The organism is Prosthecobacter sp. Pr1 (assembly GCF_057652315.1).
Map to the genome: position 1 here is coordinate 1 of NZ_JBYFBS010000017.1, position 111,811 is coordinate 111,811.

Sequence of the window (111,811 nt, forward strand, 5' to 3'; positions counted from 1 at the left end):
GTTTTCGCTTTCTTTCTAAACCACCTATTTCTTGCCAGCACGGTAAAACGAGTGAGCCAAGTCGCCTCTGCCACAGCGCTACGATAGTCCAAAATTGGAAGTCGGAAATCATCCCCGTAAAACATCTGCCGTAGAAGTTCATGGTCCCCCTCATTAAGCAGAAGATACCGTTTCAAGTCGCCAACAAAGCTTGCCCATGAAGGCTTGGGAGTTGATTGCATCCAATCCTTCTCCGAAATAAGCCATTCAGCAGTCGAAACGCGAAGTCTCTTCTCACTGCCTTCCTCATGCAATTGAAGTCCCAGCTTGTTTAACTCTCGCTCAATAGTCACTATCGCCTGATCAACAAAATCACCATCACCAACAATGATCATATCATCCACATACCTAAAATAATGTACATCGCTTATGCCAGAGAACGCAACATCTAACTCACGTAGAAAAATATTGGCGATTAGGTGACTGAACATCGGACCGGTCAGAATGCCATGTTCACCGCTCCTTGGGACTGAAGTGTGGTCGTCAATAATTTTATGCCCCAGCACAACCCAACGGTCATCGAGACCAGCTTTTCGGCTATATTTAGCCCAGACATTCGAAGCACTCTCACGGCTTATCGAGGGGTAAAATTTTTTGATGTCTATATATTGAACTACCCCCGAAGGATAGTCACGCGCCGCTTTAGCAATTCCAATATGCCGCTCTTTCAGGCCAGCAAAATAAGGTTGAAAAATACCAACTCGATCAGACCCAGAAGTCAAAGCGTAACTAAAAACACAATGGGGGTTCTCGAAAACTGAAGCATGTTTAGAACATTCGTCGAGAAGCGCCGCCTCAGCTAGTGCCTCATTGGCTCCAGGAAGATGAAAGTAACGATGAAGAATGTCATTATTAGAAATAACTTCCTTGAAATGGAGGGCATTGAAATACGGAAAATTCTTTCGTGTAGCTGCTAGATCAGTCGCGACATGCTTCACCCAAATATCCGTGCGCGCGGCAGAATTCTCTAAATAATATCAAAGACTTAAATAGGTCAACACGTCTCGTCGACGATACTGATTTACAGCTCGCACTGCGAGAATTCCGGCGCGATTAGTCTTCATTGCCGTTTAAGATCTAACGAAATAAAACTTAGACCCACGCGGGCGGTGCCGGGAGATTGAAGCGGCAACTCGAACCGACTGGAATATGTCGACACGGGCTCACTTGTTTCAGCGTCTTTGACATGAACAACATACTTCTTCCAAGCCGTTGCAATTCGGGTTCCTAGCCAATGAAAAAGCCCTCCATTGCCAGTTGCTCGCTTCATATCGGGCTCAATCCAAAGCGCGTAGCTATCACTTCCAGAACAATAGCGGAACAATTCTTCTAGCTGAGGTTCAGCGTCCTTTTGCTTGCTTTCCCTCACCAGGAACCCATTGAAGTTAGCAATTACAAGAAGACGCTTGGATTGGGAACCCCATGCTACGCTGACCTTATGTATAAGGTCTGTCGTACTAAGCGCGTTAGTAACATCCCACGATAAAAATTCCGTTGTCAGATTGATGGCTTGATCTCGCAACGCCGGAGAAATTTGATCAGCTAACATTTGCGCATAAATTCGAGCGGGTTGTGAGAGTTCACCCCCGATCAAATGCACGTCTAAAGGCTCCCTGGGCAAGACGTTTGAACCACGCAATTGACAGATAGTACTCAAAAAGGATAGTGCAGCAGCACCAGCACCGCATGGTGCATCTGTGAGTGTTACGCGATTTCCGGCAAGAGTTCTGACCAAGTTATTAGATGCCTTGACCGCCTTATTTAATGGATCCATCAGCGCAAGCTGGGCTCTCGCTGCTGAGCCATCAAACGCTTGAGCAAAATGCTTGTCCGTGTCAGCCTGTGACAGGCCTCCAACGGGAGGATCGGCAGAGTCTCTTAACCTTGCTAAACCGCTCAAATTGAGACGATTGATCATTTGCTCATATTCGACGGCTAATTTTTCTGGCAACCGTAGAAGCCCGGCCTGGGTCGCCCCTGTTTCGATATGATCAGGATCCCAGAGTGATTTTGGCAACTTCAAAGGATCAAGGATCCGTCCGCTTAAGAGAGTCATTCTCATAGCTTTTAGTCATTCTCGCCACCTCCGCAATCAGCATTTCCATGTCTTGTACGCCGTGAATCTGCTAATGTTAAGTTTTGTGATGTGCAATTTTCATTTCCACCTCGATTTCCATGCCATGCACAGTCGGCAGGGCGTGGTAATCGTCGCAATCCGAGACTCATAGTCTGCCCATGGGCTGCCGCACCGTTGTTCTAGCAACCCCTTTGGCACTCTCGGGCCAAGTTTCCTTTTACTAAACCCGCGGCATAGCCCCCCCGGCAGGAGGCCCTCGATCGCACCTTCTGTCATTCACCTCGCACACTCCCATGCACGATCTGCACACTCATTGCTTGCAACCATTGAATAAATTCTCACGTTCTATCATCTGACCATTCATGCTCTCCCGCCTCACAGCCCTGATCCTCACCCTCTGCATCGGCCTTCCGATGTGCTGGTGCTGCATCACAGCTCCCCAGCAGGAAGAGGTCGCCAGCTGCTGCGCCAAAAAACAGCACCCGGCCTCCGAGCATTCCCAGGAGCCAAACTGCCCCTGCGCCAAGCATGAAACCGCGCGCGATGTCGCCGCCACCTTCGTCAACGCCCCGGCCCCCGCTTTAAAACTGCTGGCCACCCCCCTTTGGCACGCCCTTTCGCCTTTCAGCCCCACCTCAGGAGCTTTGGCCGTTTATGCGCCCCGTCACGACCACGGGCCGCCCTTGCGCACCGCCCCGCTCTATTCGCGGCATTGCGCCCTCTTGATTTGAAGCCACGCGCCATGCGTCTGGAAGCCAGACGCTCCGGGCAATGACTCGATTCCGCGCGGCCACTAAATGCGCCGCCACCTAGACCGGCTGCCCGGTCGTCTGGCCTCACCGCCAGTTCAACCGCCACTCCATGGCACACCGGCATGCGCACGCCTGCGCTGCATGCCGCCAATTCAAAGCAGGCACTTCAAAACACAACACATCCAACACTATGAAAACCATCCTCATGCTCATCGCCGCAGCCTCCGTCGCCACCCTCTCCAGCACCGCTCTTGCCGCCGGCAAGGCCTGTGAAAAGTGCTGCAAGGACAACTGCGCCGCCTGCTGCAAAGAAAAGGGCAAGGCCTGCGGCAAGGACTGCTGCAAAGGCGAATAACCCCGGTCAAAACCACGCCGTCACCCGGAAACGGGTGGCGGCTTTTTTTTAGACCAGTCTATCTCTCGGCCGCCTGCTTGAGCGCCTTCAACGACGGCGCGCCGCTCAGCTTCGCCATCTCCGCAGCCACAATCTCTGCGCGCCTTGCCGCCTCCATGCGGTCCTTGGCCTTGGCCTGCACCGCGGCATTGTGCGCCTTGCGCAGCTTTTCGGCCACGGGCGAGGTGGGGCTTTTATCCGCTCCCGTAGCCGCCCAGTCGTGGGCAAACGAGTTCACCAGCCTCGCCAGCTCGGCATCCTGCTGCTCCAGGTTTTGCATCACCTCCTGAATTTCATCCGGCGTGGCCTGAGCTCCGGCTGACGAGCTGCGTGACGCACTCTTGGAAGAGGGCCAGAAGATCAATGCCAAAAACCCGACCACCACCACAGCCACCACCCCGATGACCAGCATGAGCTGTTGCTGCTGCGGCGTCATTCCAACCGCCGGCTTGGGTGGCGGAGCAGCTTTCTTTTTCTCCACCACCGCCGGCACGCCTGGCGCGCGCACACCCGGCGCGCGCGGCACACTCGGACCCGGTGCACGCACGGCAGGTGCTGGTGCCGCTGCAGCAGGGGCCGCCGGAGCAGCCGCCCCCAAACGTAACCCTGCCCCCAAGCCCGCACCCATGCCGGCTCTCGAGGCTGTCCCCATGCCGATGCCTAGATCGATGGCCATGACATCGCCGGGCACCGCTTCAGGCTCGGTCGCCTGCTTCATCGCCACATTGATGTGCGCACGAAGCTCTCCCGCATCCTGATACCGCTTATCCGGATCGGGGTCGATGGCTTTGGCGATGATGCTGTCCCACCGCGTCGAGATTTTGGCAAACTCCGTGACCGACCGCCGCGGCTCCCCCGGAATCGTACCCGTCAGCATCTCATAGAGCACCACACCTGCGGCGTAAATGTCCACCCGGTGGTCCACCACGCTGCCACCACGAATCTCCGGCGCGGCATAATCCGGCGTACCAAAGGGGTTCTCCTGCTCCGCTTCGTCGGAAACCGGCCGCGCCAGTCCAAAGTCCGCCACCTTCACATGGTCGCTGTCATTGACCATGATGTTGCCCGGCTTGATGTCACGATGAATGATCTGATGATCATGCGCAAAGGTCAGCGCCTCACACAGCTGCATCGCCAGGTTGGTCGCCTTCCGCAGCGAAAGAGTCCCATTGTGAATGAGATCGTGCAGTGAGCGTCCCTCAATCCATTCCATCACCAGATACAGGTGCCCTCCCGCCGTGATGCCAAAGTCATACACACCCACAATGTTCGTGTGATTTAGCTTCGCCATCGCACGCGCCTCGATCTTGAAACGATCGGTGAATTCCTTTTCGGCCCCAAACTCCGGCGGCAAAATCTTCACCGCCACCCGCCGGTCCAGGCTCTCCTGATACGCCTTGTACACTGCCCCCATGCCTCCGCATGCCGCCAGTTTTTCAAACTGAAACTGCGGCAGGTAGGCGTTCATCGCCTCCAGGCTCGGGACATCAAACGAAGGCAGCTCGCTGGGGGTAGTTTCTTCGGACATTCCTGATCCATAACCTTCTACAGCTTCTGCCGCGAGGAAAATTTCCTAGCTGTTCCGTCCTGTAATGACCGCTCAACGCACCGGCTCTGCGGCCGTCGTCGGTACAGTGCCTGCCCCAGTTGCGCCACCCACGCTTTCTATCAAGGCTTTCATGGACGGTGCCGTCTTCAGCTTCGCCAGTTCTGCCGCCACGATTTCCGCACGCTTCGCGGCCTCCGCCTTGCCTGCGGCCGCACGCTCACGGGCCTTCTGCAAAACAAGCTCGCACTGGGCCGCACGCATTTTCTGCGCTGCCATGCTCGCACGCCCTTGGATCGCCTCGCGCTGCGCGTCGTAGGCCTTGCGCAGCGTCTTGAGCGTATCCGGCCAGAGCTGATCCGGCTCGTCCAGCGGCTCATGATTCGCAATGTGGGAGATTTCACTCAGCACAAAATCACGCTGCTGCGGCATCAGGCCGGTCAGACCGCGTTGCAGCGCCGGGATGTATTTGTCAGCCAGGCTCTGCATTTCAGAATCAGTGCCTGTTTCCATGTTGATCAGCCATTCTGCAGCGAAGTCACTGACCATCAGCGCCAGCTCTGCATCACGCTTCTCCAGCTGCTGGATCAACTCCTGCGGAGTTTCCGGCACCGGCACCACGGTTGGCATCACCACTGGTGCGGGCGCAGGTGCGGGCATCGGAGCAGGTGCGGGCACAGGCGCCACGGCGACCATCTTCTCAACATTCGGCGCAGGTTCCGGCGCTTTCATCTCCGGTTCCACAGCGGGCACCACCACCACCGGCTCCCCCTTTTTGGCCGGCTCCTTCTCCTCTTTAATCTTCGGCTGCAGCTCAGGCTCATCAGCCTTCGGAGTGGCGGCCACTGTCTCCTTCTCCGTGGTCACAGGCGCCTCCGGCGCAGCCCCGCCTTTGAACATCATCCCGCCCACAATGCCGATGACAATCACCGCAGCCCCGATCAGCACCAGATGCAGCGGCTTCAATGCCGCTTTGCCCTGAGGCTCGTCCTCCTCCACGGCCACCACCTTCACCGGCTGTGCACCTTGGTTGATCAGCATCGCAATATGCGCACGAAATTCGCCCACATCCTGAAAGCGCTTCGAGGGATCCGCATGCGTAGCCCGGTCGATCAACTCATCCCATTTCGGAGACAAGGGGGCAAACTCCGTCACCGAACGCCGTGGCTGCTGCGGCACCCGCCCCGTCAGCATTTCGTACAAAACCACACCCGCGGCGAAAATGTCCGCCCGCTGGTCCACCGCGCCCTTGCCTAAAATTTCCGGGGCCGCGTAGTCCGGCGTGCCGAAGGGATTCTCCTCCGCCTCACCCGTGATCGGCCGTGCCAGTCCAAAGTCCGCCACCTTCACCTGATCATCCTCGCTGATCATGATGTTCCCCGGCTTGATGTCGCGATGAAGGATTTTGTTGTGATGCGCAAAGGCCAGCGCGTCACACAGCTGCATCGCCAGGCTCGCGGCTTTCCGCACCGGAATGCTGCCTTTATGAATAAGCGTGTGCAGCGTCTGCCCTTCCACCCACTCCATCACCAGATACAGGTGCCCCTCTTTGGTGATGCCAAAGTCATACACACCCACGATGTGCGTGTGGTTCAGCTTCGCCATCGCACGCGCCTCGGATTTGAATCGATCCGCAAAGTCCTCCTGCCTGCCAAATTCAGGCGGCAAAATTTTGATCGCCACCGGCCGGTCCAGGCTCACCTGCCGCCCACGATACACCGCCCCCATGCCACCAAAGGCCGCGAGCTTTTCAAACGCATACTGCGGCAGCAATGCGGCCATCTCCTCGACGCTTGGGACGTCAAACGGGGGTTGATGCTGGGCTGAGGATTCCTGGGACATGAAAAAGGCGGCGGACTGTTACCGATACGCGCCCTAACAGCGAGTAAAATCACCATTGCTCACTTTGCCAGTCGGCCATCTCCCCTAGAGCTTCGTAGCCGCCCCTTGCCAGACCGCCGGTCCCCTGACCATGCACAAAAAGAGACTCGGCATGAAAATCGACGGTCCATTGTGCCTGTGTCTGGTACTTTTGTTCCTTTTGCCCTCGGAGCGGACACCCGGCACGTTTTTGGCGCAGATTATGCATAGGGATTTCATCGTGCCAAATCCCCCCCGGCATGTCAGTCGCACACCGTCCTCACCCCCTCCTTCTATGCCACACTCCCCAGTCTCTGAAGAAAAGCTTGTCGGTTTCCCTGCCCGCTGCCTTTCACTGCGCCAAAAGCTGCGTGTCTCAAAGCCCGAGCTCGCCCACTGGCTCGGCGTGGGTCGCAGTTACGTCACCGTCTTGGAAAAAGGCCGCCAGGCTCCCTCCAGACCTGTGTTCCAATTGATCGAAAAACTCGAAGCTGCCGCCAACCTCAAACAGCTCGCCATGCACATGCCACAGCCTGACACCACCTCTTCCCCCCCCGAAATGGCTGGTCTCCCACCCGCAGCCATTGAAGCTCTCGACCGCTTGGTGCAGCCGGAGCCAGCACCTGCACCCGCGCCCGCAGTCAAACCCGCCGAGAAGCCCGTCATCCGCGAAAAAAACACCTTCGCTCTGCGTGTCGCCGCCCTGCGTGAAAAAATGGGCGTCACTCGTCCAAAACTTGCCCAGCGCCTCGGCGTCTCCCGCCAGTACGTCACCAAAATCGAAAATGGCGCCCACGCCTCCCTGCCCGTCATCAAGCTGATCGAAAAACTCGAAGCCGAGATTCAAACCGCATCAGCCGCCGCCACCGCCATTGCCTCAGAGCACACAACCGTCAGCACCACCAGCACGCCACCGCAGCCAGCCCTTGCACCCGCAGCACCCGCTGTGGCGCACACTCCCGCCTTCTCGATGCCTGCGGCTCCAGCGCCTGTCACCCCGCGCATCGCCCTCCTCCCCGTGCTCACCATCCCTGCCGCGCGTGAACTGGCATCGCCTGCTCAGGCAGCCTTCGCCGCCGCCGAGCACTTCGCCTTCAGCGTGACAGATCCCGATGCCTTCGCCATGCGCCTCGCTGGCGATGCCATGCTCCCCCAGCACCACGATGGCGAACTCGCCATCCTCTATCCCAACAGCCTCCCGCACACCGGCAACCGCGTCGTCGCACGCCTCAGCGACAGCCTCGGAGGTGATGTCCTCTTCCGCGTCTACAGCACCGCAGACCACGGCCACTCCATCGTCCTTTCCAGCCTGAACCCTCTCTACCCGCCAGTCACCCTGAGCCCCGAGGAGATCGCTTGGATTTACCCTGTCTCCTCCACGGTGCGCCAGATGATGCAGTAAACTGGCAATTCCGCGCAGCACGCCGGCGCTTGTATGCGCTTCGCACATGAGGCATGAAGTGGAGCACCCTCCGCTTCACTGCCCCATGCTGTCCCGACTCCTCGCTTTTTCACTCTGCGCCGCCTCGCTCTCCGCCGCCGCAGACGTCCACCTTTCCCCCACCGGCCCCATCTCCACCCCGCAGGCCGCTCGCGATGCCGCACGCTCCGCCACCAAGCCCGCCCGCATCATCGTAGCCCCCGGCGTCTATCCCCTCACCGAAACCCTCACCCTCGGCAAAGACGACTCCCTGGTCACCTGGACCGGCACCAACGCCACCTTCACCGCCGGCAAACCCATCACCGGCTGGCAAAAAACCGACTCCGGCCTCTGGAAAGCCACCCTCCCCGACAAAGCCTGGAAGTTCGAACAGCTCTGGATCAACGGCCGCCGCGCCACCCTCGCCCGCTCGCCGAACAAAGGCTACTACCACATCACCGAAGCCGTCGGTGCCGGCGTGTTCCCAGAACTCAAGGAGAACATGAACTTCCACGCCTTCTCCATCGCTCAGGAGCAGTACGACGTCCTCAAATCCATCCCACCAACCGAGCGCGACAGCGTCCTCCTCACCGTCACCCACGCCTGGGCCGTCGGTCAGTGCCGCATCAAAGACCTCAACGACGACACCCTCGCCGTCCGCATCAAAGGCCGCTCCCGCTATCCCTTCGTCGAGTTCGAACCCGACCAGCGCTGGTGGGTCGAAAACTTCCGCGCCGCCCTCGATGCCCCCGGCGAGTGGTTCCTCGATCAAGCCAAAGGCGAAGTCCTCTACATGCCCCTCCCCGGCGAAGACATGACCAAGTCCGAAGTCATCGCCCCCGTTATCGACAAATTCCTCTCCATCAAAGGTGCGCACGATGTCAGCTTCGAAGGCATCTCCTTTCAATACAGCAATCACCTCTACCCCGCCGACGGCCTGCACGATGGCCAGGCCGCCACCACCAGCGATGGCAGCATCGAGATCGAAGACTCCAGCGCCATCCACTTCACCCATTGCGAGATCTCCCACACCGGCCTCCACGCCCTCTGGTTCAAAAACGGCTGCTCAAACTCCACTGTCACCCACTGTCACATGCACGACCTCGGCGGCGGCGGTGTCTACGTCGGCGAAATCGCACGCCCTGCCGATGAGCGCGTCAATCATCACATCACCGTCGACGACTCCATCATCCACCACGGCGGCCGCCTTCACCCCAGCGCCTGCGGCGTCGTCTTCACCCACACCCAGTTCTGCACCGTCCGCCATTGCGACATCGCAGACCTCTACTACACCGGCATCAGCGCCGGATGGAATTGGGGCTACGGCGACACCGCCTCCCGCGAGACCCTCGTCGAAAACAATCACATCCACCACCTCGGCTGGGCCTACCTCAGCGACATGGGCGGCTACTACGGCCTCGGCACCTCCCCCGGCACCATCGTCAGTGGCAATCACGTCCACCACATCGCCAGCCATCGCTACGGCGGTTGGGGCCTCTACAATGACGAAGGCAGCGCCGACACCCTCATGGAAAACAACCTCGTGCACGACACCTGGAACGCCGGATTCCATCAGCACTACGGCTACTTCAACACCGTCCGAAACAACATCTTCGCCTTCGGCCACACCGCCCAGATCCAGGCCTCCCGCAACGAAGCCCGCCTCCGCTTCCGTTACATGAACAACATCGTCGTCTGGGATCCCGCATCCCCCCTCCTCGACGGTGGCGAATGGAACTGGAAGTTCTTCGACAAACCCGAGCGCGGCGATCCCAAAGACAGCCTCGTCTTCCGCAAAAATCTCTACTGGCCCACCGACGGCAAAATCCCCGCCACCCTCACCAAAACCAAATTCACCTGGGAAGAATGGCGCAAGATGGGCCGCGACAAAGACAGCCTCTTTGCCGATCCCCTCTTCGAAGACCTCGCCAAGCGCGACTTCCGCCTCAAGCCCAACTCCCCCGCCGAAAAAATCGGCTTCAAGCCCTGGGACCTCACCCTCGCCGGCGTGAAAAAAGATGACACCACATGGCGCACCCTCGCCGCAAAGGGCCAAGACTACCCCACCTGGGACACCGACGCCAAACCCTGGCCCGCACCCGCATACAAAATCAATCAAGACTTCGAGCACGCCGGCCTCGGCACCCTCGGCATTCGCGGTGCCAAATACACCCACGAAAACAAGGGCGAATCCATCGCCACCACCGACGAAACCTCCTCCCCCTTCACCCCCGGCTCCAAGCGCGCCCTCAAAATCCAGGACGCCCCCGATCTCAAACACAGCTACGATCCCATCCTCGACATCTACCCCACCACCTGGGACACCGGCACCTTCCACATCGAGTTCGATGTCATGGCCCAGCCCGGCGCCGACTGGTTCTTCGAGATCCGCGGCAAAAACCTCGACTTCGGCAACGGCCCCTACCTCCGCTGGCAAAAAGGCCAGCTCTCCGCCAGCACCGACGGCAAAGTCCAATTAGTAAGCATCCCCGCCGGCGAATGGTTCCGCGTCTCCCTCACCGCCACCACCGCCTCCGGCCAATGGTCCCTCGACATCACCCGTCAGGACGGCACCAAGCACTCCTACCCCGACCTCAAGTGCAAACCCGCCTGGACCAACGCCGGCCACCTCCTCTTCAGCGCCCTCGGCACCACCAAAACCGCCTTCTTCATCGACAACCTGAAACTCGAGCCGCTAAGTCCAAGTGAAGCGGAGAAAGAGAAGCGTTAAACCACTTCAAAAGTAAATCGAAGCCACAAAGCATTACTCCTCTCCCCGTCGAGAGTAGCACTGCAACATGATACCTTCGGGGAACCGTCGCGTAGCGAAGATGGACGAAGTCAAAGGCCGGGTGAGAGCCAATGCACCGTTTTATTTGCCACCTCACGCCGCATTCACCGTCCTTTCAGTCCCTTTCGTCCTTTTGTCCTTCAGAAGGGTCGCTGCGCTTTTAGTTAGCCGTTTCATACTCTAGCCCTGACCAAACCACCTTTGGGGAAGTTCCCTCACTTCTGAACCGCGTAGCGGTGACATAACAGTAGCCGTGGGTGCCAACCCACGGTTCCCACATCCACGGTCATTCCCATCCGTGGAACCGCGTAGCGGTGACACAAAACCGCCTTGTCGCCCATGTCTCGGCGATGACAAAAGCGCGCACGATGCCGTGCCCTGACCAAGCACCACTCATCACCGGCATTTCATCGCCAAGCTCCTGAAATTCGAAAGGATGCCGCTTCAGCGCCGCTCTTTGTCTGAACATCACTCTGATGCCTTCATTGGAAAAGCGCCCGCCATGCCCCACCCCTCCCCAACCATCCGCCTCGGCCTCACCAAACTTCTTTCCCCGGCGGCACTCACCACGGCCTCATCGTTGGCAGCGGCAAATTCTACCACCAAATAACATGAGCGAAAACACCTACTGGGAAAAGACCGACAGCTTTGAAACAAAGCTTCGCCTGCTGGAAGAAGCCTGGAAAAACAAGGACTTCCGCCTCGTCCGCTCGCTCACCGATTCACTGCGCAGCACCACCCTGCAGGCTCAGGCGGAAGGCGAAGACCACGGCACCCCATTCGTCCCCACCGCTCAGTTTGTGACCGCATCATCGCTGCCTCCCGCCTGGCGCACCTGGGCTTCCGGCTGGCAGTTCTGCAAAGTGCTGACCCTCGATGAAACCATCGGACTGGATCGCGCGCCCGAGCCCGTGGAGGTCCTCCTCAGTTGTTCGGCGGAGCAATCCGTCTCACTCACCCGCGAAATCCGTGTCGCCCGCATCCAGCCCGATCAAAGCCTCATCGAGGTGCCCAGCCAGACCCACAGCGAAGTTCGCCGCGGCAAGGAGCGCCAAGCCCACGTGCTCTTCATGGCCGAAGGCGCCGCGCATTTGCGCCAGACCTACCTCCTCTTCTATGGCAACCCCGATGCCGAGCTGCCCGCCTATCTGACCGACCTCGAAACGCGCGGCGAAGGCTACGCGCTCGATATCGAAAACGACGCCTACAAGGCCTCCCTCTCCCGTCAGATGGGACAGCTTGAGCGAATGACTCTCAAGCGTGAGCACGGCCTCGAACTCTTCGCCGGCGGCGAAGGCCACGGCGAGCCCCCGGGCATTGACTGGGCCCACGACTACGCCGCCGCCGGTCATTTTCAAAAGCTGCGCATCACCCTGTGGGAGCGCTGCCCCGATTACGAAGTCATTCGCGGCCCCCTCTGCACCATCGTGCGGCGCTGGGGCTTTCCGTATTCTCCCGTTCATCCCGTCTTCTCCCCCAGCCGCCTGCACATCGAGGTCGAGTACCGTTTTTACGCCGGCATCCCCTGGTTCCATAAGATCGGCCGCATGCATGTCATCAAGGAATTCGAAGCCGCCGCCCTGCGCGATGACGAGTGGGTCTTCTCCGGTCAGTCCTTCACCGAGATGCTCTGGATGGGTGCCGATGGCAAACTGCAAAGCGGACCCGTCGATCCCAAGCAGCGCGACAACATCTGGGCCGTCGGCTTTGCCAACAAAGACAGCAAAGACTCCTTCGTCGCCCTCTACCTCGAGCACACCGCCCAGGGCATGCCCGAGCCCAAACATTCAGGCTCGCCGCAGATGTTCTACCGCTGGCACGGCCATGTCTGGAGCCGCTATCCCTTGCCCCAGAAAGTCGTCCCCGCCGGAGCCGTGCTCCACCAAAAGAACGCCTACGTCGCCATCCCCTTCACCGCCGCCGAAGGCCCCGCGAAGCTGGAGTCCCTGCGCCACTGCCTCGCCAATCCCCTCCACCTTTCCCCCGGCGAAATCCCGCGCAACATCACACCGCCCAAGCCCACCACACGCCTCGCCCGCCCCGGTGAAGCCGGCGACAGCCCCATCTCCAAGCAAGCCCTGTGGGAAGCCCTGCGCGAATGCAAAGACGAGCAGTTGTACACCGCCGACATCAGCGTCGTGGACCTCGGCCTCGTGCACGACATCCGCGTCCGTGGCGACACCGTCCACGTCATCATGTCCATGCCCCATCGCGGCCGCCCCCGGCTCGGCTTCTTCACCTTCGGCTCCGGCGGCAACTCCAAGCCCGTCGAGCCCCAACTGCTCAAAGTCCCCGGCGTCAAACACGTCGTCGTCGAACAAGTCTGGGACCCCGCCTGGTCCTCCAACCGCCTCACCGACGCAGGCCGCCGCAAGCTGGGCCTGGAGGGGTGAAGTGGTTCACTGGGGATCGTAACTTGCCAAAGCGTCCCGGAGCGCGGACTTCCAGTCCGCAGCACTCCGCGTTCACCCATGCTGCCGCGCGTCTCTTTAGCTTCGCAGCCTCCAGCGTGCCATCCTGCTTGCCACCTGCAGTGTGGATGACTTCTTACTCTGCGCACGACCTGCTGCGGACTGGAAGTCCGCGCTCCTCAGTTATTTCTATCACTCTCTTCCGCTCAGTGTTCACCTTCCTTAGCCGAATGCCATTGTAGCCAGGCATTTTGCCCGTCTCAATCCCGTGCACTCACGCAGCCTCTGGTTTAAACCATTCCAGCATCACCCGCACTCCATGATCAACCGTCGTCACTTCCTCAGCCAAACCGCCGCTGCCTTCGCCGGTGTGCAAATCCTCCCGCGTTCCGTTTTCGGAGCCAATGAGAAACTCAGCATCGCCTTCGTCGGAGCTGGGGGCAAAGGCTGGCACGCCGTGCAAAGCCTGCAAAACAACGACAGCGTGAACTTCGCCGCCTTTGCAGATGTGCATGAAGTCCGGGCCACAGAGTCACGCAAAGCCAACCCAGCCGTGCCCTTTGTCTCCGACTTCCGCAAGATGCTCGATCAGCACGGCAAGAGCATTGACGGCATCATCATCTCCACACCAGACCACACGCATCACTTCACGGCCAAGACCTGCATGCAGGCCGGAAAGCCGGTGTACCTCGAAAAGCCGCTGACTCACAGCATCGCCGAGGCACGTGATTTGATGGCCCTGGAGCAGCAGACGAAGCTCGCCTGCCAGATGGGCAATCAAGGCCACTCCGGCGGCGGCATCCTCGTGCTCGAAGAGTGGGTGAAAGCCGGTGTGCTGGGGAATGTGAACGAAGCCCACTGCTGGGCGGGCCCGATCTGGAGCTACCCTGATGCACGCCCCGCGGAGGAGCCGGTGCCCGCCGGTCTTGATTGGAATCAATGGCTCGGCCCCGCCGCAAGTGTGCCTTACAGCTCCAAGTATCTGCCCGCGCAGTGGCGCGGCTGGTTTGAGTTTGGCAACGGCACGCTCGGCGACTGGGCCTGCCACAACATGGACGCGCCGTATCACGTGTGGGGTCTCGACTGCCCTAGCCGCGTGGAGATCGAATCGTCAGGCCCCAGCAAGCTCTCCTTCCCAGCCAAGGTCAAGATCACCTACACCTTTCCCGCCAGTGCGACACGCGGCGAGTTCAAGCTGCATTGGTACCATGGCGCCGACCACGCCTTGAAACGCCCGCCAGAACTCGATGCCGCACGCACCTTCCCGGATGGCGGCACGCTCATTCACGGCAGCAAAGCCACCGTCCTCATGGGCACCCACGCCGGCACACCCCGCGTGATTCCCGAAGCCAAAATGCAGGAGCTCAGCACCTCACTGCCCAAGGTAAATTTGAAGCGCTCCAACCACTGGGACAACTGGCTGCTCGCCATCAAAGGCCAGGAAACCTGCCGCTCCAACTTCGCCTACGGCGGCCGCCTCACCGAGACCATGCACTTTGGCAACATCGCCCTTCACGTGAATCGCAGCCTCACCATCGATCCCGTCACCCGCAGCATCCTCGGCGACGAAGAAGCCACCGCCCTCATGCACGGCCCCGCACCACGTGACGACTGGAAGGTGTGACAAAACAGTGCTGCGCAGATGGATTGAAGTACGACAGACACTCCTGTCTGTCGATCAGCGCTTTCCAATTCACCCCAGACAGACGGACCATGTCCATATCACTTAACAGACTCTTCTGCCAGGCCACGTCAGAATTTAAAATGCTCTAAGCGCCCCGGATTTGACTCTGATTCGCGCTTGTTCGCAGTCATTTCTCTGCATTCGTATCGGCGGTCAATCCACCTGCGCCGGATCAGTAACAGGACGACACACACCTCTGCCCCATGAAGCACAGCGTCACCGAGCTCCCCTTCAACCGCTTCCTCGGCCTCGAATCATCCCCCGATCCCGCGCAACTCCTCCGCCTTTCCGCAGGCCCCAACTACCTCAACCACCTCGGCACCGTCCACGCCAGCGCCCAGCTCGCTCTCGCCGAAGCCTCCAGCGGCGAATTCCTCCTCCGCTCCCTCGGCCCCGACTCAGCCGTCATCCCCGTCGTCCGCCGACTCGAATCCAAATTCCGCAAACCCGCCCACGGCTCCCTCACCTCCACCGTTTCCACGCCACCCGAAACGCTGGATCAACTCCGCACCGACCTCGCCGCCAAAGGCCGCGCCATCGTCAGCATCTCCGTCGAACTCCACGACGAATCCGGCGCCCACACCCTCTCCGCCACCGTCGAGTGGTTCATCACCAAACTTCCATGAACGTCGGCATCTTCATTTTCGATGACATCGGCGAAACCACCGCCTCCCAAAACACTCGACTCACAATCCTGAACGGCCATGCCATCCAAAACTGAAAACGCCGACCTGAGTGGTGCCGAATTCCTCAACACCCGGCTCAGCTCCGCCAAATTCCACGATGTGAATCTCTCAGGAGCCCGCTTTGTCGATGTGAATCTGTCCTCCGCACATTGGGAGGACGTGAACCTCACTGGCGCAGTCATCTCCAACGCCAACTGCTCCCACATGAGCATTGACAACGCCTGCTACGAAGGCATGCGCATCGACGGCATTCTCGTCACCGATCTGCTGCAGGTTTATCGCAGCCAGGCATCATGAATGATCCCTGCCCATCAAACATCGGTTGGAGCTTGACCAACGCCTCCGACACCTCAGCCCCCGGCTGCGACCTCGTACGCCAATGGCTCCGCGAACACAACGGGGCGGTGAATCCGACATTCATGGAGAAGCTGCAACAGCCTGAGCACGCATCCCAGCCCCTCATCCTTCTCACTCATGCCGACGGCGAAACAGTAGGCGGCCTCTTCGCTGAAACCCAGCTATCCTGGCTGCGCATCTCCATCATGTCCGTCCATCCCGAATGGCGCTTCAAAGGCATCGGCGCCGCCCTGCTCGCAGAAGCCGAACGCCTCGCCCTCGAACGCGGCTGCAAACACGTCTATGTCGATACCATGGAATATCAGGCCCCGCAGTTTTACCAGGCTCACGGCTTCGAACGAGTCGGCCACATCCCGGACTGGGACTCGCACGGACACAGCAAAATGTATTTCTCCAAGAAACTGCATCTGCCAGCCCGCAGCTAGTTTGCATCACCACCCACGTTTTCCTCCCATCATGAAACATCTCCTTCTGCTCTTCCTCGTCTCCACCAGCCTGGCCCAGGACCTCAGCGCACAAAAACAGAACGCGCAAAACGCCGCCGAGAAAAGCCAGGTCGAACTCCGCCTCGATCAGCCCTACGCCGGCAACGAAAACCCCAAACAGAAGGTCGATCTCTACCTCCCCAAGAAGCGCAACACCGACAAACCCCTTCCCGTCGTCGCCCTCATTCACGGCGGTGGCTGGGTCAATGGCGACCGCCTCGGCTACGCCGCCGCCGCCATCCAGTTCGCTCGCACCGGCGACTACGCTTCCGTTACCGTCGGCTATCGTCTCACCAAAGAAGCCCGCTGGCCCGCACAAATTCATGACTGCAAAGCCGCCATCCGCTGGATCCGCGCTCACGCCAAAGAATACAATCTCGACCCCGACAAAATCGCCGTCATGGGCAGCTCCGCTGGCGGCCATCTCTCCTCCCTCATCGGCACCAGCGGCGACATCAAAGAACTCGAAGGCGACCTCGGCCCCAGCACCTCCTTCAGCAGCCGCGTCCAATGCGTCGTCAATCTCTGTGGCCCCGAAGACTTCACTCAGGCCCTCATGTTCGACAAAGACATGAAGCCCATCCTCAAAGACGATGCCGTCATCGGCCTGCTCGGCGGCAACTACGAAGAAAAACACGCCGAAGCCCTCGCCGCCTCCCCCGTGACTTATATCACCGACGACGACCCGCCCTTCATCACCTTCCACGGCACCGCCGACAAACGCGTCGCCTTCCTCCACGCCGAAGCCATCCACGCCGCCCTGAAACAAGCCGGTGTCCCCTCCCTTCTCGTCCCCATCACCGATGGCGGCCACGGTTCCGTCGGCCATCCCGAAGTCATCGCCCGCGCCAAAACCTTTATTGGCAACACTCTCCGTGGCGAAGACACCCCCGTCGACATCACCCCCATCCCCGCCCTGCCAGAAGTCAGGAAGTAGCCCGTCAAATGTACACACCCCCTGACTTCAAGATCGATGACCGCGACACGCTGAATGCTTTTATGCGCCAGCACAGCTTTGCCACCATCGTGTCACACGACGGCAAAGTTCCGCAAGCCACGCACATGCCCGTTTTGCTGAATCCGACACAAGGATCGCACGGTTGTCTGCTCTCCCACATGGCCCGCGCCAACCCTCAATGGCGCCATTTTTCCAACTCCGAAGTCCTCGTCATCTTCACCGGCCCCCACGCCTACATTTCCCCGGCCTGGTATGTCACCGAGCCAGCCGTCCCCACCTGGAACTACACCGCCGTCCATGCCTACGGCATTCCACGCATCGTCACTGACCATGACCGATTTGTGCAAATGCTGCACGATCTCGTCGAATTTTACGAAACCGGACGTCCCAGCCGCTGGCACGGCATCATGTCCGCCGAATTCCGCGATGGCCTTATGAAAGGAATCGTCGGCATCGAAATCGAAATCACCCGCATCGAAGGCAAGTTCAAGCTCAGCCAAAACCGTCCAAAAGATGCACCATCTGTCATCGCCATGCTACAAAACAGCCCGGATCAGACCGATCGCGACACGGCCAAAATGATGAAGGAGAGACTTTGATGTCCGCCCACACCGCCACCGTCCGCTGGAAAAACCAAGGCCCTGATTTCCTCAATCGCCATTACTCGCGCGAACATGCACTTCATTTCGACGGTGGTGCCATCGTGCCCGGTTCTCCCTCCCCGCAGATTGTGCCTGTACCTTGGTCAAACCCCGCAGGCATCGACCCCGAAGAGATGTTCATCGCATCCGTCTCCAGCTGCCACATGCTCTGGTTCCTCCACGTGGCCTGTGACGCCGGCTTCCTCCCCGAGAGCTATGACGATGCAGCAGAAGGCATCATGACGCAAAACGAACGCGGAGTGCTCTGGATCAGCCAGATCACCTTGCGTCCCCTCATCATTTGGAGCGGCGACCAGCAGCCCACTTCCACCGAATGCGATCATTTGCATCACCTTGCCCACGAACAATGCTTCATTGCCAATTCGATCAAAACGGACGTGATCGTGAAACCCAGAAACTGACATGAAACCGCAGCCCACACCCCAGCGCTTCGATGGCCGCTTCATCACGCTCACACCACTCGATGTCGCGGCGGATGTGGCAGAACTGTTTGCCATTTCGCATGTCGATGAAACCACACGCAAACTGTGGCGCCACATGCCTCGCGGACCGTTTGCTGATGCCCAGGACCAGGCCGCCTTCCTGCGTGAATGGCAGGCCACACCGAACGTGATCGCCTTCACCGTGCGTGACGCTGCTGCTCAGCATTGTCTCGGCAGCATCTCCCTCATGAGCATCCGCGCCGAGCATGGCGTGGCAGAACTGGGCAACATCTGGTATGCGCCCGCAGCACAGCGCACCAAGACCAACACCGAAGCCTGCTACCTGCTGCTGCGTCACTGCTTTGAGGACCTCGGCTACCGGCGCATGGAATGGAAATGCGATGCACGCAATGAACCCAGCCGCAATGCCGCCCTGCGCCTCGGCTTCACCTTTGAAGGCATCTTCCGCCAGCACATGATCATCAAGGGCGAAAACCGCGACACCGCATGGTTTGCCATGCTTGACCATGAATGGCCGCAGATTGCCACCGCGTTCCGCCGCTGGCTCTATGAAGACGACTCAATTCCGCTCGGACGATTGATTGCCGGGAGTCGCAGCGTACAAGCCCGTGCATGAAGCACGCCTTTCTCCTCCTGCTGACCAGCTCCTTGGTTGTCGCGGCTGACCCGAAGCCCAAGCCCGAGTTTCAATATCAGACCCAGGGTATTCAGGTCAGTCGGGCGACGGCTGATGAGCCTAAAGTGAAGGCCTTTGGCCCGGACACCATCAAAGCTGCCGCCAAATACCTCGATGATGGCGCCATCTGCTGGGTGCGCGAGAAAACCTGCGTGAACTGCCACACCACCGGCCCGTACCTGAGCGAGCGCCCGGCTTTGTCCAAACAGCTCGGCATGCCACTGGAGGAGGTGCTGGCAGACTTCGTCAAAACCGTGCCCGCAGAGGTCAAGCCGCAGAAAGAAACGGAAAAGGATGGCATCAAATACTACGGCGGCTCTTGGTCGAGCATCTGGCGCTCCATGGGTCTCGCCGAGTGGGACAAGCATGTGACAGGAAAACTCTCTCCCCACACGGAGCGCTCCTTGCAGGAAATGCTCATGCGTCAGTCCGCCGACGGCTCCTTCGTCAGCTATGGCGAGGTCGAAATCCCACACATCACCACCGACTTTGAACTCACGCTGCAGGCCGCCCGCGCAGCCACCGCTGCGCCCGGCTGGCTCGCCAATCTCAAAGATCCCGAACTGCTCGCACGCGTCGAGAAAATGAAGGCATGGCTGCGCAATGCGCCGCCAAAGAATGACTTCGACCGCATCCTGCGCCTCCAGCTTGCGCATTACATGCCCGAACTCGTGCCCCAGACCCAGCGCGATGCCGCGCTGACTCTGCTGTCCTCCAAACAGCATGCCGATGGCGGCTGGTCTCTGCGCGACACGTCCTCCGTGGGTGACTGGCACTTTAAAATGAGCGACACCGTGTTGAAACTCATCAATGGCCTGCCTGACGCCGCGAAGCCGGAAAGCGATGCTTACATGACCGCTTTTGCCATCGTCCTAATGCGTCAAAACAACATCCCCACCAGCGATGAGCGCATCCAGCGCGGGCTCGCCTGGCTAAAAAAGGAGCAGCGCGTCTCCGGCCGCTGGTGGATGCAGTCTCTCTATCGTGGCAACTACAGCTACATCACCTACATCGCCACGGCTCATGCCCTGAAGGCGCTGGCCTTGTGCGACGAGTTGCACTGAGTTTCATCGTCGCGCACGCCGATACACCGCCGGCGACTCGCCCATGCGTTTGCGGAAATGCTGGGTGAAGCTGCTCGCATCCACAAAGCCGCACTGCTCCGCCACCTCGCTGGCGGTCAGCGTCGTGCGTTCCAAGAGACGCACTGCCGCCAGCACCCGAGTCTTGATCAGGAACTCCTGCGGGGTGATGCCAAAGGCGCTTTGAAACCGCCGCTGCAGCTGACGCAGCGACTGGCCGCAGGATTTCGCCACATCTTCAATCAAGAGCGGTTTCGCGTAATCATGCCGGATGATCTCCACCGCCTGCGCCACGGTCTGAAACACCGGCAATCTGCGCTCCGCTTCATCAGGACGCCTTAAGGTGCCCATGACACCCTGCACCCGGCGTTTGGAGTCAAAGAGCGGCAGCTTCGTCACCAGAAACCAGTCCGGGATGCCCTGGGAGTCCCACCACAGCTCGACGCGTTCGATCACGTCCGCCTTGCCGGCCAGGATGCGCTTGTCGTCATCCACATAAGCCTGCGCCATGGTGTCCGGGTTCAGGTCGAAGTCCGTGCGCCCGATGATCTCCGAATCATCCGGCATCTGGTAGCGCTGCATCAGCCCCTCGCTGGCAAACATGAGATGCCCGGCCTTGTTCTTGGCGAAAAAGTAAACGCCCGGGATGTGGTCAAACAGTCGTTGGAACAGCAGGGTAGGCTCCAGTGATGCCATCCATGCAGCCCGTTGCTTCCTCCAGCGGGCAACTTCTTCCGCCGAGCGCTTGGGGCGCACGCGGGGTCTCAGAGGCACATCAGATCGCCGGGGGGTCGTCACAGAAAACAGGATGGCGTAGCGCAAGCCTTGCGCAACTCCCCTGCTTGCCTCAGCGCACGATCTTTTCCAGCATCACCCGGCAGTCTTCCCAAGCCACCTCATGAGGCTGCTGCTTGTGCAGCGCGGCCAGGGCTGCGGCGACTCCGGCAGCCTCCCCCATGGCCACGGCATTGCCCGTCACCCGATAGCTCGCATGTGCCACAAAATCCCCGCTGATGCAGCGTCCTGCCATCATGAGACCGTCCACATCCTTCGCGATGAGCGCACGGAGAGGGATGTCGTAGGGAGTGAACTTCTTCACGCCACCGCGCTCGATGGTCAGCTTGTCGTTGTCCGCCTTGCTCTTGGCATGAATGTCCACGCCAAAGGTCACCCGTGCCACAGCATCAGGATGGCGTGCCCCCTGGGTGAGATCCTCCGTTTTCACCACATAACGGCCGTGAATGCGCCTGCCATCACGCACGCCGATCTGCTCCGCCGTGGCCACCACCTGCAGGCCGTCCCACACGCCACCCAGTTTCCGCAGAGCGCGGGTGATGGTGAAGATCTCCTTGCGTGCGCGCACCGTGGCGGTGGTCATGGCGTCGGTATCATCGGGGCGTACGCCGTATTCGTGGTTCAGCATCAGCAGCACGATGTTGTCGCGCACATGAAAAATGGTCGGCATGCCATAGGAGGGATCCACGCCTGCGCGCTGAATTTCCGCTTTGAAGTTGGCTGTTGCCTCCACGTGCCACTTGAGGTCGCCCTGATAAAAGGAGATGTATTTTCCCATCTGCGTCACATCCCGCACGACGGCCAGGGCATTCATGGTGAGCGGCTGGCAGACGCACTCCGCAGACTTGTCTCCCTGCCCCATCCTGCCCAGATCCCAGCCGCAGCCAGCCAGTGCTCCCAGCACGCCATCGCCCGTGGTGTCGATGAACACCGGAGCCTGCCAGGCCTCACGGCCCGAGCGTGATTCCGTGATGACCGTGGTGAGCTGCCGTCCTTCGCGATAGGCCGCTACCACCCGCGTTTGCAGGCGAAACTTCACCCCTGCCTCAGTGCACAGATCCTCCAGCAGCAGCTTCATTTCGTCCGGTTCATAGACAAAGCGCCCTGGATCGCCGCCACGGCGTGCACCGCGCTCATCAAGCAGCCGCGTGATCTCCCGGGTGAAGCCGGGTTTGTCGAAATCAAAGATCCACGTGAGCAAGCCGGCCGTCCAGACACCGCCGAGGCAGCCATTCGTTTCAAACAAACGCACCCGTGCGCCCGCCCGAGCCGCAGCGACCGCAGCCGCCACACCCGCCGGGCCCGCACCGCAGACAATGACGTCCGCATCATGCACCAGCGTCACACTGCGGTTGGGTTCATCAAAGTTCACTGCATCGCTCTTGCTTTCCGAAGCAGACACCCATGTGGCCGCAGGCAGCAGCCCGGGGCCAGCAAGAGCAGCACGTAAAAAGTGACGTCGGGAAAAATCGGCAGATTGGGGTTTCATGGATGGTTGGTACGCGTTGCAGTTTGCTGCCTCCCAGCCCAGCTTCCCAGTGGAAGATGCTAACAAAGATAGCACAAACGCAATATGTCCGAAGCTCACGCCCCTGCCAGCCGCTGGCCCCAGTGGATACACCGCCTTCTCAGGCGAGGCTGGCCCAAACGTGTTTATCTGGCGCTGGAATCAGGTTCTCCAGCCCTGCGGGGTGGGCTGCCCGTGCATGACAGCCCGCGGTTCTCCATCTGCCTAGCCGGCACAGGCCGCTACACCGTATTGCGGCAGCAGCGCCTGGAAGTCATCACGCTTCAGCGCGGCGACGCCATCGTCGCAGCGCCCCAGGCACTGATGGAGCCGCACACTACAGCGCACTATCTTGCCATCGGTTTCGTCTTCACGCCTGAGATGACGCGATACCTGCTGGCAAAGAAAGGCCGTGGAGGCCATCGGTTTCTTCAGACTCACCATGACTCACGGGTGCTGGATGAGGACGGCAGGCATTTCTTCCAAGCTTTGCAAAACCGGCGTGGTTTACCACCCGATGACCTCGCCGCACGTCGACTCGTGGAACTCCTCCTCATCAAGACCGCCGAGATCTCTGAGCAGCCCGAGCCAGCGGTAACAAAAGCTGGCAAGGCGCGCTTCACCTGGCTGGCCGCCTGCCAGTTTGTGCAGGAAAACCTCCATCACCCCATCGGGCGGCAGGAGGTGGCGGACTTTCTGCATCTTCATCCCAACCATGTCTCCCGGCTGTTCCGCGACTTCAGCGAGCAGTCCTTCCTCGATTACATGCTGCACGCACGGCTGGAACGTTCAAGGCCTCTGCTAAAAGATCCGCAGCTCAATATCACGGAGATCGCGCATGCCTGCGGTTTCCGTGATGCCAACTACTTCATCCGTTGTTATCGGCGTCATTTTGGCAAATCACCCGGCCGTGCCCGCCTGTCGCATTTCGCATGATCTTTGTCGTGACGACGACGCCGTGTTCTGCGTTAATCTGGTCCCCACAACCGCCCATGAAACCCATCGTTCAAATTTCCCTCGACCTCACCAACATCGACGAAGCGCTCGAAACCGCCGCCCTGGCCATGCGCGCCGGTGTGGACTGGCTGGAAGCCGGAACGCCTCTCATCCTTGCCGAAGGCCTCCACGGTGTGCGCGCCCTGAGAAAAGCTTTCCCAAATACGCCCATCGTCGCTGACTTGAAAACGATGGATGGCGGCTACTTGGAGGCCGAAATGATGGCCAAGGCTGGTGCCACCCATGTTGTCGTCATGGCCCGTGCTCATGCCGAGACGATCAAGTGCGTTGTCAAAGCCGGTGCCGACTTCGGCTGCAAGGTCATGGGCGACAACATGGTCTGCGAAAGCATGATCGAAGGCGCGAAGTTTCTCGAAGACCTCGGCTGCGACTACATCATCCATCACATCGGTTACGATGAGCGCCGGGGCATCGCCGCTGCGGGCAAACGCATGCCGAGCCCGCTGGATCAGCTCCGTGAAGTGTGCAACGCCGTCAAAATCCCCGTCCAGGCAGTGGGCGGTCTCAGCCTGGAGCAGGCCATCAAGTGCCCTCAATACGGTGCCCCGCTGGTCGTCCTCGGCGCCCCTCTCACCATCGACGCCGATGCCTTCAAAACGGCGGACGGCAATCTCGAAGCTTCGCTGCGCATGATTTGCGAAGCCGTGCATGCTCAGGACGTTCCTGCGTTTTAATATTCAACCTCCTTTTCCCAACCATGAAATCCGCCGCCGTCGTCAATTACGCGCCTGAAAAAGGCTCCGTCGAAGTCCGTGAAATCGAAACGCCTACCATCGGCAGCGAGGACGTGCTCCTCGAAGTCGCGAATGTCGGCGTTTGTGGCTCCGATCTGCATCAGTGGACCGCCGACCACTCCTGGCCAGTGAACTATCCGGTCGTGCTCGGCCATGAGTTCGGCGGACGCATCGTCGAAGTGGGCAAGGATGTGGAAGGCTGGAAGGAAGGCGACCGCGTCGTCTCCGAAACCGCCGCCATCATCAGCCCGAACAATCCGATGACGAAGCGGGGACTTTACAACCTGGACCCGACCCGCAAGGGCTTCGGCTACGGGGTCAATGGAGCCATGACGAAGTATGTGCGCGTGCCCAGCCGCATTCTGCATCACGTGCCAGATCAGCTTCCCTTTGAGCAGGCCTGCCTCACCGAACCCTGCTGCGTGGCCTACAGCGCCGTGGTGAAGAATGCGCGCATTGAACCTGGTGACCGCGTCGTCGTGCTCGGCCCTGGTACCATCGGCATTCTCTGCGCTGCCATGGCTCGCCTTTGCGGTGCACAGGTCGCCATTGTCGGCCTGCCGCAGGATGCGCATCGTTTGGAAATCGCGAAGCAATACGGCTGCGAAGTCATCATCGGTGATGCGAAGCCCTGGGCCACCGCCCGTGACGGATTGGGCTGCGATGGAGTGATTGACGCTGCAGGTGCGAGCATCACGCTCAAAATCGCGCTCGACATCGTGCGCCCGGCCGGATGGATCAGCAAGGTGGGCTGGGGCCCTCAGCCGCTCGGCTTCAATCTCGACCCGCTGGTGCAGAAGAACATCACGCTGCAAGGCAGCTTCAGCCACAACTGGCCGATCTGGGAGCGCGTCATCGCCCTGCTCAGCAGTGGTCAGTTTGATGTGAAGCCGATCATCGGTGGTGTCTGGCCCGTGACCGAATGGCACGAAGCCTTTGAGAAGATGCACAAGGGCGAAGTCGTGAAGAGCGTGCTGCGTCCGGTGTGATCGCCGGATCATCCCCCATCCTTTAAAATCGCATGAGCATGCGATTTTTGTCGGCTGTGGCACTGTCTTGGGCGAGCACCCCATCGCAGTGCCTGCCAGAAACGGGGCAATGGACCTTCACCCGCTCGGTGCTGGACTTTGTGAAGAAGTTCGTCAAATAGCCTGTGTGATGGACGGTGCTCTGCCGTTCTTCTTTCTTCACCCACCACCACCATGAAATCCATTCTCTGCCTCGCCCTCCTGGCGACCTCCGCATTTGCCCTCGATTATCCACGCGTCATTTTCTCGGATGACTTCGCAGCCGACGGTTTCGGCAAAGCCTGGGGCCATTACAAGAGCTCCAGCGTGGTGAAAGACGGCGTGCTGGTGGGCATCACAGCGCCGGAGTCGGATCACGCGGCGGTGGATGTGATCCGAATCGCTCCTGAGACGGATCTGGAAGTGTCTGTGAAGTTCCAGTTCGTCAGCGATCAGGCAAAAGGCTTCAATGTCTGGCTCGATGACAAGGACTACAAAGGCGCTCACGCAGGGCACATTTGCAGCATCTCGGTGAATCCGAAGGCAGTGGTCGTTGCCGACGCCAAGGCTGGCACCTTCAGCAACGACATTTACACACGCAAGAAGACAGTGCCACCCACGCTGACCGCCGAGGACAAGGCCAACATGCTGAAGTGGACGAAGTCGGCACCCACCACGGTGTCGCTGAAAGAGTGGCACACACTCACCGTGCGCACCCAGAATGATGTGGTGGAAACCAGCATCGACGGCAAGGTCGTCAGCAGTTTCCAGTCCCCCGGTGTCGCGCATGATCACAAGACGGTCGTGAGTCTCACCACCAACCGCATTGACGTGAAGTACGACGACTTCAGCATTAAGGGCGTGGCGAAATAATCAGACGAGTTTCCCTCTCACCAGTTTTTGATCCATTTGGCGCCGAGGCTGGCATTGGCCTCGGTGTCTTTGGATTTGGCCATGACGTTCTTGTCGTCTTCAGCATAGGACCAGAGGTCGTAGGTGCTATTGATGGTGTTTTTCTTTTCGCTGTCGGCCTTGATGTATTGAAACGGACGCCCGAAGGCATCGACGAGAATGTAGCTGCCGCCCACCTTGCGCCGAAAGACCTCCGGAAGGTCTTGGATTATGACGCTTTTGACCTCTTCTGTGCTGACTTTTCCATCTGACTGAGCTTCTGCGGAACCGGCCCCCTTGATTGCATCACTGCCGTCTCCACGCAGAGCTTGATACAGGCACCTGGCGGCCCCGATTCGATAGATCTTCCCAGGCACGATCTCGGCCGTTTCGTCCGCATTTACCGGTTCGGGGTATTCGCCGTGCTCTACGCGATAACGGTCCAAAGCGGCCTCGATCGGCTGCATGGCACTCCGCGTCACATTCCTCCTCGCAGAGCCCGAATTCCCGCTGCCAAGCACCAAGGCTGCAAGCAAGGCAATGATGCCGATGACAACGAGCAACTCTATCAACGTAAAACCATGGCCTTTACGGGTGATTTTCATGGAAAAATCATATGTGAAACGGGGAATTTGCCCAAGCTTAAAATCATTGACGTATTTCACACAGACTTTGTCGTGGAACTGAAGGGCGTGTCTCCGTTATGCTCACTGTTATGAATCCCAACCCAACCAGCAGTGACCAGAGCACGCGACGTGCCTTCGTGAAGGCGTCTGCCGTCGCGGCGGTGGCCCCCATGGCATCTGCGGTGGCGGCGGATCAGGTGCTTGTGAAGGCCCCCATGCGCGAGATCGAGACGGATGTGCTGGTATGCGGCGGTGGCTGCGCAGGCACGGCGGCGGCACTGAGCGCCGCACGCAATGGAGCCAAGACGATGCTGGTGGAAAAGGCCCCGTTTGCAGGTGGCATCATCACCAGTGTGGGGCTGCCCTACTTTGATGGAATTGCGGACATCAAGACACATCGCGTGGTCGTGCGTGGCGTTGCCCTGGAGTTGCTGACCAAGACTGGCGTGTGCAAGGCGGATGCCAAGGAGATCAAACCGCACAACCCCACAATCCCAAACACCTTTGAGTTCAAGGTGCTGTTGGACCGTGAACTGCAGGCCTGCGGCGACAAGCTGACGGTGCTGTTCAATTCGTTTGTGTGTGATGCGGAGTCCTCCAATGGCCGTGTGACCTCGGTGGTGATCGCGAACAAGGACGGACTGGTGCGCATCAAGCCCAAGGTGGTCATCGACTGCACCGGCGATGCCGATGTGGCAGCCCGTGCGGGTGCGCCCACTGAACAAAGTGCCGAGGTGCAGCCGCTGACGCTGCATTTCCGCATCGGCAAGGTCCAGCGTGTGCCGGACATCAGCAAGCTCTGCCGTGCTGCGTTGCTGAAAGCGCAGGAACTAGGAGAACTGCCGCACTTTTACGGGCCGGGAGTGATGTTCATGTATTCCAACGACGAGGTTTACGTCCACGGCGTGCGTGTTCCAGCGAATCCCACCGATGCCGCAGATTTGAGCCGCGCGGAGATGCAGGGCCGGGCGGATGCGCTGGCCATGCATCGTGCGTGGAAGCGTGATATTCCCGCCTTTGCGGACTCCTATTTTCTCGAAGCCTATCCTTGGATCGGCGTGCGTGAATCGCGCAGGCTCATCGGGCAGCACATTTTGAACGAGAAGGAAATCATGCAGGGCCGCCGCTTTGACGATGCGATTGCCACCGGCTGCTGGTATCTCGATCTGCACCCGAACAAGACCGTTGTTGGCAGTGCGAATGACTTTGATCCCAAGAAGGTGCAGCCCGGGCCCTATGACATTCCGTATCGCTCGCTCGTGCCGCAGCAGATCGAGAACCTGCTCGTCGCGGGCCGCTGCCACAGTGCCACCCGTGGCGCGCATGCCTCCACCCGTGTGACGGTGACCGCCATGGCACTGGGCGAGGCGGCGGGTTGTGCGGCGGCGATGAGTTTGAAGCAGAAAGCTTCGGTCGCATCGCTGAACGGTCAGCGCGTACGTGAGGCTCTCTCCCAACAAAATTCCGGTCCTTTTACTGATTCTTAAAACATGTCCCGTCTTCAAAACAAAGTCATCATCGTCACCGGCAGCGTCACAGGCATCGGCAAAGCCATCGCCAAACGCTGCGTCGCAGAAGGAGCACGCGTGCTTATCCATGGTCTTGAGCAGGATCTGGGAGAGCAAACCGTGGCTGAACTCGGCACGGAGAATGCCGCTCTCGTCATCAAAGATCTCGCTGACGAAGCCGCGCCGCAGTTGCTGGTGGATCACGCTATCAAGGCTTTTGGTAAAATTGATGCGGTCGTCAACAACGCCGCGCAGGTGGGCACAGGGAATCTTCAAACCACGGACGGAGCATGGTTCCGCCGCATGCTGGAGATCAACTGCGTGGTGCCTTACCTCATCATCCGCGCCGCGCTTCCGCACCTGCGCGAAACACATGGCAGTGTCATTAACATCGGCAGCGTGAACGCCTACAGCGGCGAGCCCAACCTCATGCCGTACAGCGTCAGCAAAGGTGCGCTCATGACCCTGACCCGCAATCTGGGCGATACGCTCATGCGCGAAGACGGCGTGCGGGTGAACCAGATCAATCCCGGCTGGGTGCTCACGGAAAACGAGGCCAAGCGCAAACGCGAACACGGCCTGCGCGAAGACTGGTATGCCGACCTGCCCAAGGTCTACGCTCCCGCCGGACGCATCCTCTGGCCCGATGAGATCGCCGCCTGCGCAGCCTGGCTGCTGGCCGATGAATGCGGTCCCATCAGCGGTCAGGTGTTTGATCTGGAACAGCATCCTTTCATCGGCCGCAATCCACCCAAAGATTCCTCCACCATTCCCTCCAAATAACCCCCATGCCCAAACTTGCCGCCTTCCCCAAAGCCTTCATGCAGGCCCTCTGCAAAGAAGGAACCATGACCGTCTCCGAATGGATTCAGCTCGCCGCCAAACTCGATGTGCAGGGCCTTGAATGGTATGCTGGCTTTCTGGAGATGTCCGATGAGAGCAACTGGCCGCGCTTTCGCAAGGAAGTCGAGGACACCGGCAAGGTGATCCCGATGATGTGCTGCTCGCCCGACTTCACCCACCCGGATGCTGCTTTCCGCGACAAAGAAATCGCGAAGCAGAAACGCTGGATCGACATGACGCACACGCTCGGTGGATCGTACTGCCGCGTGCTCAGCGGGCAGCGTCGTCCTGAACTGACGCTGGATGAAGGCGTGAAACTGGCCGCTGAATCCATCTACGCCTGCCTGCCCTATGCGCAGGAACGCGGCATCACGCTGATCATTGAGAATCACTACAAGGACGACTTCTGGGAATATCCCGAATTCGCGCAGAAGATGGATGTCTTCTGCAAACTCGTGGATGCGGTGAACCACCCGAACTTCGGTGTGAACTATGACCCTTCCAACACCTACCTCGCGGGCGAGGACCCGATTGAGCTGCTGAAGCGCGTCTCGCACCGAGTCGTCACCATGCACGCCAGCGACCGCTATCTGGCGGAAGGCACCATCGAAGATCTGCGCAAAGAAGAAGGCGGCGCACAGGGCTATGCGAAGCGGCTGCGCCATGGCGAGATCGGCAAAGGCCTCAATGACTACGATGCGATCTTCACCGAGCTGAAGAGCAAAGGCTTCAACGGCTGGATCAGCATCGAGGACGGCGTCGATGGCATGGAGCAGCTCGCACGCAGCGTGGAGTTCCTGAAAAAGAAAATCGCCATCTACTGGCCGGAATAAGGCACTTTTGACTCAAATCATTCCCCAAACGAATCAACCATGAAACGCCTCCTGCTCCATCTGAGTCCCTGCCTCGTTCTGATCACCTCCGCACTCCATGCACAGGAACCGGAGCGCATTCGCGATGTCATTTACACCAAGCATGATGGCGTGGCGCTGACCATGGATGTGTTCAAGCCGATGAAGCCAAATGGCGCGGGCATCATCAAGATCATCAGCGGCGGCTGGAAATCGAATCACAATGGCATCAGCGATGGTGGCTGGCCGAAGGCGGGCTACACGACGTTTGTGGTTGTGCATGGTACGCAGCCGCGTTTTCAGGTGGAGGAGATCGTGGCGGATCTGAATCGTGCAGTGCGCTTTGTGCGTGCTCATGCGGCCGACTATGGAGTGGATCCGCAAAAGCTCGGTGTCACTGGCAGCAGCGCAGGCGGGCACCTGAGCCTGATGCTGGCGACACGCGGCGGACCTGGCGATGCGAAGGCGGTTGATCCGATTGACCGCGAGAGCAGCGCGGTGAATGCCGTGGCATGCTTTTATCCACCGACTGATTACCTGAACTGGTTCGAGCCGGGCGACAACGCGGTGGGCATTGGCAAACTCGCGGCGTATGCGGGGGCGTTTGGTCCGAAGGCGGCGACGGAGGAAGGACGCGCGGCATTGGGTCGCGAGCTCTCATCAATCTACTGGGTTCACAAAGGACAGCCGCCTATCTTCATCGTGCATGGCGATGCCGATCCACAGGTTTCGATCACGCAGTCACAACGCTTTCTCAAGCGCTGCCACGAAGAGGGGGCTGTGTGCGAACTGGTCATCCGCGAAGGCGCGGGGCATGGCGGCTGGCAGGAAATGCCGCAGGACACGGAGCGCATGATCGAATGGTTCGATCTTCAGCTTCTCGATAAGAAGCCGGCCAAGGCGTTCACACTGGATGTGTCTTCCCTGCCCAGCACACCGGTACAGAAAGCGAAGAAGCCTTGAGTTCACTTGGCCTTTATCATGAAGCCCTTTCTCTGCCTCCTCCTTCTCCACATCACAGCTTGGGCTAATGATTCTGCCACACTCGCCGCCCTGCTGGCCAAAGGCGGCGTGGTGACGATTCCGGCTGGGGACTATCATCTCGATGGCAGCAAGCCTCTGCCGTTAGACTCAAACATGACCGTGTTCGCCCATGGGGCCAGATTCATTCTGCCAGAGACACTGCCTGACAAGGCGCGTGTGGTTGTGTTTGCTGGAGAGAACATCTCTCACTTCACATGGCAGGGAGGGGAGTTTGTGGGTCATGTGTTTGATCCTGCTCAAAAGGAAAATCTGTGGGAGCCCAATGCGAATACCAAAGGCATCGAGATCACCACAACGAAAGAAGGCGGCACGCATGACATTCTGTTTCGCGAAGTGAAGGCCAACGGCATGGCCGGTGCCGTGATCGGAGTGCATGGACTGGCCGGAAAAAGCAGCGAGAGCGAAGTGACGGCCTACGCCGAGCGCGTGGCGTTGGAAAGCTGCACGCTGCTGCGCAGCGGCAAGTTCATGTGGGACTACGGCTACCTCTGGCAGATCATGACGTGGCCGGAGTCCTACGAGCCATGGGAAGTTGAGCGGGCGAAGAAGTATTTCCGCACCGATCTCATGCGAGAGGTGACCTTCAGCGGCGATCTCGTAAAGTTCGACAACACGAACCGTCCGCTTGCCATCAGCGAAACCGATGAACCTAAGGACGCGCTGACTTTCCTGGGAGCGGATCTGCCAAAAAATATTGTGCGTGGCCGCCAATACTTCGTTGTCGAATCCACGCCGGAACACATCAAGATTTCCGATCAACCGAAGGGAGAGACGGTTCGCTTCGAAGGTGGCGGCAGCGGTAGCCTGGCCTTTAACATCAGCGCGACTTACCTCGCCGCGTATGCTCCGACGGGCAGCGGGCCGGGTAAAGGCGCCTTCGACATTGTGGGAGCCAAGGACGTGCGCGTCACCGGCTGCCAGCTCAGCGCCATAGGCGATACGATGCACATCCAGCGCAGCCGAAACATCATCTTCGCAAACAACCACATCCTCGGCAGCCGCATGGGGGCCTTCTTTCTGGCGGAGTACTGCCAGAACGCCTCGATCACCGGTAATCTCGTGGACGGTACGAACGGCTCACGCGTGGTGAGTGTGGAAAAAAGCTGCACAGACGTGACGATGACAGGCAACACCTTTCGGAATGGCGGGCGCGGCGCGTGGATCAACCAGCCGGTCAATTTCGTCATGACGGGCAATGTCTTCGTGAACAACACGACCAAGAACGAGCCCGACATGCGGCGCGGTCGCATCTCCTACCGCACGGCCAAACCGGGCGAGTTTCCGGAACTCTACTTCACGATCTATGAGCCTGGCGCGACCTACGGTCCCATCATTGTGCGCGATAACATCTTCATCCTCGGCGACTCCGCCCCTAACGAGGCCGTCACCTTCGCTCCCAACGGCCACGACCTGCAGTTCACCGGCAACACTTTCCAAAACAAGGCAGCGACCATCGTCGTGGATCCCAGCTGCAAGAATGCATTGATCGAGCACAATCAAGGAGCAACGACCGTCAGCAAGCCGGTGGATTTCAATCACGGGCGGCGGTGATTTCCAGCCTTACCCGCCCAGCGTCGGCGCGAAATTGAAAGGGATCAGCGGCGTATCGAGCGGCAGCCGGTATTTGTCCGGCTGTGCGTGGTTGTAAGCGCGGGTGGGGTGGTTGATAAAGCTGGCATCTACATGCCCCACATTTTGCACCGCGTGATACACGCCGGCAGGAATGCGCACGAGTCCGCGCTTCCGATCACTGAAGTACAGGACATTCAATTTTTGATAGGTGGGAGAATCCGGCCGGTCGTCGTAGAGAGCCACACGAAAAGAACCGACGGCCATAAACAGGCGGTCGGTCTGCAGGAGGTGTTTGACCCAGCCCTTCGTCTGGCCAGGCCGGATGCTGGCGAAGTAGGCGTAAACCATGGGGCCGTCATCAAAGTCCCACGCAGTGCTGTATACCTCGCAGAGATCACCTCGTTCATCGGGATGTGTGACCGCAAGACGCACTTTGACACCATCGATCAGAGTTTGGACGGGCTGGCCTTGCGGCGTGACGGTTTGCCGGTCAGGCGTGGCGGAAAGTTCAGATTTCATGGATGAAAATTAGGATTTGGGTACGAGCCCCTTGTACTTACGGCGGCGGTCAAACACCGTTTTTTTATACCCTCGGAACAGTTTGCCGAAGAAGTCCGCCTTAGCACGGAACCACAGGCCTATCAACGTGCCTGCTGCCTGGAAAGGATGGGTGGCCAGCTCTATCAGCTCTGCTTGTTCAATGTTCTCTCCGGCTTCCAATCTTTTGGTCCATACCGCCTGCTCATGACAGGGTTTGTCACGATAGACATTCTTTCGTTCAGCCGCAGGCAGTTTCAATACGGTGAGCCGGGGCACAAAGCGAAACACGCCTCCGGCCTCATGCATTCGGACCAGCAAGTCCGCTTCAGGATCCATGGTGATCTCACGATAAGACCGCCAACCTCCCACTTTTTGCGCCAGGCTTTTGCGATGCATCACTCCAGAAGGAGGGATCCACATGCCGGGCTGATAGCGCTGGGGATTGTGCGGCATCAATGCCCGCTTTTGATCCGGCAGAATGAACGAAAGGGCTCCCCAGGCCACGTCTGCACCATCGTCCAGGGCTGCCACCAGTGATTCCAGATGGTGCGGCAGCCAGAGATCATCATGCCCCAGATAGGCGACGTATTCGCCCCGTGCGCGCTGGATGCCATCATTGTTCGGCCCGCCCTGCTGCCCGAAGTTTGTCGCCCGATTGTACCAATGCACACGCGGGTCCTGAATGGCGGTCACCACTTGTTCGGAGTCGTCCGTGCAGGCGTCTCCCACCACCCACAGTTCAAAATCCGTCCGCGTCTGGCGCAAGATGCTGCCAATGGAGTATGGCAGGACCGAACTCCAGTTGTAGGTGGCCATTACGACAGTGACTTTGGGTTCTGTATTCACCATCGCGCCTCGATACGCGAACGCCCGGCGTGCGTCAACTTCCCCCGGCTCCTATTATCGCAACAGGATAACAACACACCACATCCATGCAAATCCGCTCGAAAGACATGGATGGCCTGTGCTATAAGCAGGCCTCATGGCTCTCACTCGCATTTACCTGATTCGTCACGGTGCCACCATTCTGACTGCTGAAGACCGCTTTGCCGGCGCCACCAATGTGCCGCTGTCCGATGAAGGCCGTGAGCAGGCGGGCCGCCTAGCGCAGCGTCTGAAAGGCCTGCCGGTGGCGGCGGTGTACGCCTCACCTCTTGATCGCACGATGGAAACTGCGCGCATTCTGGCGGCTCCGCATCAGCTGGAGGTCCATCCACGTGATGGCCTGCGTGAGATCTCGCATGGCCACTGGGAACAACTGACGCGTGCCGAGGTGGAGCAGCAGTTTCCTGCTGAGGCCGCTGCCTGGGATGAAGATCCTTTCACCTTTGCTCCTGAAGGAGGCGAGAGCGGTCTCGCTGTGACCGCACGCGCACTGCCGGCCCTGATGGAAGTGGTCAGGCAGCACGAAGGCGAGTCATTGATCGTCGTTTCGCACAAGGCGACGATCCGCCTGCTGCTGAGCTCCCTGCTCGGATTCGATCCGCGGCGGTATCGGGATAATCTGGATCAAAACCCTGCGGCACTGAATGTCGTAGACTTCAAAGATCCGGTGCGTGCGCGTTTGATGCTCTTCAATGACACCTCGCATTACTCCGAAGACACATTGATCAAGCCTGACACCCCCAAGGCTTGTCTGTCGACCTGGTGGGCGAAATGAAACGGCTCTGAATACTCCTCCCCATTTCAAAGATCGTTGCGCATTAGAGCGGCATCTCGACAGTTTTGTTCCCATGAACGACGACCTTCTGCGTGACACTGAACGCTTCCTGCATGAGCAGATCCCGCTCACGCAGGCGATGGGTGTAAAGCTGGAAAGCTACGACGGCACACAGCTCGTGGTGACAGCACCGCTGGAGCCGAATCACAATCATCTCGGCACCGCCTTCGGCGGCAGCCTTAGCGCACTCACCACGCTAACCGGCTATGCCATGCTCTGGCTGCAACTGGGGGACCGCAATGCACACATCGTGATCCGCGAAAGCAACATCCGCTACAAGCGCCCGGTGGGCGGCATGCTCCGAGCTGTGTGCATGAGGCCGGATGATACCGCACTGGCAGAGTTCAAATCAGTCTTCCAAAGCACCGGCAAGGCGCATCTCAAACTCCAGGTGCAGGTCATCCACGCAGAACAAGTCTGCGTGCTGTTTGAGGGCGACTTCGTGGCGCTCCGATAACACTCACAGCAGGAGCGAGGGCACGCCTTCTCACCTGGCTTTTGCCGCGCCCATGTCCACGAGTTCGACTCGGCGGTTCTTCGCACGGCCTTCCTCGGTGGCGTTCGTTGCCACGGGAGAAGCGAAGGAAATTCCCACCGGAAACAGCCGCTCTTTGGAAATGCCTTTGTCCGCCAGATTCGCCACCACGGAGTCTGCACGCCGTTGTGACAGGCTGCGATTGTACTCAAAGCTGCCTTCAGTATCCGTGTGACCAACGACGAGCACGCGCAGGTCCGCCTTTTCCTGGAGGAGTTTGGCGATCTCCGCCAGCGTGGCTTCGGAGTCCGGGCGGATGGTGGCTTTGTCGGTGTCAAACTGGATGCCGTAGAGGGCCACCTTGCCATTGAGGGTGATCTGGCTGGCCATTTCTGCCGCCTTCACCAGCACCATTCTCTGCTCCATCGGTTTCACTTCGCAGATGTCCACACGCACAAGGGTGCTCTTCTCAGGAACCTTCAGCGAGGCAGCAGTCCAGGAGGCTTCGAATGACCAGACGGAGCAGAACACATCCCCTTCAGGACGTGAGAGGCGGGTCGCAAGGTAGTGCGACTTTGTCTTGTCCGGCCCCTGCATGGCCATGATCTGCGGATGATCCCGGTTCGTGTTCTCCGGAGTCATGCCATAGACTTCCATCGCCAGATTGTCGCCCTTATTCTTCTCGATCTCCTCGCCGGAGGCACGGAAGAGAATCTCGAATCCTTTTTCCTTCAGTTCATTCTCATACTGGCGCACGCCTTCCAGCGTACCGATGCCCGTAGGCAGATTGTAAAACAGCGTGGTCTTGCGGCCTTCGACCTCCACTTTTTTGAAGGGCTTCATTTTTCCTTCGTTGTAATCAAACACGATGCACTCCAGCGCCATCTTCAGCGAGTCGTAGTTCTTCTGTTCATACGATGCCAGCGTAGAGCCTTCGTAGCGCTTGAGCAGCGGATGGTCTTTGCCACCCTTCACATCCGCAGCCGTTGAAACCTCCAAGCACAAACCAAAGGCAAAAACGGCAGTGATAAGAACAGGCTTCAGAATTTTCATATACGGGAAAATGAACTCACCGAACTGCCACGCAAGCAAACTCCTTGGATAGAATGCCGAATCTTGAGGGGCACCGGGCTTGATTCGCTTTGAATCTTGGCATTCTGCTTCCTTTCGAGCTTGCAAGAAGTGCGCAGGCCTGCCGTTCAATTTTCCCCATGATTCGACAGACACTCCTCTCCCTTCTTCTCGGCACGGCCTCACTGGCTGTGGCCGGTCAAACACTGCCCGAAAGCGCCAAAGTCGGCCAGTTCTATGCCGGCTGCCAGGCCTACACCTTCAAGTCGTTTGATTTGATGACGGCTCTGGAAAAAATCGCCGCCGCTGGTGGCAAGACGGTGGAGTTTTTCCCCGGTCATCTGCTTTCCAAGGCCGATCCGAAGTCCAAGTTCGACCACAACACCACAGCGGAGCAGCGTGCTCCGGTGAAGGCCAAGCTGAAGGAGCTGGGGCTCACGCCTGTGGGCTATGGTGTGGTGCGCCTGCCGAACAACGAGGAGGAATGCCGCAAAATTTTCGACTTCTGCAAGGACATGGGTGTGGGCCTCGTCGTCAGCGAACCTGCCGACGATGCCTTCGACCTCATCGAAAAACTGGTGAAGGAATACGACATCAAGATGGGGATCCACAACCACCCCAAGAAGCCGCTGGATCGCAGCTATCGCTACTGGGACCCCGAGTATGTGCTCAGCCTGGTGAAGGACCGCGATGCCCGCATGGGCTCCTGTGCTGACATCGGCCACTGGGTGCGCTCGGGCGTGAAACCCACCGACGCCATCAAGATTCTCAAAGGCCGCATCTTTGACAGCCACGTCAAGGACCTCGACGCCTTCGGCGTGCGTGAAGCCAAGGACATGATCTGGGGCACCGGCCAGTCAGACATCCCCGCCGTGCTGAACCTCTATGCTGAGCAGGGCTTCATGGGTCCGCTGGATGTCGAATGGGAAAAAGACTGGGAGACCAGCCTGCCTGCCGTGACGAAGTGCCTGGAGTTCGTGAAGAACTTCAAGCCCACGACGACGAAGTAACCGTTCTTTTTTAAACTTCATTCCGCAGCGGCGCAGGATCATGCATCCTGCGCCGCTTTGTTTGACAGCCGCTCAGGGCGCGCTGACGCGTACATCATCAATCTGCAGTTTCTTGCCCTGACCAATGAGAAACACCAGGCGTGACTTCGCCACATCAAACACCGTGCCCTGAGCTGAAAGCTTCTGCGTGTCATTCACCAGCACAGTCACGTCGTTGCCTTTCAAGGACACATCCAGCTTGATCCAAGTTCCCGGTTGCGCCTGCAGCGGTATGCTGGCCAGTCGTTCGGTGCGGTAGAATTGCGGATCGGCCAGTTGTTCTGCCGTGGGCGGCGGAACTTTTTTTCCTTCCTTTGCAAGTGCGGCGCGCAGTTTGCCCTGCTGAATATGCGACTCCGGAGCGCCGCGATCCTGCGCGAGTGCCAGGGTGTTGCCGTAGATGGACACGCGCAGCAGATGTGCGGAGCCGCCAAAGGCGGACTCACCATCGATGAGCATCAGGCAGTTGCCTTTTTCATCGAGCTTCACCTTGCAGCTCACGGCAAGGTCTCGTCCTGCCAGAGGCGCGAAAACCGCAGGCCCGTGATCATCATCCTTCGCGCATACGCCTTGCAGCGCGCCTTCCGCCACGGTCCAGGAATGAGCCCGTCCGCCCGTGGTCCAGCCCTTGGGCAGGCCGGCAGCGGTGAAATCTTCGTGAATCAGTTCACCCGCAAAGGTGGAAGAGCAAAACGCAAGAACGAGCAAAGGAGAGCGCATGAAAACGAAACGAAACGACTCCGGGCGCTGTTGCGATCAGCGCATGAATTAACATCGCAAGCAGCATCCAGCATTGACCACACAAGGTCCGCCACCATGATTCTCACCATGCAAAGCCGCACCCTCCTCATCTCACTTTTCCTCTTCTGCCTTGGCGCAACCTTCACCCGTGCCGATCAGTTCGTGCTGTTTGATGTCACCTTCACTTTCACGCAGGAAGACGCTTTAAATTCGAAGCCCAATCAGTCGCACTATTATGTCAAAGGCGACATGCTGAATGCTGCACGCCCCAAGGACTGGACGGCACCCGTAGATTACCGCAATGGCACCGTGCATGTGCGGCTTGAAGTTCTTGAAAAGCCCGCGGGCGATCAACCCACGACATGGAGCGTCTGCTACATTCCCTACAAGGGCCAGAACCACGGCTACGGCTGCATCGGTACCGGCGTTTATAAGACCACCGGCGTGCATGAGAAGGACCTCGACATGACCACCTTCTGGCAAAACAACGACATCCTCTGGGACCAGGGCATCAAGGAAATGCATCTCGTCATCAAAGACGATCACAACCTCCATGCTCACAAACGCCCTGATCCCGAAAAGTTCTTTCCCACCAAAGTTCGCATGATGCTCATCCAGGTCTCGAAGGGTGCGAAGTATGATCCTTCAAAAGTGCCAGGACTGACGGCAGTGAAACCCAACTGACCCGGTGCTATGCCATGGCAGCCTGGCGCCGCATTTGCCGTGATTTGCGCCAGAGCAACACGAGCGGCAGGAACCAGAAAATATTGAGCAGGACCGCGTATTTCATCGCCTGGCGGGTGAACTGGAAAAACACGCTCTGCTTCATCACCGCCCTGGCAGCAGCATCATTCACATGCTGCGCCACGGCCACATCACCCAGTGCATAATGACGAGCGGCAACCAAGGCGCCCTGCACTGCTTCCCAGCCCACGGCACAGCCGCCGTAAGCATTCCAGCCGAGGGCGCAGCCACCAATGGCCCATACGCCGACTCCGAGGCCACCCCAGCAGGCCACGCCTGTCGCCAATCCGCCCAATGAGACCAGCCCCAATGAACAGGCCCCCAGACTGATGGGCGCAATGGTGCAGGCACCAAAAGCCCCGATCACGCCGAGGGCAAAGTCCCCCACCGCGAACCATGCCTTCACGGGGCGTATAGGCTCACCGCGTTTCCGGCCCAAGCGCAAGTGCACAAGAGGCAGCCCCAGCAGCGTCAACTTGCTGCGATACTCGAGTTCCGGCACGCCCCATTTTCCAATGGACAAACTGGGCGCTTCTTTGACCGCCGCTTCCTGAGATGCCACTCTCCGGTTCTGCCGGAGAGCCCATACCAAACCACCTGAAGAAAACAGCAAACATGCAGCGATCATTCCCGTCAGCAGTGCGACGTATGCGGCAGGATGCTGCAGAGCCAGCCATTTGCCGTTGTATATGAGTACCACCGTGAACGCGCAAAAAAAGAGGATCCCTCCCAGCACAACCAGGAACAATTTCTTGATCATCCGCTGCTCTTCCACGGACCGCGCGCTGTCCATGCTCACCTTGTAGCCGATGCCTGCAGCTACAAAAGCAAGCAGCGGGCTCAGCACTCCGTTCATCAAAAAGACCAGGAAGGTCTTGCCGCTTGCCCCACCTTTGACCAGCGTCACCCCGGCCGTGGCGGCGGAGGCAGATGTGGTGGCCAGTGGCAGCGCCGCGAGCACGCAGCAGGTGAAAGCTGCGGTAGGCATGGTCTGGCGCAGTGAGTTCCCCAGCCTGCGCTCCACGTGCTCCGCCAGCATCGCACGGCCACGCGCCAGACGCTGCTTCACCGCGTCTTCAGACAGCCCCAGAGACTCCGCCACCGCGCCCACGGATTCCTGCTGACGATAATACAGCACCATGGGTTCTCGATAATTCGATGGCAGAGTCTGCAGCGCGCCCCAGAGCATCGCCGTTTCCTGTTCATTGATCGCGCACTCATCGGGCGAAAGCTCGCCTGATGCCGGATGCATCACCTCATCCAGTTCTGCCGCCATCGCTGTGGGTGTACGCTGCTGACGGCGCAGGAAATTATGGATCACATGCCGCGTAATGCCGCAGAGCCAGCCGCGAAGATTGCCTTTCTCTCGCAGATTGCGCAGTTGCTGCCAGGCGGTGATAAAGGTTTCCTGAGCCAGGTCTTCGCTCACGTGCACATTGCCGCAGGCGCTGTAGGCCAGCCCGCAGACGAGCGACTGATGTCGCTCCACGATGCGGCCGAAGGCCTGTGTGTCGCCCAGCAGGCTGAGTTCCACGAGTTGGGTGTCGTCTGTAGTTCCAGGGATGAGTGTTGCAGTATTCATGTCATCCTCCAGTGGTCGCCGCCGCATGCGCGGTGACAAAAAATGTGTGCTTTCCCGCGAAACGTCAAACACAACCCAGCCACCAACCACTCAAGACCGAAACTTGCGCTATCATATCCAGCAGGCCGTGGCAAAAATCTCCCCCATGAAACTCTCCAGCTCTTCTTTCTTAACCGGGCTGCTCACCTGCCTTTTCGGAGCACTCCAGCAGACATCGGCTGAACCGATTCAGGTGAGAGCACAATTTGTGCACGAGGATGGCCGTGCGATTTCTGGCATGACCGTGCGCATGGTCATTGGCAGCGAGAAAGATTCACGCGCTCCGAGTGCGGGAAAAACCCTCACCACCGACAGCGAGGGCCGCGTGAGCTACACCCTCGATGCCCCCATCAAGGAGCGGAAGATTCAAACCGGCTCAGCCTTCTTCCGTTCGGCATCGCAATTGATTGAGGTCGGCATCGAGATGGAATTGCTGGGGCGCCGGGCCTTGTATTGGATTGAACTGGACCTCATCAAAGCCGGCCCATTGATGGGCCAGGCTGCCTACGTAGCAGGTTCCAACGGGCGCTTTGACCAGATGCTCAAGTTCAATGATAAAACGCATAGCTGGTCCTTTCCTGACGATCCCAAAGGCATGCAACTGACCGGCACGGGAGCGAATGTTCTCCAGCATGACATGAAGAAAAACGCCGCAACGGGTCGCTGGGAAATCGATCTGAAAGTGGAAAAGCAGAAGTGGGAGCAGCGCTGAAGCAGTTCAAGCCACGGCCATGCGGGCTCCATCCGTGAATGTCTGGAGCCAGTCGATGCGTCGCTGAAGCCGCGACTGACGCTCCTCGTTTGGATTCGGGTAGAGGATCGGATACCAGGCGGTCATCACAGCCGCGCGGCCGATGAGACTTTGCTGCAAGGCGCAGGCGTCAATGCTCCCTCCAGCCTCGCAATACGCATCACAGATCGCCTGCACCGTGGCGTGGTCTTCTTCCAAAATCTGCGCATTCCAGATGATGGAGGCCACATCCCATTCGATGGGCCCTGCGAAGGTGTCTTCCCAATCGGTCCACAGCAGCCCGCGCGTGGTGTTCATGAGGTTGCCCATGTGAGCATCTCCATGCAGAGCCTGTTGCGGATAGCGGCTGAGAACCTCAATGGAGCGCGTGAGGTGATCCCTCAGCATCTGCTGCGTGGCTGCAGGAAACAGTTCACGATCCTGCAAAATCACGAGGCTTTCCGTGAGGATCGCCAGCTTGGGAAGAGGCATATCAAAGCGGCGCATGATGTCGTGGCATTGGTGCAGCGCGCGGCCGATCTCGCGGGGATCAGGCTCGGCATCCACGCGGGTGACGAACTGCCAAAAATTCATCGGATAGCCCAGATGCTCATGGGGGCCCGGTGGGAGATCAAGGTGCAGGGGAATGACCGGAGCGCCGTTCTCCGTCAGATGCTGGGCGATCGCGTTCTCCCGCGCAAACCACTCCGTGCCCTGCCTTGGCCCGTCCACATCCTGCACCACTCGCGCTACCAGCGTTTCCGTGAGGCGCAGCACCAGCGTGCTTCCATTTTGAAGAATGTCGCAGCGGTCCGGCGTGATGCCATGGGCTATGGCTGTTTCCGTGGCGGCGCGTGTGGGAAGTTCAATGTCAGTCATAAAATGAAAGCGCAAAAATTCAGCCCACCCATTCGCACGATTTCACACACGCCCCTGCGAGCGTCGCTGCCCAGCGTACGCGCCAGCCGGCAATCTCCGTGGCATACTCACGGGCTTCGTCGTCGTGGTAAGCAGGCTGTGGCTGCAGGGCGAGGGATTCGTCAATGATCACACGCACGTCATCCGGTACGCTGCTGTCGCAGTCCCAGCGCACAGGCAGCCGCTGCGGTGCTTCATCCGCGAAACCGCTGCGCGCTTCGGGCAGCGAATCGGCAAAGCGGACATAGGGTTTGATGTCGAGAATGGGCGTACCATCGACGAGATCGACGCCTGAAACAAACAGGCGCGGCGCGGCATCGCCTTCGAGTTCCACGCGATCCAGCTTCACCACGCTGAGGGTCAGCCGGTTTGGCCGAAAGGGTGAGCGCGTGGCAAAGACCCCGCGCCGTTCATTGCCCCCGAGTCGTGGCGGGCGCACGGTAAGAGATGTCGGCTCTTCGGTGACCAGGTGAAACTGCGTGATGAGCCACAGGTGGCTGAACTGCTCAATGCCACGCACCGCCTCCATGCGCCGATAGGCCGGCTCAAACTCCACCACCCCCCAAGCGCTGGGCACCAGCCCGGACTGCCGTGGCACGCCAAACTTGTCGGTGTAGCACGTGCGCAGCGTGGCGATGATGTTCAGTGAAATCATGGGGCGAAGTGAGCGCGTACACACCTGTCCGCATCCATTTTCTTCACCTCTTGCCGAATCTGATGGCCGCCGCATCATTACCACTCATGCTTCCTGCACCTCTGCTGTTCTCCATTCTGCTTCTTTCCACCTCTGTACAGGCGGAACGCATGAGCTGGCTGGAGAATGACCGCATCAAACTGGGGGTGGATCTTGATCATGGCGGTGCCATCACCTTTCTGGCCAGCGTGAAGGACGGTGCCAATGTGATCAACAACTTCGACCTGGGGCGGCAGGTGCAGCTTTCGTTTTACTCAGGCCCGGTGCCCTTTGAAGCGGATGGGCAGAAACCCGCGGAGCACTGGCGGCACATCGGCTGGAACCCGATTCAGACAGGTGACGATTTCAAAAATGCCAGCCGCATTGTGACGCACAAAAACGACGGCAAGCAGATCCACCTCACCTGCGTGCCGCTGCAATGGCCCCTCAACAACGTGCCGGGAGAATGCACCTTCGACTCCTGGCTGGAACTCGACGGCGCGGTGGTGAAGGCACGGGCGCGGCTCACCAACACACGCAGCGACATCACGCAGTACCCTGCACGTTTGCAGGAGCTTCCCGCCGTCTATGCCAATGCCGCATTTCCTCGTGTGGTCAGCTACATGAATGACAAGCCCTTCACCCAGGATGCCGTGTCCGCAGCGCCCGCCCCTCAGGGCAACCATCCGTGGTCTTTCTGGACCGGCACCGAGGGCTGGGCGGCGCTGCTGGATGAGAAAGACTATGGCCTGGGACTCATCACTCCGGGGCGCGTGCACTTCACCGGCGGCTTTGCCGGCAAGCCAGGCCCCAATGACACCCATGGCAACAGCACCGGCTATCTCGCGGGTCAGGCACTGGAAATTCTCGATCACAACATCCTCTATGAATTCCGCTACGAACTCGTGCTGGGCACTGTGCAGGAGATCCGCGCACGCGCAGCCACGCATCGCCCGCAGGGACCTCCCACTTGGAGCTTCACGCAGGATCGCCAGGGCTGGCACTACCAAAACGCCCGCGATACCGGCTGGCCAGTGAAAAACCAACTGCACATACAGCTTGAGCAGGACGATCCGCAGTTCATCAGCCCGCAGACTTTCTGGCAGGCGGCAGATGCACCGTATCTCATCATCGATGCCGCATTTCATACCCAGCAGAAACAGGGCACCGTGATGTGGCAACAGCATGGGACACAGGGCTACTCGTCAGAAAACAAGATCTCCTTTCCCATCATCGCTGATGATGAATTTCACCGCCATGTTATTCCGCTGTCCTCCGTCCCTGCCTATCGCGGCGGCATGCTCCGCCTGCGGATCGATCCAGTGGGCAGCGCTGAAGCGGGCGCATGGATGAATGTGCGCAGCATACGGCTCTCGGCCAAGCCGGAGTGAGTTGCGGACTGGCGATCGACTGCCTTGGTTGAATCATTGTACAAGAGTCGGCTTCTTTCTTCGTTTAGTCGCACACCTCTCCACCACCATGCTCCGCTCCGCCCTCTGCCTCCTGTCACTCGCCATTGTTCTGCCACTTGCGGCTGAGGACAAAGCGCCCTCACCACCGGAAGGCTTTACCCCCATCTTCAATGGCAAAGACCTCAGCGGCTGGAGCGGCAGCGAGAAATACTGGTCCGTCGAAGAAGGCTGCCTTACCGGCGTCGCCGATGGCAAACTGGACTACAACCGCTTCATCACCTGGAAAGACGGCAAGGTGAAAAACTTCGAGCTGCGCGTGAAGGTGAAAGTCACCCCCGGCGGCAACAGCGGCCTGCAGTATCGCGGCCAGGAGCGCCCCGACCTCGGCGAGTGGGTCGTCACGGGTTATCAGTGCGATGTTGTCCCGGCGAAGGACGACTACAACGGCATGCTCTACGAAGAGCGTGGCCGCCGCATCCTCGCTCACACCGGCGAGAAGGTCATCATCGATCCCCAGGGCCAGCCCTGGGTCGTCGGCAAGCTGCCCATCCAGAACTTCCCCGCCGACCAATGGCACGACTACCGCATCCTCGTTGAAGGCAATCACCACCAGCACTGGATCGACGGCGTGCAAACCGTGGACGTCATCGACCTCGACGAAAAAGGTCGCGCCCTTGAAGGCGTCATCGCCGTGCAGGTCCACGTCGGCCCCGCCATGAAGATCCAGTACAAAGACTTCTTCGTGAAGCATCTCCCCGCCGATCTGCCCATTCGGACCGCTGCCGAAGCGATCATCCCCGCAGACGCCGTGAAGGTTGTGCCTCAGGGTGGCAAGCCGAAAAAAGCTGCGAAGTAATCAGTTGCTCACTTCCACACGTTTCCAGCTCCAGACACCTCGGATTGAAGTGCCCCACGGCGCGCCAGTCTCGCACAGGGTATGCCTTTGAAAGCGGTCACTGCGTGTCGGGTTTCTTTGGCTCCCCTCACTTGTGGTGCATGGCACCACATTCCGTTAACTGGGAACTTTAACTGATGCGTTTTTGATTTTTTTAATTCGGAATAAGCCCGTTTCTCATCGCTATGCAGCTGTTGTGTGTCATTAAAAGCCCCCCTTTTTTGCCCCATGTTTTGTGTTCTGACTTCCTGGAGAATCATTCCGGCCCTCATTCTCTTTGCCTTCGTATCACAGACCGCTGCCAGCACTTTGATCTGGGATGGAAACACCAGCACCACAGGACTTCAGGACGGCGGGGGAAACTGGAACAACTCGGACACCAACCGGTGGTACGATGGTTCAAGCTACCAGGTCTGGAGCAACACCACACCGGACAGCGCCACCTTTGGCAATGCCAGCGGCGCGGCGGGCACCATCACGCTCACATCGCCCATTTCCGCCAGCGACCTCACGTTCAATCCCGCAGGCACCGGCACTTACACGATCACAGGTACGGCGCTCAACAAGCTGACACTCACCGGCGATCACACGCCTGTCATTCTGGTCAACCTCGACTCAGCGAGCGCCGCCACCATCACCGCCGTCGTCGCCGGGACTCAGGGACTTACCAAAACGGGTGCTGGCATTCTGGTGCTGGGTGGCACCCTGGCCAATGAATATACCGGTACAACAACCGTTTCCGCAGGCACCCTGAAAATGTCAAAAACAGCCGGCCTGGCAGCCATCAATGGAGATGTCATCATCGACGGCGGCACCCTCCAATGGACTGCGGCCAACCAGATCGCTGACACGGCCAGCGTGACATTGAACACCGGAACGCTTTGGATTGGTGCGCAAACGGAAACCATTCGCAATCTCACCCTGAATGGTGGCACCAACAATGGCGGCACCAGTTCCAACGGCGGCACCTTTACCATCACCGACACTCTCACCGTCACCAGCAACACCAATCTGGGGCTGAACAGCGGCGCCAACTGGTCTGCAAATACAGTCGTTTTCACCGGCAGCGGCACCGCCCTTTCTATGACTGGCAACAACAGCACCGTCATCTCCCAGTTCGTGGTCGGCACTGGCGGACTTTCGATAACGAGTCGAACGATCAGCCTCAACACGGGCAACGCAGGAAACTCCACCGCGAAGGGCAGCAAGATCGTCCTCAACGGCAACGTCACCGCCACAGGTGTGAACACCTTCAATAAAAATGGCACCAATGTCGGTGTGGCGCAGGTGGATCTCGGCAGCGCCACGCGCACCTGGAATGTCACCACGATATTGAGCACGGATGTCACCAACGTCGGTATTGCCATCGTCGGCACAGGCTCTGCCGGGCTGACCAAGACCGGGGGCGGTACACTGCTTTTTTCCGGTGAAGACGCCAACACCTACACCGGCCTCACCACCATCTCGGCCGGCATTCTTCAAGTCGGCAAAAATGCAGGCGTGAATGCGATCGCCGGAGACATCCAGATCAACTCCGGCGGCAAGCTTGCTTACACCACGCTCAATGACCAGCTCGCAGACACCACCTCCATCACGCTCAATGGTGGCACCATCAACTTCAACAACCGTACTGAGACCTTTGCCAACCTCTATCAGATCGCCGCTGGCAGCAATGTGAATCCGGATCAGGGAAATGGTTCCATCGTCACCATCACCGGAACACTTCGAGCCACCGCCGGTAACACCATCGGTCTCAACAGCGGCGGTCGCTGGACTGTTTACAACACCGAGTTTGCCAGCTCCTTCACGGGGACTGCCATCGCGCTGAATGGCAACAGCACCACCAGCATGAACCGCTACACCGCAGGTGTGGCCGGCAACGGTGGCATCAGCCTGACCGGCCAGAACATCAGCCTTGCCAAAGGCACCACAGCCTCGGCCAAAGGCAGTGAACTGGTGCTAGACGGCACGCTCACCGCCAGCGGCACGAACAACATCAACGCGGGCGGTGGCACGATCGGCGTGGCGCAGGTGAATCTTGATGGGGGCCAGCGCGAGTTCAACATCACCAGCGGCACCACCACCAGCAACGCCGCAGTGGTCAGCACCACGGTCACCGTCACGAATGACGATTCCACGCCCACGGCTGGCGGCGTCACCAAGACCGGTGCCGGCACCCTGGTGTTCACGGCGGTGAACACCTACACCGGCGCCACCGTGGTGCAGGCGGGGACGCTGCGCCTTGGCAGTACAGGTTCCATTGATGCCTCTCCCACCATCACCGTCGCCAGCGGTGCCACATTAGATGTGGCCAGCGTCAGCGGCGGCTATGCCGTGAAGTCCGGCCAGACCCTGCAAGGCGGCGGCACCGTTTCCGGAGCCACCACGATCAACAGCGGTGCCACACTCTCCATGGGCACCACCGGCGGCGATGTCACCCAGACTCTGACGGTGACTGGAAATCTCACTCTCGCCTCCGGTTCCACCACCGTGTTTGATCTGGGCACGCCCACCTTCACCAGCACCAACAGCTTTGGCGGCAATGACGTCGGCACCGCCGGCTACAACACTTACATCCAGGGCTTCGCCACCGCCTCCACCGGCGACCACGACCGCCTGATTTCTTCCGGCAGCATCACTCAGGCCGTGGGTGCCGCCATCACCGTCCTGGCCAATGGCATCACTCCGACCTACGGGCAAATCTTCAACTTGGTGGACTGGCAGACCACCTTCAACGCTTCCTCGAATCTTGGCACCAATTACCGCACTGGTGCGGGGGATGGCACATTCGACCTCGACCTTCCGGACATCTCCGCCAGCGGCCTCGTTTGGGACATGAGTTTCTTTGCCTCCAGCGGCATCCTCGTCGTCGTGCCGGAACCCTCCCGCGCGCTCCTCCTTCTCATCGGGCTCGGCCTCGCATCGCTGCGCCGCCGCAGGGCTCGATGATGGAAGCCAGCAATCTGACAGGTTTTGAAACCGCCTGTGCAGCACCGCGCTCCTGTGTCACCAAAGGCGAAGGCGCCGGGATTTCTCCCGACGCCTTCATTGTGGATCGGCCCTCATAAGCCGGATTCTGTGTCCCCGATGCCCTTCGACACCTGGCTGTGATCATTTATCTGTCAGGCTGATCGCTCAGCCTGCCCCCGCTTGCGCAGTGGAGCGACTATTACCCGGAGGTATCCATCCCTTGCGGGACTTGCGGCCAGGCGGGCCTTTCTCCTGTTCTGTCTTGCACCGCATGAGGTTTGTCGTGCCCCCTTCCTCGCGGTTGGGGCGGTGGGCTCTTACCCCGCCGTTTCACCCTTACCCCCTTTCGCTCTTGCGAACTACGGAGGGCGGTTTGTTTTCTGTGATACTGTCTGTGACTGCGGCTTGCACCGCAGCCCCCACACTTTCATGTGGCATGCTGCCCTGTGGTGTCCGGACTTTCCTCTGGCATCTCCGCCTTGCAGCAAAAATACCAGCGATCACTCCGACCGACCCGCCGTGAGAGTAAGGGCTTCAGCGAAAAGGGCAAGCCGGGTGTACGTGGAAAGATGCCGCGAAACTTATTCCCCGGCTCCGGTGTTGAACCGCATGCACCCACCACTGCGCCATGAAAATCCTGCCTTCCTTTCTGCTCGCCCTCACCGTCAGCTTCTCTCTGACCCATGCCGAAGACGCCCCGAAACAACGCCCCGATGCCGCAGGCACCGGCGGCCCGGGCCGCGAGAAGATCAAGGAGATGCTGCTGCAGAAGTTTGACGCCAATAAAAACGGCACGCTCGATCCCGATGAAAAAGCTGCCGCCATGAAAGCCATGCAGGAACGCCGTGGCGGCGGCCCCAAAGGCGGCTCCCCCGGCGAACCCACGAAAGGCGGTGGCCCGATGCAGGCGATGCTTCTGCAAAAATTTGACGCCAACAAGAACGGCGTCCTCGATCCCGACGAAAAAGCTGCCGCCATGAAAGCCATGCAGGAGCGCAAGGGCAAATCAGGCGGGTTCCCCGGTGCTGCTGGCCCCAGCACGGAAAGTGGCAGCAAGTTCCGCCGTCCGCCGGAAGCACCAAAAGAAGGCGACGCCAAATAAGCTGGCAGCGCTCTTACTTCGCAACGCTGTCCTTGAGGAGCTTCAGCAGCGCATAGTCCGCGTACTGGATGTCGCTGATCTTCCATGCGCCGCCCTGCTGCACGCAGTGGAAGGTGATGCGCTTCTGCTCTTCAAAGTTCACAAAGGTCACCAGGACGGTGGCCTTGCCCTCTTCCGTCTTCGCCGGGTGGATCACGAAATTTTTGATCTCCATGTCCTGGGCGTCGTAGAGCGGATCGCCATCAAGCGCGCCGACTTCACCTTTGGAGTCGATGGTGTCCTTCCAGAGGAGATCGCCGAGTTCTTTCGTGAAGTAGTGGTCCACCAGCGCCCGGTCCTTGTCTTGGAAAAACGGTGACGCCTTTTTCTTCTCCGACTTGTAGAGCTCCGCGACCAGCGCGTCTGGCGTCGCCGCCTTGTCAGCAGCATGAAGAGTCAGACCGCAGGAAACAAACAGCAGGAGCAAAGTCAGGAAGCGCATGCGGCTGTTATCGCCGCAAACGCACCAAAGTCGAGTTCATCGTGCCTCACTCGTCTGCGTCCTTCTTGCCCTTCTTCTTCGGCGCTTCAGGCAGCGGCACGCCACGCTGGCGGGCCTCCCACTCCGCGTAGCCTTTCTTGCTGCGGTTGCCGAGGTACTTGTAGGTGTCAAAAATCGCTCCATTGCCCAGCACGCGCGGGTCTTTCTCTTCCTTGAGGGTGGCCTCCAGCTTCGCCCGCAGTTCCTGCTTCTTCGCGGCGAACTCGGGCACGTTGGCCAGGTTCTTCAGACATTCAGGATCTTGGGCAATGTTATAAAGCTCTTCCTCCGGGCGGTAGTTAAACGCGAGATCATAGAAGAACCCCTTATTTTCCACGATCCAGGATTTGGTCGGGCCATCATCGCAGTTGCCGTAGCCGGTTTCCGGATTGCACGCGGGCCAGCGCTCCGGGTGGTAGTTGTGACTGTAGAAAAACTCCGGCGTGCGGATGGCGCGCACAGGATAGCCCCAGTCGTTCGGACGCCCCAGATCATGGCGCTCCTTGCCAGCCAGCATGACTTTGCGGTCTTCCACAAAGCCGCTCTTCTCACTGCGCAGGATGTTCACCAAACTGCTGCCGCTCATCTGCTCATGCTTCGGCAGTCCGGCCAGTTCGAGATAGGTCGGCGCAAGATCGCGCACGTTGATAAAATCTTCGACGACACGCCCCGGCTTGATCCCCTTCCCCCAGCGCATGGCCAGCGGCAGATGATACCCGTCCTCATAGATCTGCCCCTTCACCCGTGGAAACGGCATGCCATGATCCGAAGTCACGATTACCAGCGTGTCCTCCAGCAGACCGGACTGCTCCAGCATCTCAAGCGTCTGTCCGATCTGCTTGTCGCCCCATTCCACCTCGATCGCGTAGTCAGCCAGATCACCACGCACCGTGGCGTTGTCCGGCAGGTAGCCAGGCACCTTCACGTCCTCGAGTTTCTTGCCCAAACGAACACCGGAATCGAGCTCATAAGAGCGGTGCGGTTCCTTGAATCCCATCCAGAAACAGAAGGGTTGCGCTTTGTTTCGCTTATCCAGAAAGGCCGCGAAATTGCGCGGGTAGTCCGTGGTCGTGATGCCCTTCGCCGGCACTTCCTGCTTGAACTCATCAAACGCCGGCCCGGCGGGATTGCGCGTGCGACCTTCCAGTTTGAACTCGCCCGGCCCCCAGCCCTTGCCAGTGAGGCCCACGGTGTAGCCACCTTTTTCCAGCAGGTCGGGATATACGGCAAACTTCGGAGGGAAGATGCCGCCATGACAAACCGCCTCCTCCAGCTGCCAGGAATTACGTCCCGTGAGGATCGTAGCGCGGCACGGACTGCACTTCGGATTGGAGGTGAAGGCGTTCTTAAACAGCACTCCTTCCTTCGCCACGCGGTCAAAGTTCGGCGTCTTCACCCAGTCACAGCCATAGGCGCCAGCATGCTGCCAGCCCCAGTCATCAAAGATGATGAAAAGGATGTTCGGACGCGGCGCATCCGCAGCACGGATGCCGGCAGCGAAGACGAGAGCAGCTAGGACGGCCAGATGGAATTTCATGCGCCGTGAAACGCATGAGAAGTCCTCAACTTGCAGCCGCTTCTTCCACGCTCACACAGGTGCAGACGAGGTGGCGGTCGCCATACACGTTGTCGATGCGCGAGACCGGCGGCCAGTACTTGGACTCCTGCACCCACGGCAGCGGGAAGGCGGCGGCTTCACGCGTGTAGGCGTGCGGCCAGTCGCTCTTCGTCACAGCGGCGGCGGTGTGCGGGGCCTGCTTGAGCGTGTTGTCCGTGGGATGATACGTGCTGCTTTCGACGCCGATCATTTCCGCGTGGATGCACTGCATCGCCTCGCAGAAGCGGTCGATCTCGGCCTGGCTCTCGCTCTCCGTGGGTTCGATCATGAGCGTGCCGGAAACAGGCCAGCTCATCGTCGGCGCATGATAACCAAAATCCATCAACCGCTTCGCCACATCTTCCACGGTGACCTTGTGGAAATGACTGAAGTCGAGGATGCACTCGTGCGCGACGAAGCCCTTGGAGCCTTTGTAAAGCGTGGGGAAATTCGCCTCCAACTTTCTGGCGACATAGTTCGCATTGAGGATGGCGTACTTGGTGGCATCGACAAGGCGCGGCCCCATCATGGCGATGTACATCCAGGAGATCGTGCAGATGCTGGCGCTGCCCCAGGGAGCGGAGCAAACCGCTCCTGCACGGCGGTCCGCCTGCCATGTGTGATGCCCCGGCAGATGCGCACGCAGATGCGCGGCCACCGCGATGGGCCCGACGCCCGGCCCGCCACCGCCATGCGGAATGCAGAAAGTCTTGTGCAGATTTAAGTGGCACACATCCGCGCCGATGCGCCCCGGCGAGGTCAGTCCTACCTGCGCATTCATGTTGGCGCCGTCCATGTACACCTGTCCGCCATGGTCATGCACCAGTCGGCAGATTTCGACAATGGACTCTTCAAACACGCCATGAGTTGAAGGATACGTGACCATCAGCGCAGCCACCTTGTCTTTGTTCGCCTCCAGTTTCGCCTTCAAATCATCGACCGAAATGTTGCCCTGATTGTCACAGGTCACCGGCACCACTTTGAATCCGCTCATCACCGCGCTGGCCGGGTTCGTGCCATGCGCCGAGGTGGGGATGAGGCAGATATCGCGGTGATCCTCGCCACGCGCGGCGTGGAAGCGTTTGATCGCCAGCAGGCCGGCATATTCGCCCTGAGACCCCGCATTCGGCTGCAACGACACCGCATCAAAGCCGGTGCATTCAGCCAGCCAGCCTTCGAGGTCACTGAACATCGAGCGATAGCCCTCGGTCTGATCATGCGGCGCGAAGGGGTGCAGGCCGTTCACTTCCGGCCAGCTCAGTGGCATCATCTCCGCCGCAGCGTTCAGCTTCATCGTGCAGGAGCCCAGCGGAATCATGCTGCGGTTCAGCGCGATGTCCTTCGACTCCAGACGGTGCAGATAGCGCATCATCTCCGTCTCGGAGTGGTAGGAATTGAACACCGGATGCGTCAGAAACGCGGACTTGCGGTGGTGCCGCGCGGAGCAGTGCAGCGGATTTTCATTATCGAGCACCGGCGGCTGCTGCGCCTTGGAAATGCCAAAGGCCGTGAGCAGGTTGAGCAGCTCTTCTTCCCGCACGCGCTCATCCAAAGCGACCCCCACCGTGGTGGCGTCGATCTTGCGCAGATTGATTCCAAAGATCAGCGCGCGCTTGAGCAGATCGTCAGCGTTCGGCACGCGTACGCTCAGCGTGTCAAAGAAGTCGTCACTCAGCACATCCAGGCCCGCACGCAGCAGCTCGCCTGCCAGCCAGACCGCCGCACCATGCACACGATGCGCAATGGTCTTGAGTCCCTGCGGCCCGTGATACACGGCATACATGGAAGCCATCACGGCAAGCAGCACCTGCGCGGTGCAGATGTTGCTGGTGGCTTTCTCGCGGCGAATGTGCTGCTCACGTGTTTGCAGAGAAAGGCGATACGCAGGCCTGCCGGAGGCATCCTTGGAAACACCGATCAAGCGACCGGGCAGCCGGCGCTTCAACGCATCACGCACGGCCATGAAGGCAGCATGCGGGCCTCCAAAACCCAGCGGCACACCAAAGCGCTGGCTGTTGCCCACGCAGATGTCCGCTCCGAATTCACCCGGTGGCCTCAACACTGTGAGCGCCAGCAGATCAGCACTGACGACGAGCAAAGCTCCCGCCTCATGAGTCTCGTTCGCCAGTTCGGCAAAATCATGAATGACCCCCAGCGTGTCAGGATATTGCACGAGGACGGCGGCCAGTCCCTTGGTGCCATCATGCTTCCATTTCAACACATCCCCCACCTCCACGCGGATTCCCAGCGCATCCATGCGCGTGCGCACCACCTCGATGTTGTGCGGGTGGCATTGGTCGGAGACAAACACGCGTGATGCGCCAGCCACCTGAGCCACGGCCAGGCCCAATGCCTCAGCACACGCGGTGCCTTCATCGAGCAGCGAGGCGTTCGCCACATCCAGCGCCGTGAGGTCGCGGATCATCGTCTGAAAATTGATCAATGCCTCAAGACGGCCCTGCGCGATCTCCGCCTGATAAGGCGTGTAGGCTGTGTACCAGCCGGGATTTTCGAGGATGTTCCGCTGAATGACCGGCGGTGTGAAGGTGTCATGGAAGCCGAGCCCGATGAACGAGCGCATGACCTTGTTCAGTCCCATGATCTGCCGCATGCGGCGCAGCGCCTGTTCCTCGGTCAGCGGGGGTGCCAGATTGAGCGGCTCGCGCACGCGAATGCCTTCCGGCACCACCTGGTCGATGAGCTCATCGAGCGTTTTGAAGCCGAGCGTTTGCAGCATGCTCTCCGCCTCGGCGGCGGAGGGACCAATGTGACGGCGGGAAAAGTTTGTAGGCATCGAAATCGGAGCGGTTTGAGGAGGCCGCCACGGTATCTAGCCGAGGGCCTGTGTCACTTGCCAAACAAGGCCCAGAATTTTTTCTCGGAGGCCTTCTGCTTGCCCTTCGCTTCGCGCAAAAACGGTGCCAGCGAGGCCAGATTCAAGATCAAGTGATTGAGGAAATTGAACGGCGCCCGCAGCGGACGCTCGAAATCCACGAACAGCACCACGCGATAGCCGTCGGTGTCGTTCCAGACTTCGTGATTGTAAGTGTCATCAAAGATGATCGCGCTGCCCTCCTGCCAGGCATAGACCTGATCGGCGATGCGAATGCGACACTGGTGGCGCGGCTCCGGCACCATCAGCCCGAGATGCATGCGCAGCACACCCGCGAAGGGGCCCCGGTGCTCAGGGATGTGTTTGTTCGGAGAAAGGATGGAGAAGAAGCCGGTCGTGCAGCCGGGGATCTGGGCCAGCACTTTCATGGTCTCCGGGCAGTGGCGGGCGTTTTCCTCGCAGTCCATGCCGACCCCTTTGAGAAAGAACGTCTTCCACTGGTCATCGCCCTGGATCATGCCGACCTCCTTCACGATGTCCTGAAAGCTGGGCATCGCATCGCGGTATTTCATCACTGAGTCGACTTCGGCACGAACCTTCTGCCAGTCTGCCTCAATACCCTTGACCCAAGGGAAGTGCCGCGAGTCATAGATCGGCGGATCACCGTGAATGGAACAATGCGCAATGACCGCCTCGACAACGTCCTGCAGACGATTGGTGATGCGCTCCACCCAGCCGTTGGCCGGAAAGGTGCGATGACGGCGGTGATAGGCGTCAATCGGCTTGAGCTGAAAGCCGGCTGGGACGGTGGCGATGGAAGAGGATGCTTCGGGAGGCATGGGACTAAACTCCGTGACGAGTAACGAATCCGTCACTTTTTGCAGCCAAAAAATAGCGCGTCAACCGCTCAAAACCACACAGGGTTCAGGCAATGTGTTTGCCGTAGGTGGCGGCGTCCATCAATGCCTCAAACTCCGCAAGATTGGAGGACTGGATTTTGAAAATCCAGCCACCGGCATAAGGATCACGATTGAGAAGACCCGGGTCGCCGGTCAGCGCCTCATTGACGGCCACGATTTCTCCAGACACTGGAGCATAAATATCACTCGCCGCTTTGACAGATTCGATCACGCACACCTGCTGCCCCGCAGTGACCTGGGTGCCCACCTTGGGAGGGTCCACAAAGACCACGTCCGTCAGTTCCGCCTGCGCATGATCCGTGATTCCGACCGGAGACGGGCTTTGGGTGGGATCGATCCATTCGTGGGAGTCACGGTAGCGGAGGTTTTCGGGGACGTTGCTCATGGGGATGTCTGTTTGGGAATATTAAAGGGAGGGCTTGCGATAAAACGGCTTCTTCACCACTTCCGCCGGGAAACGCCGCCCGCGGATTTCGATTTCCAGCGTGCTGCCGATCGTGGCGGCGCTCAGCGGCACGTAGGCCATGCCGATGCCGGCTCCGAGGCTGGGAGACTGTGTGCCGCTGCATACCTCGCCGATGATCTCACCTGCGAATGCCACCGGATAATGCGGCCGTGGTGGCGGAGCCGCGCCCGTCATGCGGAAGGCGGCCAGCTTGTCGGGCAGTCCGGCGGCTTTTTGCGCTACCAGCGCTTCACGACCTGTGAAGTCGCCTTTGTCCAGATCCACAAAGAAGCCGAGTCCGGCCTGCAGCGGCGTGCGCTGTTCAGAAAGATCATTGCCATTGAGGGGATAACCCATCTCAAGCCGCAGCGTGTCCCGGGCCCCGAGACCGCAGGGCATGCCACCAGCTGCCTTCACGGCATCCACGATTTTGCGGAACCACGTCTCCGCCGTCTCCATGGGCATGAAAAACTCAAAGCCTTCCTCCCCGGTGTAGCCAGTGCCGCACAGCCACATCGGCCCTTCACTGGTCATGGAGACGAGGATGGTGTTGTGCTCAGGAAAGGATGAGGAACTGCCAAAGACCGCTGCCGCCACTTCACGGGCCTTGGGTCCCTGAATGGCCAGACCTGCGGTGAAATCACTCGCGTTGGCCATCATCACCTCATCATCTTTATTGAGCTGGGTTTCCAGATGCGCCCAGTCCGCATCAATGCGCGAAGCATTCACGACGAGGTAAAATTCACGCTCGCTGGTGCGGTAGGCGATCAGGTCATCAATCACGCCACCGAGTCCGTTCAGCAGCAGAGTGTACTGCCCCTGGCCGGGCTGCAGCTTGGTGATGTTGTTGGTCAGCACCCGGTTCAGAAAAGCCTCGGCACCGGGGCCGCTCACGATGAACTGGCCCATGTGGGAAATATCAAACACGCCGACGCTCTGGCGCACGGCTTTGTGTTCATCGACGATGCCGGTGTACTGCACCGGCATGTCCCAGCCGGCAAAGGGCACCATGCGGGCCCCCATTTCCACATGCACGGCGTGTAGAGGAGTACGGCGAAGAGGAGTGGTATCAGACACAGTGCGCGCATGTTGTGAAGCACGGAGGCTTTGTCAATTCTCGCGGCATTTTAAGCCAATTTCTGAATGCCAATCTTATTTGCAGGCCCTCGCATCCACTCCATACTCCGCCTCCCCAAACGCCCGCGAAAAAAAAGCCCCAACCATGGCAGCCCCTTTCCTCACCCAGGACTTTCACATCCGCTGGTCCACCCTGACCCCCGAACACATCGAAGCCGACATCCGCGCCGCCCTTGAAAAAGCGCAGGCGAATCTGGATGCCGTCATCGATCAGGACCGCGGCAAGCTGATGAACTTTGACTCCGTCGTGCTCGGGCTCGACGAATGCACCCGCGAACTGAATGAAGCCTGGGGCCTGGTCACCCATCTCGATTCGCTGTGCAACTCCCCCGCCCTGCGTGAGGCGCACAACAAGATGCTGTCGGAAGTCAGCTCCTTCTTCGCCAAGATCCCGCTCAACGAGCATCTCTGGGACCTCTTTGTCACTTACAGCAAGACCGACGAGGCCAAGCAGCTCACGCCCGTGCGCAAACGCGCCCTGCAGGAAGCCATGGAAAGCTTCATCGAGGCTGGTGCCGATCTGCCGCCGGACAAGAAGAAGCGCATGGAGGAAATCGAAGCCGAGCTCTCCAAGCACACGCAGAAGTATTCCGAGAACGTGCTCGATTCCACGAACAAGTGGGAGCTGCTCATCGAAGACGTGGATCGTCTCAAGGGCCTGCCACAGACCGCCATCGAAGCCGCCAAGGCGGATGCGCTGGCCAAAAACCTCGGCACGCCTGAGAAGCCCGTCTATCGCTTCACTCTGAAGGCCCCCTCGATGATTCCTGTCATGGAATACCTCGAAGACGAAGGCATCCGCCGTCAGGTCTGGGAAGGCTCCTGCAGCATTGGCCGCGGCGGCGAACACGACAACACCGAGCTCGTCTGGAAGATCCTGCGCCTGCGTCATGAGAAGGCACAGATCATGGGCAAGGCGAACTTCGCCGATCATGTGCTGAACCATCGCATGGCCAAGAACGGCCAGAGCGCCCTCCGTTTCATCACGGACCTCTACGAGCGCGTGCATGAGGCCTTCCAGCGTGAAACCATCGAGCTGCAGGAATTCCGCGCCGACAACGCCCACCAGGCCGTCGATCTGTTCGAGCCCTGGGAAGTCTCCTTCTGGAGCGAACGCCAGCGCAAATCGAAGTACGATTTTGATGAGGAAGAGCTGCGCCCCTTCTTCCCCATCGACAAGGTGCTCAACGGCATGTTCCAGCTGGCCGAAAAAGTGTTCGACCTTCGCATCACCAGCCGCGAGGTCGTGTACGTCGAGCCCGGAAAGGAAGCTCCAGCCAATGTCAGCCCCCAGCCCGGCAAAGCAGGCCCTGTGGAGGTCTGGCACCCCGAGGTGAAATTTTACGAAGTGCGCAATGAGAAGGGCGTCCACATCGGCTCCTTCTATGCCGACTGGCATCCGCGTGACTCCAAGCGCGGCGGTGCCTGGATGAATTATCTCCGAATGGGCGTGCCACCCAGCGGCGAGCGCGACCGCCGCCTGCACCTCGGCCTCATCTGCGGCAACATGACGCCGCCTGTTGATGGCAAGCCTGCGCTGCTCACGCATGATGAAGTCACCACCGTCTTCCATGAGTTCGGACATCTGCTGCACCAGCTCTGCGGCAATGTGGAGATCCCCTCGCTCAACGGCGTCAGTGTTTACTGGGACTTCGTGGAGTTGCCCTCGCAGCTCATGGAAAACTTCTGCTGGGAGCGTGAGAGCCTCGATCTCTTCGCCCGCCATCATGAAACTGGCGAAACGATCCCTGCGCGCCTCTTCAAAAAGCTGCTCGCCGCCAAGAACTACCGCAGCGCCAGCGACATCATGCGCCAGCTCGCCTTCGGCAAGCTCGACCTCGAACTGCACATGCACCACGCCACCGATGAAGGCGTGGACCTCGACAAGCTCGCGCGCTCCATTTTGAAAGGCTACATCATGCAGCTCAAAACCGAGCAGCCCACCATGGCACGTCGTTTCGGCCATCTCTTCAGCAGCCCCGTCGGTTATGCCGCCGGCTACTACAGCTACAAGTGGGCCGAAGTGCTGGACGCAGATGCCTTCACCCGCTTCCAGCAGGAAGGCGTGCTCAATCCCACCGTGGGCCGCGAGTTCCGCGACACGATCCTCAGCAAAGGCAACTCCGAAGACCCCGCGAAGCTCTTCCAGAACTTCATGGGCCGCGATCCCGATGCCATGGCTCTGCTCGTGCGCGCTGGTCTGGCGTAGCCCTAGCTTTCTTCACCGGAATGAACTCTCTCACAGTCATCCGCCTGGCGTTGACTGTGAGTCTGGCGCTTTCCTTGGCCAGTTGTGGATCGACGGCCTCTCACTTTCCGTTTCACGCGAAGGAATACGGCAGCCCTTCCGCAAGCAACCTCACCGTCACAGTGCTAGGCAGGTTCAGGAAGGCGGGCATTTATCATGTCCCATCTGGCACCACTGTGGGCGACATGATCCGCATGGCAGAGATGCTTCCCGCGCCTCCTGGCAAAGACGATGGATGGATCCTGACGCTGACCCAGTCAAAAAACGGATTCAGGGCTCGCGACGGCATATCGAGGAATGGGCTCGACATCAAGCTCGCGGATCACGCACAACTTAAGGTCCTGAGGTATACCTTTTAAAAGAGGCGGCTCTCAAGTTCATCCCTCATTGCTTGCCCCGCCCTCGATACGCCACGGCAAAGAACACACACACCGCCGCAGTCAGCGCCGTCTCACCCCACCAGAAACGGGGCCAGTTGGTGATCGTGCCCTTGGTGCAGGCCGCATACCACCAGCCGCCGCCGAGGTAACCGATCAGATTGCCCACGCCGCCCATGAGCATGGCCAGCAGCGCATGCGCGCGCACCCGCCATTTCGGATCAATGCGTTCCTCCAGATAGATCTGGGTGGTGATGAAGTAGAGCGTGTAGGCAAAGCCGTGCAGAAAGGTGCCAAACATCACGCTGGGCAGCGTGTTGATCGTATTGAAGGTGTAGCGTACCACACAAATCGCGATGCCGGACAAGAAGACCCACTTCAGCCGAAAACGCGCCATCACTCCGGCCAGCAGCAGCATGACCAGCACCTCCGTCGTCTGCCCGAGCGATATGACGGCGGAGATGTGCTGCACCCCCAGGTCGTGCAACTGACGCGAGGTGTACGGATAAAACGCCGCCAGCGGAATGCAGTACAAGGCCGCCGTCAGGAAAACGACGCGGTGATCGCGGTGGACAAGCAGCCCAAGGGCATCCAGGCCAAGGATCTGTTTCCAAGTGCGGTGCTGCACGACCTCGCCGGGTGGGATCATTGGCAGCCGCCACGTCAGCGTCATCACCACCAGCCATAATCCCGCTGCGGTAACACCCGCCACCAGCGAGGCATCGGCCCGCAGCACAAAGCTCACGACCCAGCATCCCACCATCCAGCCTGCCGTGGCGCAGGCCCGCAGCGGACCAAACTGCTGCTTGGTGTTGTGCAACTGGGAGAAAACAATGCTGCTCGTCAGGCTCCACACCGGCGTGGCCACCAAGGTGTGCACCTGCGCACAGATCAGTACCATCACATCACTCCAGCCCCACTCCAGCGAACCGCAGGTGATCAGCAGTGCGATGCTCGTAGCCGCCGTCAGCCAGCGCAGCAGCAGCACCGGCGAGTGCTTTTGATCCGCCAGCGCCCCCACAAACAGGGGCGAGATGAACGCGGCGAGGGCCGTCGTTGCAAACACCCATGGCACCAGATGCCCCCGGCCGTGCGCATTGAAGACGTTCGCCAGCGGCACGCTCCACATTCCCATAGGCATCGCTGTGCAGAAAAACAGCGTCGCCAGCGATTTGCGGCTGGCCTTGGCATCCGTGGCGGGGTTGGACATCGTTGTTATTTTTGAAATAAGCCGGGAGGCGGTAAACTCCAACAACGAGTCTGTAAAAAGCGTTGGTTGCACCCCCGCCTTGCCTTTCCATCTTCCGCGACCTTTCTACCTCCCCTCCCAACCTCCCTTTCTCATGGAAAACGTCATCATCATCGGCACCGGCTGCGCCGGATACACCGCAGCCATCTACACCGGCCGCGCGAACTTGAAGCCCCTGATCCTCTCCGGCAACATGCCCGGCGGCCAGCTCACCACGACCACGGAGGTCGAAAACTTCCCCGGCTTCCCGAACGGCATCATGGGCCCGGAGCTGATGATGAACATGCAGACTCAGGCGGAGAAGTTCGGCGCCCGCATCGAGTACGCCCTCGTCAGCAGCGTCAAAAAGACCGCCGCAGGCCACTTCGAAGTGCACACCGATGGCGGCACCGTCTATGAGACCCATACAGTGATCGTTGCCACCGGTGCCTCCCCCAAGCACCTCGGCCTGCCAAACGAAAAGGCCCTGATCGGTCGCGGTCTGACCAGCTGCGCCACCTGTGACGGCGCCTTTTACCGCAACGTCCCCGTCTGCGTCATCGGCGGTGGTGACAGCGCCTGCGAAGAAGCCGGATTCCTCACCAAATTCGCCAGCACCGTCTATTTGATTCATCGCCGCGACGAGTTGCGCGCCTCGAAAATCATGGCCGACCGCGCCCTCGCCAATCCGAAGATCAAGCCGGTCTGGAACTCCACAGTCAGCGAATACCTGACCGACGAGAAGGGCGAAATGCGCGCCGTGACCCTCGAAAACCTCGTTACGGGTGAAAAGAGCGAGCTGGAGCTGAAGTGCGTCTTCGTCGCCATCGGCCACGTCCCGAACGGCCAGTTCCTCGGCGATCTCGTCGACACCGACGAAGGCGGCTACATCCTGCAGACCGAAGGCACCCGCACCAAAACGGAAGGCCTCTTCGCCGCCGGTGACGTGGCCGACCACGTCTATCGTCAGGCCATCACCGCCGCGGGCCAGGGCTGTGCCGCCGCCCTCGAAGCGGAACGCTACCTCGCCGATCACGGCGTGCATTGATTGACGCTGGACAGATGCGCTGCGGCAAGGCATATGAATCGCGGCTTCCCAAGCCGCGCACACGTAACACTTACGCATGAGTCAATTGGTAATCCCCCCAGCCGTCCGCCTCGCTCTACTTTCCGCACTTGCTCTGCTGGCCTCCTGCCAGAGTTCGTCTTCGCGTGGACAGACGCAGTACCTCGAAGCCTTCTCCACCACAAGCGTCCCGCATTCCGCGCTGTACAACGCCGACCAGGACTCCTACTGGGATGGCGACGGCATGTCCGGCGCGCCCAGCATCATCATCGATATCAGCGACCAGAAGGCCTACTTTTACAAAGGCGGTGCGCTCGCGGGTGTCTCCGCTCTATCCACTGGCGACGAACGGCACGCCACCAAAACTGGCAACTTCAAGATCTTCGAGAAGGACCAGTGGCACAAATCCAATCTCTACGGCGACTTTGTGGACAGCGCAGGAAACGTCGTCCAGGCCAACGTGGACGTCACCAAGGACAAGGCTCCTCCCGGCACACGGTTCGAGGGCTCCAAAATGCACCACTTTATGCGCTTCGTCGGCGGCATCGGCATGCACGAGGGATTCCTCCCCGGCTACGCCGCTTCCCACGGGTGCGTCCGCATGCCTCCGCACATGGCGGCCATTTTTTACAACAACGTCTCCAAAGGCACCCCCGTCACGGTTCGTCCCTGATGCTTCGCTGCTGCTGAAATCATGACACCGGAAACACCGCTCGAAATCGACCCTACGGATGTCAGCAATCTGCTGCAGCATCCCGGCGAGCGCACCTTCCGGCTCATCGACTGCCGCGAAGAAAGCGAATGGCAGATCTGCCACCTGCCGCACGCGCAGCTCGTCCCTCTCTCCCGCTTCGGTGAGCTGGTGCCCCAGGTGTTCACCGACACTCAGGAGCACGTCATCATCTACTGCCACCACGGCATGCGCAGCCTCCGCGCCGCCCAGTTTCTGCGGCAGCATGGCTTCGCCCGTGCCCAGAGCATGAGCGGCGGCATTGACGCCTGGTCGGACATGGTCGACCCCGCTACGCCACGTTACTGACACACATCCGGGTGAGTTTGCTGTGGCACCCAGTGCCTGCGCGACTACCCTTCACGCTACCCCCGCACACGCACCCACGCATGGTACGACTCATCACACAGCAAGGACAGCTCATCGACTGGAATGACGAAAAGACACATCCGTTCCCGGATAATCTCGTCTTCCTCGATTTGCTGAACCCCGGCCGTGCCGAGGAGCTGGAAGCGGAAAAATGGCTCGAATACCAGCTCCCCACGCGTGAAGAAATGCAGGAGATCGAGGAATCCAGCCGACTCTACACCGAGAAGGGCACGCTCTACATGACCGCGTGGCTGCCCGTCGGACTGGACAATCCGGATCCTGACAACACGTCCATTTCCTTCGTCATCGCGCCCGACTGCCTCACCACCGTGCGCTATGCCGATCCGCTGTCCTTCCGCATACTCGCAGATCAGGCGAAGCGCCAGTGCACCCTGCCCCTGACCAGCGATGCCGTTTTCCTCCTCCTGCTGGAGCTCATCGTCGCCCGCATTGCCGATGCGCTGCAGGGTGTCGAAGGCGACATGAAAAAAATCTGCCGCGACATCTTCAGCCTCGATCCGCACAAAGCGCACGCCGCGATGGAAAAAGACCTCAGCGATGTCGTCAAGCTGCTGGGCCGCCGCAGCGCCCTCGTCGCCAACGTGCGTGAGAGCCTCCTCAGCATCAGCCGCATGCTGCAGTATTTCCTCAACAACGCCGCCAGCTGGATGCGCGGAGACCTCGCCGCGCAGTTCCGCAGCGTCATGCGCGACATCAAGAGCATGGACGACTACACCAACCAGCAGACCCAGGAAATGACCTTCCTGCTGGAGTCCACCCTCGGCCTCATCAACATCCAGCAGAACCAGATCATCAAGATCTTCACCGTCGCCAGCGTGCTCTTCATGCCGCCGACCCTCATCGCCAGCATCTACGGCATGAACGTCGGCCTGCCCGCCGCCACCAACGGCTGGGCCTTCCTCCTCGTCATGATCATGATCGTGCTCTCCGCGATCCTGCCCATCGTCTACTTCAAGCGCAAGCGCCTGCTCTAGCTGCTGTCACTGATCCAGTACCCTCATCGGAAAATCCCGACTTGGCAGATGCTGTCCTGCCATGATTGTTTTCATCCTCACGATGAGGTCGGGATGGTCATTTGCAACATCGTGGGTCTCGGCAGGGTCCGTGGCAATGTTAAAGAGTTCTTCTGTTACGGTGGCAGCTTTGGCCTTCCCCTTGCCTTTGGAGGCAAGATTTCGGCGCACAAGTTTCCAGTCGCCCATGCGCAGGATCTGCTGGCCGCCGTAGCTGGCGAATTCACGGTAGAGGAACTCGCGCTCCGGCTGTTTTTCGCCCAGCAGCGTGGGAGCAAAGCTGATGCCGTCGGTGCGGGGCGTTTGATCCTTGGCACCCACGAGGTCGAGCAGCGTGGGCATCCAGTCCTCAAAACCCGTGATACGGTCGCTGGTCGTTCCGGCCTTGATCCTGCCCTGCCAGCGCACCACGCAGGGAGAACGAAAGCCGCCTTCATACAGCGTGCCTTTGCCATCGCGCCGGCCTTCGTTGGAGTTGAAGAAAGCGCAGTCCGTACCGGCGAGTCCCTGGTGCGTACCGCTCACCGGGCCGTTGTCACTGACAAAGACGAAGATCGTGTCCTTATCGAGGCCCAGTTCCGTGATGAGCGCCTGCATGCGCCCAATCTCACGATCCATGCGCGTGATCATCGCGGCATACGCAGCCTTGGGCTTGAAATGCGGAAGGTAGCCGTTGCCACCGGGATAGGGCGGGTCATCAAATTTGCCGAGGTATTCCTGCAGCGAATCATCCGGCACCTGCAGCGCCACGTGCGGCACGGTCGTGGGCCAGTAGAGGAAGAACGGCTTGTCCTTGTTGGCACGGGCGAATTTCAGCGCCTCTTCCGCGATGAGATCAGCCGAGTACTCGCTGCCCTTGAAGCGCCGGTAACTCTCCGGCTTCGACGGGTCTTCATCAGCCCTGAGCTTGTCGTTCGAAGGGAAGGGCGGATTCTTGAGCTCGATGGTGCGGTCGTTGTCCCACAGGTAGGTAGGATAAAAGTTATGCGCCACGCCCTGGCAGTTGTAGCCAAACCAGCGGTCAAAGCCCTGCTTCAGAGGCTCCCCGGTGGACCCCGGCCCACCCAGGCCCCACTTGCCAAAACCACCCGTCGTATATCCGAGCGGCTTCAGGACTTCAGGAATAAGAACCGTGTCAGCGGGAATGGGAAACTGACCTTCGTGCTCGGGTTTGCCCAGCTTAGGCAACCCCTTGGCATCATCCGCCTGCCGGTTGTCGCGAATGAAAGCATGCCCAGGGTGCAGGCCGCTCATCAGCACACAGCGTGACGGCGCGCACACCGCATTGCCGCAGTAATGCTGGGTGAAGCGCATGCCCTCGGCCGCCATGCGGTCAATGTTCGGCGTCTTGATGATCTTCTGCCCGTAACAGCCCAGATCCCCGGGACCAAGATCGTCCGCCATGATGAAGATGACATTGGGCTGGCGTGCCTGCACCGTCAGCGTCAGGGCGAGCAGAAGAAAGAGAGACTTCATGGTGGATGGGAAACGGCTGCCGGAGCAGTTTCTTGTTTCGCTTTCTGCTTCGGCAGCGAATCGATCTTCCATTGCAGCCACAGCGTCAGCAGCAGCATCGCCGCAATGAGCAGGAGGATGGCATAAAAGCCGGGACGGGATAGAAACTTCATGAGATGAAATCAGGCAAATAAAGCGAGTTTCACCCTGCTCGCTCCGTCTTTCCCTTGCCATGAAATTCACCGCCCTGCTTGTTCTGTTTTTCGCCGCCCTCCAGTCTGCACGGGCGCTCCCGGAGACGGAGCTCCAGCACTTCATCAATGAGGCCATCAAAGCCGGCGGCGGCGAGGTGGTCATTCCACCCGGCGTGCATCTCATTGAGCGCGGTCTCATCGTAAAAGACGCGAAGAAACTCCGCATCGTCGGTCTCGATGCCGAGAACACCGTGCTGCAACTTCCGCCCGTCGCCTATGCCCTGGCTGCGGGCACCACGGCGGCAGGCGCCACGGCGATCCCGGTGAAATCCCAGCGCGGCTTCAAGCCGGGCATGCGTTTGAAGATCGAGGCAGATGGCGAGCTCGACAGCTTCACCAAAAAGCCCAAGCCCTACCATCTTGCCATCGTGAAAGCCGTCGAGAAGGAGACCATCCAGCTCGAGTCTGCACTCAAATTCCCCGTTCCAGACGGCACCCTGATTCGCCACGAGGATGCACCGAACCTCATCGAAATTCGCGGAGCCAGCGAAAACGTGCTCATTGAAAAACTCACACTGGATGGTGGTCGCGTGGATGGCGATCCACCCATTCGCGGTCATGCACAGCTCTGCGCCGTGTTCGCCTCAGGTGCCTACAGCTACGAAAAAGGCCCCACAGGACCGAAGGTGAAGAAGCTCGGCATCTCCCGCTGCTTCATCCAGAACTGCCACGGACGCGGCATCGCCTTGTACTCCGTGGAAGCAGCCGAAATCGACGGCTGCACCATTCGTGACACCTCTGATGAGGCGATCGATTTTGATCACTTCACCGTGAAGTCCATCGCCACGCACAACCACATCGCCCGCTGCCTCCTCGGGGTGGAGTTGAATGATGCCAACGACTGCCTCGTCGCGGGCAACGAATTCCTCGAATGCGCCACCGGCATCAACCTCTGGCGCTGGTGCAAGCTGCCGGGGCTGAACGAAGGAAATCTGATCGTGCAAAACGTCTTTGAACGTACCCGGGGCAACGCCGTTCAGATCGCCACCGGCACCAAGGGCAACACAGTCGCGCAAAATGAAATCAACGCTTCCGGCAAGAACGGCATCATCCTGTCAGGAGAGGCCCAGAGAGTGAAGGCCAACAAAATCACCGGCAGCGGCATGAAGGACATCGTGATCCAGGAAGGAAAACACGACGTCTCCGAATGATCAGCCGCCGTAAAGCGCCCGCACCAGCCCGAGGGCTCGCTCACCAGGCAGTGCACCGATTTCCATCTGGTTCATCGTGTAGCCAAAGCTGATGCCGTTCTCAGGATCCGCAAAGGCAAGACTCCCCCCCGCACCGGGGTGGCCGTAGGCGCGGCGGCTTGGGCCATAATGCTGGCGCAGCTTGCCGCCATCAGACTCAGGGTCCTCGTTCAAGGGGTCCTGCATCATGCCCGTGGAGAAGGCAATTGGAGTGAGCAGCACAGAATCCACCTCCTGCGTGAGCGTCTGCTCAAAGCGGCGCACCACCGTTTCCGGCACAATCTGCACGCCGTTCCAAACCCCGCCCTGAGCCAGCATGGCGTAAAATTTGGCAAGTCCCTGCGCACTGCCCACGCCGCCCATGCTCGCGTAGCCGCGCGACCACATTTCGCTCTGATTGAAATCGCTGACGGCGTTCAGGCCAAAGGGCGAGGTGAACGTGCGCTGCGTGAGTGTGCCCGCTGTATTGAAAGCTTTGATGAAAGGCTGGTCACTGTTGGCAATGCTGATCTTCCCCGGATAGACCGGCGAGACGCGGTCCCACTGCGCACTGGGGAGCCCGATCCAGAAATCGAGCGCCATCGGGCTGCCAAAAACCTCACGATAGTATTCACCGAGCGATTCCGCCTCCGTGAGACGGCGCACGATTTCATCCAGCAGGAAGCCGAAGGTGCGTGCGTGGTAGCCCTGCCGCGTGCCGGGCTCCCACAAGGGCCGCTGGCGTTCGAGGGCCTCGACCACGGCGTCGTAATTGTAGATCGGCGCACGTTCATCCAGCGCGCACAAGCCGGCTGTATGGGACAGCAGATGAATGAAGGCGATGTTCGACTTTCCACCGCCGACAAATTCGGGCCACACCTCCGCCACAGGACATTCCAGCGGGATGCCCGCCTCCTCCAGCGCCAGCAGGCAGCACACGGCGGCAGGGCCTTTGGTGGCGGACCACACAGGAACGAGAGTGTCGCGGTCCCACTCCCGGGTATGTGCCCGGTCACGATGACCATGCGCAAGGTTCAGCACCTCCTGCCCATGCTGCCAGATGGAAACCGAAGCCCCCATCTCCCAGCGGGTGCGGAAGCTCTCTTCGAACCAGGCACGTACTGCCTCAAGATTTGCGGAACTGACAGGGGAACTCATGCGTGGTGGGACTCTAGTTGCGCCCGCAAACAGTCGAGATCGCGGTCTCTTCTGGCATGCTGGCGCAGTTCACCGTCCATCTCAAAAGCCCGCTTCAGATAGGAGAGAGATTTGTCCAGATGTCCGAGGCAGGCGTTGTAGCAGCCCATGTTATAATAATAGACCGGTTTGGCTCGCAGAGTGGCGGGGCCGCGCGAAAGCACGTCCACCGCCTCGGCAGTGCGCCCGAGTTCATGCAGGCAGAAAGCCGCATGGATGAAGCCTCCGGGCTCCATCGGTTCCTGGGAGCAGAGCTTGGTGGCCAGTGTCAGGGCCTCTTCCCACCGGTGTCCGCCCATGAGGCAGAGCAGCGTGATCTCGATCACATCCACCCGGTTGTGCATTTCCGCCGGCAGTGGTGACAATTCCACCCGAGCCTCGTCAAAGAGACCCAGCTCCACGTAGCCCTGGGCGGCGATGATCCTGCGTTCAGCTTCGGTCATTTTTTGAGTATGAATGGCCTGATCAGAACGCAAAGCATGCGCGGGAACAAGGTTTTTCGTGCCTGACGACACGCAAAAAAGAGGTTCATTCGCCCATGGATGCTTCAAACAGCGGCCGCTTTCACGTCCCGCAATTTTTTTGCCATCTCCATGCGCAATCCAATTTCCCAGCAGCTCCAGGTGGCGATGTAGCTGACGAGGGACACCACTGCCCCGAGGATGATGCCCCCCATCAGCATGACCGGCGCATGCTCCTTGAGCACGATCCAGGCATCCACCATGGACTCCGGCAGATGCTTGGGAAACGGTGAGGTGGGCACCGTGGTGTACAGCGCCAGCACCCATTTCCCGATGGCATATTCCAGCCACGCCATGAACGGCACGGTGAATGGATTGCTCACCCAGCACATGGCGATGGCAATGGGGATGTTCACCCGGAAAATCGCGGACAGAATGACGGCCGTCGGCATCTGGATCGGCAGCAGTTGCAGGGTGATGAACATCCCCACCGCCATGCCGCCGGAAAGCGTGTGCTGCGTGGGCTTCCACACGCGCTTGTCGAGAAAGTGCCGTGCAAACCACCGCCGGGCCGGGCTTTGCCTCAGCTTGCGCGGATGTTTGAGAAAGCGGATGGTTTTGAACACCGAACGGCGAAACCAGCCCCGGGCGAGCGCGAGCATGATCAGTGTCCTCCCCCATTATAAACCCAGATCAGCAGCGCACTGCCAAGCGCGATGCGATACCAGGCAAAACCGTTGAACGTGTGCCCCTGAACAAAACGAATGAGCCACTTCACCACGATGAAGGCGGAGACGGCTGAAACCACCGTGCCGAGAACCACCATGCCCCAGTCTTCATCACCTGCCTTGCCGTCCTTGATCACGGAGAGGATTTTAAACGCCCCGGCCGCCATCAGAGTAGGAATACCCAAAAGGAAGGAAAACTCCGTGGCGGCAGGCCGTGAAACGCCAAAAGCCAGCGCCATCAGAATGCTGGCCCCCGAACGCGAGGTCCCTGGAAACACCGCCGCCAGCAGCTGCGCCAGCGCCACGGCCACGACAACCGCCCAAGTGATGTCCGCCGTACCCGCCTTGTCTTTGTGCAAAAATTCCAAAGCCAGGATGATGAAACCGCCAATCAACGTGGCCCACGCCACCGGCGGAATCGTTTCCGGCAGCTTGATGTCTAATTTCTTGATGATCAATCCACCGACGGCGGTGATGAAAAAAGACACAAACAGCTTCGCCAGATAAGTCCGTGTGGTGGCATCCCCCAGCGTGGTGGCCAGATGTTTCAGCCGCTGGGTGAAAACCGCCAGCACCGCCAGCACCGCACCGCTCTGGATCACCACATTGAACAAGTCGCTTTTCTGCGGCAGCCAGTGCAGATTTTGCGGGATGAGAAGGTGCCCTGTGGAGGAGATGGGAAGGAATTCGGTGACACCTTCAATGATGCCGAGGAGAATAATCGCAAGCCAGTCGGGCATGGCGGGTATGGAAAAAGGGGGTGGTGGTAAAGAGCTTGGAACAATCAGGCGGGTGGCGCAGTTTGCAACTTCACTGAATGCATTGAACCTGATAATTCGCAGCAAGCCGCCGTTCTCTTCCACCGCAATGGTTTTCAGGCTGGCCTTTGCAACGATTTCGACTACCATCTCCATCCCTTCGGCATGCCAGCCAGTGCCTCCCATTCTCCCATCTCGTTGTCCGCCCCCCGTTTTTCGTGGTGGCACGCGCTGATGTGTGCCTGCGCCGCGCTGCTCCTGACGGTGCCTGCCGCCGCCCAGTCCGGCTCCACGATTCGCGTGCGCCTGGCGGATGGCTTTGATTTTCCTGTGGGCAAGCCGGACGCTGACGGCTTTTACAAAGCACGCGGCTACTGGCCCAACGGTCATCTGGGTGAAGACTGGAACGGCCGCGGCGGCGGGGACACCGATCTCGGGGAGCCGATTTATTCCATTGGCCGTGGCGTGGTGATTTTGTCACAAAACATCGGTGTTGGCTGGGGTAACTGCATCTTGGTACGCCACATTTTCCGCGAGGCTGATGGCAAAGTCGCCATGGTGGATTCGCTCTACGGCCACCTGCATGAGCGCAAGGTCAAGCTCCATGACCTCGTCGAAAAAGGCCAGCTCGTCGGCACCATGGGCGGCAACAACGGCATGTACCCGGTGCATTTGCACCTTGAAGTGCGCAAGAATCTTCAGATCGGCATGAACCGCTCCTCGTTTGCCCGTGATTCTTCCAACTACTACAGCCCGACGGCCTTTATCAACGCACGTCGCGTCCTGCCTTCAAGCATGCAGAAATACTCCGTGCCGGTGAACAATTTCGCCCCCTACGGTCGGGCGCTGGCGGACACCAACAGTGATGGCTCAAGCGCCGCCAGTGTGGATGTGCCCGCCTTCAAAGGCAGCTCTGGCTCCGCCAAGGACGATTCCAAACAGGATGATGACTTCTGGTCACGCCTGAAAGCCAAAATGCGCAACGGCCAGACAACGAACGCTACTGACGAGAAACGCTGAGCAGGCCACGGCAGATAATAGCCCTTGATTCATCTCTAGCCGTGGTGGCATCTTTGCTGCTATTATAGGACATCTTTCTCCCGGCCATGCAAATACCGCCCCGCTCCTCCCCTCCCCGATCCGTTTACGGCGGCAGTCTTGTGCCTGTTCTCATCGTCGTGGGCGCACTCGCGCTCAGCACCGCCATTTTCTTCCTCTTTACCAAGAAGAAAATTCAGTCCCAAAAGGACGCCGTGGCCGAAGCTCCTGGCTCCACCGACTCACCCGCCAGGTCAGCCGCTGAGGCCGCCAAGTCGGCTGCAGCCGCAGTCCCTGCCAAGCCACCCATGGTAAAACCTCCGGAGTCTCCTAAGCCTGCACCTCCGGCCTTTGCCTTCGCCCGCCCGCTGGATCTGGGCAGGCAGCTGGTGCGCAGTCTTACCACGGGAGATTTTGCCACCGCTGGCAAGCTCGCAGCCGCCTCAGATGCGGAGCAGTCAAACAGCGCCGCCAAGCTCTTCGAAAAGCTCGCCTCCATGGGCTACAAACCTGCGGCGGAGGATCAGGTGGAGCTGCTCGGCCTTGTCGAGAATCGCACCCGCATCACCCTTCCCTTTGTCATGGCTGGCTCGCAGGAAACCGTGCGCATCCAGCTCGATCTGGAGCGCGATGAAAAAATGGGCTGGAAAATCGCCAAAGCCACCCTGCCCAAGGCCATGAGCAGTGCCATCGCCGCCATGCCGGCCACTTCCCCTGCTGCGGCTCCTGCAGCCGCAGCCACACCTGGCACTCCGGCATCTAAAACGCCCCCAGCCCCTGTCGTTGCAGCCTCCATGAAGCCGCTCTTCACCGTTGAAGACGGCACCGACGCGCTGGCCTTCGCCAGTGATTTTGTCCGCCACCTCCTGAAGCACGACTTCAATGCCGCACGCGCTTTTGTCGATGATAAAAAAGTCCCGGTCGAGCGCCTCCTCGGCCTCTGCATCGTCTTTGAAGAAGGCCAGTATTCTTTGAATCCGGCCAAGCCTCTCATCGTGACCATCGCCAACCCCGAAGTCTCCTGGGTCATTGCCCAGGTGCAGTCGGAGTCGCTCCAGCAGAACACCGAATTTGGCGTGGAGCTCAAGCGTGCGGACACCGCCCAGCCATGGAAAATCGTGGGACTCAATCTCTCAGACATCCTCGGTGCCTTCGCCAAAAGCGCCTCCAAGCTAGGCGTGCCCTACACGCCCATCGTGAAAAATCCCAAGGGCGGCGAATCTCTCGCCCTCTACTTTGAATACGACCGCGCCGAACTGCACCCCCGCGCCCTGAAGCAGCTCGAAGTCATCGCCGCCCTGATGAAGGCGGACCCGTCCAAAAAACTCCGCATCGCCGGCCACACCGATGAAAAAGGCGAGGATGACTACAACATCCGTCTCTCACGTGGACGCGCAGAGTCGGTGAAGAAGCAGCTCGCCGCCCTCGGCGTGCCAGCCGAGCAGGTGGAAACCACCGGCCTCGGCAAAGCCCAGCCGCTCAGCCCGAACAAAAAATCCGACGGCACCGACGATCCCGAAGGCCGCAGCCACAACCGCCGCGCTGAAATCTACCTCGATTTCTGATTCTTTGCCACGTCTTGCACCGTTGTCGCGTCCGCCTAGTCTGGCGCACGCATGAAGAAAAAGTCCCCACCCGCCCCGCCACCACCCGAATCATCGTGGAAGGCCGGGTTGTTCCTCGGAGGCATTGCCGCAGGCGTGGTGGCATTGGTCGCATGGGCTTTATGGCCGCAGAAAAAGTACACCCCTCTGCCCGCCGCCCCCGTGGCGATCTCCCTCGCGAAGGTTGAGCCCTACACGATGCCGGACGAAAACACGACCTTCGCCCAATACGCCGGCTCCCAAAGCTGCCGTGAATGCCACGCCGATCAGTTCGCCAAGTGGCAGGGATCCCACCACGGCCTCGCGGAACGCAAACCCGACCCCAAGCTCGACGACCCGGCCTTCGTCCCAACCCGCAGCTTCCAGCACGGCTCGCAGACGACTGAGGTGCGCAAAAACGGCAGTGACTACGAACTGACCGCCCTCGGCTTTGGCAATAAAATCACCCCCTACCGCGTCGAACGCGTCATCGGCCACGATCCACTGCGCCAGTTCCTCGTCGATGGTGGCCATGGCCGCCTGCAGGCCATGGAAGCCTGCCTCGATCCAAAGAAAAACGAGTGGTTCAATGTCTATGGCAATGAAGACCGCAAGCCCGGCGAATGGGGCCACTGGACCGGTCGCGGCATGGTGTGGAACCAGATGTGCGCCTCCTGCCACAACACCCGACTGCGCAAAAATTACGACGCCAAGACCGATGCCTACCGCACCACCATGGCAGAGATGTCCGTGAGCTGCGAATCCTGCCACGGCCCCATGAAGCCGCACAACACCTGGCAGCACGCCCATCCCGGCGCCAAAGGCGATCCCACCCTCACCAAATTCACCCGCGACCAGCACATTGAAAACTGCGCCGGATGCCACGCCCTCCGCAGTGAAGTCACCGGCGATTTCGTCCCCGGCGAATCCTTCTGGGACCACTACCGCCTCTCCATCACCGATCAATCCGACACCTTCTACCCCGACGGCCAGATTCGCGGAGAAGACTACGAGTTCAGCAGCTTTCTCAGCAGCCGCATGCACAACGCCGGCGTGCGCTGCATGGACTGCCACGACATGCACAGCATGAAGACCGTCCTGCCCGGCAATCAGCTCTGCATGCGCTGCCACACCCCCGGCGGCTTCCCCAATGCACCGCCCATCATGCCTGAAGCGCACAGCTTCCATCAAACCGCCAGCACCGGCAATCAATGCGTGAACTGCCACATGCCCCAGACGGTTTACATGCAGCGCCACCCACGCCACGACCACGGCTTCACCATTCCCGATCCGCTGCTCACCAAGCAGTTCAACGTGCCCAACGCCTGCAACAAATGCCACACCGACAAAACCACCGACTGGGCGCTCGAAGCCACCCAAAAGTGGTGGGGCCCCAAAATGGACCGCAAAACGCGCACCCGCGCCACGCTCATCGCCCAGGCTCGCCAGGGGAATGAAGAGGCCCGCAGCGGACTCATGGATCTGCTCAGCAGCGATGAAATCCCCCACTGGAAAGCCAGCGCCACACTGCTCCTCGACCGCTGGATCGACCAGCCTGCCGTGCAAACCGCCGTGACCGCCCAGTTGCAGCACGCTCATCCGCTCGTACGTGAGAGCGCCATCCGCACCCTCGAACCCGTCTTGCAAAACGGCTCGATCCGCTCCGCCATCGAGCCCCTGCTCAATGACCCGGCACGCAGCGTTCGCGTCTCCGCCGCATGGTCTTTGCGTGAAGGATTGCACCTCGACTCCCCCGCCGGCCAGGACCTGCAGCACATGCTCAACTGGAACGCCGACCAGCCAAGCGGCCAGATGCAGCTCGCCCAGTTCGAGTTCGCCCGGCGCAATCTTTCCGCCGCCACCCAGCACATGGAAACCGCCATCCGCTGGGATCCCAACTCACCCCCTTTCCATCACGATCTGGCCATGATGTACAGCACCACCGGCCAGACTCAGCTCGCCATCGCCAAACTGCGCGATGCCATCAAACTCGCTCCCAATCACGCCGAGTATCATTACGAACTCGGCCTCGCTCTCAGCGAGACGGGCGACATCCCGGCCGTGATTCAATCTTTGGAGGAAGCCACCCGTCTTGATCCCAGTTTGTCACGCGCTTGGTACAATCTGGGCCTCGCCAAAAACGGCCAGGGCGACATCCCCGGAGCCCTCGGCGCATTACAACGCGGCGAACTCGCCAATCCCCGCGATCCCGGCATCCCCTATGCCCGCGCCACCATTCTCGCACGGCAAAACCGCATCCCCGAAGCCATCGCCGCACTCGATCACGCCTTGCGCATCTCCCCCGGCTACGGTGAGGCCCTGGAACTCCGCGCCGCTTTGACGAGGCGCTGATCAGCCATCCGCCTTCTTCCACTCCTCACCTTCCTCGTCGTCGTCATCGCCGCCGAAGCCGTCGTCATATTCATCCTCACTCTTGCCAGGTTCGAGGCCCGCAATGGTGTTGATGTCTTCATCGCTGAACTCCTCGATGTCGTCCTCATCATCTTCGTCCTCCTCTGCAGCCGCTTCAGCCGCCTGCTGCACCTCCAGCCCTTTCTTCTCGATCTGGGCCAGCGTGTCGCTCACATCCTCCACCGTGTCCCACACGGACTTGGCCACAAAGATCGGCGCGCTTTGCTGCACCGCCATGGCAATGCTGTCGCTCGGGCGTGCATCCAGTTCGATCACCTTGCGCGTAGTCTGCAGTTCGTTCTCCGCAGAGATGATGAGCCGCGCATGGAAGACGCTGCCATTGATGTTGTTGATCACCACGCGTTCCACCCTGGCGCCAAAGGCCAGCAGCAGATGCCCCACCAGATCATGGGTCAGCGGCCGCTCTTTGGAGACCCCCCGCATGAACATGGAAATCGCCGTCCCCACCGACTCGTCGATGTAGATCACGAAGACCTTCGTTTCATTCCCCAGGAAAACGGCAAAGCTGCCCTCCAGCGGCAGCACCGCTCTCACCTGCACTTCGATGACGTCCTTGTTCATTAACTCCAATTAAAAACCGCACGCAGCCCGATGGCAACACACACCGTGGGTTTTTGTGCGCCTAAACTGGAGCCCCCCCGGCGATCTCCACGACCCCTCCGCCAAGTCCCATGGCCAGGAAACGCCGCGAGACCTCGACATACTTCAGCGCCAGCTTCGCATTCGCCTGCTGCTCCTCCAGAGACAGCGCACGCACCACCCGTGCCGGTGAGCCGACGACCAGCGAGCCTTCCGGAATGATCGTGTTTTTGGTCACCAAAGCTCCCGCCGCAATGATGCTGCGCGCTCCGATCTGCGCACCGTCCAGAATGATCGCCCCCATGCCCACCAGCACCTCATCCCCCACGGTGCAGGCATGCACCACGGCGCGGTGCCCCACCGTCACGCGATCCCCCAGCACGCACGCGCAGTCATCGCTCACATGCAGCACGCTGCCATCCTGCACATTGCTTTGCACACCCACCACGATGCGGTTGATGTCTCCCCTTAGGACCGCGCCGAACCAGACGCTGGACTGCGCCCCCAGTTCCACCGCGCCCAGCACAATGGCTCCTTGGGCAATAAACACATCCGCAGCCACAGAAGGCCGTGATTCAGGAAGCAAGAATTTCTTTAATGGATCCATGGGCAGGAAGAAAGATTTTATGATTGTGAAACGAATCGGAAAGCGCCATAAAAAGCGCCGCGCCACATGCATTCTGGAACGGACTGACCTTCTATCCAACAACGAATCTCACCCACGCTCATGAACAAAGCTCAACTCATCGACGCAGTGCAGGAAATCCTTGGTGGCGACACCTCCAAGCGAGCCGCCTCTGAAGCTCTGGACGCTGTGCTGACCGCCATCACCAAAGGTGTGAAAAAGGGCCCCGTGCAGCTCATCGGCTTCGGCACCTTCAAGCCGGTGGACCGCAACGCACGCATGGGCCGCAATCCCAAGACCAAGGAGCCTGTGGAAATCAAAGCCTCCAAGACCGTGCGCTTCGTCGCCTCCGCCGCTCTCAAGTCCTCGCTCTAAGACAGGACACTCACTTGCACCCGCGCTTCGTTCACCGAGCGCGGGTTTTTTATGCCTCAGTCTTTCAGTTCCTGCTCCATGCGCTCACTCAGCCACTGCTTGATCATGCTCTGGTAGTTCAGGTAGCGGCGGCGGGCCACCCGCTTGATGCGGCTCAGCATGCGCGGGTCAAACCGCAGCGTGATCGTGGTGGACTCACGCACATCCGCGCGATGGATGGACGCCTGCATCAGGCGCGCGTCCAGCTGGTGCGCGGCCCAGAATTGTCCTTCGGCTTCGTCGCCATCAAATGCCGGCACATCTTTCCATGCTCGGACAGGCTTCAAATCGGCAGGTGCGGTTTCCATGATGGTGCTGGGTGGGTTCAGAGTTCTTCCGCCTTCTTGCGCTCGAAAAAGTCATGCTCCCCGGGAGTCATCAGCCGGGCGAAAATGACACGGTAGTGTTTGCCGTCGGTCCAAAACACACTGAACACCGACTTCCCCTGAAGCGATTTGCCCAGGTTGTAGTAACGAGCCTCCGCGCTCCCCTCCTGGCCGTCCGGCAGCAGTTTGATCGAGAACGGATCCTCAAACGACTCCTCAATATCCTTCGGAGGAAGGAGTGAGAGGTCAAACGCGGCGCCGATCCAGTCAAAGTCCATGGAGTTGTATTTACGAGATTATTTGCGGTATTCGATCAGTTCTATCTCATAACCCTCGGGAGCGTCAATGAAAGCAAATACACCGCTCGAGCTGGGGGTCGGCCCGTCCGAGAGCGGATAACCCAGTGCAGCGGCATGTTTGGCAAACTCTTCAATGCTCTCCACCTCAAACGCCAGATGCGTCAGATCGCTGCAAAAGGTCACCGGCCCGCTGGCGGGAAAGCTGCAAATCTCAATGAGTTCATCGCTGTTCGGTGTCTGCAGAAAGACCAGCTCGGAACCACGCGGCGACTTGTGGCGGCGCACTTCCTTCAGGCCGAGCACCTGCGTGTAAAAGTTGATCGTCTTTTCGAGATCGTTCACCCGGTAGCGGGTGTGGAGGAGTTTTTTGACCATGATGCACGGTTTATGCCACAGGCTGCAGGACGTGGCAAATGATCCTCCATGTAGAGGAAAGCTTGATGTGTCGGGCGACGTCTCCTAAATCCTCACACATGATTTCCATCGATCTCACAGGTAAAGTCGCCCTCATCACCGGCGCATCGCAGGGTATCGGCACGCAGGTGGCCCGCACCTTCCATCGTGCAGGCGCCACGGTCGTCATCAACCACCTCGGCACCCCCGGCACCACGGAAGGCGCTCAAGCCCTCGCCGATGAACTCAACCTCCTCCGCACAGACAGCGCCAGCATCATTGCTGCAGATGTCGCCAAACCCGAGCAGGTGCAGAGCATGATGGGAGACATCCAGGCCCGTCACGGCGGCCTCGATTTCCTGGTGAACAATGCCGCCATCATCAAGGACCGCACCATCGCCAAAATGGGCCTCGATGAATGGGACGCCGTCATCGATGTGAACCTCTCCGGCGTGTTCTACTGCTGCAAATACGCCCTGGAGATCATGCGTGATGGCGGTGCCATCGTCAGCTTCGGCAGCATCGCCGCCATTCAGGGCTTCTTTGGCCAGGCCAACTACGCCGCCGCCAAGTCCGGCGTGCAGGCCATGATGCGCGTCCTCAGCCGCGAAGCCGCCCGCAAGCAGATCCGCGCCAACGCCATCGCCCCCGGCGTCATCGATACCGCCATGGCCGCCACCATTCCCGAAAATGTCCGCGCCGAGATGATCAAAAACGTCCCCCTCGCTCGCTTCGGCACCACAGAGGAAGTCGCCAATGTCGTCCTCTTCCTCTGCTCTCCGCTGGCATCGTATGTCACCGGCCAGACAATCGAAATCAACGGCGGCTGGAGAGGCTGACTAAATACTCCAAAACAGCTCTCCCTCTCCCCGCCCCTGACTCACGACAACGCATATTCCTCTTCGGGGAGAGGGCCGGGGTGAGGGGACAACGGAAGCCCTTCGCCAGCATGAAGTGGCCCCTCTACATACCTCCCCTCCAAGGAATATAAAATCATTCAGATGCTCTAAAAACGTTTCAATGCGCGCCCCAGCCATACTAGCCACAGCAGACGAAGCCATCGCCGCCATTCCCAGCGGTGCCACCGTGGCCGTCAGTGGTTTCGTCGGTGCCGGACATGCGGAAATGCTCACTGCCGCCCTGGAGCGGCGCTTCCTGCAAACCGGCACGCCAAACGATCTCACTCTTTATTACTGCGCAGGTCAGGGAGACCGCGCAGAGCGCGGCTTGAACCACCTCGCCCATCGCGGCTTGCTCAAACGCATCGTCGGCGGCCATTGGAACCTCGCGCCAAAACTCGGGGCGCTGGCTCTGGCCAACGAAGTCGAGGCCTACAACCTGCCTCAGGGAGTGCTGAGCGTGCTGACGCGCGAGATCGCCGCCAAACGTCCCGGCTTGTTCACGCGGGTCGGGCTGAACACCTTCATCGATCCCATTCACGGCGGCGGCATGCTGAACGCACGCACCACCGAACCACTCGTGGAGCGCATCGAACTTGATGGCCAAATCTGGCTGCGCTACAAACCCATGCCCATCCATGTGGCCCTGATCCGCGCCACCTATGCCGATCCTCGCGGCAATCTCAGCATGGAGCGCGAAGGCCTGATCAGCGAAGTGCTGCCGATGGCGCAGGCCGCGAAAAATCACGGCGGCATCGTCATCGCCCAAGTCGAAAAGATCGTCGACCAGCTGCCCGATCCCAAATCCGTGCGCGTCCCCGGCCTTCTGGTCGATTACATCGTCACCTCGGGCGGCATTCACCATGACCAGACCTTTGGCGAAGTGTTCATCGAGGACTTCGTCGTCACCAGTGACGGCACTTTCACCCTGCCCCCAATGCCGGAATCCGAGCGCAAACGCATCGGCGCGCGTGCGCTGCGCGAAGTGCGCAACGGCGACATCGTCAATCTCGGCATCGGCCTTCCCGAAGCCGTGGCCATGGTCGCTGCGGAAACCGGCCGCCTGAGCGAATTCACCCTCACGGTCGAAAGCGGCCCCACTGGCGGCGTGCCCGCCTCCGGTCTCAGCTTTGGCTGCAGCCACTTTCCAGAGGCCATCATCGACCAGCCTTCCCAATTCGACTTCTACGATGGCGGTGGGCTCGATATCGGCGTGCTCGGCGCCGTCGAAATCGATGCCGAAGGCAGCGTGAACGTCGCCAGCTTTGCAGACCGCTTCGCAGGCGTCGGCGGTTTCGTAAACATCGCCCAGTGCGCACGCCGCCTCGTCTTCTGCTGCACGTTTCAGGCAAAGGGAAACGCCAAGTTCGTGAATCACATCCAGCACGTCTGCTTCCACGGCCCCTCCGCCATCGCCCGGGGCCAACAGGTGCTCTACGTCACCGACCGCGCCGTCTTTGAACTCACCCCGCACGGCCTCCGCCTCATCGAAATCGCCGGCGGGCTAGATCTGCAGCGCGACGTTCTCGATCAAATGCAGTTCACTCCGTTGCTCGCCGAAACCATCTCCATCATCCCATGAAACCCGTTTACATCATCGACGCCAAGCGCACCCCCATCGGCCGTTTCGGCGGTGGCTTGAAAGCCCTCACCGCAGCAGAACTCGGACACGCTCTCGGAGATGCCATGCTTCCACAGGAATTGCGCGCCCACATTGAGCAAGTCATCCTCGGCCAGGTTCTTCAAGCTGGCAGCGGTATGAATGTGGCGCGTCAGATCGGACTCAAGCTCGGCCTGCCGCAGGAAGTGCCCGCCTACACCGTCAACATGGCCTGCGGCTCCTCCCTCAAAGCCGTCGCGCTCGCCGCCGATGCCATCCGCAGTGGTGAAAACGATCTCGTGCTCGCCGGCGGCGTGGAAATGATGAGCCGCGCCCCGCATTACGCCACGGATCTGCGCTGGGGCAAAAAGCTCGGCGATTCTTCCATGCAGGACGCCATGTTCGTCGATGGTCTCACCGATCCCCTTCTCAAAATAGGCATGGGCGAAACCGCTGAACGCATCGCCGACAAACACAGCATCACCCGCGCCGAACAGGATGCCTTCTCCGCACTCAGCCAGAGCCGTGTCGCCGCCAGTCGTGCCGCCTTGAGCCGCGAGATTATTCCCGCCGGTGAATTGACCGATGACGAGCATCCGCGCGCCGACACCACGGTCGATTCCCTATCAAAGCTAAAGCCAGCCTTCCGCAAAGACGGCACCGTCACCGCCGGCAATGCCTCAGGTATTAATGATGGCGCTGCTTTGGCCCTGCTCGCCAGCGAAGACGCCGTCTCACGCCACGGCCTGAAACCCCGCGCACGCATCATCGCCTGCGCCGCTGTTGGCTGTGATCCCGCCTTGATGGGCCTCGGTCCCGTGGGTGCCATTCGCAAAGTCTGCGCCCAAACCGGCTGGAGCCTCGGTGAAGTCGATGCCATCGAGGTCAATGAAGCCTTCGCCGCCCAGGCGCTCGGCTGCATCAAGGAGCTCAATATCGACACAGCGAAGCTCAATCCACGCGGAGGCGCCATCGCCCTCGGTCACCCCCTCGGCGCCAGCGGCGCCCGTGTGCTGGTCACCCTTCTGCACTATCTCGAAGATCACGGCCTGCGACGCGGCATCGCCAGCCTCTGCATCGGCGGCGGCATGGGCATCGCCATGGCGGTGGAGCGGGATTGAGACCTGTTCGCAGCAGACATTCCTCAGGAAAATTGCACGCTCGGCTTGCACAGCCGCATCGTATCTCCATGATGAAATCCTCCCCACATGAGCGCTGTTTTTGACTCCCTTTCGCGATTTTACGCCTCCTCCATTGGCAAGAAGATTCTTGTGGCCCTCACCGGCCTCGCACTGATCGGCTTTGTGCTTGGCCACATGATCGGCAACCTGCTGATCTTTGTCGGCAAGGACGCCATCAATGAATACGGTCACATGCTTCAGACCGCGCTGCATGGCGGTGGTGTTTGGATCGCCCGCATCGGCCTGCTGGTCGCAGTGGTGATTCACATCGTTGCTACCATCTCTCTGACCCGCGCCAACCGCGCCGCACGTCTGGACAAGTATGGTCAGCACAAGGCGCAGGTGAGCAGCAAATCCTCCCGCATCATGATCTGGAGCGGCCTGACCATCCTGGCCTTCATCGTTTACCATCTGCTGCACTTCACCGTCCACGCCGGCAACGACTACGGCACCTACAAGACCACGCTCCACGGCGAAACCGTCCATGACGTCTATCGCATGGTCATCGCAGGCTTCTCCTGGGCTCCTGCGGTGTTCTTCTACATCCTCGCCATGGTACTGCTCACCAGCCACCTCAGCCACGGCTTCAGCAGCCTGTTCCAGACACTCGGCGTCGCCACGGACAAGACGGAGCCGCTGTTCAAGAAACTCGGTTACGCCTTCGCGGGTCTGATCCTCGTGGGCAACTGCTCCATCCCCATCGCCATCTACTTCTTCGGCTACGGACGTTAATTTTTTCTGCGACTCGCCATGTCTCTTAATTCCAACATTCCCTCCGGCCCGATGGCCACGAAGTGGTCCAAGCACAAGCAGGACTCGAAGCTCATCAATCCGAAGAACAAACGCAAGTTCACCGTGCTCGTCGTGGGCAGCGGTCTTGCTGGCTCCTCCGCAGCAGCGACGCTTTCGGAGCTCGGCTACAAGGTGAAGTGCTTCTGCTTCCAGGACAGCGCCCGTCGTGCCCACTCCATCGCAGCGCAGGGCGGCATCAACGCGGCCAAGAACTATCAGAACGACGGTGACAGCGTGCACCGTCTTTTCTATGACACGGTCAAAGGCGGCGACTTCCGCGCCCGTGAGGCCAACGTGCATCGTCTCGCCGAAGTCAGCGTGAACATCATCGACCAGTGCGTGGCGCAGGGCGTGCCCTTCGCGCGTGAATACGGCGGCATGCTGGCCAACCGCTCCTTCGGCGGTGCTCAGGTGAGCCGCACCTTTTATGCCCGTGGTCAGACCGGACAGCAGCTTCTGCTCGGTGCCTACTCGGCCCTGAACAAGGAAATCGCCTCCGGCGGCGTGAAGATGTACCCGCGCACTGAAATGCTCGATCTCGTGACCGTGGACGGCCACGCCAAGGGCATCGTCACACGCGATCTCGTCACCGGCAAAATCGAATCTCACGCAGGTGATGCCGTGCTGCTTTGCACCGGCGGTTACGGCAACGTCTTCTACCTCTCCACCAACGCGATGGGCTGCAACGTCACCGCGACGTGGCGCGCTCACCGCAAAGGTGCGTTCTTTGCCAATCCCTGCTACACGCAGATCCACCCGACCTGCATTCCCGTCAGCGGCGACTACCAGAGCAAGCTCACGCTCATGTCCGAGTCCCTCCGCAACGACGGTCGCGTCTGGGTGCCCAAGAAAAAGGAAGACTGCGGCAAGGCTCCGGATCAAATTCCAGAAGCGGACCGCGACTACTACCTGGAGCGCAAGTACCCCAGCTTCGGCAACCTTGCCCCTCGTGACATCTCCTCCCGTGCAGCCAAGGAAGCCTGCGATGACGGTCGCGGCGTCGGCCCTGGCGGTCGCGGCGTGTATCTCGATTTCGCGGAAGCCATTGGCCAGTTCGGTGCGAAGACCATCGCCGAGCGTTACGGCAACCTCTTTGACATGTACGAGCGCATCACCGGTGAAAGCGCCTACAAGCGCCCGATGCGCATCTACCCCGCCGTTCATTACACCATGGGCGGCCTCTGGGTGGACTACAACCTCATGAGCAACCTCCCTGGCCTGCACGTGCTCGGCGAGGCGAACTTCTCCGACCACGGCGCGAACCGCCTCGGCGCCAGCGCGCTCATGCAGGGCCTTGCAGATGGCTACTTCGTCATCCCGACGACCATCGCCAACTACCTCGTGAATCAGAAGCCTGGCAGCATCACCACCGAGCATCCTGAATTCAAGAAGGCCGTCGAAAACTGCACCGCGCAGACCAAGCGCTTCCTCAACATCAAGGGCAAGCGCAGCGTGGACAGCTTCCACCGTGAACTCGGTCTCCTCGTTTGGGACAAATGCGGCATGGCCCGCACCAAGGAAGGCCTTACCGAGGCCATCAACCGCATCCCCGCCCTGCGCGAAGAATTCTGGCAGAACGTCAATGTCCCCGGCAGCGGCGACTTCACCAATCCCGAACTCGAAAAAGCCGGCCGCGTGGCCGACTTCATGGAGTTCGCCGAACTGCTCTGCCTCGACGCCCGCCACCGCGAAGAAAGCTGCGGCGGCCACTTCCGCTCTGAATATCAATACCCGGATGGCGAAGCCAAGCGCGACGACGAAAACTTCAGCTACGCCGCCGCCTGGGAATACACCGGCAACCTCAGCCAGCCCATCCTCAACAAGGAGCCGCTGACCTTCGAAGAAGTCCACCTCGCCGTCCGCAGCTACAAATAACGTTTCTTTCCCGTCCCCATGTCTCAACTCAATCTGCACCTCAAAGTCTGGCGTCAGAACGGCTCGCAACCCGGTCATTTCCAGGACATCGACGCCCCGGACATTCCCGATCATGCCTCCTTCCTGGAGATGATGGACATCGTCAACGAGCGCCTCATCTCCAAGGGCGAAGATCCCGTGGCCTTTGACCATGACTGCCGTGAAGGCATCTGCGGCATGTGCTCCATGCAGATCAACGGCGTGCCCCACGGCCCTGAAAAAGCCACCACGACCTGCCAGCTTCACATGCGCAAGTTCCGCACCGGCGACACCATCTGGATCGAGCCCTTCCGCGCGCGCGCCTTCCCGGTCTTGAAGGATCTCATGATCGACCGCGGTGCCTTTGACCGCATCCAGCAGGCCGGCGGTTTCGTCAGCGTCCGCACCGGCGCTCCACAGGACGCCAATGCCCTGCCCATCGGCAAGGAGGTCGCTGATTCCGCCATGGACGCCGCCGAGTGCATCGGCTGCGGTGCCTGCGTGGCCGCCTGTAAAAACGCCAGCGCCATGCTCTTCGTCTCCGCGAAAGCCGGCCAGCTCAATTCCCTGCCTCAGGGTCAGCCTGAAAAAGACCGCCGCACCCTCGGCATGGTCCGCCAGATGGACAAGGAAGGCTTCGGCAACTGCACCAATCAATACGAGTGCGAAGCCGCCTGCCCCAAGGAGATCAGCGTCCGCTGGATCACCAAGCTCAACCGCGACTATGCCGTGGCTGCCGTCAAAGACGCCTTTGGCAACAGCCGCAAGGAAGCGGGCGGCGGAGATTGATCCGTTTTACGGCTTCGGCTGCCCGGGAGGAGGAGCAGGCTTGTCCTGCTCCGTTGGCGGACGGCGGAACCCGTCCTTGGGATCTCCTCCCCGCTCACGAAATTTCATGAATTCCTGACCCGCAGCCTCGCGGTAGATGTCGCGGAATTTTTTGAAGGCCTCCATGCGCTCTGCAGTAGGCAGTGTATCCAGCCTCGCCAGGGCTTCTTTGACACGCGGCAGCTGCAGCAGCCGCTCATGGAAAACCCGCGTCTCATCACGACGCTCAGGCCGTGAGATGGATTGCAATTCAGCCCCGAGTCGGATGGCCGCCATGTGGGCGAAATTGGGCGAATCCGGCTTCGGCATCTCTGGCAGGCCACGCTGATCCATCGGAAACTGCGGTTTGATCTTCTCCAGGATGCCCACGACTTCAGGATCAATTTCCTTCAGTGCGTTGTGCAGCGTGTTGCGCATCTCCTCATTCGCCCGCAGTGCTCTGTCCCGCGATTCGATCACCTCGGGACGCTGCCAGGCCTTTTCGAAAGCGGCCCGCACTTTCTGCTTCTCGACTTCAGAGAGTTTTTCAAAGCCGTCAAACCCACGTGGTCTGCCCATGCCCGGAGGTCCATGGCGATCGCCGTCACGATACGGCGGTGGTCCGTCGCCAGGTTTCGGCGGAGGCGGCGGCATTGGTTTGTCACCTTCCGACTGAGCGAGAGCAGCCGTGGCGAGGGTAAATAGGAAGACCAGAGGTCGCATGGCGGTCATTTTCCGCCGCTGCACCCTGTTGGCAACTTGATAGCTGGTCTCAGTCTTCATTGAGGCTAATAACCCGTCTGCCAGCCAAAAGTTGCATTCACTTGATGCGCTCCAGTTTCAGCAGGGGTGCCGCCGGCGAAGCAAACTGCGCCACGTAAAGGTTTCCCTCGGCATCCACAGCCACGCCATGAGGATGAATGAAGGTCTTGTGATCGCTCTGCATTGGCTGCAATACCCCATCCACATAAACAGCCGCTGGTGCACCTATGTTGGACACGATCCGATACTCCCGGTCCACAATGGAAATGAAGCCGGGGGAGTTCTTGTCCTTCGGCCACTGATCACCCAGATGCGGCACAATCACATTCTCCCCCCAAAACACGATGTCCCTCGGATTCCCGCCGGGCATGGCGATTTTGTCGATGAACTGCCCGTCTACCGTAAAACGTTTGATCTCCTGCTGGTCGCTCATGGCGATAATCACCCGTGTTTTTGCGGAATCCGACACATCAATTCCGCCGCCATGCGGCCCCCAATGCTTCAGTTGGTTCTCCCCTTCCCCCAAATTTCCCCCCCACCAGCGCAGCAGCGAACCATCCGGCTTGTAGTGAAAAATGTAGTCCTTCCCGTACCCGTCAAACACGCAGAACTCCCCGTTCGCGAAGTGAATCGTTTTCGAGGGCCGGTACTCATTCGCGCTCGCATGCAGCTTCGCCTGCTCCGGCCATGCAAAATGCGCCAGTTCTTCGCCATCCAGCGTCAATTTGCGCACCTCGTGGAGCTGGGTGTCCGTGATGAAGAGCACCTCGCGCTCCCCTTCCCGCACCAGACTCATCCCATGCGCTCCCGGCATGCGCCCCGTCCAGTGCTTGATCAAGGCCCCCGTTTTCGGATCGAGCACAACCACATTGTTCCTGACGTCATCAGTCAGAAACAACAAGCGTCCATTTGCATCAATGTTCACTGCGTGACCATTTTTGACGTTCACCTGCGCAAGCGCCTCACGTCCCCAGCCAGGCACCACCCGATAACGAAACTCCCCTTGGCCAAGAATGTCTTCAGCTTGGGAAAAACCTGCTGCAAGCAGGCACAAGATAACAAAACGAATCATGCAGCCATGCAATCATGCCTCCCCCCTCGGCGCAAGATCAACGCATGGATGGTTTGCCAGCACCCGTATTGCTGCGAGGGTGATCCCCGCTTCCTCTCATGGTCTTCATTCTCATTGTCGCTGCTCTTTTCCTCGGCCTCGCCGTCGCCCGCTGGGCTCAGGCACGCCATGAATCGATGATGATCAAAGGCTTTCGTGCCAATGCCCCCACCGCGCATACCGGCAGCGAGATCGCCCTCATGTTTCTGAAATCAGAGGGGGTGGAGGACGTGCAGATCGTCGAGCACAACGCTGTCGTGACCGATTATTTCGACCCGACCCGCCGCCGGCTGTTTCTGCGTCGGGATGTCGCCGAGGGCACGACTTTGTCCGCTTGGGCCATCGCCCTGCATGAGGCGGCGCATGCGCTGCAGACCGGCGAGTCCTTGAGCGAACTCAAGTGGCGGCAGAGCTGCATCCGCATGAGCCGCTACATTCCCATGGCCGCTGTCTTCGCCATCGTGGGATTGATGATCGCACGTATTCTCATAGCGAAGAACGCCATTTTCGTCACCGCCGGAGTCATCGTCATCCTGCTGCTGCTGAACCTCGGCAGCGTGCCTTTGGAGTTCAATGCCAACAAGCGCCTGCGCCGTTTCCTGGATGGTTATCTCAAAAATCATCCCCAGGCTGGCGGCCGGCTTGATGAACTGCTTTTTTGCATGGCCATTCGTGAAGTCGGCGATCTCCTGCGCTCGCCGCGCTATTTCTTCCTGAGCGCCCTGCCCGGTACGGGAAAGATGAGGCCGCAGTGATCTGAGGGGCAAGGCGTCCATCTTGGGTGACGTTGTGTTCTCATGGTCAAACTTGCCGCCTTCTTCATTCTTGCCACCTCATCCGTACTTCTCGCAGACACACAAACACCGGCTTCATACAGCGGTGATTTTGTCATCAAGGTCAACTATCGCTACCTCCTGAGCAAGCCGGAGGGCTACGCAGACAACAAGGATAAAAAATGGCCGCTGGTAGTGTTCCTGCACGGCTCCGGAGAACGCGGCACCGATCTCGAACTGATCAAGAAACACGGACCGCCGAAGCTGCTGGCTGCCGGGCAGAAATTTCCCGCCATCATCGCCAGCCTGCAATGCGAACCCAACAACCTGTGGAATCCGCACAGTGTGCAAGCGGTCACCGAACACTTGATCAAAACGCTGCGTGTCGATCCCAAGCGCGTGTATCTCACCGGCATCAGCATGGGAGGCTTTGGCACCTGGGAGACCGCTTTTGAGTATCCTGAGACCTACGCTGCCATCGCTCCCATCTGCGGCGGTGCGGGTGTGCGCTGGGTGACAGCGCAACGTCTCAAAAGCATGCCCTGCTGGATCTTCCATGGCGACAAAGACGGCGCGGTTCCGATCGAGAACAGCCAGAAGATTTATGATGCTCTGAAAAAGATCGACGCGCCGGTCAAATTCACCATCTACCCGGGCGTCGGTCATGATTCGTGGACTCAAACTTATGCCAACCCAGAGTTCTGGAGCTGGCTGTTTGAGCAGAAGAAGCCATGACAGGCGGCAGGTCCGGCGGGCGTTTGATCTCTCATGATCCGCCCTCTCCTCCCGCTACTCATTGCCACCTCATTGCAGGCTCAGGTGCTGCCAGGCACCCAGCCGCTGGAGCCGAATCCCGATTTCTCCGCCACCATGGTGGCGGGGATCGACAAAATGGCGCTGCGGCTCATCGACCAGTCGAAAACAGGCCGCAAGCCGACCCGCGAAAAATTGAAGGCCATCATCGGTGCGGTGGACGAGCGCCTGCCTATCACGGCGCTCGAACTCGTGGGTGATACAAACAATCCGGCGCTCCTGGCGGAAACCGACACCGCACGCATCCTGCGGGTGCGCTGGCCAGTTTTTGACGGCGTGCATGGAGAGGGCATCCTGATTCAGCCGAAAGACAAGCCAGTAGCGCGGGTGATCTACATCCCGGATGCGGACACTGATCCCGAGAAGCTGGCGAATGACGCCATGCTGGCCTATAGTGGCTGCGAGATCGTCATTCCTGCGCTCATCAGCCGCAGCAGCGAGTTCAGCACCAATGACAAGTTCGGCGTGAAAACCAACGTGCCGCACCGTGAGTGGATCTACCGCCAGTCGTATGAGCTGGGACGTCACATCATCGGTTACGAAGTGCAGAAGATGCTCTCCCTCGTCGATTACTTCGGCACGCAGACGAAGCTGCCGCTGCTTGTAGCCGGACTCGGCGAAGGCGGACTCATCGCCATGTATTCTGGAGCCATCGACGAGCGCATCAGCTCTGTCTATGTGTGGGGTTGTTTCGAACCACGTGAAGGCGTTTGGGCCGAGCCGATCTACCGCAATGTCTTCAACCTGCTGCGTGACTTTGGCGATGCCGAAGTGGCCTCCCTCATCGGGCCACGCCCCCTGGTGGTGCAAAACCTCGGCTTCCCGAATGTGCAGGGCCCGCCGAAGGCAAAGCCGGGCGAACGTGAAATCGCAGCCCCCGGCAAGATCACGAAACCCACCCTCGAAGCCGTCAAGGCCGAGGTCGCCCGCGCCAAGGCACTCGTGCCCGGTGACTGGCTGATGCTGGCCACGGAGGAGCATGGCCTGAAGGATGTGGTCACCCATCTGCTGCCCTCAGAAGTTGCCGAACAGCTCGTGAAACGGATCGAGCCGATCATGCCACAGAAAAACGAGCAGCATGCCCGAGTGGATGTCACGCGCCAGAAGCGCATGGTGCGCGAACTGGAGACATTCACGCAACGTCTGCTCGTCAGCACCGAAATGGAGCGCAAAACACAATTCTGGGACAAGCTGCCACTCAAAACCCTGGCGGAGTTTGAAAAGCATACCGCCGGTGAGCGTGACCGCTTTTGGAATGAAGTCATCGGCCGCCTGCCAGATCCGAGCCTGCCAGCGAATGCCAAAAGCCGCTTTGTGCGTGAGACTGACAAGGTCAAGATCTATGAGGTGACGATGGATGTGTGGGACGATGTCTTTGCCTGGGGATGGCTGTGCATGCCCAAGGATCTCAAGCCCGGCGAGAAGCGCCCCGTCGTCGTCTGCCAGCATGGTCTGGAAGGACTGCCGGAAGACACCATCACCACGGATGAGACCAACCGCGCCTACGGAGCCTACAAGGCTTTCACGCTGCGTCTGGCTGAGCAGGGCTTCATCACCTTTGCTCCGCACAATCCCTACCGTGGCAAAGATGCGTTTCGCACGCTGCAGCGGAAGCTCAATCCGCTGGGCCTAACGCTGTACAGCGTCATCAACGGCCAGCACCAGCGCATTCTGGAGTGGCTGAAGGCGCAACCGTTCACGCAGCCGGGCAAGATCGCCTTCTACGGCCTGAGCTACGGTGGAAAATCCGCCATGCGCACGCCTGCCGTGCTGACGGATTACTGCCTGAGCATCTGCAGCGGCGACTTCAATGAATGGGTGCGCAAGTGCGTGAGCACGGACATGCCCATGAGCTACATCCACACCCATGAGTATGAAATCTGGGAGTGGAACATGGGCCGCACTTTCAACTATGCGGAAATGGCCGCCCTCATCGCGCCGAGGCCCTTTATGGTCGAGCGCGGTCACAACGACGGTGTGGGCGTGGATGAATGGGTGAACTACGAGTTCGCCAAGGTGCGCCGGCTTTACAACAAGCTCCTCATCGGTGACCGCACGACCATCGAGCACTTCGACGGCCCTCACACCATCCACGGAGTTGGCACATTTGAATTCTTGAAACAGAATCTTGGTTGGAAGTGATTTCCTGCATTTAACAAAGCTCTCCAATCCATTCCGGACTTAGAGGCAAAGGCTTAGGTTCTTTTGAACCAACTGCCAAGGGATGGCCGTGGCCATTCACCTATGGTCTCGCGCAATGAGCGTGACCCATTTTTTAAAGAAGCCTGTATTCTCCCTGCCGGCGCGCCAGGAGCTGCCCAATTTGCGGCATTTTTTCAGGCGTCTTTGGCTCATCTTCGGGGGGTCTGCACTGCTTCTGCTGGTCAGTTTTGTCGTGTTTGAAAACATCGGAGCCACTCTGGAAAAAGAACGTACCGCGACGGTGAACGCGGTCAATTTGCTGGGGAGGCAGCGTGCAGACAGCCAGACACTCAGCCGACTGATGCTTCAGGCGGAGAGCAGCACCGCACCGCTGCAGATTTACTATCTGGGACGCATAGATCTCGTCTGGGGCCTCATGAACACCTGCGAGGAAACCCTCCATTCTGGCAAGCTGGTGAAGCACGCCACAGGGAACCAGCTGGCCAGCATCCTGCAAAAGCTGGAGGAGGCCCATGGAAGCTATTTAAAGGCAGCCAAGCTGATGAGGAGGCTCTATCCCCGCACCGACGCCACCCCCACTCTGCTGAGGGGCCTGGGAGAATTGCTGACCGAAGACTGCGACGCTCTGGCAGGTTCCCTGGATCAGGCCGCCCAAAAAATTCTTCAGGTCAATGCGGACATCAACGAGCATATCCGGCTGCTGGACTGGTTGCAGATCGGAGTGACAGGAGGCATCGCCTTGATGACAGCCCTGCTGCTGACGCGCGGACAGATCTCCACCATGGAGCGGCTGATCGACACCAGTGTGAAACTCCAGGAACTGACGTATCTGCAAAATGGCGTGCTGGAGAGCGCCGCCTGCGGCATCATCAGCACCAACACGAAGGGACTGATCGCCACGTTCAACTGCGGAGCAGAAAAGCTCACCGGGTATTTACGGCAGGAGGTTGTCGGCAGCCTGACACCGGAACTGTTCCATGATGCGTCCGACATGGAGCGCATGGCCGCCGAGGTCTCGCGCGAAACAGGCATGACCATTGCACCGGGATTTGAGGTGTTCGTGGCCCATGTCAAATGCGGCATCCTAAGAGAACGGGAATGCACCTACGTGCGGAAAGATGGCAGCCGCGTCTCCGTCTCCCTGAATATCACAGCCATGCTGGACGAGGAGGGAGAGATCACCGGCTTCCTCGGCATCGTGACCGACATCACTGAGAAGAAGAAGCTGGAGCAGCAGTTCCTGCGCGCACAGCGGATCGAAAGTGTGGGCACGCTGGCAGGCGGCATCGCCCATGACCTTAACAACGTGCTCACGCCGATCATCATGTCGATCGAGCTGCTGCGACTCACCCATACGAACGAACGAACACTCTCCATCCTGGGCAACATTGAAAGCAGTGCCAGGCGCGGGGCGGATCTGGTGCGGCAGATCCTCACGTTTGCGCGCGGAGTGGAGGGCAGACGGACGGAATTGCGCGCCGGCCCTCTCATCAAGGACATCCAGCACTTCGTTCAGGACACCTTCCCCAAGAACATCTGCTGTTTCAGCAAACTGCCTGACGAACTGCCTTCATTTCTGGGGGATCCCACGCAGCTGCATCAAATTCTGCTCAATCTGTGCGTGAATGCGCGTGATGCCATGCCCGACGGCGGAACACTGACCATCGCTGCCGGCTGTTCCGTCATGGACGAGGCCGCAGCAGCCTTGCAAATGGATGCCAAACCCGGCCCCTATGTCACGATCAGCGTGAGTGACACCGGCAGCGGCATTCCCCCGGAAGTCCTGGACAAGATTTTCGACCCCTTCTTCACCACCAAGGAGATCGGCAAGGGCACGGGGCTTGGTCTGTCCACAGTGCTGAGCATCACCAAGAGCCATGGAGGCTTCGTCACCGTCACCAGCGAACCCACCAAGGAGACCGCCTTTACCATCTGGCTGCCAGCCGTCCCCAATACGGGCAACTGCCTTAAATCCCCACTCAAGGAAGAACCGCCGATGCCGCTGGGCAAAGGCGAACTGATCCTGATCGTGGATGATGAGGAGGCCATCCGCACCACCACACGGCAGACCCTCGAGGCGCTGGACTACCGCACCCTGGTGGCCGCCAATGGTGCTGAGGCAGTGGCGCTTTATACCCAGCACAACGCGGAAATCGCCGTGGTGCTGACAGACATGATGATGCCAGTCATGGATGGCCCGGCCACCATTCAGATGCTCCAGCGCATCAATCCCGATGTGAAAATCATCGCGGCCAGCGGTGTCGCCCACCTGGGCGGGCCGGCCAAAGTGGCCGAGATGGGTGTCAGGCACTTCCTGCCCAAACCTTACACGGCACAGACTGTGATGACGACGCTCCACCTCGTGATCAACGAGGCAGACACTTGGCGGGAAGCGCCGGTCAGCAGCATGACCTTGTAAGGAGCCGCCCCCCTCAGCTTTTCATTGGCGCTGTCGAGAGCACGGGCTGGATGTGATGTTCGGAGACGAGCGTGACGAGCAGATTGTTCACCATGGTGGATTTGGAGGCTGCGTCGAGCTGCACGATGCCGTCGGTTTCAAGCTTGCGCAGCGCCATTTCGACCATGCCGATGGCACCATCCACGATGATCTGGCGCGCGGCGAGAACCGCCTGTGCCTGCTGGCGGCGCAGCATGGCCTGGGCAATTTCCGGGCTGTAGGCCAGATGGCTAAGCTGGGCCTCCAAAATCTCAATGCCCGCCAGACTGGTGCGTTCCTCAAGTTCCGCACGCAACTGGCGTGCGATGTCCACAGGGTGGCTGCGGAGGGCGATTTCCCCGGGCGTGTGCGGCTCATAGGGGAAAAGATTGGAGAGGTGGCGCAGTGCCGTCTCCCCCTGCAGACGAACGAAGTTATTGCAGTTCTCGACGGCAAAGGTCGCCTTGGCAGAGTCCACCACACGCCAGACGATCACCGCTGCGATTTCAATCGGATTGCCATGAGCATCGTTGACCTTGAGCTGCTCGCTTTGGAAGTTGGCGATTTTGAGGGAGATCTTCTGCCTGCCGGCGAAGGGGTTGATCCACCAGAACCCGTTGTTAACTAGGCTGCCGGTGTACTTGCCAAAGAAAGTGAGCACCACGGCTTCATTGGGAGAAACGATGACGAAACCCTTCAGCAGCAAGAACCCGATGATGGCCGCTGGAACTGTCAGCAGTGGGATGTACTGAGGGAATTGGTAAAAGCTGATGGCCACGAGGCCGAGTGCCGCAAAAATGACGAGAATGCCGGGAAGAGCCAGAGCGCTGCGTTCTTTCATAATCAGAAGGTTGTTTAGGATGCAATTGAACTGGTTTCTTGAATCACCGTCACTGAGAATTTTGCGGAGATTTTCCAACCACCTGCGACCACGACAGCCCATTTGCATTCGCTGCATCGTCCGCTAGGCTGAGGGCGTAACCCAACGCGCTATGCAAACACCCAAAATCACCGCCTACCTGAAAACCTACTGTGGCTGGAGCGAAGGCGTCCGTGCCATCTTCCGCAAATACGATCTCACTTTCGAAGAGAAGGACATCATCAAAAATCCCGCCTTCCGCTGGGAAATGGAACAAAAGAGCGGCCAGCCGCTGTCCCCCTGCGTGGAAATCAACGGCACCATGCTTGCCGACATCAGCGGTGCTGAAGTGGAGGCCTGGATGAATGACAACGGCCTGCTCGAAAAGAACGAAGCTCCGGCCGATGCACCGACCAATTCCGCCTGCACCGACGCGCAGCACGCCGCCATGGCCGCAGGTCAGGTGGGCACCTTGAAATTCGTGGGCTGATTCTGCATGCGTTCCCGGCTTTTCCTCCTTGGGCTGGCGGTTTCACTCGCTGCCTGCAACACCGTCTATTACGCCGCCTGGGAAAAGCTGGGCTACGAGAAGCGTGACTTGCTCAAGAGCGCGGTCAAGAAAGCTCGTGGCGAGCAAAAGGATGCGGGTGAACAGTTTCAGGACGCGCTCACCCAGCTCAAAAAGCTGACCAACTACAATGGCGGCAATCTCGAGTCTGCGTACAACCGCTTTAAAGGCGAATATGAAGACTGCGAAGCCCAGGCAACTCGGGTACGCGGCCAGATCCGCGAGGTGGACACGGTGGCGCGGGATCTCTTCCGCGAATGGGAGAGCGAGATCCGCCAGTATGAAAACGCCTCTCTGGCGGCCGACAGCCGCCGCAAGCTGGCGGACACTCGCAGCCGGTTTGAGCCCCTTTCACGTTCCCTGCACTCGGCTGAGGCTACGATGGAGCCGGTGCTGCGCCAGTTTCACGATCAGGTGCTTTATTTGAAGCATAATCTGAACGCCGCAGCCATTGGCTCGCTGCGTGGTACGGCGGACAACATTCAGGGAGATATTCAGAGGCTGCTGGATCAGCTGAACCGCTCCATTGCTGAGGCGGACCGGTTCATTCAGACACTGTAAAAAGTGCGACAGACACTCTTGTCTGTCGGGGAGACTGTGGTGGCGCTGATCGACAGACAGGAGTGTCTGTCGTACTCAAGAAAAAGCCCTCCAGCTTCACAGCAGGAGGGCCTTCCAACCTAACTCTCAAAAACGGATCAGGCTTTGATCATGCCGTGAGGGTCGATGACGTATTTACGGGCAGCGCCCTTGTCGAAGTCCACGTAGCCTTTGGGAGCACCCTTCAGGGAGATCACCTGCACATTGGTCGCCTTGGCGATTTTGATCTTGTCGTGAAGGATCGCCATCATGAGGCGGCGATGATACTTCATGACCGGGCACTGGCCGGTGACGAAGGTGTGGCTCTTGGCCCAGCCGAGACCGATGCGGATGGAAAGACTGCCCACTTTGGCAGCTTCATCGACCGCGCCCGGATCACCCGTGACGTAGAGGCCGGGAATGCCGATGGCACCGCCCGCCTTGGTGAGTTCCATGACACTGTTGAGCACCTGAGCAGGCACTTCCTTGCTGTGGTCATGGCCGCAGCCACGGGCTTCAAAGCCGACGCAATCCACCGAGCAGTCCACTTCAGGCACGCCGAGGATGTTTTCGATCTGATCCTGAATGGAGGCAGAGAGGGAAACGTCCACGGTTTCACAACCGAAGCGGCGGGCCTGGGCCAGACGCTCCTTGTTCAAATCACCGACGATGACGACAGCGGCGCCGAGCAGATGACAGGAAGCCGCACAGGCGAGACCGACAGGGCCGGCACCGGCGATGTAAACCGTCGCACCCGGGCCCACTCCTGCGGAGACGGCGCCGTGATAGCCAGTGGGGAAAATGTCCGAGAGGAGGGTGAGGTCTTTGATCTTGGCCAACGCCTGATCGCGATCCGGGAACTTCAGGAGATTGAAGTCAGCGTAGGGCACCATGACGTATTCCGCCTGCCCACCGACCCAGCCGCCCATGTCCACGTAGCCATAAGCCGCGCCAGGACGGGCAGGATTCACATTCAGACAGATGCCGGTCTTGCCTTCTTTGCAGTTGGCGCAACGTCCGCAGGCAATGTTGAAAGGCACGCTGACGATGTCCCCTTTCTTGATGAACTCCACATCGCGGCCGGTCTCGATGACTTCACCGGTGATTTCATGGCCGAGGATCAGCCCCTTCTGTGCGGTGGTACGGCCACGCACCATGTGCTGGTCGGAGCCGCAGATGTTGGTGCTGACGACTTTAAGGATGACTCCGTGATGGCATTTGCGCTTTTGTTCGCGCAATTCCAGTTTCGGGAAATCAATGCTCTGAACCTCTACCTTACCGGTACCCATGTAGGCGACACCATGATTGCTTGGCATAATATTGTGTGGTTGTGGTTGGTTGAATTTAGGGGATTCCCGGTCATGCTAGTCAGAACCGGCAGATCGCGTCAATCCCAGTGAAGGAAAAACGTTGGCAGCCAGGATTGAGCGGTGCAGGGGCCGGGAAAGGCTGACGCCGCTGGGATTAGCTAAACGAATGGCACCAGATGCTCTTTCGGATTGCCTGCCCGCGAGCAGCCCGCCACAATGCGCATGCATGAAAATTACATCACTCGCATTGTCCCTGCTCCTGCTTGCCACCACCGCCCTCCGGGCACAGACCCCGGCTCCTGCCGTCAAGCCAGCCGCTCCGGCGGTTGTCATGCCCCCGCAACCACCGGATGTGCCTGCGGAGAAGTATGGCAAAGATGGCAAGATCAACCCCGGCTTCATCGCTTCGCATGAGAAGTTCGTGAACATCGCCAAGGAAGGCAAAGCGCAGCTCGTGTTCCTGGGCGACTCGATCACCGCTGGCTGGGCAGGCGCTGGCAAGGAAGTCTGGGCAAAGGCCTTCGCCGGCTACACCCCTGCAAATTTCGGCATCGGCGGCGACCGCACTCAGCATGTGCTGTGGCGCATCCAGAACGGCGAACTTGAGGTCATCAAACCGAAGGCCGTGGTGCTCATGATCGGCACAAACAACTCCGGCTCGGATTCCGCCGAAGGCATCGCCAAGGGTGTCACTGTCATTGTCGAAACCATCCGCGCCAAGCAGCCACAAGCGAAGATCCTTCTGCTCGCGGTTTTCCCACGTGGCGAAAAAGCCAGTCCGAATCCAGGCCGCGACAAACTGAAGCAGGTGAACGCCATCATCGCCAAACTCGACGACGGCAAGAATGTCTTCTTCCTCGACATCGGTGACAAGTTCATGCAGCCCGACGGCAGCCTCACCAAGGAGATCATGCCTGACTTCCTTCACCTCTCCCCTGCCGGCTATCAGATCTGGGCTGACGCCATTGGTCCAAAGCTCGCCGAGCTGATGAAGTAATCCGCCCCGTCATTCTCAGCACGGATTCATCTGGCGCACGCAAGACCTGCGTGCATAGGAAAGCCATGCCCCAGCCCGTTATTCTTTCCGACATCGGCAAAGTCCTCATCGACTTCGATTTCAGCATCGCCGCCCGGCGACTGGCGCAGCAGTGCGACCATCCGGCGGAGACGGTGCTGACATTGTTCGATGACATCAAAGGCCCGTATGAGGTGGGGGACATGGATGACGCGGAGTTCGTGCGGCAGGGCATGGCGCGGACGGGGTTTCGAGGCTCGCCCGATGAATTCGCGGCCATCTGGTGCGAAATCTTTGCCCAGAATGAGCCCATGCACGCGACGCTCTCCGCGCTGGAGGGAAAGCTGCCGATGCACCTGCTCTCCAACACCAACGAGCTGCACAAAAGCTACTTCCTGCGCGAGTTTGGGATCTTCCAGCATTTCCAAGATGGAGTGTACTCGCACATCGCCCGCTGCGCCAAGCCGGGGGAGGAGATCTTCCTCAAGACCGCCGCGCAGCTGGATCTGGACCCCGCGCGCACGTTTTACATCGACGATCTGGAGGCCAACATCGCCACCGCGAAACGCCTTGGTTTTCGGACATTTCATTACAGCTTTGCGAAGCATTCGCAGCTTCAGAGGGAGCTGGACGAATGGCTGACGGCTCAGGGCATTGGTTGACGGGCGCGAATACCTGTCATACCCAGTACGTGCTGCCGTTCGTATCACTTGTGTGGCATGATAGCATGCACGACTAAATCCATGAAATGCGACGTTTGCGAAAATGAGGCCACCGTGTTCCTCACCCAGATCATCAACGGTCAGATGACCACGGTGAATCTGTGTGAAACCTGCTCCAAGGCCAAAGGCGTGACCGAGGAAACCGGCTTCGGTCTGGCGGAGGCATTTCTAAGCCCCTCCCACCGAACGGAGTCGGACACGATGGAAATCGTGTGTGACGCCTGCGGCTTCACGGCCTCCCAGCTGAAGAAGATCGGACGCATGGGCTGTCCGGAATGTTATGCCGCCTTCCGTGATGGATTGGACGGGCTGCTGCGCAACATGCACAAGGGAACCCGGCATGTGGGCAAGCGCCCGAGCCACCTCAGCGCTGTAGCCCCTCAGATACTCCCAAGGCAGCGAGCTTCAGCCTTGAAGGAAGCGCCTCCACCGGCCCCGGTGCCGACTCCTCCCGTGCCGCCACCGGACATTGCCAAGCTCCGCGCCGAGCTGGATCTGGCCGTGAAGGAGGAGCGCTACGAGGACGCCGCCAAGTTGAAATCCGAGATCGAAAATCTCCAGCCCAAGGCCTCCAAATGAAGGATGTCTCAGCTGGAATGATCCTTCCTCATCTTTCAACGCGTATCTCTATTGCACCGTCCAACTTCGTAATCTCATGATGCGTTTTGCCACCTTGATCAAGAACCCCGCCGACTGGATGAAAGGCGCGGGGCCGCACTCCGACGTGGTCATGACCTCGCGCGTGCGTCTGGCACGCAATCTTCGTGGCTACCCCTTCCCCGGCTTCAGCCAGGAGCGCCAGCGCATCGAGCTGCTGGAACGTGCACGCCCGGTGGTGGAAGAACTGCCCGAAATGCGGGACGGCTATAGTGAGGACTACACTGAGCTCAGCAAGATCCGCAAACAGGTGCTGGTGGAGCGCCACCTCGTCAGCCGTGAGCATGCAGCACGGTCATCCGGCTGCGCCGTGGTCGTGGACCGCAAGCAGAGCATCTCCATCATGATCAATGAGGAGGATCACTTCCGCATCCAGGGCATCCGCCCGGGGCTCAACCTTACCAGCGCCTTTGAAGTGGTGGACCGCGTGGACACGGAGCTGGAAGGTCTGCTGCCGTATGCGTTTGACCCCAAACTGGGCTACCTGACCGCCTGCCCCACCAATCTCGGCACCGGCATGCGAGCCTCCGTCATGCTGCATCTGCCGGCCCTGGTGCTCACCGAGCAGATCAACCCGGTGATCAAGGCCATTGGCAAGATCGGTTTGGCCGTGCGCGGCCTCTACGGGGAAGGCACTGAAGCTCTGGGCAACCTCTTCCAGATCTCCAACCAGCACACGCTGGGTGAGGCGGAGCCGGAAATCATCGCCCAGATCGAAAAAGTCATCGAAGGAGTAGTCCGCTCTGAAGTGACAGCCCGTGCCAAGCTCAAGGAGGACCACCAGACGATGCTGCAGGACCAGATCGGGCGTGCCTTCGCCATTTTGAGGTATGCGCACATCCTTACCTCCAAAGAGGCACTGAACCTGCTTTCCATGCTGCGTCTCGGGGCAGATCTCGACCTTGTCGGGAACTGTGACCGCAGCCTGATCGACATGCTTCTGCTTGAAATTCAACCTGCGCATCTGCAGCTCAATGCTGCGCGAGAATTGTCCCCTGAAGAGCGTGACAGCATGCGCGCTGATTTAACCCGCACGCGGTTGCAATCCATCGACGGCCCGGGTAGCTTTCCACCATCACAATCTAACAATGGAGGCACCACCTCCCCTACTAATGATGAATAATTTCACTCCACGCGCCCAACAGGTTCTGGCCCTTGCCCGCAAGGAAGCCGACCGTTTCAACCACAATTACGTCGGCACGGAGCATCTCCTGCTTGGCCTCATCAAACTCGGCCAGGGGGTCGCAGTCAACGTTTTGACCAAGCTCGGCCTCGACCTCGAGACCGTGCGCATGCAGGTGGAGCAGCAGGTCGGCTCCGGCCCTGAGACCAAGATGGTCGGCAACATCCCCTATACCCCAAGGGTGAAGAAGGTGCTCGCCCTGGCCTCGAAGGAAGCCAAGGCGCTTAACCACAGCTACGTCGGCACTGAGCACATCCTGCTCGGCCTCCTCCGCGAAGGTGAAGGCGTGGCCGCTCAGGTGCTGCGCAACCTCGATGTGAACCTCGACAAGGCACGCAGCGAGATCCTCAAGGAACTTGACCCCAACTTCTCCTCCCAGAACGAAGAGGAGGAGGAGGAAAGCGAACCCGTCAATCCAACGGGCAACACGCCTTCCGGCGACAAGAAGAAGAACGAGAAGACCCCGGCGCTCAAGGCCTTCGGTCGCGACCTCACCGAGCTCGCCATCAAGGGTGAGATGGACCCCGTCATCGGCCGCTCGGAAGAAATCGCCCGTGTTATCCAGATCCTTTGCCGCCGCACCAAGAACAACCCGGTGCTCATCGGTGAAGCCGGGGTCGGCAAGACCGCCATCGTGGAAGGCCTGGCCCAGGAAATTGCCGCCGGCAACGTTCCTGAAATCCTGCGCGACAAGAAAGTCATCACCCTCGACCTCGCACTCATGGTCGCCGGCACGAAGTATCGCGGCCAGTTTGAGGAGCGCATCAAGGCGGTGATGGATGAAATCCGCCGCAACAAGAACGTCATTCTCTTCATCGACGAGCTGCACACTATTGTGGGTGCCGGCGGCGCTGAAGGCGCGATGGATGCCAGCAACATCATCAAACCCGCGCTCAGCCGTGGGGAACTGCAATGCGTCGGCGCCACCACGCTGAATGAATACCGCAAGTACATCGAGAAGGACTCCGCGCTCGAACGCCGCTTCCAGAGCGTGAAGATCGAGGAGCCCTCCGTCGAGGACGCCATCCGCATTCTCTTCGGCCTTCGTGGCAAATACGAGCTGCACCACAAGGCGAAGTACAGCGAAGACGCGCTCCGCTCGGCGGTGAATCTCAGCTCACGCTACCTGCCTTCCCGCTTCCTGCCTGACAAGGCCATCGACATCATGGACGAGGCCGGCTCCAAAGCCCGCATTGCCGCCATGACCCGCCCGCCCGAACTCAAGGTGATTGAAGCCGAGATCGAAGAGATCCGCGTCGAGAAGGAAGGTTCCATCAAGGAGCAGGATTTCGAAAAAGCCGCGAGCCTCCGTGACCGTGAGAAGAACGCGAAGAAGCGTTTTGATGACGTGCTGGAAGCCTGGCGCACCAACAATCAGGAGCGCATCGTTGACGTCACAGAAGAGGACATCATGTCCGTCGTATCGAAGTGGACTGGCGTCCCGCTGCAGCGCATGGAACAGGCTGAAGCCGAGAAGCTGCTCAAGATGGAAACCGAGCTCAAGGGCAAGGTCATCGGGCAGGACGAAGCCGTCATCGCCATCAGCAAGGCCCTGCGCCGTTCCCGCGCTGACTTGAAGGACCCGCGTCGTCCGATCGGCTCTTTCCTCTTCCTCGGCCCGACCGGTGTCGGCAAGACCTTCCTCGCGAAGAACCTCGCCGAATTCATGTTTGGCACCGCCGAGTCGCTGATCCAGATCGACATGTCCGAGTACATGGAGAAGCACACCGCCAGCCGTCTGATCGGTGCGCCTCCGGGATACGTCGGTTATGAAGAAGGCGGCCAGCTTTCCGAAGCCGTGCGCCGTCGCCCTTACTCCGTGATCTTGTTCGACGAAGTCGAAAAAGCGCACCCGGATGTCATGCATCTGCTGCTGCAGATTCTGGAAGAAGGCCAGGTCACCGACAACTTCGGCCGCAAGATCGACTTCCGGAACACCATCGTCATCCTCACCTCCAACATCGGTGCGGAGCAGATCAAACGCCAGACCAGCCTGGGCTTCATGGCCATGCAGGAAGACGCCGCCGACAACGCTGGCATCAAGGGCAAGATCACCGAAGCTGCGAAGAAGTTCTTCAAGCCTGAGTTCCTCAACCGCCTCGACGACATCGTCATCTTCCGCATGCTCGAGAAGGAGCAGCTCAACAAGATCGTCGATCTCGAAGTCAGCAAAGTGGTTGTCCGCCTCAAGAAGAAGAACATCCACATCACCCTGGACGACAGCGCCCGCGAGTTCCTCATGAAGGAAGGTTTTGATCCGCAGTATGGTGCGCGTCCAATGCGCCGTGCCGTGGAGAAAAACATCGAAGACCCGCTGGCCGAGCATCTCCTGCGCGGAGACATCCGCGAAGGCGACATCGTCAAGGTCTCCTTTGACGACGAGCACAAGCGCCTCAAGTTTGCCGCCGACAAGCGCGAAACCACTGACATCCCGGCTCCGGCCGAGACGCCAGCCCCTTAACCGGGAGAGGTCCGCCGGGCTCTGCCTGCCATGATCCGTGCCCTGATCCTCGTTCTCCTCCTCGGCAGCCTCGGCTGCTGGTTGGATCGTGAGCATCAGGCGGGGCGTTTCCAGCGCGTGGATGAGTTGTTCCTCGACTTTCTCGTGGCCAATGCGCGGGATCGTTTTGTCGCGGCCGATGATAAAGCAGTGACCTCCTCGCCAGTTGTGCTGGTGAAGATGCGGGTGGCTGACAAGGTGGAATATGCCGGCTGGCCCCCGCGCCCGCTGGACTGGCAGATGGTCCTAAAGGGCTTGCAGGCCTACAATCCAGCGGTGGTCGTGGTTCCTGAAACTCTGTTTTGGGGCCGCCCTTCGCCAGAGTTTGTGAATGAGGCAGCGCAGGCACTGGTGCCTTTCCCCAGCACCGTTCTGGGCGTTGAGGCCCAGCTGGCAGCCAGCCGTGAGGCCCCCGCATTTTTGGGCGGTCTCGAAAGCTCCCTGCCCCCCTTTCAAAAGGTGCAGGGGGACATTGGATCCGTTCCTCCTTTAGGGGCCTTGATTGCTGCGCCGGACGACCTGCTCCGCCGACAGGCAGAAATCGGCATTGCCGTGCCGCCTGATGCAAAGAACGCCGGCAAACTGGCTTATGCCATGCAGGAGAGCGGCCATCTGCTGCCCACCGTCCTGGCCCAGACTCTGGCACGTTTCACCCAGACGCCGTATGCCACTCAGCGCCTGCTGCTGGGTCCTGGAGCGGGTGCTTACCTCTCCAACGGCGCTTTTGTGCCTCTTTCGGCTGCCGGTGAATTCGTCATCAACACGAAACAGCCCGTTCACGAGGTGGATGCGCTCCATTTGATGACCTCGGAACTGGCCGATGCCTTGTCTCCGCAGGACAAGGCGAATCTCTCAGGGGACAAGGTGATCGTCATTGGAACCGATGATGACGCGCAAAGCGGACTGGCACGCCTGCATGCCCAGGCGCTCGCTCAGGTCCTCGCCCTGCCTCGTCTGCGGCTGCTGCCTGCCTGGGCGCAATGGATCATCTGGGGTGCCGCCGGACTGAAGGGGCTTTGGCTGGTGTTGTTTGTCCCACGCAGCAAAGCCATCCTGCGTGGCACGCTGTGCATCTTCGCGGCGCTGGTCATCTGCTTTCTCGCCTTTCAGTCCAGTTTGATCTGGTGTCCGCCGACGATTCCCGCTGCCCTGATCGCTGTATCGACAGTGTTTGCGCGAATCGCTGGCCGCAGGAAGTAGTCTCTTTATTGGCTGTCCTGAGGGCAGGAACGGCAAAGGCCTGGACGTCGCAGCAGTGATTCATGTCGCCGTCATATGACCGCCGCCCCCTCAATTAGCCCTTGTGGAACACTGGCAAGCCCCTAGTGTCGGCCTCCCCTCCCCCAAAAAAATATAGCATGCGTTTTCGCAACCTGACCCGCCGGCGTGAGATCGGCGCCAATTCCTACCTCCTCGAAGCCGGAGATTCTCGCGTCGTGCTGGATGCCGGCATGCACCCGAAACGCGCAGGCTACGAAGCCCTCCCGGATTTCGCACCGCTTCCGCACAAGTCGGCCAACGCAGTGATCATCACGCATGCGCATCACGATCACATCGGCTCCATGCCCGTGCTGCAGCGCAAGCAGCCAAACACCCCGGTGCTGATGACTGAAATCACCGGCGAACTGGCGTCAGCGATGTTGCACAACTCTGTCAACGTGATGACGAAGCAGCGCGAGGAGGAAAGCATCACGGAATACCCCCTTTTCACCCACCGCGAACTGGATGACATCCGCGCCCAATGGATCTACCGCGACATCGACCGCCCGTTTGAAATTCCGGACACCAATCTGGAGGCCACGATGTTCGACGCCGGTCACATCCTCGGTTCCACGGGCGTCCTGGTCCGTGAAGGCAGCAACACGTTGTTCTATACGGGTGACGTGAATTTCGAGGCGCAGACGATCTGCCGCGCCGCCGACTTCCCCACCAGCGGCATCGACGTGATGATCGCCGAGACCACGCGTGGCGATTATGCACGCCCGGAAGGCTTTTCCCGCAAAGGCGAAAAAGAACGTCTCGCCGGAGTGATCCGCGAAACGCATGAAGCCGGTGGCGCCGTCATGATCCCCGTTTTTGCCCTCGGCAAGACGCAGGAGGTCATGCTGATGCTGCACGAACTGCATCAGGAAGGCCTCATCCCTGAGATGCCGCTCTACATCGGCGGTCTGAGCACCAAGATCACCGTGCTCTACGATCACTACGCCTCCCGCAGCCGCCGCAGCTATCCCGGCTTCCGACTGCTGGACGACATGAAGATGCTCGTGCCGCGCAAGAGCAAGAAACGGCAGGAAATCGTTTCCAGCCCGCGCTCCCTCTACGCGCTCTCCAGCGGCATGATGACGGAGCACACCGTCTCCAACACCTTCGCGCAGAAATTCCTCGATAACCCGCGCAACACCGTCTGCTTCGTCGGCTACACCGACCCCGATTCCCCCGGCTACAAGATCCGCAATGCCACCCCCGGCACGATGATCAAACTCGCCAAGGACATGCCTGCCGTGGCGCTGAACGCCCGCATCGAGAGCTTTGACCTCAGCGCCCATGCTTCCCGTGAACAGATCGCCGAATACATCGAGAAGGTGAAGCCCAAGAAGCTCCTGCTCGTCCACGGTGAAGAGCCTGCGCAGATGTGGTTCACCCGCCGCTTCACTGAAACCATCCCCGGGACGGAAATCATCCGCCCCGAACCGCATCAGCCGATCGAGCTCTGGTAACCTCCGGCCATGCCGCGCCTCATCGCCATCGTCGCCATGTCCAGCAACCGCGTCATCGGACGCGAGGGCAAGCTGCCGTGGCATTTCCCGGAGGATTTGAAGTTTTTCAAGCGAACGACGCTCGGCCACCCCATCCTCATGGGGCGTGCGACGTATGACTCCATCGGCAGGCCGCTGCCGGGACGCCAGAACATTGTTTTAAGCCACACGATGGCACCACGCGAAGGGCTCACCGTCATTCGCAGCGCCGCCGAACTGCCGCAGGTGTGCGGTGAAGCCGAAACCGTCTTTGTCATCGGCGGGGCACGCGTGTTCGAGGAACTCCTGCCCCAGTGTGACGGCCTGTATCTGACCTGGATCGCCGAACCCTACGAGGGCGATGTTCTCCTGCCCCCCTTCGAACATCTTTTCCAGCTCATGGAAATCGTGGGCCAGTCGGAAGGCTTGGAATTTCGCTATTACGAAAGACTGGCGGACGTGAAATAGCAGCACCCCCAAGGTGTTCTCACATCCTCCTTACAACTCATTTACGAGCACCTGACGCATGGTTTTCGATCTGTGGAAGGCTACCCGCAGACAACGAACCGGAGACGGTTCAGTCAAAACTTTCAAATAGTGGTTCCTTCTGGCTGTTGGACTCTATCAAGCGACGGGGCGGATCGGGTGATCCGCCCCGTTTGCTTTTCCAGCCAGGGGTGCAGACACCAGGTTCCCTTCCTCACGGTAGGTTTCTGATACTGAAATGCTTGATTTCCCTGCTCATGTCCCGAAGGTGCAGCAATCGCCGCCAACCTTAGACGATGAAATTCGCCATTTTCGGAGACATCCACGCCAATCTTGAAGCCCTGCAGACCGTTCTGTGGGACGCTCAGGAACAGGGTTGTGCCAATTACGTCTGCCTCGGCGACATCGTCGGCTACGCAGCCAACCCGGTGGAATGCCTGCAGGCAGTGCGGGATCTTGGCTGCCCGGTGGTGCGCGGCAATCACGATGAAGGGGCCGCCAGCGAGAGTTCCCTCGAAGAATTGAACCCCCTGGCCCAGAACGCCCTGCTCTGGACGCGTGAACAGCTCAGCGAAGAGCAGCGCCAGTGGCTGCGGGATCTGAAGCTGGTGCGCCAGGTGCGCGATTTCACCATCGTTCACGCCACACTCGATTCTCCCGGCAACTGGGGCTACGTGACCAACCGCTTTGATGCGATGGCCAGCTTCAGCTACCAGTTCACCCAAGTGTGCTTCTACGGCCACACGCATGTGCCGCGTATTTTTGAGAAGGACGACGCTGTGCGTGCCGCCCGTGGCACCGACGTCATGCTGCAGCGCGGTGTGAAATACTTCGTCAATGTGGGCAGTGTCGGCCAGCCCCGCGACGGCGACTGGCGTGCCGCCTACGCCATCTACGACGTGCAGGCGCAGACGATCTCGATCCGCCGGCTGGAATACGACATCGAAACCGCGCAGGGTAAAATCCGCGCCGCTGGTCTTCCCTCTCTGCTGGCCGACCGTCTTGCCTTGGGCAAATGAGCGCCGCCACGCGCCAGCTTCCCAGCCTGCGCGATTTCCGCTCCGCGCTCATCGTCAAACCGAGTTCCTTGGGCGACATCGTCCACACGCTGCCTGCGGTGAAGGCGCTGCGCGACGCACATCCGCAGCTGAAAATCCGCTGGCTCGCCAACACGGAGTGGACACCCATCCTGCAGGGCAGCCCGCTGCTCGATGAAGTGATCCCCTTCCCGCGCAAAACCTTTCGCGGCCTCGCCGGTCTGGCGCGCTTCTGGAACTGGCGGCGCACCTGGATGACGCTGCCACGTGAGGAACCCGAGATCGTGCTCGATTTTCAGGGTCTGCTGCGCAGCGGACTCGTCAGCAGCTGGCGTGGATCGCAAATCGTCATCGGCCTTTCGGATGCCCGCGAAGGCTCTCGCTTTTTTTACAACCACACCGTGCCAGTGAATGCCGGAGCCCATGCGGTGGACCGCTATCTCGAACTGCCGCGCGCCTTGGGCATCCGCATCGAGCCAGAGGACATCGCCTTTGAGCTCGCTCCCGGCGCTGCGCCCGCCGGCTGGACTGAGGCTCTGCCGGATTTCATCGCAGTGCATCCTTGGTCGCGTGGGGAGGGCAAATCTCTCTCACATTCCTCCCTGCAGGCGCTTTGCGATGCCTTGGCTCCGCATCCGGTGGTGCTCGTCGGTATGACGTCTGACCCGACCCGCCCCACCGGAAGCCATATTCACGACTGGAGCCAGCGCACCTCCCTGCCCGAGCTGATCTGGATCATGCGCCAGGCAAAGTTTTGCATCAGCGTGGACAGCGGCCCTATGCACATCGCTGCAGCGGTCAATCCGCAGACACTCGGCATCCATACGTGGAGTGATCCGCGCAAAGTCGGTCCGTATCCGTCTGGTGCTCACGTCTGGAAAGGCGGACGCATCGCTCCGCGCGGCGAATTCAGCGCGGAGGAATGCCAGAGCGATGCCAGCGTGACCGATCAGGACGCACGCGGCATCGGCGAATGGGTGTGCCTGAGACTGGCCTGAGGTGCTGCGGCTATTTCTTAGCGGCAGCGTCCTTGACCATCTTCACATACTTGGCGGGATCGGCCTTGAAGTCCTTGAGGCAGGATTTGCAGCAAAGATACACGTCCGTGCCTTCGTGGGTGACTTTGACCGGCTTGCCCATCTCGCCACCGAAAGCTTCGCCGGAGACGGCGCAGGTTTTGAGCGGGTAGGAGGCAGGGATGCCTTCAGGGGCGGCGTGCAGGAAACTGACGCTGCAAAGAGCGGTGACGAGGAGGAGACCGAGGATGACTTTCATGGTGATGTGGTACGGATGGATTAACGGGAAAGTTTGGCCAGATATTTAGCCTGATTGGCTTCAAACTTTTTCACGCAGGGTTTGCAGCAGAATTTGATCTCCTGCCCGTTGTAGACCTTCGTCACAGGATCGCCCATGGAGCCCAGTGTGTTGCCGCTGACGAGGCAGGTCTTGAGTGGGTAGGACTTTGTTCCAGGGGCGGCCTGCAGGCCGAAGGAAGTGAGCAGGAGAAGGATGGCGAGTTTGGTTTTCATGAGTGTGTTTTTGTTTTTGAAGGGTGGCTTAAAACCGGAAGCCAAGACCGGCACCGAAACCATAATCAGTATGATAGGCGGTGGAAAGGGACAGGCGCTTGGTGAGCATGTACTCCGCGCCAAAGGCGAGCTCCCATATCTGCTGCGTGTCATACTGAGCACGGGCATTGACGCTGAAGCGCGGGGTGATCTGAAAGGTTCTGCCAATGATGAAACGGAAATCGCCGGTGCTGCCCACATTGGCGGTGAGCACGAAAAGATAGGGCAGCCGATACCAGAAGCCGGCGAGCGCACGGTTCTCCGAGCCAGAGATATTAGTGAGGCGTGCGCCGGTGAAGACGCCGAAGTTGGGATTGATGTAGCGCTCGTAGAGCAGGTCGATTTCGTATTCAGTTTTGTTCTGCTCACGATTGCGGCCGATTTCCCACGGCACTCGCAGGGCATTGCGACCGCTCATCAACGTGGCGGTGCCGTCGGAGAGCTGGGAGAGCACATTGAAATCCGCAAACGGGTAGAGCATGGGCATGGCGTGCTCTCCCATGGCAGGCATGTGCGGCATGAGGTGAGTAGGAGCTCCCAGCTTCGGCGTTTCCTTTTGATAACTGACGATGCGGGCCATGCCCTCCATCATGTGATAGAGGATGTGGCAGTGGAACATCCAGTCGCCCTGCTCATTGGCCTCAAACTCGATGGTGCGGCGGCCCATGGGTGGCACATCGACGGTGTGCTTCAGTGGCGACCAGGCACCCTGGCCATTGAGCAGGCGGAAGAAATGCCCGTGCAGATGGATCGGGTGGTGCATCATCGTGTCGTTCACGAGTTCCATGCGGAGGATTTCACCGCGCTTCACGGGGATGACGCCGTCCTCATCAATGGTCTTGCCGTTGAAGGACCAGATGTAGCGCTGCATGTCACCGGTGAGGCGCAGTGTCAGTTCGCGCACTGGCAGGTCGGCAGGCAGCGTGGTGGGCTTCACCGCGCGCAGCTGCCGGTAAGGTGCCATGGGGCGCGGCGGCGGCGGTTCGGAGCTATCGGAATCCATGTCATCCAGCGCTGCCATGAGCATGTCGTCCATGCTGTAGAGATTGGGTTTCGGCACCGCAGGAGCGGGATGTTCAGCCCCGCTGCCAAAGAAGGCGCTGCTGCTGCCGGAGCCATCCTGCGCCGTGGCGCGCAGCTCCCAGCGACCATTCGCCGGGACGGTGAGGAGCACGTCGTACGTTTCTGCGATGCCCATGAGCAGCCGCTGCACTTTCATGGGCTGCACTGAAGTGCCGTCTGCGGCGACGATGGTCAGCGGGCCCGTGGCTGACTCCAGATAAAAATATGTGGCCGCTCCGGCATTGATGAAGCGCAGGCGCACGGTTTGCCCGGCCTTGGCAGGAACCTCGAATTTACGGACACCATTGATGAGGAACGCATCATAGGCCACGTCCGAGATGTCCATGGGCGGCATGCGTGAGCGCTCGCGCGCCAGATAATCCTTCAGCATGCCCATTTGCATCGCTCCTGTGATGCTCTGTGCCGTGCCCTTTTTCACTGGATACCAGTTCGTGCCACGCTTGAGACTGCGCAGCACCTCGTGCGGGTTTTCGTTGGTCCAGTCGGAAAGCACCATCACTTGGTCCAAATCCGCATGCTCGGCTTCTCCTCCACGTGGCAGCACCACGATGCTGCCAAACACCCCGCGCTGCTCCTGCAATCCGGTGTGAGAATGAAACCAGTAAGTGCCCGCATGCCGCAGTGGGAAGGTGAAGGTGTGTGTCTGCCCGGCCTTGATCGGAGGCGTGGTCACATAGGGCACGCCATCCTGTTCATTTGGCAGCAGCAGGCCGTGCCAATGGGTGGAGGTTTCCTCATGCTTCAGGCGGTTGTACACATGAATGACCGCCGTGTCGCCCTCACGAAATCGGAGCGTGGGTCCGGGCATCGTACCATTGATGGTCAGCGCCTTCACGGCTTTGCCGGCGGGGGACAACACGCTCTCCGCGATCTCCAGATCATACTCCACTGTGGCGGCCATGGCAGACGGCAGCGCTCCAGTCAGCAAACTGAGGCAGGTGAGGATGGTAAAGCGGGTGTGCATTCAAACCGATAAACACCACATCGGACCGAAACCCTCGGTAATTCTCATCATTCGCAATCCATCACAAAATTTGTGCACTTTCCGCAAGGGTTTGGGCGGACCTGGGTGTTAGTCGTGGTAACATTCTTGATTCCATGAACGACGACCAGCTTCATCAGCTCCTGCGCGAATCCCCCGCGCCCGTTTCACTGCCCAGTTCTTTCACCCGGGAAGTGTGGGCGCGCATTGAGGCCGCCGAAGCCACCTCTCTCCGCACAGCCCTGTCTCAGCTCTGGCAGGCATGGCTCGGCACGCTCGCCCGGCCTGCGCCTGCTTTTGCCACCATCGCCGTCTGCATGCTGATAGGAGGCGGCTTTGGTTTGATCCAACAGCGCGATTCCTTCCCGGCGAGGGGTGAGCTGGCTTATGTGGAATCGATCAATCCCTTCCTGCAAATGGACCACGAGGTGTCGCCATGAAGCGCGGCCTGATCATCCTCATCGTTGCTGTCATCCTTGGGGTTGGCATGTTTTTTGGCTCGCAGCAGATGCTGCGTCCATGCGACTGTGTACAGACAGAGCAGATGCCAGTCGAAAACGGCAGCCTGCTGCCCGAACTCCAGTGGCTGCGCGCCTCCCTGCATCTCACCGACCCGCAATTTGAAAAGGTGCAGGCACTGCATCTGGCCTATCAGCCGAAATGTGCGGAGTTGTGCATGCGCATCCAGCATTCAGACCATGCACTGCAGGAGGCTGCCTCTCGAAGCCGTGCAGTGACGGCCGATGTCACGAAACTAATGCATGAGCGCGCTGATCTCACTCAGGAGTGCCAGCAGGCGATGCTGAAGCATGTCTATGAGACAGCCGACTGCATGGCGCCGGAGCAGGCGGACAAGTACCTGAAGATCGTGCTGCCCCATGTGCTGGGGTCAGTCCATTCATCCCACTGATTCATCTGCATGTCTGACACGCCTCCCGACGCCGACATTGCCGCCATGCAGCGACTCGCCGCAGGTGATGATCTGGCGCTGAACGGCCTGATGGAACGCTGGAAGGACAAGGTGGCGGCGTTTCTCCTGCGCATGACCGGCAATGCCGCCGCTGCCACTGACCTCACGCAGGAGACGTTTGTGAAGCTGTATCAAAGCCGCGCTCGCTATCACCCGTCTGCGCCGTTTCCGACCTATCTATTTCGCATTGCCGCCAATCTCGCTCGCAATCATGCACGCTGGAAGCAGCGCCACCCCACGGTGTCCATCGACAACGAAGACGATCATGTGCCCGAAAGCATGGAGACCCAGCCCAGCCCGGATGAGCAGATGGAGCGCAGTGAACAAATGCAGCGCGTCGAAGCCGCCCTCGCCGCACTGCCTGCGGATCTGCGCGAGGCCATGCTTCTTTTCACCTATCAGGAGATGAGCTACGCAGAGATCGCCGCCGCCGTGGGCTGCAGCTCGAAAGCGGTGGAAACACGCATCTATCGCGCGCGCCAGATTTTGCGCGCCGCACTTGGAGGTTCGCAAGCGGACTGACTCTGCCTTGTCATGCAGTATGCGTGCCTTGTGGTCCTCAAGGGTTTGCCGAAGCACCGGGGTTTGTCTGGTTGAAGCAGATGCTTCTTCAACACTCAACACAACCACAACATGAAAACGAAACTCATCAAATCCATCATCACAGGAATCATGGCCGTCAGCGCATTGGCTCTCGTCTCCTGCCAGGCCACCGCCGCCAAGCCTGCCAT

The 111,811-nt window shown here is 59.6% G+C and carries 108 protein-coding genes and 1 other RNA gene (1 of these 109 cut by a window edge); 68 read left to right on the top strand and 41 right to left on the bottom strand.

Features of this window, described 5'->3' with window-relative positions:
• Together AC24GY_RS22205 and AC24GY_RS22210 are read right to left on the bottom strand one after the other, a co-directional pair.
• Positions 1-977: RNA-directed DNA polymerase (locus tag AC24GY_RS22205; protein ID WP_487687340.1), on the bottom strand; the 977-nt coding region annotated here is incomplete at its 3' end.
• Positions 978-1,099: 122 nt separating this feature from the next.
• Entirely contained in the window at positions 1,100-2,095 is a 996-nt protein-coding gene (locus AC24GY_RS22210) for a hypothetical protein (protein ID WP_487687343.1), read from the bottom strand.
• Positions 2,096-2,478: 383 nt separating this feature from the next.
• Between AC24GY_RS22210 and AC24GY_RS22215 the strand changes: the two genes are divergently transcribed.
• Entirely contained in the window at positions 2,479-2,847 is a 369-nt protein-coding gene (locus AC24GY_RS22215) for a hypothetical protein (protein ID WP_487687346.1), read from the top strand.
• A gap of 211 nt (positions 2,848-3,058) precedes the next feature.
• Positions 3,059-3,223, top strand: coding sequence for a hypothetical protein (locus AC24GY_RS22220; protein WP_397384670.1), 165 nt, complete (start codon positions 3,059-3,061; stop codon positions 3,221-3,223).
• A gap of 58 nt (positions 3,224-3,281) precedes the next feature.
• Here AC24GY_RS22220 and AC24GY_RS22225 read toward each other — a convergent pair whose 3' ends face one another.
• The 3 genes from AC24GY_RS22225 to AC24GY_RS22235 form a co-directional block, all read right to left on the bottom strand.
• The gene (locus AC24GY_RS22225; protein ID WP_487687349.1) at positions 3,282-4,790 is read right to left on the bottom strand and encodes a serine/threonine-protein kinase; all 1,509 of its coding nucleotides are present in this window, start codon (positions 4,788-4,790) and stop codon (positions 3,282-3,284) included.
• A gap of 72 nt (positions 4,791-4,862) precedes the next feature.
• Positions 4,863-6,650 (bottom strand): serine/threonine-protein kinase, encoded by a 1,788-nt coding sequence (locus tag AC24GY_RS22230; RefSeq protein ID WP_487687351.1) that lies wholly within the window; start codon positions 6,648-6,650, stop codon positions 4,863-4,865.
• 49 nt (positions 6,651-6,699) lie between these two features.
• Positions 6,700-6,897 (bottom strand): hypothetical protein, encoded by a 198-nt coding sequence (locus AC24GY_RS22235; protein ID WP_422316506.1) that lies wholly within the window; start codon positions 6,895-6,897, stop codon positions 6,700-6,702.
• A 66-nt stretch (positions 6,898-6,963) separates the two neighbouring features.
• Between AC24GY_RS22235 and AC24GY_RS22240 the strand changes: the two genes are divergently transcribed.
• From AC24GY_RS22240 to AC24GY_RS22295, 12 genes are all read left to right on the top strand, one after another.
• Positions 6,964-8,070, top strand: a complete 1,107-nt coding sequence (locus tag AC24GY_RS22240; RefSeq protein ID WP_487687355.1) for a helix-turn-helix domain-containing protein — start codon at positions 6,964-6,966, stop codon at positions 8,068-8,070.
• Positions 8,071-8,155: 85 nt separating this feature from the next.
• A complete protein-coding gene (locus AC24GY_RS22245; RefSeq protein WP_487687357.1) occupies positions 8,156-10,819 on the top strand; it encodes a right-handed parallel beta-helix repeat-containing protein in 2,664 nt (887 codons plus the stop codon).
• Between the two features lie 671 nt (positions 10,820-11,490).
• Positions 11,491-13,272 carry a metal-sulfur cluster assembly factor gene (locus tag AC24GY_RS22250; protein ID WP_487687360.1) on the top strand — a complete coding sequence of 594 codons (1,782 nt, stop codon included), beginning with the start codon at positions 11,491-11,493 and terminating at the stop codon, positions 13,270-13,272.
• Between the two features lie 337 nt (positions 13,273-13,609).
• Positions 13,610-14,914 (top strand): Gfo/Idh/MocA family protein, encoded by a 1,305-nt coding sequence (locus AC24GY_RS22255; RefSeq protein WP_487687362.1) that lies wholly within the window; start codon positions 13,610-13,612, stop codon positions 14,912-14,914.
• Positions 14,915-15,177: 263 nt separating this feature from the next.
• On the top strand, positions 15,178-15,600 hold the full coding sequence (locus tag AC24GY_RS22260) for a DUF4442 domain-containing protein (protein ID WP_487687364.1): 423 nt from the start codon (positions 15,178-15,180) through the stop codon (positions 15,598-15,600).
• A gap of 78 nt (positions 15,601-15,678) precedes the next feature.
• Positions 15,679-15,957, top strand: coding sequence for a pentapeptide repeat-containing protein (locus AC24GY_RS22265; protein WP_487687367.1), 279 nt, complete (start codon positions 15,679-15,681; stop codon positions 15,955-15,957).
• A complete protein-coding gene (locus tag AC24GY_RS22270; protein ID WP_487687370.1) occupies positions 15,954-16,442 on the top strand; it encodes a GNAT family N-acetyltransferase in 489 nt (162 codons plus the stop codon). Before AC24GY_RS22265 ends, AC24GY_RS22270 begins: the two co-directional genes overlap by 4 nt.
• Positions 16,443-16,473: 31 nt before the next feature.
• On the top strand, positions 16,474-17,439 hold the full coding sequence (locus AC24GY_RS22275) for an alpha/beta hydrolase fold domain-containing protein (protein WP_487687372.1): 966 nt from the start codon (positions 16,474-16,476) through the stop codon (positions 17,437-17,439).
• An 8-nt stretch (positions 17,440-17,447) separates the two neighbouring features.
• Positions 17,448-18,059 carry an FMN-binding negative transcriptional regulator gene (locus AC24GY_RS22280; RefSeq protein WP_422319064.1) on the top strand — a complete coding sequence of 204 codons (612 nt, stop codon included), beginning with the start codon at positions 17,448-17,450 and terminating at the stop codon, positions 18,057-18,059.
• Complete coding sequence (locus tag AC24GY_RS22285; RefSeq protein ID WP_487687376.1) at positions 18,059-18,523, top strand: OsmC family protein; 465 nt, start codon at positions 18,059-18,061, stop codon at positions 18,521-18,523. The genes AC24GY_RS22280 and AC24GY_RS22285 overlap by 1 nt, the downstream gene beginning before the upstream one ends.
• 1 nt (position 18,524) lies before the next feature.
• Positions 18,525-19,181 carry a GNAT family N-acetyltransferase gene (locus AC24GY_RS22290; RefSeq protein WP_422319068.1) on the top strand — a complete coding sequence of 219 codons (657 nt, stop codon included), beginning with the start codon at positions 18,525-18,527 and terminating at the stop codon, positions 19,179-19,181.
• On the top strand, positions 19,178-20,305 hold the full coding sequence (locus AC24GY_RS22295; protein WP_487687379.1) for a prenyltransferase/squalene oxidase repeat-containing protein: 1,128 nt from the start codon (positions 19,178-19,180) through the stop codon (positions 20,303-20,305). Before AC24GY_RS22290 ends, AC24GY_RS22295 begins: the two co-directional genes overlap by 4 nt.
• Before the next feature lie 3 nt (positions 20,306-20,308).
• Here AC24GY_RS22295 and AC24GY_RS22300 read toward each other — a convergent pair whose 3' ends face one another.
• On the bottom strand, positions 20,309-21,019 hold the full coding sequence (locus AC24GY_RS22300; RefSeq protein ID WP_487687381.1) for a helix-turn-helix domain-containing protein: 711 nt from the start codon (positions 21,017-21,019) through the stop codon (positions 20,309-20,311).
• A 151-nt stretch (positions 21,020-21,170) separates the two neighbouring features.
• Positions 21,171-22,607: an FAD-dependent oxidoreductase gene (locus tag AC24GY_RS22305; protein ID WP_487687384.1), complete on the bottom strand. Its 1,437-nt coding sequence runs from the start codon at positions 22,605-22,607 to the stop codon at positions 21,171-21,173.
• An 84-nt stretch (positions 22,608-22,691) separates the two neighbouring features.
• Between AC24GY_RS22305 and AC24GY_RS22310 the strand changes: the two genes are divergently transcribed.
• From AC24GY_RS22310 to AC24GY_RS22325, 4 genes are all read left to right on the top strand, one after another.
• Complete coding sequence (locus tag AC24GY_RS22310; protein WP_487687387.1) at positions 22,692-23,561, top strand: helix-turn-helix transcriptional regulator; 870 nt, start codon at positions 22,692-22,694, stop codon at positions 23,559-23,561.
• Between the two features lie 56 nt (positions 23,562-23,617).
• Positions 23,618-24,316, top strand: a complete 699-nt coding sequence (locus tag AC24GY_RS22315; RefSeq protein ID WP_422314812.1) for an orotidine 5'-phosphate decarboxylase / HUMPS family protein — start codon at positions 23,618-23,620, stop codon at positions 24,314-24,316.
• A gap of 23 nt (positions 24,317-24,339) precedes the next feature.
• Complete coding sequence (locus AC24GY_RS22320) at positions 24,340-25,365, top strand: zinc-binding dehydrogenase (protein WP_422314814.1); 1,026 nt, start codon at positions 24,340-24,342, stop codon at positions 25,363-25,365.
• 213 nt (positions 25,366-25,578) lie between these two features.
• Complete coding sequence (locus tag AC24GY_RS22325) at positions 25,579-26,256, top strand: 3-keto-alpha-glucoside-1,2-lyase-like domain-containing protein (RefSeq protein WP_487687391.1); 678 nt, start codon at positions 25,579-25,581, stop codon at positions 26,254-26,256.
• A 17-nt stretch (positions 26,257-26,273) separates the two neighbouring features.
• On the opposite strand, the gene AC24GY_RS22330 is transcribed toward AC24GY_RS22325, so the two are convergent.
• Positions 26,274-26,879: a prepilin-type N-terminal cleavage/methylation domain-containing protein gene (locus AC24GY_RS22330; protein ID WP_487687394.1), complete on the bottom strand. Its 606-nt coding sequence runs from the start codon at positions 26,877-26,879 to the stop codon at positions 26,274-26,276.
• 110 nt (positions 26,880-26,989) lie between these two features.
• Between AC24GY_RS22330 and AC24GY_RS22335 the strand changes: the two genes are divergently transcribed.
• From AC24GY_RS22335 to AC24GY_RS22355, 5 genes are read left to right on the top strand one after another with little or no spacing between them, the layout of a single operon-like run.
• Entirely contained in the window at positions 26,990-28,387 is a 1,398-nt protein-coding gene (locus AC24GY_RS22335; protein ID WP_487687397.1) for an FAD-dependent oxidoreductase, read from the top strand.
• Between the two features lie 3 nt (positions 28,388-28,390).
• Positions 28,391-29,191, top strand: a complete 801-nt coding sequence (locus AC24GY_RS22340; protein WP_487687400.1) for an SDR family NAD(P)-dependent oxidoreductase — start codon at positions 28,391-28,393, stop codon at positions 29,189-29,191.
• A gap of 5 nt (positions 29,192-29,196) precedes the next feature.
• On the top strand, positions 29,197-30,084 hold the full coding sequence (locus AC24GY_RS22345) for a sugar phosphate isomerase/epimerase family protein (protein WP_422314826.1): 888 nt from the start codon (positions 29,197-29,199) through the stop codon (positions 30,082-30,084).
• A gap of 39 nt (positions 30,085-30,123) precedes the next feature.
• On the top strand, positions 30,124-31,065 hold the full coding sequence (locus AC24GY_RS22350; RefSeq protein WP_487687403.1) for a prolyl oligopeptidase family serine peptidase: 942 nt from the start codon (positions 30,124-30,126) through the stop codon (positions 31,063-31,065).
• An 18-nt stretch (positions 31,066-31,083) separates the two neighbouring features.
• Positions 31,084-32,697, top strand: a complete 1,614-nt coding sequence (locus tag AC24GY_RS22355; RefSeq protein WP_487687406.1) for a NosD domain-containing protein — start codon at positions 31,084-31,086, stop codon at positions 32,695-32,697.
• A 9-nt stretch (positions 32,698-32,706) separates the two neighbouring features.
• On the opposite strand, the gene AC24GY_RS22360 is transcribed toward AC24GY_RS22355, so the two are convergent.
• Both AC24GY_RS22360 and AC24GY_RS22365 read right to left on the bottom strand, forming a co-directional pair.
• Entirely contained in the window at positions 32,707-33,237 is a 531-nt protein-coding gene (locus tag AC24GY_RS22360) for a dTDP-4-dehydrorhamnose 3,5-epimerase family protein (RefSeq protein WP_487687409.1), read from the bottom strand.
• A gap of 9 nt (positions 33,238-33,246) precedes the next feature.
• Entirely contained in the window at positions 33,247-34,107 is an 861-nt protein-coding gene (locus AC24GY_RS22365) for a glycosyltransferase family 2 protein (protein WP_487687411.1), read from the bottom strand.
• Between the two features lie 133 nt (positions 34,108-34,240).
• Between AC24GY_RS22365 and AC24GY_RS22370 the strand changes: the two genes are divergently transcribed.
• Both AC24GY_RS22370 and AC24GY_RS22375 read left to right on the top strand, forming a co-directional pair.
• The gene (locus AC24GY_RS22370; RefSeq protein ID WP_487687413.1) at positions 34,241-34,918 is read left to right on the top strand and encodes a histidine phosphatase family protein; all 678 of its coding nucleotides are present in this window, start codon (positions 34,241-34,243) and stop codon (positions 34,916-34,918) included.
• A gap of 73 nt (positions 34,919-34,991) precedes the next feature.
• The gene (locus tag AC24GY_RS22375) at positions 34,992-35,435 is read left to right on the top strand and encodes a thioesterase domain-containing protein (RefSeq protein ID WP_487687415.1); all 444 of its coding nucleotides are present in this window, start codon (positions 34,992-34,994) and stop codon (positions 35,433-35,435) included.
• A 30-nt stretch (positions 35,436-35,465) separates the two neighbouring features.
• On the opposite strand, the gene AC24GY_RS22380 is transcribed toward AC24GY_RS22375, so the two are convergent.
• Entirely contained in the window at positions 35,466-36,506 is a 1,041-nt protein-coding gene (locus AC24GY_RS22380; protein ID WP_487687417.1) for an OmpA family protein, read from the bottom strand.
• A 158-nt stretch (positions 36,507-36,664) separates the two neighbouring features.
• Here AC24GY_RS22380 and AC24GY_RS22385 point away from each other — a divergent pair, with 158 nt between their 5' ends.
• Entirely contained in the window at positions 36,665-37,534 is an 870-nt protein-coding gene (locus AC24GY_RS22385) for a sugar phosphate isomerase/epimerase family protein (RefSeq protein WP_487687420.1), read from the top strand.
• A gap of 72 nt (positions 37,535-37,606) precedes the next feature.
• Here AC24GY_RS22385 and AC24GY_RS22390 read toward each other — a convergent pair whose 3' ends face one another.
• Positions 37,607-38,293 carry a hypothetical protein gene (locus AC24GY_RS22390; protein WP_487687423.1) on the bottom strand — a complete coding sequence of 229 codons (687 nt, stop codon included), beginning with the start codon at positions 38,291-38,293 and terminating at the stop codon, positions 37,607-37,609.
• A gap of 96 nt (positions 38,294-38,389) precedes the next feature.
• Here AC24GY_RS22390 and AC24GY_RS22395 point away from each other — a divergent pair, with 96 nt between their 5' ends.
• Complete coding sequence (locus tag AC24GY_RS22395) at positions 38,390-38,998, top strand: hypothetical protein (protein WP_487687425.1); 609 nt, start codon at positions 38,390-38,392, stop codon at positions 38,996-38,998.
• A 7-nt stretch (positions 38,999-39,005) separates the two neighbouring features.
• On the opposite strand, the gene AC24GY_RS22400 is transcribed toward AC24GY_RS22395, so the two are convergent.
• Positions 39,006-40,640 (bottom strand): RNA polymerase sigma factor, encoded by a 1,635-nt coding sequence (locus tag AC24GY_RS22400; RefSeq protein ID WP_487687428.1) that lies wholly within the window; start codon positions 40,638-40,640, stop codon positions 39,006-39,008.
• 145 nt (positions 40,641-40,785) lie between these two features.
• Between AC24GY_RS22400 and AC24GY_RS22405 the strand changes: the two genes are divergently transcribed.
• Positions 40,786-41,391, top strand: coding sequence for a hypothetical protein (locus AC24GY_RS22405; RefSeq protein ID WP_487687430.1), 606 nt, complete (start codon positions 40,786-40,788; stop codon positions 41,389-41,391).
• 6 nt (positions 41,392-41,397) lie between these two features.
• Here the strand turns inward: AC24GY_RS22405 and AC24GY_RS22410 are convergent, their stop codons facing one another.
• The gene (locus AC24GY_RS22410) at positions 41,398-42,288 is read right to left on the bottom strand and encodes an aminoglycoside phosphotransferase family protein (RefSeq protein ID WP_487687432.1); all 891 of its coding nucleotides are present in this window, start codon (positions 42,286-42,288) and stop codon (positions 41,398-41,400) included.
• Positions 42,289-42,307: 19 nt separating this feature from the next.
• Positions 42,308-42,982 carry a tRNA (N6-threonylcarbamoyladenosine(37)-N6)-methyltransferase TrmO gene (tsaA, locus tag AC24GY_RS22415; RefSeq protein WP_487687434.1) on the bottom strand — a complete coding sequence of 225 codons (675 nt, stop codon included), beginning with the start codon at positions 42,980-42,982 and terminating at the stop codon, positions 42,308-42,310.
• An 86-nt stretch (positions 42,983-43,068) separates the two neighbouring features.
• Here tsaA and AC24GY_RS22420 point away from each other — a divergent pair, with 86 nt between their 5' ends.
• From AC24GY_RS22420 to AC24GY_RS22430, 3 genes are all read left to right on the top strand, one after another.
• The gene (locus AC24GY_RS22420; RefSeq protein WP_487687437.1) at positions 43,069-44,391 is read left to right on the top strand and encodes a hypothetical protein; all 1,323 of its coding nucleotides are present in this window, start codon (positions 43,069-43,071) and stop codon (positions 44,389-44,391) included.
• 88 nt (positions 44,392-44,479) lie between these two features.
• Positions 44,480-45,268, top strand: a complete 789-nt coding sequence (locus AC24GY_RS22425; RefSeq protein WP_487687440.1) for a 3-keto-disaccharide hydrolase — start codon at positions 44,480-44,482, stop codon at positions 45,266-45,268.
• A 267-nt stretch (positions 45,269-45,535) separates the two neighbouring features.
• On the top strand, positions 45,536-48,256 hold the full coding sequence (locus tag AC24GY_RS22430) for a beta strand repeat-containing protein (protein ID WP_487687443.1): 2,721 nt from the start codon (positions 45,536-45,538) through the stop codon (positions 48,254-48,256).
• A gap of 98 nt (positions 48,257-48,354) precedes the next feature.
• On the opposite strand, the gene rnpB is transcribed toward AC24GY_RS22430, so the two are convergent.
• Positions 48,355-48,794, bottom strand: an RNA gene (gene rnpB, locus AC24GY_RS22435) — RNase P RNA component class A.
• 111 nt (positions 48,795-48,905) lie between these two features.
• On the opposite strand from rnpB, the gene AC24GY_RS22440 reads away from it, so the two are divergent.
• Positions 48,906-49,379 (top strand): EF-hand domain-containing protein, encoded by a 474-nt coding sequence (locus tag AC24GY_RS22440; protein WP_487687445.1) that lies wholly within the window; start codon positions 48,906-48,908, stop codon positions 49,377-49,379.
• 13 nt (positions 49,380-49,392) lie between these two features.
• Here the strand turns inward: AC24GY_RS22440 and AC24GY_RS22445 are convergent, their stop codons facing one another.
• The 6 genes from AC24GY_RS22445 to gcvT all read right to left on the bottom strand — a co-directional run bounded on the left by AC24GY_RS22445 (position 49,393) and on the right by gcvT (position 56,771).
• Positions 49,393-49,860 (bottom strand): DUF3828 domain-containing protein, encoded by a 468-nt coding sequence (locus AC24GY_RS22445; RefSeq protein ID WP_487687448.1) that lies wholly within the window; start codon positions 49,858-49,860, stop codon positions 49,393-49,395.
• Between the two features lie 46 nt (positions 49,861-49,906).
• A complete protein-coding gene (locus tag AC24GY_RS22450; protein ID WP_487687450.1) occupies positions 49,907-51,436 on the bottom strand; it encodes a sulfatase family protein in 1,530 nt (509 codons plus the stop codon).
• Positions 51,437-51,461: 25 nt separating this feature from the next.
• Positions 51,462-54,290, bottom strand: a complete 2,829-nt coding sequence (gcvP, locus tag AC24GY_RS22455) for an aminomethyl-transferring glycine dehydrogenase (protein WP_487687453.1) — start codon at positions 54,288-54,290, stop codon at positions 51,462-51,464.
• Between the two features lie 53 nt (positions 54,291-54,343).
• Complete coding sequence (locus AC24GY_RS22460; protein WP_422318371.1) at positions 54,344-55,168, bottom strand: aspartyl/asparaginyl beta-hydroxylase domain-containing protein; 825 nt, start codon at positions 55,166-55,168, stop codon at positions 54,344-54,346.
• Between the two features lie 85 nt (positions 55,169-55,253).
• Positions 55,254-55,634 (bottom strand): glycine cleavage system protein GcvH, encoded by a 381-nt coding sequence (gene gcvH / locus AC24GY_RS22465; RefSeq protein WP_422318373.1) that lies wholly within the window; start codon positions 55,632-55,634, stop codon positions 55,254-55,256.
• A 21-nt stretch (positions 55,635-55,655) separates the two neighbouring features.
• Positions 55,656-56,771: a glycine cleavage system aminomethyltransferase GcvT gene (gene gcvT, locus AC24GY_RS22470; protein WP_487687456.1), complete on the bottom strand. Its 1,116-nt coding sequence runs from the start codon at positions 56,769-56,771 to the stop codon at positions 55,656-55,658.
• A gap of 145 nt (positions 56,772-56,916) precedes the next feature.
• Between gcvT and AC24GY_RS22475 the strand changes: the two genes are divergently transcribed.
• Positions 56,917-59,040 (top strand): M3 family metallopeptidase, encoded by a 2,124-nt coding sequence (locus tag AC24GY_RS22475; protein ID WP_487687458.1) that lies wholly within the window; start codon positions 56,917-56,919, stop codon positions 59,038-59,040.
• A gap of 423 nt (positions 59,041-59,463) precedes the next feature.
• Here AC24GY_RS22475 and AC24GY_RS22480 read toward each other — a convergent pair whose 3' ends face one another.
• The gene (locus tag AC24GY_RS22480) at positions 59,464-60,666 is read right to left on the bottom strand and encodes an MFS transporter (RefSeq protein WP_487687462.1); all 1,203 of its coding nucleotides are present in this window, start codon (positions 60,664-60,666) and stop codon (positions 59,464-59,466) included.
• Between the two features lie 133 nt (positions 60,667-60,799).
• Between AC24GY_RS22480 and trxB the strand changes: the two genes are divergently transcribed.
• The 4 genes from trxB (at position 60,800) to AC24GY_RS22500 (ending at position 63,844) form a co-directional block, all read left to right on the top strand.
• Complete coding sequence (gene trxB / locus AC24GY_RS22485) at positions 60,800-61,732, top strand: thioredoxin-disulfide reductase (RefSeq protein WP_487687465.1); 933 nt, start codon at positions 60,800-60,802, stop codon at positions 61,730-61,732.
• 76 nt (positions 61,733-61,808) lie between these two features.
• Positions 61,809-62,423, top strand: coding sequence for a L,D-transpeptidase (locus AC24GY_RS22490; protein WP_422318384.1), 615 nt, complete (start codon positions 61,809-61,811; stop codon positions 62,421-62,423).
• 21 nt (positions 62,424-62,444) lie between these two features.
• Positions 62,445-62,789, top strand: a complete 345-nt coding sequence (locus AC24GY_RS22495) for a rhodanese-like domain-containing protein (protein WP_422318386.1) — start codon at positions 62,445-62,447, stop codon at positions 62,787-62,789.
• An 80-nt stretch (positions 62,790-62,869) separates the two neighbouring features.
• Entirely contained in the window at positions 62,870-63,844 is a 975-nt protein-coding gene (locus AC24GY_RS22500; RefSeq protein WP_422318388.1) for a magnesium transporter CorA family protein, read from the top strand.
• A 6-nt stretch (positions 63,845-63,850) separates the two neighbouring features.
• Here AC24GY_RS22500 and AC24GY_RS22505 read toward each other — a convergent pair whose 3' ends face one another.
• Together AC24GY_RS22505 and AC24GY_RS22510 are read right to left on the bottom strand one after the other, a co-directional pair.
• Positions 63,851-65,359 carry an arylsulfatase gene (locus AC24GY_RS22505; RefSeq protein ID WP_487687470.1) on the bottom strand — a complete coding sequence of 503 codons (1,509 nt, stop codon included), beginning with the start codon at positions 65,357-65,359 and terminating at the stop codon, positions 63,851-63,853.
• Entirely contained in the window at positions 65,356-65,511 is a 156-nt protein-coding gene (locus AC24GY_RS22510) for a hypothetical protein (protein WP_487687473.1), read from the bottom strand. The genes AC24GY_RS22505 and AC24GY_RS22510 overlap by 4 nt, the downstream gene beginning before the upstream one ends.
• 59 nt (positions 65,512-65,570) lie before the next feature.
• Here AC24GY_RS22510 and AC24GY_RS22515 point away from each other — a divergent pair, with 59 nt between their 5' ends.
• The gene (locus tag AC24GY_RS22515; RefSeq protein ID WP_487687476.1) at positions 65,571-66,743 is read left to right on the top strand and encodes a right-handed parallel beta-helix repeat-containing protein; all 1,173 of its coding nucleotides are present in this window, start codon (positions 65,571-65,573) and stop codon (positions 66,741-66,743) included.
• Here the strand turns inward: AC24GY_RS22515 and AC24GY_RS22520 are convergent, their stop codons facing one another.
• The 4 genes from AC24GY_RS22520 to AC24GY_RS22535 all read right to left on the bottom strand — a co-directional run bounded on the left by AC24GY_RS22520 (position 66,744) and on the right by AC24GY_RS22535 (position 69,887).
• Complete coding sequence (locus tag AC24GY_RS22520; RefSeq protein WP_487687478.1) at positions 66,744-67,919, bottom strand: serine hydrolase domain-containing protein; 1,176 nt, start codon at positions 67,917-67,919, stop codon at positions 66,744-66,746.
• Positions 67,916-68,401 carry a TPR end-of-group domain-containing protein gene (locus AC24GY_RS22525; RefSeq protein ID WP_422318400.1) on the bottom strand — a complete coding sequence of 162 codons (486 nt, stop codon included), beginning with the start codon at positions 68,399-68,401 and terminating at the stop codon, positions 67,916-67,918. Before AC24GY_RS22525 ends, AC24GY_RS22520 begins: the two co-directional genes overlap by 4 nt.
• A 104-nt stretch (positions 68,402-68,505) precedes the next feature.
• On the bottom strand, positions 68,506-69,081 hold the full coding sequence (locus tag AC24GY_RS22530) for a DUF2062 domain-containing protein (protein ID WP_422318402.1): 576 nt from the start codon (positions 69,079-69,081) through the stop codon (positions 68,506-68,508).
• Positions 69,082-69,083: 2 nt separating this feature from the next.
• Complete coding sequence (locus tag AC24GY_RS22535; protein ID WP_422318404.1) at positions 69,084-69,887, bottom strand: undecaprenyl-diphosphate phosphatase; 804 nt, start codon at positions 69,885-69,887, stop codon at positions 69,084-69,086.
• Positions 69,888-70,070: 183 nt separating this feature from the next.
• On the opposite strand from AC24GY_RS22535, the gene AC24GY_RS22540 reads away from it, so the two are divergent.
• The 3 genes from AC24GY_RS22540 to AC24GY_RS22550 all read left to right on the top strand — a co-directional run bounded on the left by AC24GY_RS22540 (position 70,071) and on the right by AC24GY_RS22550 (position 74,878).
• Positions 70,071-70,925: a M23 family metallopeptidase gene (locus tag AC24GY_RS22540; protein WP_422318406.1), complete on the top strand. Its 855-nt coding sequence runs from the start codon at positions 70,071-70,073 to the stop codon at positions 70,923-70,925.
• Between the two features lie 86 nt (positions 70,926-71,011).
• Positions 71,012-72,508, top strand: coding sequence for an OmpA family protein (locus AC24GY_RS22545; protein ID WP_487687483.1), 1,497 nt, complete (start codon positions 71,012-71,014; stop codon positions 72,506-72,508).
• A gap of 51 nt (positions 72,509-72,559) precedes the next feature.
• On the top strand, positions 72,560-74,878 hold the full coding sequence (locus AC24GY_RS22550; RefSeq protein WP_487687485.1) for a tetratricopeptide repeat protein: 2,319 nt from the start codon (positions 72,560-72,562) through the stop codon (positions 74,876-74,878).
• On the opposite strand, the gene AC24GY_RS22555 is transcribed toward AC24GY_RS22550, so the two are convergent.
• Positions 74,879-75,520: a bifunctional nuclease family protein gene (locus AC24GY_RS22555; protein WP_487687487.1), complete on the bottom strand. Its 642-nt coding sequence runs from the start codon at positions 75,518-75,520 to the stop codon at positions 74,879-74,881.
• 61 nt (positions 75,521-75,581) lie between these two features.
• A complete protein-coding gene (locus tag AC24GY_RS22560; RefSeq protein ID WP_487687491.1) occupies positions 75,582-76,145 on the bottom strand; it encodes a gamma carbonic anhydrase family protein in 564 nt (187 codons plus the stop codon).
• Between the two features lie 120 nt (positions 76,146-76,265).
• Between AC24GY_RS22560 and AC24GY_RS22565 the strand changes: the two genes are divergently transcribed.
• The gene (locus tag AC24GY_RS22565; RefSeq protein ID WP_422318416.1) at positions 76,266-76,538 is read left to right on the top strand and encodes an HU family DNA-binding protein; all 273 of its coding nucleotides are present in this window, start codon (positions 76,266-76,268) and stop codon (positions 76,536-76,538) included.
• 56 nt (positions 76,539-76,594) lie between these two features.
• Here the strand turns inward: AC24GY_RS22565 and AC24GY_RS22570 are convergent, their stop codons facing one another.
• From AC24GY_RS22570 to AC24GY_RS22580, 3 genes are read right to left on the bottom strand one after another with little or no spacing between them, the layout of a single operon-like run.
• Positions 76,595-76,885, bottom strand: a complete 291-nt coding sequence (locus tag AC24GY_RS22570) for a CopG family antitoxin (RefSeq protein WP_487687494.1) — start codon at positions 76,883-76,885, stop codon at positions 76,595-76,597.
• A 17-nt stretch (positions 76,886-76,902) separates the two neighbouring features.
• Positions 76,903-77,181 carry a BrnT family toxin gene (locus tag AC24GY_RS22575; protein ID WP_422318420.1) on the bottom strand — a complete coding sequence of 93 codons (279 nt, stop codon included), beginning with the start codon at positions 77,179-77,181 and terminating at the stop codon, positions 76,903-76,905.
• 18 nt (positions 77,182-77,199) lie between these two features.
• Positions 77,200-77,577: a VOC family protein gene (locus tag AC24GY_RS22580; protein ID WP_397380537.1), complete on the bottom strand. Its 378-nt coding sequence runs from the start codon at positions 77,575-77,577 to the stop codon at positions 77,200-77,202.
• Positions 77,578-77,675: 98 nt separating this feature from the next.
• Between AC24GY_RS22580 and AC24GY_RS22585 the strand changes: the two genes are divergently transcribed.
• From AC24GY_RS22585 to AC24GY_RS22610, 6 genes are all read left to right on the top strand, one after another.
• Complete coding sequence (locus AC24GY_RS22585) at positions 77,676-78,434, top strand: SDR family oxidoreductase (protein WP_422318423.1); 759 nt, start codon at positions 77,676-77,678, stop codon at positions 78,432-78,434.
• A gap of 181 nt (positions 78,435-78,615) precedes the next feature.
• Positions 78,616-80,076 (top strand): acyl CoA:acetate/3-ketoacid CoA transferase, encoded by a 1,461-nt coding sequence (locus AC24GY_RS22590; protein ID WP_487687497.1) that lies wholly within the window; start codon positions 78,616-78,618, stop codon positions 80,074-80,076.
• Entirely contained in the window at positions 80,073-81,215 is a 1,143-nt protein-coding gene (locus AC24GY_RS22595; RefSeq protein ID WP_487687499.1) for a thiolase family protein, read from the top strand. Before AC24GY_RS22590 ends, AC24GY_RS22595 begins: the two co-directional genes overlap by 4 nt.
• 87 nt (positions 81,216-81,302) lie before the next feature.
• Entirely contained in the window at positions 81,303-82,007 is a 705-nt protein-coding gene (locus AC24GY_RS22600) for a succinate dehydrogenase cytochrome b subunit (protein WP_487687501.1), read from the top strand.
• 18 nt (positions 82,008-82,025) lie between these two features.
• Positions 82,026-83,942 carry a fumarate reductase/succinate dehydrogenase flavoprotein subunit gene (locus tag AC24GY_RS22605; protein ID WP_422318431.1) on the top strand — a complete coding sequence of 639 codons (1,917 nt, stop codon included), beginning with the start codon at positions 82,026-82,028 and terminating at the stop codon, positions 83,940-83,942.
• An 18-nt stretch (positions 83,943-83,960) separates the two neighbouring features.
• A complete protein-coding gene (locus AC24GY_RS22610; RefSeq protein ID WP_461523916.1) occupies positions 83,961-84,749 on the top strand; it encodes a succinate dehydrogenase/fumarate reductase iron-sulfur subunit in 789 nt (262 codons plus the stop codon).
• A 6-nt stretch (positions 84,750-84,755) separates the two neighbouring features.
• On the opposite strand, the gene AC24GY_RS22615 is transcribed toward AC24GY_RS22610, so the two are convergent.
• Together AC24GY_RS22615 and AC24GY_RS22620 are read right to left on the bottom strand one after the other, a co-directional pair.
• On the bottom strand, positions 84,756-85,550 hold the full coding sequence (locus AC24GY_RS22615) for a hypothetical protein (RefSeq protein ID WP_487687504.1): 795 nt from the start codon (positions 85,548-85,550) through the stop codon (positions 84,756-84,758).
• 37 nt (positions 85,551-85,587) lie between these two features.
• A complete protein-coding gene (locus AC24GY_RS22620; protein ID WP_487687507.1) occupies positions 85,588-86,601 on the bottom strand; it encodes an NHL repeat-containing protein in 1,014 nt (337 codons plus the stop codon).
• Between the two features lie 98 nt (positions 86,602-86,699).
• Between AC24GY_RS22620 and AC24GY_RS22625 the strand changes: the two genes are divergently transcribed.
• The 4 genes from AC24GY_RS22625 (at position 86,700) to AC24GY_RS22640 (ending at position 92,808) form a co-directional block, all read left to right on the top strand.
• A complete protein-coding gene (locus AC24GY_RS22625) occupies positions 86,700-87,395 on the top strand; it encodes a zinc metallopeptidase (protein ID WP_487687509.1) in 696 nt (231 codons plus the stop codon).
• 42 nt (positions 87,396-87,437) lie between these two features.
• Positions 87,438-88,148 (top strand): carboxylesterase family protein, encoded by a 711-nt coding sequence (locus AC24GY_RS22630; RefSeq protein ID WP_487687512.1) that lies wholly within the window; start codon positions 87,438-87,440, stop codon positions 88,146-88,148.
• 33 nt (positions 88,149-88,181) lie between these two features.
• Positions 88,182-90,368 carry an alpha/beta hydrolase family protein gene (locus AC24GY_RS22635; protein ID WP_487687514.1) on the top strand — a complete coding sequence of 729 codons (2,187 nt, stop codon included), beginning with the start codon at positions 88,182-88,184 and terminating at the stop codon, positions 90,366-90,368.
• A gap of 253 nt (positions 90,369-90,621) precedes the next feature.
• Entirely contained in the window at positions 90,622-92,808 is a 2,187-nt protein-coding gene (locus AC24GY_RS22640; protein WP_487687516.1) for a hybrid sensor histidine kinase/response regulator, read from the top strand.
• Positions 92,809-92,821: 13 nt separating this feature from the next.
• Here the strand turns inward: AC24GY_RS22640 and AC24GY_RS22645 are convergent, their stop codons facing one another.
• Entirely contained in the window at positions 92,822-93,667 is an 846-nt protein-coding gene (locus AC24GY_RS22645) for an SPFH domain-containing protein (protein WP_487687518.1), read from the bottom strand.
• Between the two features lie 151 nt (positions 93,668-93,818).
• Here AC24GY_RS22645 and AC24GY_RS22650 point away from each other — a divergent pair, with 151 nt between their 5' ends.
• Together AC24GY_RS22650 and AC24GY_RS22655 are read left to right on the top strand one after the other, a co-directional pair.
• The gene (locus AC24GY_RS22650) at positions 93,819-94,175 is read left to right on the top strand and encodes a glutaredoxin family protein (protein ID WP_487687521.1); all 357 of its coding nucleotides are present in this window, start codon (positions 93,819-93,821) and stop codon (positions 94,173-94,175) included.
• 6 nt (positions 94,176-94,181) lie between these two features.
• Entirely contained in the window at positions 94,182-94,814 is a 633-nt protein-coding gene (locus tag AC24GY_RS22655; protein WP_487687523.1) for a DUF2959 domain-containing protein, read from the top strand.
• 137 nt (positions 94,815-94,951) lie between these two features.
• Here the strand turns inward: AC24GY_RS22655 and fdhA are convergent, their stop codons facing one another.
• Complete coding sequence (gene fdhA, locus AC24GY_RS22660) at positions 94,952-96,148, bottom strand: formaldehyde dehydrogenase, glutathione-independent (protein WP_422318458.1); 1,197 nt, start codon at positions 96,146-96,148, stop codon at positions 94,952-94,954.
• A gap of 220 nt (positions 96,149-96,368) precedes the next feature.
• Here fdhA and AC24GY_RS22665 point away from each other — a divergent pair, with 220 nt between their 5' ends.
• The 10 genes from AC24GY_RS22665 (at position 96,369) to AC24GY_RS22710 (ending at position 107,475) form a co-directional block, all read left to right on the top strand.
• The gene (locus AC24GY_RS22665) at positions 96,369-97,139 is read left to right on the top strand and encodes a platelet-activating factor acetylhydrolase IB subunit (RefSeq protein WP_487687526.1); all 771 of its coding nucleotides are present in this window, start codon (positions 96,369-96,371) and stop codon (positions 97,137-97,139) included.
• A gap of 65 nt (positions 97,140-97,204) precedes the next feature.
• Positions 97,205-97,819, top strand: coding sequence for an HAD family hydrolase (locus AC24GY_RS22670; protein WP_487687528.1), 615 nt, complete (start codon positions 97,205-97,207; stop codon positions 97,817-97,819).
• Positions 97,820-97,900: 81 nt separating this feature from the next.
• Positions 97,901-98,458: a UvrB/UvrC motif-containing protein gene (locus tag AC24GY_RS22675; protein ID WP_422318464.1), complete on the top strand. Its 558-nt coding sequence runs from the start codon at positions 97,901-97,903 to the stop codon at positions 98,456-98,458.
• Between the two features lie 76 nt (positions 98,459-98,534).
• Positions 98,535-99,659, top strand: a complete 1,125-nt coding sequence (locus AC24GY_RS22680) for a protein arginine kinase (RefSeq protein WP_422318466.1) — start codon at positions 98,535-98,537, stop codon at positions 99,657-99,659.
• The gene (locus AC24GY_RS22685; protein ID WP_487687622.1) at positions 99,652-102,180 is read left to right on the top strand and encodes an ATP-dependent Clp protease ATP-binding subunit; all 2,529 of its coding nucleotides are present in this window, start codon (positions 99,652-99,654) and stop codon (positions 102,178-102,180) included. The genes AC24GY_RS22680 and AC24GY_RS22685 overlap by 8 nt, the downstream gene beginning before the upstream one ends.
• Before the next feature lie 30 nt (positions 102,181-102,210).
• On the top strand, positions 102,211-103,419 hold the full coding sequence (locus AC24GY_RS22690; protein ID WP_487687531.1) for a hypothetical protein: 1,209 nt from the start codon (positions 102,211-102,213) through the stop codon (positions 103,417-103,419).
• Between the two features lie 158 nt (positions 103,420-103,577).
• Positions 103,578-104,936 (top strand): MBL fold metallo-hydrolase, encoded by a 1,359-nt coding sequence (locus AC24GY_RS22695; protein WP_487687534.1) that lies wholly within the window; start codon positions 103,578-103,580, stop codon positions 104,934-104,936.
• 9 nt (positions 104,937-104,945) lie between these two features.
• Positions 104,946-105,422, top strand: a complete 477-nt coding sequence (locus AC24GY_RS22700) for a dihydrofolate reductase (protein WP_487687536.1) — start codon at positions 104,946-104,948, stop codon at positions 105,420-105,422.
• 314 nt (positions 105,423-105,736) lie between these two features.
• Positions 105,737-106,459: a metallophosphoesterase family protein gene (locus AC24GY_RS22705; RefSeq protein ID WP_422318478.1), complete on the top strand. Its 723-nt coding sequence runs from the start codon at positions 105,737-105,739 to the stop codon at positions 106,457-106,459.
• Positions 106,456-107,475 (top strand): glycosyltransferase family 9 protein, encoded by a 1,020-nt coding sequence (locus AC24GY_RS22710; protein WP_487687539.1) that lies wholly within the window; start codon positions 106,456-106,458, stop codon positions 107,473-107,475. Before AC24GY_RS22705 ends, AC24GY_RS22710 begins: the two co-directional genes overlap by 4 nt.
• A 10-nt stretch (positions 107,476-107,485) precedes the next feature.
• Here AC24GY_RS22710 and AC24GY_RS22715 read toward each other — a convergent pair whose 3' ends face one another.
• Genes AC24GY_RS22715 through AC24GY_RS22725 form a run of 3 tightly spaced genes read right to left on the bottom strand, consistent with a single transcriptional unit; the run spans position 107,486 to position 110,092 of the window.
• The gene (locus tag AC24GY_RS22715) at positions 107,486-107,752 is read right to left on the bottom strand and encodes a hypothetical protein (protein WP_422318482.1); all 267 of its coding nucleotides are present in this window, start codon (positions 107,750-107,752) and stop codon (positions 107,486-107,488) included.
• A 20-nt stretch (positions 107,753-107,772) separates the two neighbouring features.
• Positions 107,773-108,006, bottom strand: a complete 234-nt coding sequence (locus tag AC24GY_RS22720; protein ID WP_422318484.1) for a hypothetical protein — start codon at positions 108,004-108,006, stop codon at positions 107,773-107,775.
• 28 nt (positions 108,007-108,034) lie between these two features.
• On the bottom strand, positions 108,035-110,092 hold the full coding sequence (locus AC24GY_RS22725; RefSeq protein WP_487687543.1) for a multicopper oxidase domain-containing protein: 2,058 nt from the start codon (positions 110,090-110,092) through the stop codon (positions 108,035-108,037).
• A 134-nt stretch (positions 110,093-110,226) separates the two neighbouring features.
• Here AC24GY_RS22725 and AC24GY_RS22730 point away from each other — a divergent pair, with 134 nt between their 5' ends.
• The 4 genes from AC24GY_RS22730 to AC24GY_RS22745 all read left to right on the top strand — a co-directional run.
• Positions 110,227-110,550: a hypothetical protein gene (locus AC24GY_RS22730; RefSeq protein ID WP_487687546.1), complete on the top strand. Its 324-nt coding sequence runs from the start codon at positions 110,227-110,229 to the stop codon at positions 110,548-110,550.
• Complete coding sequence (locus tag AC24GY_RS22735) at positions 110,547-111,020, top strand: hypothetical protein (protein ID WP_422318490.1); 474 nt, start codon at positions 110,547-110,549, stop codon at positions 111,018-111,020. Before AC24GY_RS22730 ends, AC24GY_RS22735 begins: the two co-directional genes overlap by 4 nt.
• Before the next feature lie 9 nt (positions 111,021-111,029).
• A complete protein-coding gene (locus tag AC24GY_RS22740; RefSeq protein ID WP_487687549.1) occupies positions 111,030-111,602 on the top strand; it encodes an RNA polymerase sigma factor in 573 nt (190 codons plus the stop codon).
• Positions 111,603-111,713: 111 nt separating this feature from the next.
• On the top strand, positions 111,714-111,811 hold the start of the coding sequence (locus tag AC24GY_RS22745; protein WP_487687552.1) for a hypothetical protein. 226 nt of this gene lie beyond the right edge of the window; 98 of the gene's 324 nt are visible here — the first part of the coding sequence; its start codon is at positions 111,714-111,716; the stop codon falls past the right edge of the window.

What these genes read in the sequence shown, in the direction of transcription:
- AC24GY_RS22740 (WP_487687549.1), top strand. Translation starts at nt 111,030, where the DNA reads ATGTCTGACACGCCTCCCGACGCCGACATTGCCGCCATGCAGCGACTC.
- AC24GY_RS22265 (WP_487687367.1), top strand. Translation starts at nt 15,679, where the DNA reads ATGCCATCCAAAACTGAAAACGCCGACCTGAGTGGTGCCGAATTCCTC.
- AC24GY_RS22630 (WP_487687512.1), top strand. Translation starts at nt 87,438, where the DNA reads ATGGTCAAACTTGCCGCCTTCTTCATTCTTGCCACCTCATCCGTACTT.
- AC24GY_RS22620 (WP_487687507.1), bottom strand. Translation starts at nt 86,601, where the DNA reads ATGATTCGTTTTGTTATCTTGTGCCTGCTTGCAGCAGGTTTTTCCCAA.
- AC24GY_RS22325 (WP_487687391.1), top strand. Translation starts at nt 25,579, where the DNA reads ATGAAATCCATTCTCTGCCTCGCCCTCCTGGCGACCTCCGCATTTGCC.
- AC24GY_RS22590 (WP_487687497.1), top strand. Translation starts at nt 78,616, where the DNA reads ATGCGCGCCCCAGCCATACTAGCCACAGCAGACGAAGCCATCGCCGCC.
- AC24GY_RS22600 (WP_487687501.1), top strand. Translation starts at nt 81,303, where the DNA reads ATGAGCGCTGTTTTTGACTCCCTTTCGCGATTTTACGCCTCCTCCATT.
- AC24GY_RS22450 (WP_487687450.1), bottom strand. Translation starts at nt 51,436, where the DNA reads ATGAAATTCCATCTGGCCGTCCTAGCTGCTCTCGTCTTCGCTGCCGGC.
- AC24GY_RS22615 (WP_487687504.1), bottom strand. Translation starts at nt 85,550, where the DNA reads ATGAAGACTGAGACCAGCTATCAAGTTGCCAACAGGGTGCAGCGGCGG.
- AC24GY_RS22320 (WP_422314814.1), top strand. Translation starts at nt 24,340, where the DNA reads ATGAAATCCGCCGCCGTCGTCAATTACGCGCCTGAAAAAGGCTCCGTC.
- AC24GY_RS22710 (WP_487687539.1), top strand. Translation starts at nt 106,456, where the DNA reads ATGAGCGCCGCCACGCGCCAGCTTCCCAGCCTGCGCGATTTCCGCTCC.
- AC24GY_RS22645 (WP_487687518.1), bottom strand. Translation starts at nt 93,667, where the DNA reads ATGAAAGAACGCAGCGCTCTGGCTCTTCCCGGCATTCTCGTCATTTTT.
- AC24GY_RS22555 (WP_487687487.1), bottom strand. Translation starts at nt 75,520, where the DNA reads ATGAACAAGGACGTCATCGAAGTGCAGGTGAGAGCGGTGCTGCCGCTG.
- AC24GY_RS22220 (WP_397384670.1), top strand. Translation starts at nt 3,059, where the DNA reads ATGAAAACCATCCTCATGCTCATCGCCGCAGCCTCCGTCGCCACCCTC.
- AC24GY_RS22610 (WP_461523916.1), top strand. Translation starts at nt 83,961, where the DNA reads ATGTCTCAACTCAATCTGCACCTCAAAGTCTGGCGTCAGAACGGCTCG.
- AC24GY_RS22225 (WP_487687349.1), bottom strand. Translation starts at nt 4,790, where the DNA reads ATGTCCGAAGAAACTACCCCCAGCGAGCTGCCTTCGTTTGATGTCCCG.
- AC24GY_RS22340 (WP_487687400.1), top strand. Translation starts at nt 28,391, where the DNA reads ATGTCCCGTCTTCAAAACAAAGTCATCATCGTCACCGGCAGCGTCACA.
- AC24GY_RS22335 (WP_487687397.1), top strand. Translation starts at nt 26,990, where the DNA reads ATGAATCCCAACCCAACCAGCAGTGACCAGAGCACGCGACGTGCCTTC.
- AC24GY_RS22520 (WP_487687478.1), bottom strand. Translation starts at nt 67,919, where the DNA reads ATGAGTTCCCCTGTCAGTTCCGCAAATCTTGAGGCAGTACGTGCCTGG.
- AC24GY_RS22425 (WP_487687440.1), top strand. Translation starts at nt 44,480, where the DNA reads ATGCTCCGCTCCGCCCTCTGCCTCCTGTCACTCGCCATTGTTCTGCCA.
- AC24GY_RS22370 (WP_487687413.1), top strand. Translation starts at nt 34,241, where the DNA reads ATGGCTCTCACTCGCATTTACCTGATTCGTCACGGTGCCACCATTCTG.
- AC24GY_RS22525 (WP_422318400.1), bottom strand. Translation starts at nt 68,401, where the DNA reads ATGACCGAAGCTGAACGCAGGATCATCGCCGCCCAGGGCTACGTGGAG.
- AC24GY_RS22585 (WP_422318423.1), top strand. Translation starts at nt 77,676, where the DNA reads ATGATTTCCATCGATCTCACAGGTAAAGTCGCCCTCATCACCGGCGCA.
- AC24GY_RS22480 (WP_487687462.1), bottom strand. Translation starts at nt 60,666, where the DNA reads ATGTCCAACCCCGCCACGGATGCCAAGGCCAGCCGCAAATCGCTGGCG.
- AC24GY_RS22355 (WP_487687406.1), top strand. Translation starts at nt 31,084, where the DNA reads ATGAAGCCCTTTCTCTGCCTCCTCCTTCTCCACATCACAGCTTGGGCT.
- AC24GY_RS22305 (WP_487687384.1), bottom strand. Translation starts at nt 22,607, where the DNA reads ATGAAACCCCAATCTGCCGATTTTTCCCGACGTCACTTTTTACGTGCT.
- AC24GY_RS22675 (WP_422318464.1), top strand. Translation starts at nt 97,901, where the DNA reads ATGAAATGCGACGTTTGCGAAAATGAGGCCACCGTGTTCCTCACCCAG.
- AC24GY_RS22680 (WP_422318466.1), top strand. Translation starts at nt 98,535, where the DNA reads ATGATGCGTTTTGCCACCTTGATCAAGAACCCCGCCGACTGGATGAAA.
- AC24GY_RS22570 (WP_487687494.1), bottom strand. Translation starts at nt 76,885, where the DNA reads ATGGAAACCGCACCTGCCGATTTGAAGCCTGTCCGAGCATGGAAAGAT.
- AC24GY_RS22580 (WP_397380537.1), bottom strand. Translation starts at nt 77,577, where the DNA reads ATGGTCAAAAAACTCCTCCACACCCGCTACCGGGTGAACGATCTCGAA.
- AC24GY_RS22400 (WP_487687428.1), bottom strand. Translation starts at nt 40,640, where the DNA reads ATGAATACTGCAACACTCATCCCTGGAACTACAGACGACACCCAACTC.
- AC24GY_RS22540 (WP_422318406.1), top strand. Translation starts at nt 70,071, where the DNA reads ATGCCAGCCAGTGCCTCCCATTCTCCCATCTCGTTGTCCGCCCCCCGT.
- AC24GY_RS22730 (WP_487687546.1), top strand. Translation starts at nt 110,227, where the DNA reads ATGAACGACGACCAGCTTCATCAGCTCCTGCGCGAATCCCCCGCGCCC.
- AC24GY_RS22420 (WP_487687437.1), top strand. Translation starts at nt 43,069, where the DNA reads ATGCTTCCTGCACCTCTGCTGTTCTCCATTCTGCTTCTTTCCACCTCT.
- AC24GY_RS22390 (WP_487687423.1), bottom strand. Translation starts at nt 38,293, where the DNA reads ATGCGCTCTCCTTTGCTCGTTCTTGCGTTTTGCTCTTCCACCTTTGCG.
- gcvP (WP_487687453.1), bottom strand. Translation starts at nt 54,290, where the DNA reads ATGCCTACAAACTTTTCCCGCCGTCACATTGGTCCCTCCGCCGCCGAG.
- AC24GY_RS22285 (WP_487687376.1), top strand. Translation starts at nt 18,059, where the DNA reads ATGTCCGCCCACACCGCCACCGTCCGCTGGAAAAACCAAGGCCCTGAT.
- AC24GY_RS22430 (WP_487687443.1), top strand. Translation starts at nt 45,536, where the DNA reads ATGTTTTGTGTTCTGACTTCCTGGAGAATCATTCCGGCCCTCATTCTC.
- AC24GY_RS22300 (WP_487687381.1), bottom strand. Translation starts at nt 21,019, where the DNA reads ATGGCATCACTGGAGCCTACCCTGCTGTTCCAACGACTGTTTGACCAC.
- AC24GY_RS22445 (WP_487687448.1), bottom strand. Translation starts at nt 49,860, where the DNA reads ATGCGCTTCCTGACTTTGCTCCTGCTGTTTGTTTCCTGCGGTCTGACT.
- AC24GY_RS22250 (WP_487687360.1), top strand. Translation starts at nt 11,491, where the DNA reads ATGAGCGAAAACACCTACTGGGAAAAGACCGACAGCTTTGAAACAAAG.
- AC24GY_RS22685 (WP_487687622.1), top strand. Translation starts at nt 99,652, where the DNA reads ATGAATAATTTCACTCCACGCGCCCAACAGGTTCTGGCCCTTGCCCGC.
- AC24GY_RS22295 (WP_487687379.1), top strand. Translation starts at nt 19,178, where the DNA reads ATGAAGCACGCCTTTCTCCTCCTGCTGACCAGCTCCTTGGTTGTCGCG.
- AC24GY_RS22405 (WP_487687430.1), top strand. Translation starts at nt 40,786, where the DNA reads ATGAAACTCTCCAGCTCTTCTTTCTTAACCGGGCTGCTCACCTGCCTT.
- AC24GY_RS22635 (WP_487687514.1), top strand. Translation starts at nt 88,182, where the DNA reads ATGATCCGCCCTCTCCTCCCGCTACTCATTGCCACCTCATTGCAGGCT.
- AC24GY_RS22535 (WP_422318404.1), bottom strand. Translation starts at nt 69,887, where the DNA reads ATGCCCGACTGGCTTGCGATTATTCTCCTCGGCATCATTGAAGGTGTC.
- AC24GY_RS22440 (WP_487687445.1), top strand. Translation starts at nt 48,906, where the DNA reads ATGAAAATCCTGCCTTCCTTTCTGCTCGCCCTCACCGTCAGCTTCTCT.
- AC24GY_RS22475 (WP_487687458.1), top strand. Translation starts at nt 56,917, where the DNA reads ATGGCAGCCCCTTTCCTCACCCAGGACTTTCACATCCGCTGGTCCACC.
- AC24GY_RS22500 (WP_422318388.1), top strand. Translation starts at nt 62,870, where the DNA reads ATGGTACGACTCATCACACAGCAAGGACAGCTCATCGACTGGAATGAC.
- AC24GY_RS22550 (WP_487687485.1), top strand. Translation starts at nt 72,560, where the DNA reads ATGAAGAAAAAGTCCCCACCCGCCCCGCCACCACCCGAATCATCGTGG.
- AC24GY_RS22360 (WP_487687409.1), bottom strand. Translation starts at nt 33,237, where the DNA reads ATGAAATCTGAACTTTCCGCCACGCCTGACCGGCAAACCGTCACGCCG.
- AC24GY_RS22650 (WP_487687521.1), top strand. Translation starts at nt 93,819, where the DNA reads ATGCAAACACCCAAAATCACCGCCTACCTGAAAACCTACTGTGGCTGG.
- gcvH (WP_422318373.1), bottom strand. Translation starts at nt 55,634, where the DNA reads ATGAGCAACGTCCCCGAAAACCTCCGCTACCGTGACTCCCACGAATGG.
- AC24GY_RS22330 (WP_487687394.1), bottom strand. Translation starts at nt 26,879, where the DNA reads ATGAAAATCACCCGTAAAGGCCATGGTTTTACGTTGATAGAGTTGCTC.
- AC24GY_RS22505 (WP_487687470.1), bottom strand. Translation starts at nt 65,359, where the DNA reads ATGAAGTCTCTCTTTCTTCTGCTCGCCCTGACGCTGACGGTGCAGGCA.
- AC24GY_RS22365 (WP_487687411.1), bottom strand. Translation starts at nt 34,107, where the DNA reads ATGGTGAATACAGAACCCAAAGTCACTGTCGTAATGGCCACCTACAAC.
- trxB (WP_487687465.1), top strand. Translation starts at nt 60,800, where the DNA reads ATGGAAAACGTCATCATCATCGGCACCGGCTGCGCCGGATACACCGCA.
- AC24GY_RS22345 (WP_422314826.1), top strand. Translation starts at nt 29,197, where the DNA reads ATGCCCAAACTTGCCGCCTTCCCCAAAGCCTTCATGCAGGCCCTCTGC.
- AC24GY_RS22700 (WP_487687536.1), top strand. Translation starts at nt 104,946, where the DNA reads ATGCCGCGCCTCATCGCCATCGTCGCCATGTCCAGCAACCGCGTCATC.
- AC24GY_RS22255 (WP_487687362.1), top strand. Translation starts at nt 13,610, where the DNA reads ATGATCAACCGTCGTCACTTCCTCAGCCAAACCGCCGCTGCCTTCGCC.
- AC24GY_RS22605 (WP_422318431.1), top strand. Translation starts at nt 82,026, where the DNA reads ATGTCTCTTAATTCCAACATTCCCTCCGGCCCGATGGCCACGAAGTGG.
- AC24GY_RS22410 (WP_487687432.1), bottom strand. Translation starts at nt 42,288, where the DNA reads ATGACTGACATTGAACTTCCCACACGCGCCGCCACGGAAACAGCCATA.
- AC24GY_RS22725 (WP_487687543.1), bottom strand. Translation starts at nt 110,092, where the DNA reads ATGCACACCCGCTTTACCATCCTCACCTGCCTCAGTTTGCTGACTGGA.
- tsaA (WP_487687434.1), bottom strand. Translation starts at nt 42,982, where the DNA reads ATGATTTCACTGAACATCATCGCCACGCTGCGCACGTGCTACACCGAC.
- AC24GY_RS22565 (WP_422318416.1), top strand. Translation starts at nt 76,266, where the DNA reads ATGAACAAAGCTCAACTCATCGACGCAGTGCAGGAAATCCTTGGTGGC.
- AC24GY_RS22210 (WP_487687343.1), bottom strand. Translation starts at nt 2,095, where the DNA reads ATGACTCTCTTAAGCGGACGGATCCTTGATCCTTTGAAGTTGCCAAAA.
- AC24GY_RS22735 (WP_422318490.1), top strand. Translation starts at nt 110,547, where the DNA reads ATGAAGCGCGGCCTGATCATCCTCATCGTTGCTGTCATCCTTGGGGTT.
- AC24GY_RS22235 (WP_422316506.1), bottom strand. Translation starts at nt 6,897, where the DNA reads ATGCATAATCTGCGCCAAAAACGTGCCGGGTGTCCGCTCCGAGGGCAA.
- AC24GY_RS22515 (WP_487687476.1), top strand. Translation starts at nt 65,571, where the DNA reads ATGAAATTCACCGCCCTGCTTGTTCTGTTTTTCGCCGCCCTCCAGTCT.
- AC24GY_RS22260 (WP_487687364.1), top strand. Translation starts at nt 15,178, where the DNA reads ATGAAGCACAGCGTCACCGAGCTCCCCTTCAACCGCTTCCTCGGCCTC.
- AC24GY_RS22665 (WP_487687526.1), top strand. Translation starts at nt 96,369, where the DNA reads ATGAAAATTACATCACTCGCATTGTCCCTGCTCCTGCTTGCCACCACC.
- AC24GY_RS22495 (WP_422318386.1), top strand. Translation starts at nt 62,445, where the DNA reads ATGACACCGGAAACACCGCTCGAAATCGACCCTACGGATGTCAGCAAT.
- AC24GY_RS22275 (WP_487687372.1), top strand. Translation starts at nt 16,474, where the DNA reads ATGAAACATCTCCTTCTGCTCTTCCTCGTCTCCACCAGCCTGGCCCAG.
- AC24GY_RS22490 (WP_422318384.1), top strand. Translation starts at nt 61,809, where the DNA reads ATGAGTCAATTGGTAATCCCCCCAGCCGTCCGCCTCGCTCTACTTTCC.
- AC24GY_RS22510 (WP_487687473.1), bottom strand. Translation starts at nt 65,511, where the DNA reads ATGAAGTTTCTATCCCGTCCCGGCTTTTATGCCATCCTCCTGCTCATT.
- AC24GY_RS22280 (WP_422319064.1), top strand. Translation starts at nt 17,448, where the DNA reads ATGTACACACCCCCTGACTTCAAGATCGATGACCGCGACACGCTGAAT.
- AC24GY_RS22290 (WP_422319068.1), top strand. Translation starts at nt 18,525, where the DNA reads ATGAAACCGCAGCCCACACCCCAGCGCTTCGATGGCCGCTTCATCACG.
- AC24GY_RS22715 (WP_422318482.1), bottom strand. Translation starts at nt 107,752, where the DNA reads ATGAAAGTCATCCTCGGTCTCCTCCTCGTCACCGCTCTTTGCAGCGTC.
- AC24GY_RS22385 (WP_487687420.1), top strand. Translation starts at nt 36,665, where the DNA reads ATGATTCGACAGACACTCCTCTCCCTTCTTCTCGGCACGGCCTCACTG.
- AC24GY_RS22315 (WP_422314812.1), top strand. Translation starts at nt 23,618, where the DNA reads ATGAAACCCATCGTTCAAATTTCCCTCGACCTCACCAACATCGACGAA.
- AC24GY_RS22595 (WP_487687499.1), top strand. Translation starts at nt 80,073, where the DNA reads ATGAAACCCGTTTACATCATCGACGCCAAGCGCACCCCCATCGGCCGT.
- AC24GY_RS22380 (WP_487687417.1), bottom strand. Translation starts at nt 36,506, where the DNA reads ATGAAAATTCTGAAGCCTGTTCTTATCACTGCCGTTTTTGCCTTTGGT.
- AC24GY_RS22460 (WP_422318371.1), bottom strand. Translation starts at nt 55,168, where the DNA reads ATGCCTCCCGAAGCATCCTCTTCCATCGCCACCGTCCCAGCCGGCTTT.
- AC24GY_RS22575 (WP_422318420.1), bottom strand. Translation starts at nt 77,181, where the DNA reads ATGGACTTTGACTGGATCGGCGCCGCGTTTGACCTCTCACTCCTTCCT.
- AC24GY_RS22350 (WP_487687403.1), top strand. Translation starts at nt 30,124, where the DNA reads ATGAAACGCCTCCTGCTCCATCTGAGTCCCTGCCTCGTTCTGATCACC.
- fdhA (WP_422318458.1), bottom strand. Translation starts at nt 96,148, where the DNA reads ATGCCAAGCAATCATGGTGTCGCCTACATGGGTACCGGTAAGGTAGAG.
- AC24GY_RS22655 (WP_487687523.1), top strand. Translation starts at nt 94,182, where the DNA reads ATGCGTTCCCGGCTTTTCCTCCTTGGGCTGGCGGTTTCACTCGCTGCC.
- AC24GY_RS22560 (WP_487687491.1), bottom strand. Translation starts at nt 76,145, where the DNA reads ATGGATCCATTAAAGAAATTCTTGCTTCCTGAATCACGGCCTTCTGTG.
- AC24GY_RS22695 (WP_487687534.1), top strand. Translation starts at nt 103,578, where the DNA reads ATGCGTTTTCGCAACCTGACCCGCCGGCGTGAGATCGGCGCCAATTCC.
- AC24GY_RS22705 (WP_422318478.1), top strand. Translation starts at nt 105,737, where the DNA reads ATGAAATTCGCCATTTTCGGAGACATCCACGCCAATCTTGAAGCCCTG.
- AC24GY_RS22625 (WP_487687509.1), top strand. Translation starts at nt 86,700, where the DNA reads ATGGTCTTCATTCTCATTGTCGCTGCTCTTTTCCTCGGCCTCGCCGTC.
- AC24GY_RS22270 (WP_487687370.1), top strand. Translation starts at nt 15,954, where the DNA reads ATGAATGATCCCTGCCCATCAAACATCGGTTGGAGCTTGACCAACGCC.
- AC24GY_RS22690 (WP_487687531.1), top strand. Translation starts at nt 102,211, where the DNA reads ATGATCCGTGCCCTGATCCTCGTTCTCCTCCTCGGCAGCCTCGGCTGC.
- AC24GY_RS22545 (WP_487687483.1), top strand. Translation starts at nt 71,012, where the DNA reads ATGCAAATACCGCCCCGCTCCTCCCCTCCCCGATCCGTTTACGGCGGC.
- AC24GY_RS22375 (WP_487687415.1), top strand. Translation starts at nt 34,992, where the DNA reads ATGAACGACGACCTTCTGCGTGACACTGAACGCTTCCTGCATGAGCAG.
- AC24GY_RS22530 (WP_422318402.1), bottom strand. Translation starts at nt 69,081, where the DNA reads ATGCTCGCGCTCGCCCGGGGCTGGTTTCGCCGTTCGGTGTTCAAAACC.
- AC24GY_RS22240 (WP_487687355.1), top strand. Translation starts at nt 6,964, where the DNA reads ATGCCACACTCCCCAGTCTCTGAAGAAAAGCTTGTCGGTTTCCCTGCC.
- AC24GY_RS22215 (WP_487687346.1), top strand. Translation starts at nt 2,479, where the DNA reads ATGCTCTCCCGCCTCACAGCCCTGATCCTCACCCTCTGCATCGGCCTT.
- AC24GY_RS22670 (WP_487687528.1), top strand. Translation starts at nt 97,205, where the DNA reads ATGCCCCAGCCCGTTATTCTTTCCGACATCGGCAAAGTCCTCATCGAC.
- AC24GY_RS22310 (WP_487687387.1), top strand. Translation starts at nt 22,692, where the DNA reads ATGTCCGAAGCTCACGCCCCTGCCAGCCGCTGGCCCCAGTGGATACAC.
- AC24GY_RS22720 (WP_422318484.1), bottom strand. Translation starts at nt 108,006, where the DNA reads ATGAAAACCAAACTCGCCATCCTTCTCCTGCTCACTTCCTTCGGCCTG.
- AC24GY_RS22245 (WP_487687357.1), top strand. Translation starts at nt 8,156, where the DNA reads ATGCTGTCCCGACTCCTCGCTTTTTCACTCTGCGCCGCCTCGCTCTCC.
- AC24GY_RS22230 (WP_487687351.1), bottom strand. Translation starts at nt 6,650, where the DNA reads ATGTCCCAGGAATCCTCAGCCCAGCATCAACCCCCGTTTGACGTCCCA.
- AC24GY_RS22395 (WP_487687425.1), top strand. Translation starts at nt 38,390, where the DNA reads ATGATTCTCACCATGCAAAGCCGCACCCTCCTCATCTCACTTTTCCTC.